Annotated in this window: 123 protein-coding genes, 1 tRNA gene, 1 pseudogene and 1 other annotated feature (1 of these 126 running past the window's edge); of the genes and pseudogenes, 31 read left to right on the forward strand and 94 right to left on the reverse strand. The window is 44.2% G+C overall.

Annotated elements, in window-relative coordinates:
- On the forward strand, nucleotides 1–2,646 hold the 3' portion of the coding sequence (gene metH / locus P5G49_RS03645) for a methionine synthase (RefSeq protein WP_301242094.1). 792 nt of this gene lie to the left of the window's left edge; only the last 2,646 of its 3,438 coding nucleotides appear in the window; its start codon lies beyond the left edge, outside the window; its stop codon occupies nucleotides 2,644–2,646.
- Nucleotides 2,647–2,736: 90 nt separating this feature from the next.
- Here metH and P5G49_RS03650 read toward each other — a convergent pair whose 3' ends face one another.
- Both P5G49_RS03650 and P5G49_RS03655 read right to left on the reverse strand, forming a co-directional pair.
- On the reverse strand, nucleotides 2,737–3,090 hold the full coding sequence (locus P5G49_RS03650) for a hypothetical protein (RefSeq protein ID WP_301242095.1): 354 nt from the start codon (nucleotides 3,088–3,090) through the stop codon (nucleotides 2,737–2,739).
- Between the two features lie 127 nt (nucleotides 3,091–3,217).
- Nucleotides 3,218–3,397, reverse strand: coding sequence for a hypothetical protein (locus tag P5G49_RS03655; RefSeq protein ID WP_301242096.1), 180 nt, complete (start codon nucleotides 3,395–3,397; stop codon nucleotides 3,218–3,220).
- Nucleotides 3,398–3,529: 132 nt separating this feature from the next.
- Between P5G49_RS03655 and P5G49_RS03660 the strand changes: the two genes are divergently transcribed.
- Nucleotides 3,530–3,922: a thiol-disulfide oxidoreductase DCC family protein gene (locus P5G49_RS03660; RefSeq protein WP_301242097.1), complete on the forward strand. Its 393-nt coding sequence runs from the start codon at nucleotides 3,530–3,532 to the stop codon at nucleotides 3,920–3,922.
- Between the two features lie 130 nt (nucleotides 3,923–4,052).
- Complete coding sequence (locus P5G49_RS03665) at nucleotides 4,053–5,366, forward strand: S-layer homology domain-containing protein (protein ID WP_301242098.1); 1,314 nt, start codon at nucleotides 4,053–4,055, stop codon at nucleotides 5,364–5,366.
- A 74-nt stretch (nucleotides 5,367–5,440) separates the two neighbouring features.
- On the opposite strand, the gene P5G49_RS03670 is transcribed toward P5G49_RS03665, so the two are convergent.
- Both P5G49_RS03670 and adh read right to left on the reverse strand, forming a co-directional pair.
- Nucleotides 5,441–5,809 carry a DUF779 domain-containing protein gene (locus P5G49_RS03670; protein WP_301242099.1) on the reverse strand — a complete coding sequence of 123 codons (369 nt, stop codon included), beginning with the start codon at nucleotides 5,807–5,809 and terminating at the stop codon, nucleotides 5,441–5,443.
- A gap of 49 nt (nucleotides 5,810–5,858) precedes the next feature.
- Nucleotides 5,859–7,400 carry an aldehyde dehydrogenase gene (adh, locus tag P5G49_RS03675; protein ID WP_301242100.1) on the reverse strand — a complete coding sequence of 514 codons (1,542 nt, stop codon included), beginning with the start codon at nucleotides 7,398–7,400 and terminating at the stop codon, nucleotides 5,859–5,861.
- A 293-nt stretch (nucleotides 7,401–7,693) separates the two neighbouring features.
- Here adh and P5G49_RS03680 point away from each other — a divergent pair, with 293 nt between their 5' ends.
- Nucleotides 7,694–8,854: a S1C family serine protease gene (locus P5G49_RS03680; protein WP_301242101.1), complete on the forward strand. Its 1,161-nt coding sequence runs from the start codon at nucleotides 7,694–7,696 to the stop codon at nucleotides 8,852–8,854.
- 43 nt (nucleotides 8,855–8,897) lie between these two features.
- On the opposite strand, the gene P5G49_RS03685 is transcribed toward P5G49_RS03680, so the two are convergent.
- Nucleotides 8,898–9,908 (reverse strand): asparaginase, encoded by a 1,011-nt coding sequence (locus P5G49_RS03685; protein ID WP_301242102.1) that lies wholly within the window; start codon nucleotides 9,906–9,908, stop codon nucleotides 8,898–8,900.
- 223 nt (nucleotides 9,909–10,131) lie between these two features.
- On the opposite strand from P5G49_RS03685, the gene P5G49_RS03690 reads away from it, so the two are divergent.
- The 6 genes from P5G49_RS03690 (at nucleotide 10,132) to P5G49_RS03715 (ending at nucleotide 15,908) form a co-directional block, all read left to right on the forward strand.
- Entirely contained in the window at nucleotides 10,132–10,857 is a 726-nt protein-coding gene (locus tag P5G49_RS03690) for a gamma-glutamyl-gamma-aminobutyrate hydrolase family protein (protein WP_301242103.1), read from the forward strand.
- On the forward strand, nucleotides 10,844–11,773 hold the full coding sequence (locus P5G49_RS03695) for a dipeptidase (protein ID WP_301242104.1): 930 nt from the start codon (nucleotides 10,844–10,846) through the stop codon (nucleotides 11,771–11,773). The genes P5G49_RS03690 and P5G49_RS03695 overlap by 14 nt, the downstream gene beginning before the upstream one ends.
- Before the next feature lie 188 nt (nucleotides 11,774–11,961).
- Nucleotides 11,962–12,663, forward strand: a complete 702-nt coding sequence (locus P5G49_RS03700) for a response regulator transcription factor (RefSeq protein WP_301242105.1) — start codon at nucleotides 11,962–11,964, stop codon at nucleotides 12,661–12,663.
- Nucleotides 12,660–14,063 carry a sensor histidine kinase gene (locus P5G49_RS03705; protein WP_301242106.1) on the forward strand — a complete coding sequence of 468 codons (1,404 nt, stop codon included), beginning with the start codon at nucleotides 12,660–12,662 and terminating at the stop codon, nucleotides 14,061–14,063. The genes P5G49_RS03700 and P5G49_RS03705 overlap by 4 nt, the downstream gene beginning before the upstream one ends.
- Nucleotides 14,064–14,322: 259 nt before the next feature.
- A complete protein-coding gene (locus P5G49_RS03710) occupies nucleotides 14,323–14,865 on the forward strand; it encodes a hypothetical protein (RefSeq protein WP_301242107.1) in 543 nt (180 codons plus the stop codon).
- 323 nt (nucleotides 14,866–15,188) lie between these two features.
- Nucleotides 15,189–15,908: a hypothetical protein gene (locus P5G49_RS03715; protein WP_301242108.1), complete on the forward strand. Its 720-nt coding sequence runs from the start codon at nucleotides 15,189–15,191 to the stop codon at nucleotides 15,906–15,908.
- A gap of 181 nt (nucleotides 15,909–16,089) precedes the next feature.
- On the opposite strand, the gene P5G49_RS03720 is transcribed toward P5G49_RS03715, so the two are convergent.
- The 5 genes from P5G49_RS03720 to P5G49_RS03740 all read right to left on the reverse strand — a co-directional run bounded on the left by P5G49_RS03720 (nucleotide 16,090) and on the right by P5G49_RS03740 (nucleotide 20,953).
- On the reverse strand, nucleotides 16,090–16,701 hold the full coding sequence (locus tag P5G49_RS03720) for an alpha/beta hydrolase (RefSeq protein ID WP_301242109.1): 612 nt from the start codon (nucleotides 16,699–16,701) through the stop codon (nucleotides 16,090–16,092).
- A gap of 146 nt (nucleotides 16,702–16,847) precedes the next feature.
- Nucleotides 16,848–18,038 carry a DUF3238 domain-containing protein gene (locus P5G49_RS03725; protein WP_301242110.1) on the reverse strand — a complete coding sequence of 397 codons (1,191 nt, stop codon included), beginning with the start codon at nucleotides 18,036–18,038 and terminating at the stop codon, nucleotides 16,848–16,850.
- Between the two features lie 158 nt (nucleotides 18,039–18,196).
- Entirely contained in the window at nucleotides 18,197–19,855 is a 1,659-nt protein-coding gene (abc-f, locus tag P5G49_RS03730; protein ID WP_301242111.1) for a ribosomal protection-like ABC-F family protein, read from the reverse strand.
- 261 nt (nucleotides 19,856–20,116) lie between these two features.
- The gene (locus P5G49_RS03735) at nucleotides 20,117–20,341 is read right to left on the reverse strand and encodes a hypothetical protein (protein WP_301242112.1); all 225 of its coding nucleotides are present in this window, start codon (nucleotides 20,339–20,341) and stop codon (nucleotides 20,117–20,119) included.
- Between the two features lie 12 nt (nucleotides 20,342–20,353).
- Nucleotides 20,354–20,953: a histidine phosphatase family protein gene (locus P5G49_RS03740; RefSeq protein ID WP_435877174.1), complete on the reverse strand. Its 600-nt coding sequence runs from the start codon at nucleotides 20,951–20,953 to the stop codon at nucleotides 20,354–20,356.
- 75 nt (nucleotides 20,954–21,028) lie between these two features.
- On the opposite strand from P5G49_RS03740, the gene P5G49_RS03745 reads away from it, so the two are divergent.
- A complete protein-coding gene (locus P5G49_RS03745) occupies nucleotides 21,029–21,220 on the forward strand; it encodes a gamma-type small acid-soluble spore protein (RefSeq protein WP_301242113.1) in 192 nt (63 codons plus the stop codon).
- A gap of 41 nt (nucleotides 21,221–21,261) precedes the next feature.
- On the opposite strand, the gene P5G49_RS03750 is transcribed toward P5G49_RS03745, so the two are convergent.
- From P5G49_RS03750 to P5G49_RS03775, 6 genes are all read right to left on the reverse strand, one after another.
- Nucleotides 21,262–22,221: an alpha/beta hydrolase gene (locus P5G49_RS03750; RefSeq protein ID WP_363322156.1), complete on the reverse strand. Its 960-nt coding sequence runs from the start codon at nucleotides 22,219–22,221 to the stop codon at nucleotides 21,262–21,264.
- Between the two features lie 381 nt (nucleotides 22,222–22,602).
- Entirely contained in the window at nucleotides 22,603–22,752 is a 150-nt protein-coding gene (locus P5G49_RS03755) for a YfhE family protein (RefSeq protein ID WP_301242115.1), read from the reverse strand.
- A gap of 69 nt (nucleotides 22,753–22,821) precedes the next feature.
- The gene (locus tag P5G49_RS03760) at nucleotides 22,822–23,598 is read right to left on the reverse strand and encodes a 3-hydroxybutyrate dehydrogenase (protein WP_301242116.1); all 777 of its coding nucleotides are present in this window, start codon (nucleotides 23,596–23,598) and stop codon (nucleotides 22,822–22,824) included.
- Nucleotides 23,599–23,618: 20 nt separating this feature from the next.
- Complete coding sequence (locus P5G49_RS03765; protein ID WP_301242117.1) at nucleotides 23,619–23,990, reverse strand: hypothetical protein; 372 nt, start codon at nucleotides 23,988–23,990, stop codon at nucleotides 23,619–23,621.
- Between the two features lie 369 nt (nucleotides 23,991–24,359).
- Nucleotides 24,360–26,036 carry a ribonuclease J gene (locus P5G49_RS03770; protein WP_435877175.1) on the reverse strand — a complete coding sequence of 559 codons (1,677 nt, stop codon included), beginning with the start codon at nucleotides 26,034–26,036 and terminating at the stop codon, nucleotides 24,360–24,362.
- 62 nt (nucleotides 26,037–26,098) lie between these two features.
- A tRNA-Asn gene (locus P5G49_RS03775) sits at nucleotides 26,099–26,170 on the reverse strand.
- Nucleotides 26,171–26,327: 157 nt separating this feature from the next.
- On the opposite strand from P5G49_RS03775, the gene pgeF reads away from it, so the two are divergent.
- The gene (pgeF, locus tag P5G49_RS03780; protein WP_301242119.1) at nucleotides 26,328–27,089 is read left to right on the forward strand and encodes a peptidoglycan editing factor PgeF; all 762 of its coding nucleotides are present in this window, start codon (nucleotides 26,328–26,330) and stop codon (nucleotides 27,087–27,089) included.
- A 42-nt stretch (nucleotides 27,090–27,131) separates the two neighbouring features.
- Here pgeF and P5G49_RS03785 read toward each other — a convergent pair whose 3' ends face one another.
- The 4 genes from P5G49_RS03785 to P5G49_RS03800 all read right to left on the reverse strand — a co-directional run bounded on the left by P5G49_RS03785 (nucleotide 27,132) and on the right by P5G49_RS03800 (nucleotide 29,693).
- A complete protein-coding gene (locus P5G49_RS03785; RefSeq protein WP_301242120.1) occupies nucleotides 27,132–27,803 on the reverse strand; it encodes a GNAT family N-acetyltransferase in 672 nt (223 codons plus the stop codon).
- Nucleotides 27,804–27,818: 15 nt separating this feature from the next.
- A complete protein-coding gene (locus P5G49_RS03790; protein ID WP_301242283.1) occupies nucleotides 27,819–28,469 on the reverse strand; it encodes a GNAT family N-acetyltransferase in 651 nt (216 codons plus the stop codon).
- Between the two features lie 4 nt (nucleotides 28,470–28,473).
- Complete coding sequence (locus P5G49_RS03795) at nucleotides 28,474–29,370, reverse strand: carbon-nitrogen hydrolase family protein (protein WP_301242121.1); 897 nt, start codon at nucleotides 29,368–29,370, stop codon at nucleotides 28,474–28,476.
- A 167-nt stretch (nucleotides 29,371–29,537) separates the two neighbouring features.
- Nucleotides 29,538–29,693, reverse strand: a complete 156-nt coding sequence (locus P5G49_RS03800; protein WP_301242122.1) for a hypothetical protein — start codon at nucleotides 29,691–29,693, stop codon at nucleotides 29,538–29,540.
- A 158-nt stretch (nucleotides 29,694–29,851) separates the two neighbouring features.
- On the opposite strand from P5G49_RS03800, the gene P5G49_RS03805 reads away from it, so the two are divergent.
- The gene (locus P5G49_RS03805) at nucleotides 29,852–31,102 is read left to right on the forward strand and encodes a hypothetical protein (protein WP_301242123.1); all 1,251 of its coding nucleotides are present in this window, start codon (nucleotides 29,852–29,854) and stop codon (nucleotides 31,100–31,102) included.
- A 39-nt stretch (nucleotides 31,103–31,141) separates the two neighbouring features.
- Here the strand turns inward: P5G49_RS03805 and P5G49_RS03810 are convergent, their stop codons facing one another.
- On the reverse strand, nucleotides 31,142–31,291 hold the full coding sequence (locus P5G49_RS03810) for a hypothetical protein (RefSeq protein ID WP_301242291.1): 150 nt from the start codon (nucleotides 31,289–31,291) through the stop codon (nucleotides 31,142–31,144).
- 136 nt (nucleotides 31,292–31,427) lie between these two features.
- Between P5G49_RS03810 and P5G49_RS03815 the strand changes: the two genes are divergently transcribed.
- Nucleotides 31,428–32,330, forward strand: a complete 903-nt coding sequence (locus P5G49_RS03815; protein ID WP_301242124.1) for an NAD(P)/FAD-dependent oxidoreductase — start codon at nucleotides 31,428–31,430, stop codon at nucleotides 32,328–32,330.
- A gap of 53 nt (nucleotides 32,331–32,383) precedes the next feature.
- On the opposite strand, the gene P5G49_RS03820 is transcribed toward P5G49_RS03815, so the two are convergent.
- The 3 genes from P5G49_RS03820 to P5G49_RS03830 are packed head-to-tail and all read right to left on the reverse strand — an operon-like array spanning nucleotide 32,384 to nucleotide 33,980.
- A complete protein-coding gene (locus P5G49_RS03820) occupies nucleotides 32,384–33,490 on the reverse strand; it encodes a DUF4179 domain-containing protein (protein WP_301242125.1) in 1,107 nt (368 codons plus the stop codon).
- Entirely contained in the window at nucleotides 33,417–33,656 is a 240-nt protein-coding gene (locus tag P5G49_RS03825; protein ID WP_301242126.1) for a sigma factor-like helix-turn-helix DNA-binding protein, read from the reverse strand. Before P5G49_RS03825 ends, P5G49_RS03820 begins: the two co-directional genes overlap by 74 nt.
- Before the next feature lie 6 nt (nucleotides 33,657–33,662).
- Entirely contained in the window at nucleotides 33,663–33,980 is a 318-nt protein-coding gene (locus tag P5G49_RS03830) for a sigma factor (RefSeq protein ID WP_301242127.1), read from the reverse strand.
- A gap of 144 nt (nucleotides 33,981–34,124) precedes the next feature.
- Between P5G49_RS03830 and P5G49_RS03835 the strand changes: the two genes are divergently transcribed.
- Nucleotides 34,125–34,364 (forward strand): YkuS family protein, encoded by a 240-nt coding sequence (locus P5G49_RS03835; RefSeq protein ID WP_301242128.1) that lies wholly within the window; start codon nucleotides 34,125–34,127, stop codon nucleotides 34,362–34,364.
- A gap of 41 nt (nucleotides 34,365–34,405) precedes the next feature.
- On the opposite strand, the gene P5G49_RS03840 is transcribed toward P5G49_RS03835, so the two are convergent.
- Together P5G49_RS03840 and P5G49_RS03845 are read right to left on the reverse strand one after the other, a co-directional pair.
- Complete coding sequence (locus tag P5G49_RS03840) at nucleotides 34,406–35,866, reverse strand: protein adenylyltransferase SelO (RefSeq protein ID WP_301242129.1); 1,461 nt, start codon at nucleotides 35,864–35,866, stop codon at nucleotides 34,406–34,408.
- A 145-nt stretch (nucleotides 35,867–36,011) separates the two neighbouring features.
- Nucleotides 36,012–36,197, reverse strand: coding sequence for a hypothetical protein (locus P5G49_RS03845; protein ID WP_301242130.1), 186 nt, complete (start codon nucleotides 36,195–36,197; stop codon nucleotides 36,012–36,014).
- Nucleotides 36,198–36,611: 414 nt separating this feature from the next.
- On the opposite strand from P5G49_RS03845, the gene P5G49_RS03850 reads away from it, so the two are divergent.
- Entirely contained in the window at nucleotides 36,612–37,337 is a 726-nt protein-coding gene (locus P5G49_RS03850; protein ID WP_301242131.1) for a toast rack family protein, read from the forward strand.
- Between the two features lie 98 nt (nucleotides 37,338–37,435).
- Nucleotides 37,436–38,056 carry an MjaI family restriction endonuclease gene (locus P5G49_RS03855; protein WP_301242132.1) on the forward strand — a complete coding sequence of 207 codons (621 nt, stop codon included), beginning with the start codon at nucleotides 37,436–37,438 and terminating at the stop codon, nucleotides 38,054–38,056.
- On the opposite strand, the gene P5G49_RS03860 is transcribed toward P5G49_RS03855, so the two are convergent.
- From P5G49_RS03860 to P5G49_RS03905, 11 genes are all read right to left on the reverse strand, one after another.
- Entirely contained in the window at nucleotides 38,025–39,074 is a 1,050-nt protein-coding gene (locus P5G49_RS03860) for a DNA-methyltransferase (protein WP_301242133.1), read from the reverse strand. The genes P5G49_RS03855 and P5G49_RS03860 overlap by 32 nt on opposite strands.
- Nucleotides 39,075–39,405: 331 nt before the next feature.
- Nucleotides 39,406–39,489, reverse strand: a complete 84-nt coding sequence (locus P5G49_RS17475; protein ID WP_363322158.1) for a putative holin-like toxin — start codon at nucleotides 39,487–39,489, stop codon at nucleotides 39,406–39,408.
- A 229-nt stretch (nucleotides 39,490–39,718) separates the two neighbouring features.
- A complete protein-coding gene (locus P5G49_RS03865; protein WP_301242134.1) occupies nucleotides 39,719–40,225 on the reverse strand; it encodes a DoxX family membrane protein in 507 nt (168 codons plus the stop codon).
- A gap of 414 nt (nucleotides 40,226–40,639) precedes the next feature.
- On the reverse strand, nucleotides 40,640–41,077 hold the full coding sequence (locus tag P5G49_RS03870; RefSeq protein ID WP_301242135.1) for an NUDIX domain-containing protein: 438 nt from the start codon (nucleotides 41,075–41,077) through the stop codon (nucleotides 40,640–40,642).
- 181 nt (nucleotides 41,078–41,258) lie between these two features.
- The gene (locus tag P5G49_RS03875; protein WP_301242136.1) at nucleotides 41,259–41,711 is read right to left on the reverse strand and encodes a hypothetical protein; all 453 of its coding nucleotides are present in this window, start codon (nucleotides 41,709–41,711) and stop codon (nucleotides 41,259–41,261) included.
- Between the two features lie 8 nt (nucleotides 41,712–41,719).
- Nucleotides 41,720–43,750: an AAA family ATPase gene (locus P5G49_RS03880; protein ID WP_301242137.1), complete on the reverse strand. Its 2,031-nt coding sequence runs from the start codon at nucleotides 43,748–43,750 to the stop codon at nucleotides 41,720–41,722.
- Complete coding sequence (locus P5G49_RS03885; RefSeq protein ID WP_301242138.1) at nucleotides 43,750–43,914, reverse strand: hypothetical protein; 165 nt, start codon at nucleotides 43,912–43,914, stop codon at nucleotides 43,750–43,752. The genes P5G49_RS03880 and P5G49_RS03885 overlap by 1 nt, the downstream gene beginning before the upstream one ends.
- Before the next feature lies 1 nt (nucleotide 43,915).
- On the reverse strand, nucleotides 43,916–45,934 hold the full coding sequence (locus tag P5G49_RS03890; protein WP_301242139.1) for a DEAD/DEAH box helicase family protein: 2,019 nt from the start codon (nucleotides 45,932–45,934) through the stop codon (nucleotides 43,916–43,918).
- Nucleotides 45,921–48,905: a sigma factor-like helix-turn-helix DNA-binding protein gene (locus P5G49_RS03895; RefSeq protein ID WP_301242140.1), complete on the reverse strand. Its 2,985-nt coding sequence runs from the start codon at nucleotides 48,903–48,905 to the stop codon at nucleotides 45,921–45,923. Before P5G49_RS03895 ends, P5G49_RS03890 begins: the two co-directional genes overlap by 14 nt.
- A 192-nt stretch (nucleotides 48,906–49,097) precedes the next feature.
- Entirely contained in the window at nucleotides 49,098–51,992 is a 2,895-nt protein-coding gene (locus tag P5G49_RS03900) for a DEAD/DEAH box helicase (protein ID WP_301242141.1), read from the reverse strand.
- Nucleotides 51,993–52,007: 15 nt separating this feature from the next.
- On the reverse strand, nucleotides 52,008–52,412 hold the full coding sequence (locus tag P5G49_RS03905; RefSeq protein ID WP_301242142.1) for a (deoxy)nucleoside triphosphate pyrophosphohydrolase: 405 nt from the start codon (nucleotides 52,410–52,412) through the stop codon (nucleotides 52,008–52,010).
- A gap of 235 nt (nucleotides 52,413–52,647) precedes the next feature.
- On the opposite strand from P5G49_RS03905, the gene P5G49_RS03910 reads away from it, so the two are divergent.
- Together P5G49_RS03910 and P5G49_RS03915 are read left to right on the forward strand one after the other, a co-directional pair.
- Nucleotides 52,648–52,797 (forward strand): hypothetical protein, encoded by a 150-nt coding sequence (locus P5G49_RS03910; protein ID WP_301242143.1) that lies wholly within the window; start codon nucleotides 52,648–52,650, stop codon nucleotides 52,795–52,797.
- A 130-nt stretch (nucleotides 52,798–52,927) separates the two neighbouring features.
- Entirely contained in the window at nucleotides 52,928–53,482 is a 555-nt protein-coding gene (locus P5G49_RS03915; protein WP_301242144.1) for a Uma2 family endonuclease, read from the forward strand.
- Nucleotides 53,483–53,563: 81 nt separating this feature from the next.
- Here P5G49_RS03915 and P5G49_RS03920 read toward each other — a convergent pair whose 3' ends face one another.
- Nucleotides 53,564–53,818 (reverse strand): hypothetical protein, encoded by a 255-nt coding sequence (locus P5G49_RS03920; protein ID WP_301242145.1) that lies wholly within the window; start codon nucleotides 53,816–53,818, stop codon nucleotides 53,564–53,566.
- A gap of 478 nt (nucleotides 53,819–54,296) precedes the next feature.
- On the opposite strand from P5G49_RS03920, the gene P5G49_RS03925 reads away from it, so the two are divergent.
- Nucleotides 54,297–55,493 (forward strand): M14 family metallopeptidase, encoded by a 1,197-nt coding sequence (locus tag P5G49_RS03925; protein WP_301242146.1) that lies wholly within the window; start codon nucleotides 54,297–54,299, stop codon nucleotides 55,491–55,493.
- 177 nt (nucleotides 55,494–55,670) lie between these two features.
- Here P5G49_RS03925 and P5G49_RS03930 read toward each other — a convergent pair whose 3' ends face one another.
- Nucleotides 55,671–56,522 (reverse strand): dimethylarginine dimethylaminohydrolase family protein, encoded by an 852-nt coding sequence (locus P5G49_RS03930; protein WP_301242147.1) that lies wholly within the window; start codon nucleotides 56,520–56,522, stop codon nucleotides 55,671–55,673.
- A gap of 153 nt (nucleotides 56,523–56,675) precedes the next feature.
- Here P5G49_RS03930 and P5G49_RS03935 point away from each other — a divergent pair, with 153 nt between their 5' ends.
- Nucleotides 56,676–57,392 (forward strand): YqcI/YcgG family protein, encoded by a 717-nt coding sequence (locus P5G49_RS03935; protein WP_435877180.1) that lies wholly within the window; start codon nucleotides 56,676–56,678, stop codon nucleotides 57,390–57,392.
- A 156-nt stretch (nucleotides 57,393–57,548) separates the two neighbouring features.
- Here the strand turns inward: P5G49_RS03935 and dsdA are convergent, their stop codons facing one another.
- Nucleotides 57,549–58,889: a D-serine ammonia-lyase gene (gene dsdA, locus P5G49_RS03940; protein WP_301242149.1), complete on the reverse strand. Its 1,341-nt coding sequence runs from the start codon at nucleotides 58,887–58,889 to the stop codon at nucleotides 57,549–57,551.
- Nucleotides 58,890–58,968: 79 nt separating this feature from the next.
- Between dsdA and P5G49_RS03945 the strand changes: the two genes are divergently transcribed.
- On the forward strand, nucleotides 58,969–59,280 hold the full coding sequence (locus tag P5G49_RS03945; protein WP_301242150.1) for a hypothetical protein: 312 nt from the start codon (nucleotides 58,969–58,971) through the stop codon (nucleotides 59,278–59,280).
- A 41-nt stretch (nucleotides 59,281–59,321) separates the two neighbouring features.
- Complete coding sequence (locus tag P5G49_RS03950) at nucleotides 59,322–59,804, forward strand: hypothetical protein (RefSeq protein ID WP_301242151.1); 483 nt, start codon at nucleotides 59,322–59,324, stop codon at nucleotides 59,802–59,804.
- A 205-nt stretch (nucleotides 59,805–60,009) separates the two neighbouring features.
- Here P5G49_RS03950 and kynA read toward each other — a convergent pair whose 3' ends face one another.
- The 9 genes from kynA to P5G49_RS03995 form a co-directional block, all read right to left on the reverse strand.
- Complete coding sequence (gene kynA / locus P5G49_RS03955; protein ID WP_301242152.1) at nucleotides 60,010–60,837, reverse strand: tryptophan 2,3-dioxygenase; 828 nt, start codon at nucleotides 60,835–60,837, stop codon at nucleotides 60,010–60,012.
- Nucleotides 60,825–61,457: an arylformamidase gene (gene kynB, locus P5G49_RS03960; RefSeq protein ID WP_301242153.1), complete on the reverse strand. Its 633-nt coding sequence runs from the start codon at nucleotides 61,455–61,457 to the stop codon at nucleotides 60,825–60,827. The genes kynA and kynB overlap by 13 nt, the downstream gene beginning before the upstream one ends.
- Nucleotides 61,454–62,725 carry a kynureninase gene (gene kynU, locus P5G49_RS03965; RefSeq protein ID WP_301242154.1) on the reverse strand — a complete coding sequence of 424 codons (1,272 nt, stop codon included), beginning with the start codon at nucleotides 62,723–62,725 and terminating at the stop codon, nucleotides 61,454–61,456. The genes kynB and kynU overlap by 4 nt, the downstream gene beginning before the upstream one ends.
- A gap of 196 nt (nucleotides 62,726–62,921) precedes the next feature.
- Nucleotides 62,922–63,527: a response regulator transcription factor gene (locus tag P5G49_RS03970; RefSeq protein ID WP_301242155.1), complete on the reverse strand. Its 606-nt coding sequence runs from the start codon at nucleotides 63,525–63,527 to the stop codon at nucleotides 62,922–62,924.
- Nucleotides 63,528–63,532: 5 nt separating this feature from the next.
- On the reverse strand, nucleotides 63,533–64,657 hold the full coding sequence (locus P5G49_RS03975) for a sensor histidine kinase (RefSeq protein WP_301242156.1): 1,125 nt from the start codon (nucleotides 64,655–64,657) through the stop codon (nucleotides 63,533–63,535).
- Nucleotides 64,658–64,733: 76 nt separating this feature from the next.
- Complete coding sequence (gene desA / locus P5G49_RS03980) at nucleotides 64,734–65,795, reverse strand: Delta(5) desaturase DesA (protein WP_301242157.1); 1,062 nt, start codon at nucleotides 65,793–65,795, stop codon at nucleotides 64,734–64,736.
- Between the two features lie 165 nt (nucleotides 65,796–65,960).
- Complete coding sequence (fabG, locus tag P5G49_RS03985; protein WP_301242158.1) at nucleotides 65,961–66,701, reverse strand: 3-oxoacyl-ACP reductase FabG; 741 nt, start codon at nucleotides 66,699–66,701, stop codon at nucleotides 65,961–65,963.
- A 91-nt stretch (nucleotides 66,702–66,792) separates the two neighbouring features.
- The gene (gene ytxJ, locus P5G49_RS03990) at nucleotides 66,793–67,119 is read right to left on the reverse strand and encodes a bacillithiol system redox-active protein YtxJ (protein ID WP_301242159.1); all 327 of its coding nucleotides are present in this window, start codon (nucleotides 67,117–67,119) and stop codon (nucleotides 66,793–66,795) included.
- An 80-nt stretch (nucleotides 67,120–67,199) separates the two neighbouring features.
- Nucleotides 67,200–67,769 (reverse strand): glycerol-3-phosphate acyltransferase, encoded by a 570-nt coding sequence (locus P5G49_RS03995; protein ID WP_301242160.1) that lies wholly within the window; start codon nucleotides 67,767–67,769, stop codon nucleotides 67,200–67,202.
- Between the two features lie 88 nt (nucleotides 67,770–67,857).
- Between P5G49_RS03995 and P5G49_RS04000 the strand changes: the two genes are divergently transcribed.
- Nucleotides 67,858–68,517: a phosphatase PAP2 family protein gene (locus P5G49_RS04000; protein WP_301242161.1), complete on the forward strand. Its 660-nt coding sequence runs from the start codon at nucleotides 67,858–67,860 to the stop codon at nucleotides 68,515–68,517.
- A gap of 11 nt (nucleotides 68,518–68,528) precedes the next feature.
- On the opposite strand, the gene P5G49_RS04005 is transcribed toward P5G49_RS04000, so the two are convergent.
- Complete coding sequence (locus P5G49_RS04005; protein WP_301242162.1) at nucleotides 68,529–69,077, reverse strand: hypothetical protein; 549 nt, start codon at nucleotides 69,075–69,077, stop codon at nucleotides 68,529–68,531.
- A gap of 78 nt (nucleotides 69,078–69,155) precedes the next feature.
- Here P5G49_RS04005 and P5G49_RS04010 point away from each other — a divergent pair, with 78 nt between their 5' ends.
- Nucleotides 69,156–69,482, forward strand: a complete 327-nt coding sequence (locus P5G49_RS04010) for an MGMT family protein (RefSeq protein ID WP_301242163.1) — start codon at nucleotides 69,156–69,158, stop codon at nucleotides 69,480–69,482.
- Nucleotides 69,483–69,511: 29 nt separating this feature from the next.
- Here the strand turns inward: P5G49_RS04010 and P5G49_RS04015 are convergent, their stop codons facing one another.
- Nucleotides 69,512–69,733: a transcriptional regulator gene (locus P5G49_RS04015; RefSeq protein WP_301242164.1), complete on the reverse strand. Its 222-nt coding sequence runs from the start codon at nucleotides 69,731–69,733 to the stop codon at nucleotides 69,512–69,514.
- A gap of 81 nt (nucleotides 69,734–69,814) precedes the next feature.
- On the opposite strand from P5G49_RS04015, the gene mscL reads away from it, so the two are divergent.
- Nucleotides 69,815–70,195 carry a large conductance mechanosensitive channel protein MscL gene (gene mscL / locus P5G49_RS04020; RefSeq protein WP_301242165.1) on the forward strand — a complete coding sequence of 127 codons (381 nt, stop codon included), beginning with the start codon at nucleotides 69,815–69,817 and terminating at the stop codon, nucleotides 70,193–70,195.
- A 224-nt stretch (nucleotides 70,196–70,419) separates the two neighbouring features.
- Here the strand turns inward: mscL and P5G49_RS04025 are convergent, their stop codons facing one another.
- From P5G49_RS04025 to P5G49_RS04055, 7 genes are all read right to left on the reverse strand, one after another.
- Entirely contained in the window at nucleotides 70,420–72,357 is a 1,938-nt protein-coding gene (locus tag P5G49_RS04025; RefSeq protein ID WP_301242166.1) for a DUF2207 domain-containing protein, read from the reverse strand.
- 430 nt (nucleotides 72,358–72,787) lie between these two features.
- Nucleotides 72,788–73,549, reverse strand: a complete 762-nt coding sequence (locus tag P5G49_RS04030; RefSeq protein ID WP_301242167.1) for an ABC transporter permease — start codon at nucleotides 73,547–73,549, stop codon at nucleotides 72,788–72,790.
- Nucleotides 73,527–74,444, reverse strand: coding sequence for an ABC transporter ATP-binding protein (locus P5G49_RS04035; RefSeq protein WP_301242168.1), 918 nt, complete (start codon nucleotides 74,442–74,444; stop codon nucleotides 73,527–73,529). Before P5G49_RS04035 ends, P5G49_RS04030 begins: the two co-directional genes overlap by 23 nt.
- Nucleotides 74,441–75,157 carry an ABC transporter ATP-binding protein gene (locus tag P5G49_RS04040; protein ID WP_301242169.1) on the reverse strand — a complete coding sequence of 239 codons (717 nt, stop codon included), beginning with the start codon at nucleotides 75,155–75,157 and terminating at the stop codon, nucleotides 74,441–74,443. The genes P5G49_RS04035 and P5G49_RS04040 overlap by 4 nt, the downstream gene beginning before the upstream one ends.
- Nucleotides 75,150–75,518, reverse strand: coding sequence for a GntR family transcriptional regulator (locus P5G49_RS04045; RefSeq protein ID WP_301242170.1), 369 nt, complete (start codon nucleotides 75,516–75,518; stop codon nucleotides 75,150–75,152). The genes P5G49_RS04040 and P5G49_RS04045 overlap by 8 nt, the downstream gene beginning before the upstream one ends.
- A 2-nt stretch (nucleotides 75,519–75,520) precedes the next feature.
- Nucleotides 75,521–76,174, reverse strand: a complete 654-nt coding sequence (locus P5G49_RS04050) for a hypothetical protein (protein WP_301242171.1) — start codon at nucleotides 76,172–76,174, stop codon at nucleotides 75,521–75,523.
- Nucleotides 76,171–76,959, reverse strand: coding sequence for a hypothetical protein (locus tag P5G49_RS04055; protein ID WP_301242172.1), 789 nt, complete (start codon nucleotides 76,957–76,959; stop codon nucleotides 76,171–76,173). The genes P5G49_RS04050 and P5G49_RS04055 overlap by 4 nt, the downstream gene beginning before the upstream one ends.
- A 453-nt stretch (nucleotides 76,960–77,412) precedes the next feature.
- Between P5G49_RS04055 and P5G49_RS04060 the strand changes: the two genes are divergently transcribed.
- Nucleotides 77,413–77,781, forward strand: coding sequence for a VOC family protein (locus tag P5G49_RS04060; RefSeq protein ID WP_301242173.1), 369 nt, complete (start codon nucleotides 77,413–77,415; stop codon nucleotides 77,779–77,781).
- Here P5G49_RS04060 and P5G49_RS04065 read toward each other — a convergent pair.
- The 34 genes and pseudogenes from P5G49_RS04065 to P5G49_RS04230 form a co-directional block, all read right to left on the reverse strand.
- Nucleotides 77,778–78,728, reverse strand: coding sequence for a hypothetical protein (locus P5G49_RS04065; protein WP_301242174.1), 951 nt, complete (start codon nucleotides 78,726–78,728; stop codon nucleotides 77,778–77,780). The two genes, P5G49_RS04060 and P5G49_RS04065, sit on opposite strands and share 4 nt — an antisense overlap.
- 85 nt (nucleotides 78,729–78,813) lie before the next feature.
- Nucleotides 78,814–79,290, reverse strand: coding sequence for an acyl-CoA thioesterase (locus P5G49_RS04070; RefSeq protein ID WP_301242284.1), 477 nt, complete (start codon nucleotides 79,288–79,290; stop codon nucleotides 78,814–78,816).
- A 52-nt stretch (nucleotides 79,291–79,342) separates the two neighbouring features.
- Nucleotides 79,343–80,041, reverse strand: coding sequence for an ABC transporter ATP-binding protein (locus tag P5G49_RS04075; protein WP_301242175.1), 699 nt, complete (start codon nucleotides 80,039–80,041; stop codon nucleotides 79,343–79,345).
- A gap of 17 nt (nucleotides 80,042–80,058) precedes the next feature.
- Nucleotides 80,059–80,805 (reverse strand): ATP-binding cassette domain-containing protein, encoded by a 747-nt coding sequence (locus P5G49_RS04080; protein ID WP_301242176.1) that lies wholly within the window; start codon nucleotides 80,803–80,805, stop codon nucleotides 80,059–80,061.
- A complete protein-coding gene (locus P5G49_RS04085; RefSeq protein WP_301242177.1) occupies nucleotides 80,798–81,610 on the reverse strand; it encodes an ABC transporter permease in 813 nt (270 codons plus the stop codon). Before P5G49_RS04085 ends, P5G49_RS04080 begins: the two co-directional genes overlap by 8 nt.
- Entirely contained in the window at nucleotides 81,607–82,578 is a 972-nt protein-coding gene (locus tag P5G49_RS04090; RefSeq protein WP_301242178.1) for an ABC transporter permease, read from the reverse strand. The genes P5G49_RS04085 and P5G49_RS04090 overlap by 4 nt, the downstream gene beginning before the upstream one ends.
- Nucleotides 82,568–84,145: an ABC transporter substrate-binding protein gene (locus P5G49_RS04095; RefSeq protein ID WP_301242179.1), complete on the reverse strand. Its 1,578-nt coding sequence runs from the start codon at nucleotides 84,143–84,145 to the stop codon at nucleotides 82,568–82,570. The genes P5G49_RS04090 and P5G49_RS04095 overlap by 11 nt, the downstream gene beginning before the upstream one ends.
- Nucleotides 84,146–84,160: 15 nt before the next feature.
- Nucleotides 84,161–84,973 carry an urease accessory protein UreD gene (locus P5G49_RS04100; RefSeq protein ID WP_301242180.1) on the reverse strand — a complete coding sequence of 271 codons (813 nt, stop codon included), beginning with the start codon at nucleotides 84,971–84,973 and terminating at the stop codon, nucleotides 84,161–84,163.
- Nucleotides 84,960–85,589, reverse strand: a complete 630-nt coding sequence (gene ureG / locus P5G49_RS04105; protein WP_301242181.1) for an urease accessory protein UreG — start codon at nucleotides 85,587–85,589, stop codon at nucleotides 84,960–84,962. Before ureG ends, P5G49_RS04100 begins: the two co-directional genes overlap by 14 nt.
- A gap of 38 nt (nucleotides 85,590–85,627) precedes the next feature.
- A complete protein-coding gene (locus P5G49_RS04110) occupies nucleotides 85,628–86,368 on the reverse strand; it encodes an urease accessory protein UreF (protein WP_301242182.1) in 741 nt (246 codons plus the stop codon).
- On the reverse strand, nucleotides 86,310–86,756 hold the full coding sequence (locus tag P5G49_RS04115; protein ID WP_301242183.1) for an urease accessory protein UreE: 447 nt from the start codon (nucleotides 86,754–86,756) through the stop codon (nucleotides 86,310–86,312). Before P5G49_RS04115 ends, P5G49_RS04110 begins: the two co-directional genes overlap by 59 nt.
- A 36-nt stretch (nucleotides 86,757–86,792) precedes the next feature.
- Nucleotides 86,793–88,508 carry an urease subunit alpha gene (ureC, locus tag P5G49_RS04120; protein ID WP_301242184.1) on the reverse strand — a complete coding sequence of 572 codons (1,716 nt, stop codon included), beginning with the start codon at nucleotides 88,506–88,508 and terminating at the stop codon, nucleotides 86,793–86,795.
- On the reverse strand, nucleotides 88,509–88,874 hold the full coding sequence (ureB, locus tag P5G49_RS04125) for an urease subunit beta (RefSeq protein ID WP_301242185.1): 366 nt from the start codon (nucleotides 88,872–88,874) through the stop codon (nucleotides 88,509–88,511).
- A 12-nt stretch (nucleotides 88,875–88,886) separates the two neighbouring features.
- The gene (ureA, locus tag P5G49_RS04130; RefSeq protein ID WP_301242186.1) at nucleotides 88,887–89,189 is read right to left on the reverse strand and encodes an urease subunit gamma; all 303 of its coding nucleotides are present in this window, start codon (nucleotides 89,187–89,189) and stop codon (nucleotides 88,887–88,889) included.
- Between the two features lie 300 nt (nucleotides 89,190–89,489).
- Nucleotides 89,490–90,503, reverse strand: coding sequence for an ABC transporter ATP-binding protein (locus P5G49_RS04135; protein ID WP_301242187.1), 1,014 nt, complete (start codon nucleotides 90,501–90,503; stop codon nucleotides 89,490–89,492).
- Nucleotides 90,504–91,448, reverse strand: coding sequence for a C40 family peptidase (locus P5G49_RS04140; protein ID WP_301242188.1), 945 nt, complete (start codon nucleotides 91,446–91,448; stop codon nucleotides 90,504–90,506).
- A gap of 40 nt (nucleotides 91,449–91,488) precedes the next feature.
- Nucleotides 91,489–92,412 (reverse strand): S66 peptidase family protein, encoded by a 924-nt coding sequence (locus P5G49_RS04145; RefSeq protein ID WP_301242189.1) that lies wholly within the window; start codon nucleotides 92,410–92,412, stop codon nucleotides 91,489–91,491.
- Between the two features lie 66 nt (nucleotides 92,413–92,478).
- Nucleotides 92,479–94,143: a peptide ABC transporter substrate-binding protein gene (locus P5G49_RS04150; RefSeq protein WP_301242190.1), complete on the reverse strand. Its 1,665-nt coding sequence runs from the start codon at nucleotides 94,141–94,143 to the stop codon at nucleotides 92,479–92,481.
- Nucleotides 94,144–94,202: 59 nt separating this feature from the next.
- On the reverse strand, nucleotides 94,203–95,183 hold the full coding sequence (locus tag P5G49_RS04155; RefSeq protein WP_301242285.1) for an ABC transporter ATP-binding protein: 981 nt from the start codon (nucleotides 95,181–95,183) through the stop codon (nucleotides 94,203–94,205).
- A gap of 110 nt (nucleotides 95,184–95,293) precedes the next feature.
- Nucleotides 95,294–96,232, reverse strand: coding sequence for an ABC transporter permease (locus tag P5G49_RS04160; protein WP_301242191.1), 939 nt, complete (start codon nucleotides 96,230–96,232; stop codon nucleotides 95,294–95,296).
- On the reverse strand, nucleotides 96,232–97,167 hold the full coding sequence (locus tag P5G49_RS04165; RefSeq protein ID WP_301242192.1) for an ABC transporter permease: 936 nt from the start codon (nucleotides 97,165–97,167) through the stop codon (nucleotides 96,232–96,234). Before P5G49_RS04165 ends, P5G49_RS04160 begins: the two co-directional genes overlap by 1 nt.
- 119 nt (nucleotides 97,168–97,286) lie before the next feature.
- A pseudogene (locus P5G49_RS04170) lies at nucleotides 97,287–97,424 on the reverse strand (M55 family metallopeptidase); the annotation flags it as partial.
- Nucleotides 97,425–97,614: 190 nt separating this feature from the next.
- Nucleotides 97,615–99,450: an oligopeptide ABC transporter substrate-binding protein gene (opp4A, locus tag P5G49_RS04175; RefSeq protein ID WP_301242193.1), complete on the reverse strand. Its 1,836-nt coding sequence runs from the start codon at nucleotides 99,448–99,450 to the stop codon at nucleotides 97,615–97,617.
- A gap of 21 nt (nucleotides 99,451–99,471) precedes the next feature.
- On the reverse strand, nucleotides 99,472–100,386 hold the full coding sequence (locus P5G49_RS04180) for an ABC transporter permease (protein WP_301242194.1): 915 nt from the start codon (nucleotides 100,384–100,386) through the stop codon (nucleotides 99,472–99,474).
- A 30-nt stretch (nucleotides 100,387–100,416) separates the two neighbouring features.
- On the reverse strand, nucleotides 100,417–101,385 hold the full coding sequence (gene opp4B, locus P5G49_RS04185; protein WP_301242195.1) for an oligopeptide ABC transporter permease: 969 nt from the start codon (nucleotides 101,383–101,385) through the stop codon (nucleotides 100,417–100,419).
- A 16-nt stretch (nucleotides 101,386–101,401) separates the two neighbouring features.
- Complete coding sequence (locus P5G49_RS04190) at nucleotides 101,402–102,328, reverse strand: ABC transporter ATP-binding protein (RefSeq protein ID WP_301242196.1); 927 nt, start codon at nucleotides 102,326–102,328, stop codon at nucleotides 101,402–101,404.
- On the reverse strand, nucleotides 102,309–103,334 hold the full coding sequence (locus P5G49_RS04195) for an ABC transporter ATP-binding protein (protein WP_301242197.1): 1,026 nt from the start codon (nucleotides 103,332–103,334) through the stop codon (nucleotides 102,309–102,311). The genes P5G49_RS04190 and P5G49_RS04195 overlap by 20 nt, the downstream gene beginning before the upstream one ends.
- Nucleotides 103,335–103,622: 288 nt before the next feature.
- A complete protein-coding gene (locus P5G49_RS04200) occupies nucleotides 103,623–104,597 on the reverse strand; it encodes a DUF4003 family protein (RefSeq protein WP_301242198.1) in 975 nt (324 codons plus the stop codon).
- A 48-nt stretch (nucleotides 104,598–104,645) separates the two neighbouring features.
- A complete protein-coding gene (gene trpA, locus P5G49_RS04205; protein ID WP_301242199.1) occupies nucleotides 104,646–105,440 on the reverse strand; it encodes a tryptophan synthase subunit alpha in 795 nt (264 codons plus the stop codon).
- Nucleotides 105,437–106,630, reverse strand: coding sequence for a tryptophan synthase subunit beta (trpB, locus tag P5G49_RS04210; protein ID WP_301242200.1), 1,194 nt, complete (start codon nucleotides 106,628–106,630; stop codon nucleotides 105,437–105,439). Before trpB ends, trpA begins: the two co-directional genes overlap by 4 nt.
- Nucleotides 106,621–107,244, reverse strand: a complete 624-nt coding sequence (locus P5G49_RS04215) for a phosphoribosylanthranilate isomerase (RefSeq protein WP_301242201.1) — start codon at nucleotides 107,242–107,244, stop codon at nucleotides 106,621–106,623. Before P5G49_RS04215 ends, trpB begins: the two co-directional genes overlap by 10 nt.
- Nucleotides 107,241–108,032 (reverse strand): indole-3-glycerol phosphate synthase TrpC, encoded by a 792-nt coding sequence (gene trpC, locus P5G49_RS04220; protein ID WP_301242202.1) that lies wholly within the window; start codon nucleotides 108,030–108,032, stop codon nucleotides 107,241–107,243. The genes P5G49_RS04215 and trpC overlap by 4 nt, the downstream gene beginning before the upstream one ends.
- The gene (gene trpD / locus P5G49_RS04225) at nucleotides 108,029–109,060 is read right to left on the reverse strand and encodes an anthranilate phosphoribosyltransferase (protein WP_301242203.1); all 1,032 of its coding nucleotides are present in this window, start codon (nucleotides 109,058–109,060) and stop codon (nucleotides 108,029–108,031) included. The genes trpC and trpD overlap by 4 nt, the downstream gene beginning before the upstream one ends.
- Before the next feature lie 31 nt (nucleotides 109,061–109,091).
- On the reverse strand, nucleotides 109,092–110,450 hold the full coding sequence (locus tag P5G49_RS04230; protein ID WP_301242204.1) for an anthranilate synthase component I family protein: 1,359 nt from the start codon (nucleotides 110,448–110,450) through the stop codon (nucleotides 109,092–109,094).
- A 294-nt stretch (nucleotides 110,451–110,744) separates the two neighbouring features.
- Nucleotides 110,745–110,971 (reverse strand) — a binding site (T-box leader).
- Nucleotides 110,972–111,179: 208 nt separating this feature from the next.
- Between P5G49_RS04230 and rluF the strand changes: the two genes are divergently transcribed.
- Both rluF and P5G49_RS04240 read left to right on the forward strand, forming a co-directional pair.
- On the forward strand, nucleotides 111,180–111,884 hold the full coding sequence (rluF, locus tag P5G49_RS04235) for a 23S rRNA pseudouridine(2604) synthase RluF (protein ID WP_301242205.1): 705 nt from the start codon (nucleotides 111,180–111,182) through the stop codon (nucleotides 111,882–111,884).
- Nucleotides 111,885–112,075: 191 nt separating this feature from the next.
- A complete protein-coding gene (locus P5G49_RS04240; protein ID WP_301242206.1) occupies nucleotides 112,076–112,315 on the forward strand; it encodes a hypothetical protein in 240 nt (79 codons plus the stop codon).
- 88 nt (nucleotides 112,316–112,403) lie between these two features.
- Here the strand turns inward: P5G49_RS04240 and P5G49_RS04245 are convergent, their stop codons facing one another.
- Nucleotides 112,404–113,300 (reverse strand): ABC transporter ATP-binding protein, encoded by an 897-nt coding sequence (locus tag P5G49_RS04245; protein WP_301242207.1) that lies wholly within the window; start codon nucleotides 113,298–113,300, stop codon nucleotides 112,404–112,406.
- A 131-nt stretch (nucleotides 113,301–113,431) separates the two neighbouring features.
- Nucleotides 113,432–113,869, reverse strand: a complete 438-nt coding sequence (locus P5G49_RS04250; RefSeq protein WP_301242208.1) for a YugN family protein — start codon at nucleotides 113,867–113,869, stop codon at nucleotides 113,432–113,434.
- Nucleotides 113,870–114,017: 148 nt separating this feature from the next.
- Between P5G49_RS04250 and P5G49_RS04255 the strand changes: the two genes are divergently transcribed.
- On the forward strand, nucleotides 114,018–114,515 hold the full coding sequence (locus tag P5G49_RS04255; RefSeq protein WP_435877181.1) for a DUF2243 domain-containing protein: 498 nt from the start codon (nucleotides 114,018–114,020) through the stop codon (nucleotides 114,513–114,515).
- Complete coding sequence (locus P5G49_RS04260; RefSeq protein WP_301242210.1) at nucleotides 114,508–115,287, forward strand: cytochrome c oxidase assembly protein; 780 nt, start codon at nucleotides 114,508–114,510, stop codon at nucleotides 115,285–115,287. Before P5G49_RS04255 ends, P5G49_RS04260 begins: the two co-directional genes overlap by 8 nt.
- Nucleotides 115,288–115,343: the final 56 nt, after the last annotated feature.

Consider the following 115,343-nt stretch of genomic DNA (forward strand, 5'->3'; position numbering starts at 1 on the left):
CATGAAACGCCGGATTCTTTATCTCAGAAATTGAAAGGCTTCGCAGAAAAAGGATGGCTCAATATGGTCGGTGGCTGTTGCGGAACGACGCCAGACCATATCCGGGCGATTCGGGAAGCAGTTGCTAGACTTCAGCCACGTAATAAACCGGAAGTGGCGCATGAACATGCCGTTTCTGGCATCGAACCTTTACTATACGATCCAACGATGAGGCCTTTGTTAATCGGCGAACGGACGAATGTCATTGGTTCCAGGAAGTTCAAAAAATTGATCGTCGAAGAAAAGTTCGAGGAAGCGTCAGAAATTGCACGTGCCCAGGTTCGTGGCGGTGCACACGTCCTTGACATTTGCCTCGCGAATCCGGACCGAGATGAACTTGAAGACATGAAGAACTTCATGCAGGAAGTCGTCAAAAAGGTGAAAGTCCCGCTTGTCATTGATTCGACGGATGAGAAGGTCATTGAAGAGGCTTTGAAGTTCTCCCAAGGGAAAGCGATCATCAACTCCATCAACTTGGAGGACGGCGAGGAGCGGTTTGATGCGGTTCTGCCCCTTGTGAAAAAATTCGGTGCAGCTGTTGTTGTTGGGACGATTGACGAAATTGGAATGGCAGTGTCGCGGGAAAGGAAACTTGAAATCGCTGAACGCTCTTATGATTTGCTTGTGAATAAATGGGGAATCGCCCCAGAGGATATCATTTTCGATCCGCTTGTATTCCCTGTTGGCACTGGTGACGAGCAATATATCGGGTCGGCAGTCGAAACGATAGAGGGAATACGATTGATAAAGGAGAAAATGCCAAGGGCGTTGACAACACTTGGCGTTAGTAACGTGTCATTCGGATTGCCACCGGTTGGCCGGGAAGTCCTGAACGCGGTGTACTTGTACCATTGCACTCAGGCGGGACTCGATTACGCCATTGTCAATACAGAGAAATTGGAACGTTACGCATCCATTCCCGAAAGCGAAATTAAGCTTGCGAACGACCTATTATTCCATACAACTGATGAAACACTTGCGGATTTCACTGATTTTTATCGGGATAAGAAGAAGGAAAAAACGGAGGACGATATTCCGAAGACGGTTCCTGAGCGGCTCGCCTATTACGTCGTCGAGGGAACAAAGGAAGGCTTAATCCCAGACCTTGAAGCCGCGCTTAAGATGTATGATACGCCGCTTGAGGTCATTAATGGACCATTGATGGAAGGGATGTCGGAGGTCGGCCGCCTGTTCAATGATAACCAGCTAATTGTAGCGGAGGTCTTGCAAAGTGCGGAAGTGATGAAGGCTTCTGTTTCCTTCCTTGAACAGTTCATGGAGAAGAAAGAGGATGATTCCGGTAAAGGGAAGATTGTTTTGGCAACGGTCAAAGGGGATGTCCATGATATCGGAAAGAATTTGGTCGATATTATTTTGAGTAATAACGGGTATCGCGTCATTGATATCGGTATTAAGGTAACACCCGCGACGCTCATCGAGGTCATCCGGAAGGAGAAACCCGATATTATCGGACTTTCAGGCTTGCTTGTGAAATCGGCGCAACAGATGGTGCTCACTGCCCAAGATTTTAAAGCAGCAGGCATCGATACTCCCGTCATGGTAGGCGGAGCAGCGCTGACCCGCAGATTCACGGAGACGAAGATCGCAACGGAATACGACGGGCCAGTTATTTATGCGAAAGATGCGATGCAAGGTCTTGAACTTGCGAACCGTTTACAAAGCGGTGATAAGGAAGCATTACTGAGTGAGCTTACCAAGCAGCAGGAAAAGCGGCTTGAATTAGAGGCGGTTCGGGCGACTCGTGATACCGCAGTTGCCGTCCTGCCGAGACCAGTAAAAACAGTTAGGGAAGATGCACCTGTGTTCACACCTACGGATTTGCGCCGAAGGGTCCTTCGCGACTATTCGGTTTCCCATTTGCATCCGTATGTAAATATGCGAACACTGATTGGTCATCATTTAGGCTTAAGAGGAAATGTCGACAAGATGCTCTCAACTCACGATGCTCGCGCGGTTGAACTCCATGAACTTGTTACCGGCTTCTTAGAGTCGGGTAATTTATCCGCTTCCGGAATGTATCAATTTTTCCCCGCACAAGCAGATGGAGATGACGTGATTATTTATGATCCGCTTGACTCAAAAACTGAAATCGAACGTTTTACCTTTCCTCGTCAAAGTAAAGAACCATTCCTCTGCCTTTCCGATTACTTAAAGACGGTTGACAGTGGTGAAATGGATTATGTTGCATTCATGCAGGTGACGGCGGGACATGGAGTAAGGGAATATGCGAACAGGTTAAAGGCTGAAGGGAAATTTCTTGAGAGTCATGCATTCCAGGCAACTGCACTTGAACTCGCTGAAGGCTTCGCTGAGCGCATCCACCAGGAAATTCGTGATCAATGGGGCTTCCCGGATGCCACCGACTTCACTATGCGCGATCGGTTTGCAGCCAAATACCAAGGGCAACGTTTTTCTTTTGGCTATCCGGCTTGTCCGAACTTAGATGACCAGGCGAAGCTATTCGGTTTGTTGAAGCCGGAGGATATCGGTGTGCATTTGACGGAGGAATTCATGATGGAACCGGAAGCCTCTGTGTCTGCAATCGTATTTTCTCATCCCGATGCAAGGTATTTCAATGTAGATTAAGTGGTGGATAAAACCCAATTAATTCTGTTCCAAAAGGCAATAGAAAAGCTGTCCCACCAATCGCTTGGTGGGACAGCTTTTCATGTTTTTTTAAAACGGTCTTCTGCCAAATCCGAAACCTCTTCCACCACCGAAGCCGCGGCCGCCACCAAATCCCGGCCCGAATCCTGGTCCTTGACCCGGGAATACCGGGGCACCCATAACGTTTTCAGTCGTTTCGGTGTAGTAGTGTCGTGGTACGACAACAGGATGTTGTCTATTCACATTAACAATCGGATGAACATATGGAACTTCAACCGGGAAGAATTGGTCGTGGCAACGATATTGTGTCGGGCATACGATTGGTTGCATTTGATTAGCCGGTTGCATTCCAAATCCGCATTGCCCGCCGCAACGCCCTCCACAGCGTCCCCCACAATGTCCGTATTGCATCATCATCTTCACTCACCCCCTCCATCTATTACATGTTGAAATGTATAGGACAGACGGGCGAGCGACTATAGACATTTTAAATAATACAGTGCAAACAAAAAGGACCTTCCCGTCTAAGAGGGAACGCCCTTTCATTGAATCACTGATACGTTTGCGGCAGTTCTTTTTCATCAAAACTGGAAGACTCTTTCTTTCTCGTCACCCACTCATAGTTCGGATAATGGACAGGCGCGCCTTCGTCGATCATATCAAGTGATGCGATGTAATCTGGGTCCCGTCTGCGTTCCATTTCAAGTGGATCAATGAATCGTTGTTCCATTTTACTCAACCTCCAACAAATTGTACCAAAGGTAATGCATTTTTATTAGTATACTATTAGAAGTATAGATTGATGTCTGTCGTTTTGTTTCATCGAAAAGGGTTATACTATTAATAATAAGGAGGCGCGATTATGAAACGAGTTGTGTTATTTGATGGGGAATGTAATTTCTGCAACTCCAGTGTACAGTTCATTATTAAGCGGGATCCCGCTGCACATTTTCTTTTTTCTTCATTACAAAGTGAAACCGGCCAACAGTATGTGAAGCAGCATCGGATTCCCTCAGATGTGGATAGCCTTGTCCTTGTCGAAAACGGCAAAGCATATACGAAGTCCGCTGCGGCTCTTCATATCGCAAAGAAACTTGACGGCTTATGGCACCTCCTTTTCCTATTTATACTCGTCCCTCGTTTTATCCGTGACGGTGTTTATGATTATGTTGCGCGAAACCGTTATCGCTGGTTCGGGAAGAATGAAGAAGCTTGCATGCTTCCATCTCCCGAGGATAGAAAACGATTTATTTAACCCCCAAATGATGCTTCTTGTCATTTCGGGTTTTTTTGTTTGCAGGAGAAAATATAGTTCATTCTATTAATAATTGTTATGGGCCATTGAATACTCTAATAAGGTACGCAAATTGGATAGGGGGAAAGGCATGAGGAAAAAAGTTATTTTCAAACTTTTTGCAGCTCTCGTTCTAACTATTTCGTTCGGCATTATTCCATATCATAGTGCAAGCGCCGCCAACCATTCGGCTGAATCGGTTGCAGCTTCCACTTTTAACGATGGAGTAACGCAGATCAACTACCTTGCTTTAGGGGATTCTTTAGCCGCAGGCGTTGACTCGAACAACAATTTAGGTAAAGGGTACGCAGATATTCTTGCAGAATCAATGGGGGAACTAAATTTGCCTCATTCATTCAATAAAGGGTTTGCATATCCCGGGTATAAAACAGCTGATGTGCTTAAGGATATCAGTGAAAACAAAACAGGGGCGATCGTAGGTCACGGTTTCGATAAAACATCCACGACGATCCATGAGGCCATCAAAAACTCTAACCTCATAACATTGAGTGTGGGGGCGAATGATGTTTTAGCTGCTCTTAAAATTGATAAAGCCACAGGAAAAGTCGAGTACGATGAGGCACAACTTGGAGAGGCACTTTTGCAGGTCGGTTTCAATATGAACGAAATCATTAAACTAATCCACGCAATCAACCCGGACGTAAACGTATATATAATGGGTTATTACAATCCATTTCCGCATCTACCGAAAGAAATCCAACCCCTGTTAAATAATTTATTAGTGAATTTGAATGGCGCAATCTATAAAGCGACCGCTTCCCACCAGAAAGTCACATTTGTTCCCACACATACGGAAATTGCCAAGGATTTTCAAGTCAATGTGCCGAATCCCGCAAACATTCATTTAAGTAGCACAGGCCACCGGGTAGTGGCTAAGCAATTTTGGGAGAGTTTTGGTCTATTGACTATGAACGTCAGTTTCAGCGATACGGAAAATCATTGGGCAAAGCCTTTCATAAGTGCAGCTGTTGAACGGGGAGTTTTCAAAGGATATGCAGATGGTACATTCCGGCCAGACGAACAACTGACTCGTGCCCAAGCCGCGGCCATACTAGTTCGCGCGTTGAATTTGGATATACAAAACACGACAGCAACACCATTTAAAGATATTGGAAACTATTCATTATTGACTCAAGCCGAGATAAAAACGGCTTATCACTACGGTATTATCAAAGGACATGGGGATTATTTTAAACCATCCGATAAGGTCATAAATGCGGAAATTGCCCTTATGCTTCAACGGGTTGTGGAATTGAAAACCGGCAAACCATTTGCCATTTCCCCTGAATTCGGCCAGCTCTTCGGTGATATTGAGCCAAATGATCCGATTACAAGAGCCCAGGCTTCAATGATACTTGTGAACTTCATGCAGCTGATGAATTAACAAAGCAGTTCCGTCCTTTTATAGGGACGGAACTGCTTTTTATTCACTTAAAGATGGTTAAGTCGAAAACGATTTTACGAAAGCAGTCTTTCCTGCAGCACTTTATTCTCTTCGGCTGAAAAAGCCCGCGACCTCGTAAGGAAACGTTTCCCCTCCACCCCTTCCAGCGAAAACATACCACCGCGGCCATCCACGACATCGATGATCAGTTGGGTGTGCTTCCAGTATTCGAACTGGTTCTTATGCATATAGAAAGGCGCGCCGCCAATATACCCCAAAAGAACATCTTGATCACCAATAATCAAATCACCATCCGGGTAGCACATCGGGGAGGAACCATCACAACAGCCCCCTGATTGGTGGAACATCAACGGGCCATGCTTCCCCTTCAGTAGCTCAATCAATTTTAGGGCAGCGTCCGTTGCAAGAACGCGTTCAGGCATCGACATCCTCCTTTCCAAACATACCTCATTCGAAGAGTTTTTGGCTGAATCAGAAGAACCCTAGCTTATCCTCGCTATAGCTGACAAGCATATTTTTCGTCTGCTGGTAATGCGAGAGCATTTGAAGATGGTTTTCACGGCCGATTCCAGATGCTTTGTAGCCGCCGAATGCCGCATGCGCCGGATAAGCATGGTAACAGTTTGTCCAGACGCGACCCGCTTGAATGCCGCGGCCAAAGCGATATGCTGTATTCATATCACGTGTCCAGACGCCTGCACCTAAACCGTATAATGTGTCGTTCGCAATTTCCAACGCTTCTTCTTTCGTCTTGAAAGTCGTTACGGAGACGACAGGACCAAAGATTTCCTCTTGGAATATACGCATTTTGTTATTCCCTTTGAAAACTGTCGGTTTGACGTAATAACCATCCGCCAATTCACCCTCAAGTTTGTTTTGCTCGCCGCCAGTCAGGCACTCGGCCCCTTCCTGTTTACCGATGTCAAGGTACGATAGAATCTTCTCCAATTGCTCAGTAGAAGCTTGAGCACCCATCATTACCGTCGGATCAAGCGGATTTCCGGTCTTGATCGCCTTTACACGCTCAATTGCACGCTCCATGAACTTGTCGTAGATGGATTCCTGGATCAATGCGCGTGACGGGCATGTACACACTTCCCCCTGGTTCAATGCGAACATGACGAAACCTTCAACTGCTTTGTCCAAGAATGAATCATCCTCAGCCATGACGTCCTCGAAGAAGATGTTCGGTGACTTTCCACCAAGCTCAAGTGTCATAGGAATCAGGTTCTGTGATGCGTACTGCATAATGAGGCGCCCCGTCGTCGTCTCCCCAGTGAATGCAATTTTCCCGATACGCGGGTTCGATGCAAGCGGCTTCCCTGCTTCAAGTCCGAAACCGTTAACGATATTGACGACTCCTGCCGGCAATAGATCCTCAATCAGCTCCATCAATACTAAGATAGATGCTGGTGTCTGCTCAGCAGGTTTCAATACAACGCAGTTTCCTGCAGCAAGCGCAGGCGCAAGCTTCCAAACCGCCATCAAAATCGGGAAGTTCCAAGGGATGATCTGGCCAACAACCCCTATAGGCTCATGGAAATGGTATGCGACTGTGTTATTGTCAATTTGACTGACGCCACCTTCTTGCGCACGGATGGCGGAAGCAAAATACCTGAAATGGTCGATTGCAAGCGGTAAGTCGGCATTCAATGTTTCACGAACCGCTTTTCCGTTTTCCCATGTCTCGGCAACAGCAAGCATCTCGAGATTCTCTTCCATGCGGTCAGCGATTTTAAGCAAGATGTTTGCGCGTTCTGTTACAGAAGTCCGCCCCCAAGCGTCCTTCGCAGCATGAGCCGCATCAAGCGCCAACTCAATGTCTTCAGCAGTCGATCTTGCCACTTGTGTAAATACTTTTCCCGTGACAGGCGTCGGATTATCGAAGTATTGCCCATTCACAGGGGCTGTCCATTTTCCGCCGATATAGTTATCGTAACGTTCCTTGAAATTTACTTTTGCCCCTTCTGTGTTCGGAAATGCATAAACGTGACTCTCTACGGCTTGTACCATGTTCCATTCCTCCCAATTCATTATAGATTGCTATAGTAAGTGCAAAAATTGCACACAAAGCCATACTATGCTGAAACAATTGGCGGTATTCATTTGAAAGCGTATACATTATTTTTTATATTGAATGAAGAATGTGTAAATTCATTCTATCTGACTATACAAACTATTGCAAGCTTGATAGGTTATCCACCTTTGGAGTCAATCATTTACGATTTTTTTCATCCCTCCGTAATAATTTGTTCATAATTGCAACTTACAATGACAATAACCAGTACAAGAGAGGGGTTTTATTCATGGAAAGTTCTTTCGTCAAACGATTCGTTTCCACAGTAGGTGCTGGAGTTCTTGGATCGGCACTTACTTTAGGGGTTGTGGCGAATACGGATATTTTACAAGTGAAAACACCACAAGAAAAGGCAGCCGCAGTCACGGAAAATTCGACAACACCTACTTTCGTCCAGACATCATCAAATTCGGGATCAACATTATCAGACATGGTGGAGTACGCATCGAAAGGGATCGTCGGTGTCTCCAACTTCAAAACTACTGGCAACCGGTTTGCCGGTAACTCTGAGTTAGCCGAATTCGGAACCGGTTCTGGCGTCATTTATAAGATTGATGGAGAAGCTGCCTATATCGTTACAAATAACCATGTGATTGAAGGAGCAGGAAAAATCGAGGTGACATTGCAAGGCGGAGAAAAGGAAACTGCGGAGCTCATCGGTAGTGATGCGTTGACTGATTTGGCCGTCTTGAAAATCAGCGCTTCCCAAGTCGACATCGCCCTTGAATTCGGGGATTCTGATAAGCTGCGGGCTGGTGATTCAGTTGTAGCAATCGGAAATCCGCTAAGTCTGGATTTCTCCGGTACTGTCACACAAGGCATCATTAGCGCACCCTCTCGTTCAATCGAAGTGAAAACGATAGCGGGCGCTTGGGAAATGGATGTCATCCAAACTGATGCGGCCATCAATCCCGGAAATAGCGGCGGAGCACTTATTAATGCCGAAGGAAAAGTAATCGGCATCAATAGCTTAAAAATCGCAGAAAGCGGCGTGGAGGGACTTGGCTTCGCAATTCCAAGCAATGATGTTGTCCCATTACTTGAAGAAATTACGAAAAACGGCAAAATTGAACGGCCTTATATTGGCGTTGGTCTTGCAGACTTAGCTAATGTTCCGTATATGTATGTTCAAAACATTCCCGAAGAGGTTAAAGGTGGCGTGATGGTGACAAGTGTCGACCCGACATCCGCTGCTAACAAGGCGGGATTGAAGGAACAGGACGTCATTACGGCCATCAATGGAACAGACATCAAAAATAGCATGGAACTTCGCAAATTCCTTTACACGAAGCTTTCCATCGGGGATAAGGCAAAGTTAACCGTCTATACAGGCTCGGAGAAACGAACTGTGGAATTGACACTGACAAGTAAAACAACGCCTATAGAGTAAATAACACCTCCGCTGTAGCGGAGGTGTAGTTTTATATACATAATCAAACCGTTTGACGGATAGAAAACGCAGGTCGAAGCGATCCAATCGTTTCTTTTCTTGCATTTAGTAGTTCAGGGAAATGATAAGATGCAAGATTCTTCTTCTCCTGCTCTGTAAGCAATTTCAACTGGTCTAAGATCTCCAGAACAACCGCATTTGTCGCACGGCTATTACCGTCTTCAATCTTCACCGCGATTCCTATGCCAACTTCAGGTACCCCCACACAATAGACACCTTCAGCACCGACTTTCCCAAACATCCTGCCACCCATATGCTTCATGAAATCCGTGCAGAACCTTGATGTCCCCCCTACCATTTCTGGCGCGTTCATCATTGCTTTTGTCACTCGGTCAATTGAGGTTCTCCTTGATTCATCCAATTCACTTGGGTCCGCCATCCGCGCAAAAGAAAGTGCCAGGTTCTTTAATGGCACACCATGGACTGGTACTCCGCAGCCATCGATGCCAATTTGAATATCATCCACCGGTACATCCGTCAACTCACTAATAACGGAAAGTATTCTTTGTTGAACGGGATGTTCCACCTTATAGTAATCCTCAACGCTTTCATTCATATGTATCGCCGTAGCAAGCATTCCACTATGCTTCCCCGAACAGTTATTATAGATCGGAGTTATTTCCTTTCCTTCTCTTATAACTTCCTCAAATGCCTTTTGAAACCTTGGAGGATGCGTGCCGCACTGCAAATCCGCCACTTCCAAACCGATCCTGCTTAAAATGGATGCAGCTCTATCGGTATGTTGCCTTTCTCCATTATGTGAAGCGCAGCATAATGACAGATCCGCGTCCTCGAATTGAAAATGATCCGCTGCACCCGTTTCGATAATGGGAAGGGTTTGTAACGGTTTCATGGATGAACGCGCAAAAATCACATTATCCATATCCCCCACCCTAGCAATGACATCCCCTTTTGCATTAACAACTGCTATGCTGCCTCTATGCATACTCTCAACAAGAGGACCACGCTCAACATTCACAAGTACTTCAGACATTACAAAACACTTCCATTCCCTTTAATTTCAAACATATATATATCACAACTATAATTCTATTATTTTCTACTTTCCGTTTAAATGCAAGTTCTTAATACACTAAATTACTCGAGTTGCCAAAACATTATTGAAAGGTTCTTTTTGGTTTGATAAGGTTATACTAATCCACCTATCAGACTATTCTGATGTGGCAGCACTTTTAATTAAGGGAGGGAAATGTGGGATGAAACCTATCATTGGCATAACTTCTGACGTCGAGCCTTCTGCTCATAAACTTCAGAACACATATATCCAAGCAATTATCGCAAGTGGCGGTATACCGTTTATCATTCCTATGGGGGTTGAAACCGATATCGGGCAAATCACTTCAATCATCGATGGGTTAGTTATTTCAGGTGGCGGGGACATTAACCCACTGGAGTTCAATGAAGAGCCCATTCAGCAGCTTGGAGACGTGACACCTGAAAGGGATTCGGTTGAATTGGGATTGGTTCGTGAAATGCTTAATTTGGATAAACCCATCCTTGGCATTTGCAGGGGTCATCAGATCTTGAATGTTGCATGTGGAGGTACGATATACCAAGATATTGCGGCTCAAATCGCTACTCCACTTGTTCAACATAACCAAAAAGCGAAAAGGGATCATCAATCTCATACAGTGAATGTTGTACAAGGGACCCTTCTTGGATCAATTTCAATGTCTGGAAAGATCCTGGTCAACTCCTTCCACCATCAAGCCGTAAAAGATATCCCTTCCCCACTTATCGTTTCAGGTCAGTCGAGCGATGGGATTGTTGAGGCGATTGAAAGTACGGCGCATCAGTTCGTCATTGGAGTGCAATGGCATCCCGAGGCCCTTCTCCAAAAAGAGGACCAAGTTTCTGATAGATTATTCAAAGCATATATTAAAGCCTGCATCGAAAGGATGGTTCAAGTTGAATATAATTGATCTGCATTGTGATGTTTTATTGAGAATGGAACAGTCTAAGGGTGAATTGTCTTTTGAGGATTCAGTGGAACTGGATGTTACTTACAATAAGTTGAAACAAGGTGGAGTAAAGATCCAAGCTTTCGCTATATTCATTCCCCCATCCATAAAATCGGATCAAAAATTCCAGGTAGCTCTTGATCAGATCCATTACTTTTACAATGAAGTGATTGGGAAAAACCCGAAAATGAAGGCCCTTAAAAACTGGCAGGAATTTGATCAGCTTGCTGATGACGAGATTGGTGCGTTTCTAACATTGGAGGGAGTCGATTGCATAGGCAACGATATGCAGAAGCTGTCGATTCTTCACGAATTAGGCGTGCGCTCCATCGGATTGACGTGGAATAACGCAAATCTTGCTGCGGACGGTGTTGGCGAGGAACGAGGGGCTGGATTAACGGAATTCGGAAAAGAGATTGTCCGTTTTTGCAATGATCGGCAAATCCTTTCAGACGTTTCGCACCTATCTGAACGTGCTTTTTGGGATTTGCTGGACTTGGCTAAATACCCAATCGCAAGCCATTCCAATTCAAAGACTCTATGCAGTCATCAAAGGAACCTGACCGATGAACAAGCCACTCATTTATTCAAAAAGAATGGACTCATCCATGTCGTATACACTCCTCCTTTCATCACCGGACAGGATTCGGCATCCATTTCCGATCTTATCGCACATATCGACCATTTTTGTTCACTTGGGGGCGTAAAGCAGATCGGGTTCGGATCGGATTTTGACGGAATTTCAAAGAAGATCACCAATCTCGAAGATGCCTCCATGCATCCTGCATTAATTGACGAGTTACTGAAGAAATATAGCGAGGATGAAGTGAAAGGATTCGCGTATCAGAACTTCCTTGACCATCGACCAAAACAATAAGCGGAGGTGGCGGTTAGCCTTCCGGAGTGGATTAACTAAGCAGAAGGGGCTGTCTTTTCCGACGGCCCTTTCTTATTTCATATAAATCCTCCTGAATCTGTCTCATATACTACTCCACGTATCACTTGTTTTTTAAAATCCTGTATAATTTCATGTAAGAAAAAGTTAGGCCAAGAGGGGGCTTTCCGATGAAAATCCTTGTAATCGAAGATAATGAAAGTGTCTCTTCCATGATTGAACTATTTTTCGAGAAGGAAGGGATTGAAGGAGAGTTTGTAAAGGATGGGTTGGATGGATATAAGTGGGCAAGCTCGGAAGATTGGGATTGTCTGATTATCGATTGGATGCTCCCAGGGATGGATGGGGTATCCATTTGCAGGCAGTTGAGAAAAGATCAGATTGCAGTACCGATTATTATGCTAACCGCAAAGGATAGTGAATCCGATCAGGTGCTTGGACTTGAGATGGGAGCGGATGATTATGTAACGAAACCGTTCAGTCCGCTAGCACTTATGGCACGTATAAAGGCCGTCACGCGGCGTTATGCTGTTTCGAAAGAGCAAGGACTGGATGAAACAACGTTAAAAACTGACCATTTCACTATAAATACGGCAACACGTGAAGTGTTATTAGACGGTAAACCCGTGCCAAACTTGACGCCGAAAGAATTCGATCTGCTCCATTTTTTCATCCAGCATCCGAAACAAGTGTTTACGCGTGAGCAGTTGCTCGATCGTGTGTGGGGATATGATTTTTATGGTGATGATCGAACAGTGGATGTGCATATCAAACGGTTGAGATCGAAAGTGTCTAAGCCGAAACAATCCTTTTTCCATACAGTTTGGGGCGTTGGATACCGTTTTGACGAGACAATTGGTGATTCCGAATGAAAATCAAATACTTCTATCAGCAATTGGCAAGTCACTTCAGCGTCATCATCATCGCGTTTTTAATTTTAAGTTTGCTGTTCTCGCATTTTGTCGAACAGTTCGTCTACGACAATAAAACAGAGGAGCTCGCCACCTACGGAAAATCGATCTTAAGCGATATCGAACAAGTCCAAGGTAGTTCAAGAGAGATTTTGAAATCATACGGACATGTATTGGAAAGTCGGGACATCCAATACAGTTTGTTCAATGAAAGGTCTGCAATTATTTTTTCAACAGGATTGAAAACGCCCTTGATCGAATTGAATGTAGATGAGTGGCGGGCATTGCAAAGCGGCAAAGCCATAACGGTGAAACAGGAATACAAACGATTTGAACAAGCCGTTACCTACGTCCTCCTTCCTTATTTCCATCGAAATCAGTTCATCGGGGGCATCTTACTGACATCCCCTATCAAAGGATCACGGGAAATCATCTCGCAAATGAATAGCTATTTGATTTATACGACGTTCATTGCATTGGTAATCGCATTATTGCTGAGTGGAATTCTCTCCACCTTCCACGGTAGGCGTATTAAACGGCTTCGCTCCGCCACTGCCACTGTTGCGTTAGGTGATTACTCGGTTCGGATTCCAACAGAGGGCATCGATGAAATCGGTGAACTTGCTGGAGATTTCAACGGTATGGTCGAAAAGCTTGCGACATCCGCCGAGGAAATCGAGAATCTCGAAAACCGACGACGGCAATTCATGGCGGATGTGTCTCACGAGCTTCGTACGCCACTTACCACAATCCGCGGCATCATCGAAGGATTGCGTAATGATATGATCTCGGAATCGGAAAAAGAGCGTGGGCTTCAGCTCGCGAGTAATGAAACAATGCGACTAATCCGTCTTGTGAATGAAAACCTGGATTACGAAAAGATTCGTTCCAATCAAGTGACTTTGGTGAAACAAGAGATCCAACTGAAGGAATTGCTTGAAATTATAAAGGACCAATTAGGCGATGCAGCTGCTGAACGTGGTGATGAAATCGTTGTGGACGTTACGGATGATCTTTTCATCTTCGCCGATTACGACCGGCTAACTCAAGTGTTGATCAATATCACAAAAAACAGCATTCAGTTTACGGAAAATGGATTGATTAGCCTGAAGGGCTTTATGCACGATAATCGCACGGTTATTGAAATCGGGGATACAGGAATCGGGATGGATCCCGAAGAAGTCGAGAAGATTTGGAGCCGTTTTTACAAAGCGATCGATTCGCGCACGACTAATCCATATGGCGAATTCGGATTGGGGTTGTCGATCGTGAAACAGTTAGTCACTTTGCATTGCGGTACGATTACTGTGGAGAGCGTGAAGGGCGAAGGGACGAAATTTAGGATTGAGTTGCCGAGGTAGTAGTCCTTCGGGCGTGGAGGATGCATTCTTGAGCGCGAAGGAATGGACCCCTACGAGAATTAATGGACCTTGAGCGCGAAGGAATGGACCCTTACGAGAATTAATGGACCTTGAGCGCGAAGGAATGGACCCTTACGAGAATTAATGGACTTTGAGCGCGAAGGAATGAACCTTGGACGTATAGGAAGGTCAGTCCGTTTCGAATAGAAGATTACTGTGGTACGATTTGATTGAGTAGTCTGAAAGAAGAGGTGTTCCTATGAATTTCATCGCATGGATAATCATAGCTTGTGAGATTGGATTTTGGGTCGTCATTGCTGCTGGATTGATCACCCGGTATATATTCAACCAAAAACGGCTCGGCCTATTTTTCCTTGCCCTCACCCCAGTCCTTGATCTCTTTTTATTAATCGTTACAGCAAATGACTTGCATAACGGTGCCACCGCCACACAGATTCATGCACTTGCCGCCGTTTACCTCGGGGTATCCATCGCGTTCGGTAAAAGTATGATCCGTTGGGCGGATGAAAAATTTGTTTACTATTTTAAAAAACAAGGACCGAAACCAGTACGAAGATCAGGAATGGATTATGCCAAACATTCCTTGAAAGGCTCCTTGCAACATGTTCTCGCTTTCATCATTGGCGGTGCGTTCTTATATCTTATGATTTACTGGATTGACGAACCGGATAGAACCCAGTCCCTTTCGGAAATGCTTAAACTATGGTTACTTATTCTCGGAATTGATTTCGTCCTTTCCACTTCGTATTTCATTTGGCCGAAACCGGCAAAAACAAAATAATTGTACACAAAAAGCCGAATGGATCGGCTTTTTGTATTCCTAAAAAACGCATAAATCCCTTGAAAGATGCATAAAAAGTATTTATGCGTCTTTAAGTATGATTTATGCGTAAAATTTTCGTTTTATACGTGTCTAACGCGTTTTATGCGTGTCTGGTGCAATTTATGCGTACCAACAATCTGCTTACTCAGTAAATGTTCTTGTATACCATTCCGCAGCCGATTGACAGACCGTTTATATTTCACATATGGAAGGGCGGGTCTTCCATTCTATGGTAACATACAATTAAACAACAGCTGTATGAAAACGAGGGGATTAGCCAGTTGAAAAAAAGATGGGTACTATTCTTAGTAGGGGTAATTTTATTTCTTAGCTCTCTTCCATTAACTGTGCAAATGGCAATGGAAAAGACACATACTGCTAAAATGCATAATCGTTACGACCTCCATATTATTAGTCACAGATATCCACCACCGAAATCAACGTTCCTCTATAAGGATCACACTGTAAAGGTTGAAGAAACGCCAATTGATAAGGAAAGTTATACGGATCCTTGGAAATATACTATCGCTTTTGCCGATTTATCGGTCGTTGTCAATGAAGAACAAATCGATAAATTGGAGCAGTACCCTATACGGATTGAAGAAGAAGGATTGGCAAGATACTACGGCAATATTTCTTTTATCATCCTGAAAGATAAACGGAGAGATGAAGAAAAACTGTATATGATTTTAAAGAAAACTAACGACCCCATTGAAGTGGGGATTAATATTGACCCAATGATGTTAACATACGATTTATATAGTATTAACGAGGCAGGCCATTTGGAAGGAGAATCGTTCAGCTTCACCAACCGTAATGCCTTGCAAACCCTAATATTGAATAATAGCGGCGCCTCTCCATTTGCAATTGGTTATTATACGGATGCTTGGAATTGGATGCCATCTATTTTATTCCCATTCATTTTCCCGTTTTTCTCATTCTTTGTCGGAGTCTTTTTAATGATTCGATTCCTCCCTTTCAAAAGACGAAAACAAACGTAAAAAGCCGGCCCACACACGAGATCGACTTTTATAGTACCTAAAAAACGCATAAACTACGCGAAAAACGCATAAATCCCTTGAAAGATGCATAAAAAGTATTTATGCGTCTTTAAGTACGATTTATGCGTAAAATTTTCGTTTTATGCGTGTCTGTTGCAATTTATGCGCACCAACGATCTGCTCACTCAGTAAATGTTCTCTGATACCATTCCGCAGCCGCTTCAACTTCCGTCCTCGTCAGCGAATGGCCATTCATCTCCCAATGAACTTCTGTCTTAGCACCTGCATCCGCAAGCAACTCTTCCAAATCAATCGTCTCCTGCGCAGGGCAAATCGGATCATTCTTCCCTGCGGTGATGAACACTGGAACCCCATTCAAGTCAGGCAATTCAATCCCTCGTCTCGGCACCATCGGATGATGTAATATAGCACCTCTCAACGAATCCGCATAATGGAACAGGAGACTTGCCGCGATATTTGCACCGTTCGAATAACCGATTGCAACAATATTCGACCTGTCAAATCCATGCTCTTCAGCTGCTTCATCTAAAAATGCATTTAATTCGTTCGTTCGGAAGACAAGATCCTCCTCATCAAATACCCCTTCCGATAGACGGCGGAAAAAGCGGGGCATTCCATTTTCCAATACATTGCCCCGTACACTTAAAACGGAAGCTTCAGGATCAATCATTCCCGCAAGCGGCACCAAATCCTGCTCCGTACCACCAGTACCATGTAATAAAAGTAGGATCGGCTTCGACGGATTAGCCCCTTGCTTGAAAATATGCTTCATTATAATATTTCCCCCTTGATTTCATTTATCATAAAACGGAATGCGTAAATTTATCTCGAATTCGAGGTAATTATAACAAGGCATTGTTCCACTGTCAAAACTTCCGTATTTACGGCAATTGCTTGCATTACATTCTCAACAAGGGATTACTCAAAGTTCGTACAGCGCCAATAATGGTATGCGATTGTGTCCGACATGAAGGCAAGCCCCCTGCTTTCGACTTGCAGGATGGGGCGCCATCTATCTCCACGCCCTTTTATCAAATAAATTTCATGATGGGGCGCAGGATCAAAATAGCCCGAAATATCAAAAGTGCCTTCCCTCTTAAAAACGGCAGTCACCTCGTAGTCAATTGGCGGAGCAGTAGTCAAAGGATTTCCGATGGAGTGCGTGAGAAGAAATCCGCTTTCCCCTTTCCTATGATCGATTCGTTTCAACGTGATCCCATCGGCGGATGCTTTTGCCTTCTCCCTGAAACGTTTCAAAAAATCGTATGCAATCGAAGTGCCTACTTCTTTCGTAAACCTCATCGGTTCCCCCTTTTCATCGTACGCAAGTTCAATATCCACACGAGTCCGGAAACCTTCTCCGTTCGGATCAAAATCACGTCCATCCCCTTTAAAGTAGTGGTTGGACGATAGTATATTAGGATTTCTTACCCATTCATCAGCTAAGAATGTCGTATAGCGGAACTTCCATTGATCAATTGATTTCGGTTCCTGTTCTCGCTCATTCATCGGTCGAAGAATATTGCTTGGCTTGCCGATCAGTTTGACCGTTGTGAAAGTCTCGATAGCAGTTTCGGATCTTGATGCAGTCAGTGTACCAAAAACATTTGAAAGTGCAGATCTCACTGATGCATAACGCTCACCCGATTTATTGATTGGGCGCCTTGAACGAATCAGATACACATATGTTTGATCGACATTGATATCCCGATCAATGAATCGATTCGTATTCACCATCGCAAGGAATTCTCCATTCCGGTAAATGCCATATTCATCGACGTCGTTAATCTCCTCCCACGACAATGCAATTTGCGTCTTTGCAACAATTGCCGTCACAACGAGGGACTGCAAAGGGTTTTCGATATTTTTCTCCTTCGAAAATGCCGAAGTTTGCATAGCAATCACATCGACCACTTGATTGTTTTCGACACGTTCAATCAAATATTGATAAACCTTGCCATGCTTGAGATCCCCATCCTGGAACTCGGCAGCCGTCCCTTCATAGAGATGCTCACCGTCTTTGTATACATTATAAAATCCACCGACGTCATTCCATGCGAATGAAATCAAGTCGGGCTGGTGTCGCACTGATTTTATTTCAAAAAGCATTCGAATCGCCTCCTTCCTTCATGTTGGGGTATTTTTTAGTTGTCTAAACATCGCGGATTTTTTAAAGCACAATGCCCTTCTCTGGCAGGTTTGAAACTATTCCAGATCTTTGTATTAAAAAAGCCGACTCAGATTAATTCATCCGAAGCGGCTTTTTCCTATCTTAACTCCCTCAACTTCCTACTCAGCTCATTAAATGTCCGATCCAAATCAGCATAAGCCGGACTTCCCGGCTTCACGATGCTCAACTTCCCTAACACCGCCTGCAATTCAGTTTCAATCCGCATCTTTTCCTCAGCCGCGGATGCTTTATCAGAAAGAGCCTTCCGCTCCTCCCATTCACGCAACGTCAAGGGCAATTTCCGGAGGCCCCCCTCTTCAAACAAAAGCAATCCATCCGCCATCCTTTCCGCGAAGTAGCGGTCATGCGAAGCGAACAACAAAGTTCCTGGAAAAGTCGACAATGTCTTCTCTAACTGTTCCCTCGACGGCAAATCCAAATGGTTCGTCGGTTCGTCAAGCAGCAGCACATCCGTCCCCTCCCGGATAAACTCCATTAACTTCACTTTCACGCGCTCCCCTTGGCTCAGTTTCCCAAGCGGCAATCCCCAATGTTTCTCGTTAAAACCGAGATTCGTTAATTGGATACGAATCAAACCCTGTTCCTCAAACGTTTCGGCATGGAAATAATTAGCCAACGTCACATCCTCCGGCAAATCCAATACCGCTTGACTCATATATCCAATCGACATACTTTTTGTCAGCCAAAGGTCCCCTTCGAATTCCTCATGCCCCATGATCATTCGAAACAGCGTAGATTTTCCGCTGCCATTCGCACCGACTAACGCAATCCGTTCACCCGCCTGGATAGTGAAAGACACGTCTCTGAATAATTTTCGCCCGTCAAATGCTTTACCTACTTCCTTCAGTTCAAGCACACGATGCCCTTTTTTCTTTTTTCCCTTCACATCGAACTCGACGGCAAGCTCAACTTCCGGCCTCTCAATCCTTTCCTTCTCGAGCTCGGCCTCAAGCCGCGTCCGCTTCGAACGGATCTGAACGTCCTTCTTCTTCGCCTTCATCCGCCAATATTCTTTCGCACCTCCCTTTTTCGTGGATTCCCTATGCGCTTTCTCCGACCACTCTCCAAGCTGCGCAATCTGCCCTTCCACCATAGCAATTTTCCGTTGTTGTTGAATGAAATGCTTCTCCTGTATTGCCCGTTGCATTTCCTTCTGATCACGATACGCTGAATAATTCCCTTCATACACTGTCAGTTTTCCATGCTCAATTTCAAACACGACATTCGCAGTCTTGTCTATAAAATGCCTGTCATGCGATACGATCATATAGGTCGCATCCCCTTCATTGATGACCCTCACCAATTCATCCAGGCTTTGCGAATCCAAATGATTTGTCGGCTCATCCAATAAAACAAGATCGCTTTTTTCGGCAAGTGCCGTGGAAAGCCGCATCTTCATTCGTTCACCGCCACTGGCAGAAGAATAATTTGCCTGCTTTGGCACATTCCATTTCGAGCGATATAAAGCTGCTTCCGACAGCCCCCAATCCACATCTCCCTCATCCGCTTGTTCTTGCCTAAAGTAAGTAATGTTCGGCCTTTTCCCTATCCAATCAACCCCACCTGCTGTCGGCATCAATTCCCCCGCAAACAACGACAGCAGTGTCGACTTCCCTGCTCCATTCGCTCCAACGACCGCAATGCATGCACCTTCAGGCAGTTCCGCAGATACTTTATCCAAAATGACTGTCTCACCGATCGAATATAACAAACTTCGAATTTTACCTAATAACATAATAGTTCCTCCCCATTCTGGAGGGAATAAAAAAACCCTCCGCGTAATAACGGAAGGATCAGTGGTACTATCCAATTTCAACATACCTCAAAAAGCCCCTTACGTTAGGGGGATACAAAACCGTACATTTAAGGAGTTGACATAAAAATGGACAGACTAATCCTGTTTTCCGTTTGAATCAAACATTCAATTTCGCGGAAATCCAAGATTAATTGATCATCGTCCACCCTCAGCCCTTTCCTCTCAGTTACAAATATTATACTATTTCGACCTCGTCTTTGCCAAAAAAAGTGCAGATATTTTCCTACCAGTCATTAATGAAACAGGAACGATAACGATAAGAACAATAATTACAAAGATGACATCCATAGCTGTTGTCGAAGGAAAGAATTGATTAAAAATCCATTGAAATGCTTTGAAATAAATCCAAAATGCCACCATCGAAAAAATAATCGATAACCCATACATCCTTTTAACCGTGCTCAATCCCCATTCCCCCTAAATTAAAACATCATGCTTCCAAACCCGTTCCACAAGTGTTTCAGCACCCCTTACCTGAACACGATAAACATCCGGATTCGTCAGTGCCTGCCATTCCTGAAATCCGATCCGCCCGTCAAAGCTTTTCAACAGCAGCGCCATTAGATTCCCATGCGTCACCAATACGACCTTCGAATCAGCAGGCAACTCATCGACCACTTTCCGAGCACGTTCCATCGCCTCTTGCGTAGACTCCCCACCCTCAAATTTCAAATTGACATCCAAGAATGTTTCCTCTAATTTCACCAACCAATCGTCAAGATTACGTGAGCACAACTTCCGCTCCGCGAGCCGACTATCTTCTTCATAATAAAATCCTTTCGACTCCGCTATCGGCTCGGCGGTCATCCTCGCTCGAACGAACGGACTTGTTATAATTCGGTCCACATCGATTCCCTCGAAAAATGCCGCCAACTTTTCAGCCTGCATAATTCCTTCAGCAGTCAAATCCGCATGGGGCTCCTGTCCCTCAGCGGAACAATGCCGAACAATATAATCGTCTTTTCCATTCTCCCCACCTCCAATCCTATTTTTCCCCCACTCAATTAAAAGAAACATTTTGATAGTTATAACAATAATAGCATGAAAACTTTACTTGGTGGAATCCTAATTAAACCGTAGGAGGTGGAGATTATGAATGAATCGAAAAAGTTTACAGAAGCAGGAACGGATATAGAAGAAGTGAAGCACCAGAACGCCAACTCCGGACTGAGCTATAATGAGATTATGGCAATCATCGCCCATACAGGCGGTAAAGGGACGGCCCAGTATAGCGACACGGATCCTGAAGAGGTGAAGAAGCAGATTCATCGGGATGTCGATTAAAATTAAAAAGGCAGGTTCCCAGCCACATGGGAACCTGCTTTTCATTTCAAATAACGGCCAAGAAAATTATTGACCTTCACTTTATACGTTTCTCCAGAAAGTGCATACGCTTCGCCGTGATTCGCATTTGGCACGAGGAAGATTTCAGCATCGCTTGAAGTCTCTTCGTACAATTCCTCTGCCATCTCAGTCGGGACGAATGTATCGCTCATTCCGTGGATGTAGAAAATCGGGACGGACGCCTTCTTTACTTCTTTCAATGCGCTTGCCTCTCTGAATGAATAACCAGCACGGACTTTCGTTAATGCGCTTGTGCCGTCCAATAATGGGAATGCAGGCAAGTGGAACATCCGATTCATTTGATAGGTGAAAAGCTGATAAACAGACTGATATGGACTATCAGCGATAATCGCTTTCACCTGATGCGGAAGTTCATTTTCGCCGCTCGCCATTAGTACAGTCGCGGCGCCCATCGATAGACCATGGTATGCAACTTCCGTCTTCGGTCCTAACTTTTGCACTAACATATTCGTCCAATCTATCAAGTCAAGACGATCATGCCAGCCGAATCCATAATAATTTCCTTCGCTTTTTCCATGCCCTCTCGCATCCGGCATGAAAATATTATAGTCTAACTCATTATGATAAAACTGACCGAAGAGCCCCATTTGCTTAGCGTGGCCTAAGTAACCATGCGTCAAAACGACAAGCTTATTCGTTGGTTTGGCTGCGGGTAAATAGTAGCCTGTTAGCTGTAATCCATCACGTGAAGTCAGATGGAGAGGCTCAAACTTCTGCCCTTTCACCCACTGTAACCAATCGCCGTTCAGATAAAGATCCATAGACTTTTCCGACACTTCCAAATCAGCATTATTCTGCAAGAACTCTTTAGGCCCTCGCTTGATTGCCAATTCGTAGAAAAAGAAACTGCCAGAAATTTGTATCACCAGGAAGACGGTTGCAAAAATAACCAATAATTTCTTCCAATTTATTTTAATCATGCTCATTTCCTTTACTTTTTTATCTATTTGTGTTGATAGCTCTTATTATATAGGAAAATAAAATAAGTTTATAGATGGAAAATGAAAGTTTATTAAAAAAATAAGGATTTAATTGACGGTGGGGACGGGGAATTGCGTTATCACCGACTTTCGGGGGTTTATCACCGACTTAAGCGACTTTATCACCGACTCGGCAGAATTTCCCCATTTCCGACAGATTTACGGCCAATTTCGTATAGTCTGCGGATAGCTACAAACACTGATTCCACAAGCTATAATTATGATTGCTACCAACACTTTATTAATACAACGACGTTGGTCCGAAGGAAATAAAAAACCACAACCGATTGCAGGGGGATGCAATCAATCGTGGTATTTTTATTATTGGTCTTTTTCTTGTTTTTTATTCCCTGTTTCTTTTGCAGCTTTGTCTGCACTCTTAAATTCTTTTGCATACAACACTTCTTGCGTTGAGGTGAGGCCATAGTTTCTTTCGGTCAGCCTTTCATGGGGCTCTTTCTTTTGATTCATAGATAAATGCTCCTTTCGTCTATCTACAAATCAGTTTTCCCACTTGGCTGTAATTTATCCGGTTGTCAGTTACTGCGCTGTATACCCGCCATCCATTACAACCGCTTGACCCGTTACACCTTTCGCTTTATCACTCGCAAGAAATACGGCATAGTCCGCAATTTCCTGGACGGATAGCAACCGTTTTTGGGGAACGAGTGGATAAATAACCTCTTCGAAAACTTTCTCTAACGGTACGTTTCGCGTTTTCGCAAGATCAGCAAGCTGCTTTTGGACGAGCGGCGTATCGACGTAACCCGGACATAATGCATTGACCGTAATCCCAAATGGAGCCGCCTCAAGCGCAGAAACTTTCGTCAATCCGATGACGCCATGCTTCGCACTGTTGTATGCGGCTTTCCCGGAAAATCCGACCAATCCGTTGATGGATGCCATATTGATGATCCGCCCGAATTGCTGTTCTTTCATGAGAGGAAGAGCCTTTTTCGTTGCAATGAAAGGCGCAGTAAGCATCACTTTGACAAGGAGCTCGAATTCTTCCGTCGGGAAATCCTCGAGTGGAGAGACATACTGCAAACCTGCATTATTCACCAATATATCAATGCGGCCAAACGTTTTAACTGTCTCATCAAAACTTTTCTCAATATCCTCTTCCCTCGTCACGTCACAGGCGACCGCCAATGCTTCAAAACCCTGCGATACTAGTTGCCCAACTGCTGTATCCGCCGCCTCTTTATTCAAATCGCTAATGACGACTTTAGCCCCTTCTTTTGCAAACTCCTGCGCAATCCCCAACCCAATTCCGCTTGCTGCCCCTGTTATGAGTGCTACTTTCCCTTTCATCATTCAAACGCCCCCTTTTTATCTTATTTTACAGGAATTTCAATCACTTCACCAACTGGTTTCATATGATGCATTCCCTTAATCCCCATATATTCAGGCAACCTATCTCCAGAAAACAGTAATGTCCGAACCTTTACAATCCGTCCATCTTCAAGCTCCTCATAATCTTGCCTGACAGTTGTCTTTAGGGGGAAAGAATAACCTTTACCGCCCACGGTTACGCCGTCTAACATGACATCTTCAGCGGTAGCAATTCTGACTTCGACCCCATCTTCCGTAACCGATACATCCCTCACCCAGATCTCTTTCTTCTTGACAAGGTAAGGATTCCCATCTATCGGAAAAAGCGGAATTTCCTCATTAACGGTCGTATAGCCGACAATTTCATTAATCACCAACTCCAGGGAGTCCAGCTTCTTTGGTAAAGAATCGAAGTTGAATTCAATGTCTGTATCGTATAATAAGGAACCGATTCCTTCGTGGCTCTACGGGAAGTCTTCGCAGTTCTATGGGAACTCCACGGTATTCTACGGGAACTCTTCGCGGGTCTATGGGAACTCCATGACATTCTACGGGAACTCTTCGCGGGTCTATGGGAACTCCATGACATTCTACGGGAACTCTTCGCGGTTCTATGGGAACTCCATGACATTCTACGGGAACTCTTCGCGGTTCTATGGGAAGTCACCACATTCTACGGGAAGTCCACCCGCCCTTCTCATTCCCCCAATAGAAAAAACCACGATTTCTCGTGGTTTTTCCATTTAGATTTCAATAATGAACGGCAAAATCATCGGCCGTTTTTTCGTGCGAGCAAAAAGGAGTTTTTCGACGGATTTTCGGATAGTATGCTTCAGATCATTCTTTCTTCCTCTGCTCAGTTGCTCCGTTTCCGTATTTTCGACAATCGTAACGACCAACTCATTTAATTCCCTAAACAGCTCTTCCGCTTCGCGCTCATAAATGAATCCACGCGAAACCGTGTCGGGCTTCATGATTAATTTGCCATCGGATTTACTCATCGTAATGACGATAAGAAGCATCCCTTCCTCCGCAAGAAGCTTTCGGTCACGCAATATGATTTTACCTACTTCACCAACGCCGAGCCCATCAACGAAAACGTGGCCGGCTTGGACACTCCTTGTTTGTCGCGCTACAGACTGCTGGATATCGACGACATCACCATTGTTTATGATGAAAATGTTTTCTCCTTCAACACCGACAGATTCCGCCAAGATTCGATGCTGTTGCAACATCCGATACTCACCATGGATGGGGATGAAGTATTTCGGTTTCATCAATGTAAGCATCAGTTTTAATTCTTCCTGAAAACCGTGCCCGGAAACGTGCATACCCGATGCGCTACCTGACCCATAGATCACTTTCGCTCCAAGTAAATATAAATTATCCACTATGCGGGATACACTTTTTTCATTCCCAGGAATCGGGCTCGATGCAAGGATAACCGTATCCCCCGGCAAAATGGAAACTTGGCGATAGGTTCCCGTCGATAATCGGGAAAGTGCCGCCATCGGTTCGCCTTGGCTCCCCGTGCAAATGACCACGACCTGCTCAGGATCCATGCCATTGATCTGATTCGCCTCAATTAGCATGCCTTCAGGGAGGGTCAAATAGCCTAACTCCTCAGCAACGGAGAAGACATTCACCATACTTCTCCCAAGCAGCCCGATTTTCCGGTTCGTCTTTATGGCAGCGTCAATGATTTGCTGGAGCCGGTGGACGTTTGAAGCGAATGTCGAGATGAAAATCTTTTGATCCGCCCTCCTGAACGCTTCCTCAATATGCTCCCCGACAATCCGTTCCGACAATGAAAAGCCTGTGCGTTCGGCATTCGTACTTTCGGACAAAAGTAGCAAAACACCATTCTTCCCGATTTCGGCCATCTTATGAAGATCCGCATAATCTCCACCAACAGGCGTCAGGTCAAACTTAAAATCACCCGTATGCACAACTGTACCTTCCGGGGTTTCAAAGACAATCCCCAAACAATCGGGGATACTATGACTTGTTTTGAAGAAGGAAACTGTGATTTCACCGAATTCATATGTGGATTCGTTGTCCACTAAAACCCGTTCCGTATCCCTCAGCAGCCCATGTTCCCTTAATTTCAGCTCAATCAAGCCAAGTGTTAGCCTTGTTGCGTATACCGGCATATTTAATTGTTTCAATAAATATGGAATCCCGCCGATATGATCCTCATGGCCATGCGTTACAAGCAATGCACGAATTCTATCCTTATTTTCCTGTAAATACGATATATCCTGAATGATCAAATCCACGCCTAACAAACTTTCGTCAGGGAACTTCGAACCGCAATCAATGACTAAAAGATCTTCTCCATACTCAAGCACGTACATATTTTTCCCGATTTCATTGATACCACCTAAAGCGAAAACCGATAAATTTTTAGTCGTACTCAACGTCAAGTCCTCCATTCTTCTACAATTGCAGAAAAGCCCCTTCAAAGAAGAGGCTTTTAGAACTCCGAAAGTAGGACTCGAACCTACGACCAATCGGTTAACAGCCGATTGCTCTACCACTGAGCTATTTCGGAATAAATGATTACGACCTTATAGTAACCAATGAAAAAAAATATATTCATCCTATCAAATTTTCGTAATCGTCAATTTATTAATTGATTTGAGCGAAATTAGGAACAACTGTCATGGTTGTCCAGTTAATAATCGAGTATAGTAAGAACAGGTGATGATATGAAAACAATTTTATATATGAACAATGAAAAATTTATTGCAGGAACGACTTTGAGAGATGTATCGGCTCCGGAGTTAAACAATATGGCGTTTCACGCTTGCATTGAACCCGAATCAGTTTTGGAGAATCGGAGGCATTTGGCGGTTTCACTGGGCTGCGAACCGCAAAACCTTGTCTGCGCAAGTCAAACGCATAGTGCGAATTTCCACAAGGTGACCGTTTCCGACAAAGGACGAGGCGCTGAAGTTGGAGCCACTGCCATTCCAAATACGGATGCGCTTTATACGCTCGAGCCAACTATTGTACTTTGCAGTTTCACCGCGGATTGTGTTCCCGTGATTTTTTGGAATGAAGTGAATGGCCTTGTCGGCGTAATTCACTCGGGTTGGCAAGGCACCGTCAAGGAGATTACATTAAAGCTATTTGAGCATTTGAAAACTGTAGAAGAATGCAAGCCTAATGATTTCCACGTACAAATCGGCATGGCGTTGAGCCAGGAGAAATTCGAAGTGGATGAGGATGTCTACTTGAAGTTCAAAGCGCTTGGCTACGCGGATGAATTCATGTATTTCAAAAGCGAGACAAGGAAATACCATATCGACAATCAGAAAACTGTTAAGAAACAGTTGTTGCTTGCTGGCGTTCCGGAAGATCGGATTGCGTTAGACCGGACATGCACCTTTTTAAGCGACGATGGATTTTCGTACCGCCAAGATAAGAAGGCGGGAAGGCATTTGAGTTTTATTATGCGGAAAAATTAATTAAAAAACCCGGTTCATTCGACAGAACCGGGTTTTCCCTTATTACAACGGAAGCAATGCCACTGTATCCTTCTGTTTCAATCCCTCTATCATATCAAGCCATTGCTGCGGCTTATTCGAAAGTACGGAATAATAATCGGACAAGAACTCGACAATCCAATATGACGGGATTTCAGTAAGTTGCTCGTCCATCGGCATGAAGCAGAAGTCTAACCCTTCCACCGCTTCCCCGTCATTTTTCCACGATGGATGAACGTATGAGAAATCAAGGCGCTTGTACCCGAGATGAGAAAGCACTTCCCTTCTCACATACGGATTCATCGCCATCACGCCGCCGAAAGCAAAGTCTTCACGCTCATAAGGATTGTAAATTTCCGCGAACATGCCGAAAAGAGTCTTGCCATTTTCCTGTGCCAAACGATGCAAATCCTCTTCACGCTTCTTTGCCAAGAATCGGCCGATACCAAGTCCAGACTGCCCGATGATCGTGAAATCAGTCATCGCGATGTTCCAGTCCGGATAATAGCGGTATTCCGTCGACCCTACGACTTCCCCTTCATGCACCGCAACAAAGACGCGAATGCTTGGATCTTCAAGCGGCTCCTTCCACAATTCAAACTCCAACACTTCTTCAGGAGGGAAAATCTCCCCTAACAATGTGTGCATCTTCGCAAAAAGCGGATCCTCAATATTATTCACGCGAATATATTCCATCTCGTTATCCCCCTATCAATCAGTACGGAACGGATTCTTCCATTCCATTAAAAGCGCATAGTTATGCGACTCTTCGTCTTCCAAATAGTTTTCGATCAGCGTGACGGGCATCCGTCCACAACGAAGCAAAAATGTAACGACCGGGTCCTTCAAAGTACCTTGGACAACTTTCTCTACGTACTGTTCGGCGGACATTTCACCCGCAACTTTCCCGTAACCGGGTATCCGGCCTCCACCTAACACCCGCTTCACATCAAGCTTTACCGCAAGTTGGTAATTCGCCTGCATCATCAACTTGCCTAATCCAGCCTTCCGAAACGCCGGGCTGTTGCAAATATCGACAATGTATAGCGTATTTCCATCAGGCTTATGAGTTCGGATATAGCCATTATCCGTTACGTCTTCCCATTTATGCTCCGGTTCTTTGGAATCGAAATCCACACGCAAACCCGTCATTGACCCGATAATGCGACCTTTGTATTCCACGCAAATAGCGCCTTCCGGAAAAAGGCGTACATGATTTTCAAGCTGTTCTTCATTCCACCATAGCTCCTCCGGAAATGGCGGCGGAAAACATTCGGCCTGCAATGAAATCATAGCTTCAAAATCATCGCGAGTGTAGTTCCGGACAACAACAGGAATGAATGCCCCCTCGTAAGGGACCATCACCTCACTGCGATATACCACTGCTCTCGCTCCCGACTGGTTTTTCGCCCCAATCCGTATACAAATCCGTTCTGCGATCACGCCACGTTGTCACTGAGCCTTTCTCGCGAACTTCATACAACAAATTCAAATCCAGATCAGCCGTAACAAGCATGTCATTATTCAACTCACCTTCCGCAGCCAATCCTTTCGGTGGGAACGGAATGTCATTCGGTGTAATGATTGCCGCTTGCCCAAAATTGGCGCGCATGAAATCGACCGTTTGGAGCGAACCGACAGTGCCAGTCAGCACGACATATACTTGGTTTTCGATGGCGCGGGCATGGCTTGTATACCTGACGCGATGAAACCCATGACGGTCATCCGTGCAGGACGGACAGAAAATGACATCCGCACCTGCAGCCTTCACCATCCGGACGATTTCAGGGAATTCAATATCATAGCACGTCAAAATGGCAATCCTGCCTTTTTCAGTATCGAACACTTTCAACTCATCGCCGGCAGCCATATTCCAGCCTTCTATTTCAAAAGGGGTGATATGCAACTTCGCCTGTTCCTCCACTGTGCCGTCGGGGAAGAATAAATGCGCGACATTATAAAGGCGCCCCTCACGCTCCAATACATGAGTGCCGCCGATAATATGCATCTTCGTTTCTTTTGCGAGTCTTGTAAAAAGCTCAATATATTGGCTTGTAAAACCTGGCAGTGCTTCAATTGGTAAAGCCTTGCCGTTTTCATCACCAATGGAAAGCAGCTGTGTCGTGAAGAATTCCGGGAATAAAACAAACTCAGCATCATACTCTTGAGCATTGCGAATATAGTGCTCACATTGCATCGCAAACTCGTCAAATGACGAAATCGAATGTAGATGATATTGCACAGCGGAAACACGAAGTTTCATTGGATCAACCCCCTATTTACACATAGTTAGCAACATCATAATACATGTATGGCGTAAAGTCATTCATTATTTTAATAGTCTGGAATTATTAGAGGATTACTAATCAAGTAAAAAGCAGTGACTAACATAAAAAAAGATGCCTTCCAAATGGAAAGCATCCTATTTATTCAAGGTTTTTGCTGTCTTTTTACTTCACTTCGTGCCTCTTCCTTAATCGACTCCATTTGCGCCTCCGCCTTTTTAGCAGCGTCGTTCGCTAAAGCGGATGAATCTTTCGCTTGGTTATTTTGTTTGTCGTCTCTATCGCCTGCATAACTTTTCATGTTGATCACTCCTTTTGTTGATACATATAGTATTCCCAAAATAGAGGTCATCCAAAACTTATGTCAGTTACCCATTCAGTTTTAGATGTATAAATGTTGTCAAATCCCGACTATCATAGTAAGTTTCAACTAATGGATTCCGGAAAAGGAGCGATTCAATGGATGAAAGAGTAAAAGCAATTGCAGATAAAGCGCAGAATGAGTTTGGCCTTGAACGGTATCGTCTTGAAAGGTATACGTTTCATGAAAATCGGAAAAGTCCCGGTTTTATTTTGAATATGGAATGGTTTCCTATCGACTTTGACGGACCAGTTGAAGAGGATATGAATCCGGATGGAACGGCGAGCATTGATTACGATATCCAAAGTGAACGCTTCACAAGTGCGATTTTCACAATGGGTAGATCCTATTCAACCGCCCACCCTTTCAAGGTGAAAACGATTGAAGAAGCTGCCGCTTGGTTGGAGAAAATAACTAATTTGGCATACAAACAGGATTTTTTTGCGGAACAAGCAAGTGAAAACGGGTTCCGGTTCATAGCAAGAAAGGACAATGTTAGACTTTCACCTAATCTCCAATTGAACGTTGAGTTTGATGACGATGGAAGATTACTTCTTTTTTCCACATATGGCGAAGCACCAAATTGGGGGCTTATAGAAAAACAGGAATTTAATTTAACACTTGAAGAAATTGAGCCGATTGTCAAAAAACATCTCACCCTCGTCAAATTCCCTTCTGAATCGGAGGAAAGGTTTGTCCATGTTTATGCAATTGATGAAGTTTACGTGACAGCGGACGGAAAACGAACCATTCCATTTTTGTTGGATGATCTAACGACAGTAGAAATGGATCATTTGATGGAATGGGATGAACCGTTGGAAGGCAAGATTGAGAGACAATCCTTTAATGTCACAAAAGAAGTGAGTGCTGATGAAGCTTTCAATTCGCATACTGTGGAAGATATCGTTTTAACCGATGAAATGATTGATGCGTGTGTCAAACTTGTCCATGGTGCATTACGGATGGAGTATCCCGCCGACAGTGGAAAGTGGACTTTGAGGGAACTTCGCCCAACACAGACACATATCGAAGCTTTCTGTTATGCAGACAATCCCGACAATTTTATTTTCCGTCCGAAAATGGTGCTGATTATCGACAAGGATGCGGCGACCGTCATTAATTTGATTGACAATAAAGGGATGTTCGACATATTCAATTCATTCACCCCGGCACCGGAACCAAAAGTCGACCACGAAACGGCTTTTGAAAAGATGGTTCCTTACATTACATTGGATCCCGTCTATGTCTACGACAAAGAGCTTAAGAAATACGTACTCTGTGGATTAATCGATTCCGACTTGGCGGTAGACGCTGTAACCGGAGAAATTATAGCACTTCAGGATCTTTAAATAATAAAACAAAAACAGCCAATTACGCGGCTGTTTTTTTCATCTCATCAACGCATAATAAAGAACATAAAGCCAACTAAGAATCCCATGGAATATAGCCCATAGTATCGATTTATGGACACTCCAGGAAATTACAACTGCCAAGCAAGTTCCAAGTCCAATACCGCGCTCCACCATTTTTTTCTCCACATTTCATCCCCCCTATTTCAGTATAAGCAGAACCGATCCGTGTCATGAACCGAAATTCTTAACTTAATTTATTCAGACTTGAAGCTTACATCTAATGCGAAAGGGTAAACTGAACTAAAAAAAGGATGAGCCATTGATGAATTATGAATGTGCGATTATTGGAGGTGGGCCAGCCGGACTGAATGCGGCGCTTGTACTTGGAAGGTCAAGGCGAAAAGTGCTGCTTTTTGATAATAATCAACCGAGGAACCGGGCGTCACGAATGGCCCATGGATTCATCACGCGCGATGGCATCCCCCCAGCCGAACTCAGACGCTTAGCCCATTCTGAACTTACCAATTATCCTTCCGTGGATATTAAATGCGAAAAGGTCCTTTCTATCAGACGGCTCGATAAAACACTTTTTGAACTAAAAACCGATAAAGATGTCTTTCATTGCACCAAAATCATCTTGGCAACAGGATTAAAGGACGAACAGCCTAACATCCCTACTATCGAAAAGTTCTACGGGACGAGCATTTTCAGCTGCCCCTATTGCGATGGATGGGAGTTGCGCGATCGACCACTTGCCGTCATTGCGGATAAAAATGTGTTTAAGCTTGCGAAGGAAGTGTACATATGGAGCCGGGATTTGGCTGTTTTCACAAATGGTGAAGGCCGGCTTGAGTTAGAAGAACGTGATCAATTGCTCGCCAAGGGAATTCATGTATATGAAGATATTATTTCCGGACTCGAAGGCGAAAACGGACAGCTTCGAAGCGTTCGCCTCGAAGATGGCACACTTATCGATCGAGTCGGCGGATTCGTCACTCCTTTATGGAGCCACCCAAATAATTTTGCGGAAGAACTTGGCTGTGAGTTGAATGAATATGGCGGTATTAAGACAGATGAATATGGAAGGACAAATGTGTGGAATGTCTATGCCGCCGGGGACGCAGCGAACATTGTACCTTCCCAACTTATTATTGCGGCAGGTTCAGGCAGTGCGGCTGCGATTGGGGTAAATGGCGACTTGACGAATGAGTATTTTAGTAATTGATCAACACCACAGAAAAAGCGCTGCCCACTTCTCCGGACAAGCGCTTTTTCCACCTATTTCACTTTCACTTTCACTTTCACATCGCCAGTAATATAATTCGGGTAGTTCGTTAGTTCGAAGCGAAGCGGATTCGTATAATCCGTTGTTTCAAACGTCATATCCCAATGTCTGATTTCTTCTTCCATATACATACCAGTTGATGAAATATATATTTCCTTACCATCTGCATCTATGCCTGTCGAAAGGATGTCGTAAGAGTGATATTGATCCCCTCCTGCATCCGGCATAATAATATGCAATCCCGCTTTCGAAGCGCTTAAAATCTGCAACTTGCCATCTTTCGGACCATCTAGTATTTCGCCTTTTTCCGTGTCTACAAGTAATGTTGCTTCGTCTTTATCCAATGCTTGCAGTTTGTTGATTCGCAAGTAGAGCTTTTCAGGCTGCTCGAAGTAATTGCTTTGTAGAAAATAGGTTTCACTACCCATTGCCGTCACACCGTTCATGATGGATCCCCACACTTCGCCTTTTTCATCCTCTAATCGCATATCCTCGAATTGAAGGATTTTCTTCGTATTTGCTTCATCAAAAGCAACTTCCACTGCGACGCGGAGTGGGTAAATGGTGATTTCCTTAATCGTAAATTTTTGTGATTCAATCTCCACCTCTTCATTCAAAATAACAGTTTTACCAGGCTTCACATTCTCCTTTAACTCAAATGGCAATGAAAATGAAATCGGTTTCTCTTGGAATGTAACATCCATATCCAAAACAAAGGATTGATCCTTAAATTGCACTGGGCTTTCAAAATGGTACATAACTCGATTGGCTACTTCCTTAGGGTTATCATCAACATCTATGCCTCCATAAGAAATACCGCTTGGAGGAATCCCCTCTTCATGCTGTAAATCAACTTTCTGTATGGAAAGTGACTTTAACTTATCTTTTGATTTGAGTGTGTAATAGATGTTAATGCCCGTTTCATCCAAAATAGCGCCGTCTATCGTCAACGTCAGCCCATTTTTTGTTTGGGATGCATCGACTTTTTGGTAATAGTCATTTTTAAAAATGGCTTCAAGTCCTTTATCAAACTGAATCAAATCCACGAACTTTTCCATGCCCGGTATTGACGCCACCGCATTTGCAAATGCCGGTGACACGCGGATTGACGTGACGAATGTGGCAAATAGGATTGCCGCCGCATTTGACCGTACCTTCAGGTATACTCGAAAGTTCCGAAATTTCCTTTATTTTCACGTCTTGGAAGTATTTGAGATAAATCAATTGCTGTTCTTCTGGTTTCAATGTGGCAAGTGCTTCAGCCAATTCAAATTAGTACTCATCTTTCTTGCCAATTGTTTCGTCCACTTCTCCAGTCATGACATAGCGTTTGCCACGCTTTAACTGATCTTGGCAATAGTTCATCATTATGCGGATGAGCCAAGTCTTTACATATGCCGGTTCTCTGACAGTATGAATCTTTTTATATGCCCGATAGGTCACTTCCTGAAGTGCTTCCAATGCATCTTGATCATTTTTCAAGAAGGCGATTGCTGTGCGTAAAAGCGCTTCCTTATGAAATTGCATTAGCGAAAGGAATGCGTCGTCATCACCGCCAATCGCTTTTTCACTTAATTCTCTCTCGTTCATTTCCCCACCTCACTCGCCCTTCCTATACATTAGACAGCGGAAACCCGAAAAGGTTCATTATTCATCCAAAATCTTCATTCATAAATCCCTCCGCAACGGGAACAGTATATTGAAACCATTTTTCAAGCAAAGGAGGAAACTGATTTGAAAAGAATAGCTGTTGAACAACCGTATGAAGATGTCGCAGCAGCCCTTCAAGCTAAAGGGTATGAAACGAAGATGTTCAACACGGATGAGGATGTCAAAGGCTATGATATCGGTGTAGTCCGTGCGATTAACGAAGGAAATACACATGAATTCAATTTTCCTGTTGTCTCCATGAGAGGCATGTCCCTTGAAGATGCAGTGGAAGCCGTTGACCAGAAGGCAAGACTTATGGAGTAAAAAAGAATCCGTGGCGGTTGCCGCGGATTCTTCTTCTTTCTTCAAGTGCCGCAGAACGTCTGATAAGGAGTCGTCGATTTGGACGGTGCCGTGTATTCGGCTTGTTCTTCGGTGTGCGCGTATGGGTCAGCAAGCACATCCAATAAATTCTCCATCACACCGAAATCACCTTCAATCGCCGCATCCAATGCTTCTTCCACCCTGTGATTACGCGGAATTACGGATGGGTTATTTTCCATCATCAGTTTTTTCGATTCTTCTTCCGATTGGTGTTGCCTTGACAGTCTCCCTTGCCAACGGTCAAGCCATTCGTCAAATCCTGATGCTTTGCACATCGGCAACTCTTCAAGCGCATCGAGTGTCAGTGCACGGAATGTATTTGTATAGTCGGCACGATTATTTTTCATCAATTGCAAGAGATCCTTTGCAAGCTGGACGTCCTGTTCTTCCTCATTGAAAAAGCCAAGCTTGTTTCTCATTCCGGACAACCAATGTATATGGTAAAGCTTGCCGAATCGAGAAAGTTCCTGTTCCGCAATCCCGATTGCCTCTTCCTTATCATCATGCAATAGGGGCAAAAGTGTTTCCGCGAATCGGGCAAGATTCCATTCGGCAATGCCGGGTTGATTGCCGTAGGCGTAGCGGCCTTGCCTGTCAATCGAACTGAATACAGTTGCCGGATCGTACACATCCATGAACGCGCAAGGCCCGTAATCGATAGTTTCACCACTGATTGTCATATTATCCGTATTCATGACTCCGTGGATGAAACCGACAAGCTGCCATTTGGCAATCAACGACGCTTGGCGCTCAATAACCCTTCGAAGCAGCGAAGCATACGGATTTGCTTCAACTGACACTTCCGGGAAATGGCGCTCGATTGCGTAATCCGCAAGAGTTCGTAAATCCTCAGGAACTTGCCGCGCCGCCGCATATTGAAACGTTCCGACGCGCAGATGACTTGAAGCCACCCGAGTCAAAATAGCACCTTCAAGCAACTCTTCCCTTTGGATCATTTCACCAGTCACAGTGACTGATAGGCTACGGGTCGTCGGAATTTTCAGGGCGTGCATCGCCTCACTGATAATAAATTCGCGCAGCATCGGTCCAAGCGCCGCCCGACCATCGCCACCGCGGGAAAACGGCGTGATCCCCGATCCTTTCAGTTGAATATCCACCCTTTTTCCGGCAGGCGTAATATGCTCACCTAACAAAACGGCCCGTCCGTCCCCAAGCATTGTAAAGTGTCCGAACTGATGCCCTGCATAGGCTTGGGCAATCGGCTTTGCACCCTCAGGTATAAGGTTTCCTGCAAAAACATCCCTACCTTCTTCACCTTCCAAGGCCTCTTCGTTCAATCCAAGTTCAGCGGCTAAAGGGTAATTCAAAATCACCAATTCTGGTGATGGCGAGTGTTCGGGCAAAGTCTCCGCGTAAAACGTATTGGGTAGTCGGGTGTAGCTGTTGTCGAAATTCCATCCTACGAAATCTGATTTTGTCATGATTCCCACTTCCTTTTTAAGCTTCCTTATGAATAAGTATACCCCGCATTTGCAATATCAAAGAAATAAGTGAACGAAAAAATCCACCCAAACGAAAATTCCGTTCAAGGATGGACTGTCACTTCTATATTTTCTTCTTCTCCCGTTAAATCCAACGGGGTCTTCGACGTGTATTCTGATTTCTAAGAGTCTTATCAACATCTTCAGAACGGCGTGTATGGTTACTCACAAGTCCATTCCTACGGGGATCCTGCGACATGATTTCGTCCATCCCCGATGGATTTGCTTTACCCATCACCTTTCGAATCTCATCTTCAAAAAAGAGCGACATGCCCAAACCTCCTTTCCCGTTGTGTGGAAAAAGGAATCGTCAAAGCCCAAAAACTCTCTGCCTCCACGCATATCCTCCCTCGTCTTAATTTACGCTATTTCTTAGTCGAGATAGGAGTTAAGTGCACAATTGATAATAAAAAATTCATCGATACATTTTTCACATTTCCATCAAGACCGTCACAATAATACCCACAAGTATTCCAACAAATATGGTAGCCCCAAATAATAACACCCGCTTCAATCCCTCACCCTTTCGCCATGTCTTTTATCCAATGTATTAAAAAGTCCGGCCAAACATGTATCCAAGCTCTATCTCAGCCCTTGGACTTACTGTAAAATCAATCATGCGACTGGTAGATATTTCATAAATATAAGCTAAAATTAAAGAAAAGGGACAAAGGGGAGAAAATTTGTGAATAAACTATTATGGATTGCCCTAACGGCGGGATTACTTGTCATTCTCGGCATATACGGATATAACAAATGGACGGCGAGTGCTGCGGGTGACGAGATTTCGATTCCAAAAGACAGTGCGGAATCTCTAAAAGTGGATATTGACTTCGGGGTAGGCAACCTGCTCATCCATGGCGGTTCTTCAGATTGGGTCAGTGGAGAGTTTACGTATAATCATAAAAAGCTTGAACCCAAAGTGAGCTATAAAAACCGAAAGAATGTAGGTCATGTAGCAGTTAAGCAAGGTTCATACACAATGTTCGGCTTCAATAAACGGAAATCCACTAAAAACGATTGGGATCTCCAACTGAATAATGATATTCCGATTGACTTGAATGTCGACATGGGCGTTTCGGATTCCACTCTAAATTTGAAAGGCATCCAACTTAACAGCCTTGTAATTGATAGTGGCGTCAGTAATTCCACCATCGACCTTAGCGGTGATTGGAAAAAAGGCTTTCGTGCCAATGTAGATTTGGGTGTTGGAGATGTGACATTCATCCTCCCGAAAGATACGGGTGTCCGACTAACAGTTAGTAAGGGGCTTGGTACATTGGGTATGAAAGACCTTATCAAACAAAGCGATGGAACTTATGTAAATGAAGCTTACGGGAAGTCGGACGTCGTCATCGATATTTCCGTGAATTTCGGTGTTGGGGATGTCGAATTCAAAATTGCAGACTGAATAAAACAGCGTCTACGGAAATTTACGTAGACGCTGTTTTCATTAGTACAACAAAATGTTATAAGATATATGTAGAAAGAAAAAAGGAGAGTGCTTTAATGAAAACGATTGGAAAAATAAATACCAATTATATCTATTCCGCAAATGACACCGTCCCACGCGAATTTCCGAAGTATACAACGCAACTTATGAATCTGGCGAATAGCAATGGGCAAGGGACCCGTCCAAGCGTTGTTGGACCGATGGCAACCTATTTCCAAGAGTTTTTGGAAGAAGTGCCGGCACCTTCTATTGAAGATTGGGAAGAGTGGTATACGACTCGTGAACCGGAGGCAAAAGAACGCGCGAAAGCAAGGATTCTTCCTCAAATCGAACGGTTAAAAGAGGCAATTCAGTTAATCGATGATTCCTTAGTCGATACATGGTTGGATGATTTATTGATAGATAAGACGTACAACGGCCTCTATGTACAAAAAGCAATCATCCAAAAGGTCAGTGAACATTTCAATGTCCCTTATGCGGTTTCCTCTGCAGCAGACGAAAGCAAAGGAATTGATGGATATATTGGAGGAACGCCGATTTCCATTAAACCTGACACATACGAGAACTTGACAAAGTTAAAAGAGCAGATCGACGTTCCAATTGTTACGTATAAGGTGAATAAAAGCAGTAGAAACATTGAAGTATTTATTCCTTTGGATTTAGATCCTCATAAGTGACTGTAACAAATTCATCTTCAAGGTAAATATCATTAATGAGCGATAATTTAATATTCACTTCTTGGCGTGTTTTCACTTTTGTATTTAGATGATCATTTTCATACCATTTATCCTTACCAAGCTCTAATTGCTGTTCGATAAATTCTGAGTGCCGTTGGAATCGTTTAACAACAATGTCATTCAGCTGATTCTTGAGCAGCAATGCATTACCTTTAACCGTTTCAGCAAGGAGTGGATCAATTTCTACTCCATAGCTGTTACGCTCCGTACACATTGCAGCAAACATGGATGTACCAGTTCCGACAAATGGGTCAAGAATCGTGTCGCCTTTCATCGAATACATGTTTATGAGGCGATAAGCAAGTTCGAATGGATAGGCGGCACTTCTTTCGCGCCCACTTGCGATGTTTTTAAACTTTTGAGATTTCCCCTGGAACTCCCATAAATCGGAGAACCATTGGTTTCGTTCCTCCCAAAAAAATGCACTTTCCTGCCGAATAGCTTTTTCATTATTTTTAAATACACGTTTTCCGCCTTTACGGAAAATCAGTATATATTCATGTTCGTAAGTAACATAAGCACCGGAAGGCAGCATACCTGAACCCATGAATTTGTTTGGAGCATTTGTAGTCTTTCTCCAAATGATATCTGGCAATACGGAGTATCCCATGGAAACGAATTTCTCTATAATTTTCGAGTGGTTGGAGTACATTTGGAAATGTCCATCAATTGTCCTCGTTGCATCCCCGATATTAATACAAACGAAGCCATGATTCGCTACTTTTTTATCTACTTCTTCCCAAATATCGTTTAAAACGTCATGCATGAGATTGAATGCTTTATATGGATCAGTCATTAAATGCTCTTCGATTTCCGGTTTTTGCTTCATGAATATTTCATCCCACATCTCGATCATCGGATATGGAGGGGATGTTATAACCAATGAAACAGACCCATCAGGTATTTCTTGTAAGTTGGCAGCATCTTTGTTTAAAATACAATGCTTTGTCTTGTTCATTTGTATATCATCCTATTCTAAGTAATATCGCTTCCCATTATACCGAAAATGCGTTCGCACTGCAATAGCACGTATGGGGACTTATCCTATGAATAGGTAGAAGGGGAAAAAGGATACTTTTTATGGAGATAAATTACAGGACTTTAAACATCCGGCGAGTTGAAGAATCCGTATGGTTTAGGTATACTAAAGGTAGCTAACGTATATAGTAAAAAAGACCGTACGATGCTGCAACATTGAACGGTCAATAATAGCAATAGGTCCCTCAGGGGATCGGCAGTTATTAGTGGAAAATAATCCATCCTAAATGAGCCTCTAACTCAAGGATGGATTATTTTTTTTGGTTTGATGACAATAAAGCTACGATTAACGCTGCGAATGTAAAGATGAGCATTAGTGTTTCGAATACTGTCATACCCGACCACCTCCCTTCACGGGAAATGGCCGATCATCCTTGGGGCGCCTATTGTTTTTCTATTTTACCACACATATGTTCGCTTTCAAAGCTTTATAACCGAACAATTTGGACAACCCGACATTTGATTAAACCGGAATCCCCTTTACTCGAACATCTTCCGCCATTCGAATATAAAAAGCTTGTTTTGTCTATTGAGACAAAACAAGCTTTTTCAAATTCTATACCGTTAACCGGCACTTGTACCAATTGCTGGATCCAAACGTCTATTTTCGACATCTTTTTTGATTGTCGGAATGAGGAGACGATCGATGCCAAAGTAAGCCGCACTTTTCGCCATGAGTAAAAGAAGTACGGTGACGAACAACAAAGTAGGATTTACACTAATTGTTCCTGCCCAAAGAAAATTCAAATTCATAAAGCCGCCAGCTACCAAAGCCGGTATCGTTAATGCACCTAAAATGAGGCCCAATCCAATAAGTAATTCTCCCCATGCAACAAGGAAGCTAAATAGTCCAGAGTTCGGAAGGGCTACAGTTTCAAGAAACGAAGCATACCATCCTTGTACAACTGCATTTTCTCCTTGCGATTTCGCGATGGCTCCCTGTATAAATCCACTTGCATCAAACCCTGTCGATACTTTTCCAAAACCAGCTTTCAACCACTGAACACCTAACCAAACGCGTAATACCGTGAGCAATGCAGCAACTATTTTATTCTCAAAAATTTGCTTCATGTCAATTCCTCCTATGTGATGTTTTATTGGGTTATAACCTTTTGTTACTCCTACTATAACGCGGAAGAATAGGGCTAACAACTCATTTGTGAATGTTTTCACAAAGTAGACACGAAGCTTTGTCATGTTTGTGAATATCTTCACAAAGTCATTCATTTCATTCAAAAGTGCTTACTGGCGGGCAGGTGTTCATACCAACACAAAAAACCGAATGAGTGATGGATTCAGCTCATTCGGATGAAAATTTTTCTTTGGCTTTCGGCCCGCCGTCTAACTGTCTACGCTTAATGATGAAGGTTACCCCTCATCCTCCAAGACCCGCTACGGGCGAATGGCTAATTCTTACCTGGCGGGAATCCCACCCGCTATATGCTGCAACCTTGCTCGGCCGCTCAACCTGGCACCTTCACTCAATTAAAACGGAATCCCCTTAACCCGAACATCTTCCGCCATACGAATATAATTTTTTAAATACTCCGCAGCATCAGGATGCTCGTACACCTCTTCAGGCTTCATCCAATACAAAGCCGCCATCTCATCAGCACTTACCGGATACGGTTCACCACTGAATTCTTCGCATAAGAAAATGACATTTACCACCGGCTCCCACTGATCCGTCACGAAGCTTGTACTATGCACATAACGTGGTCGCCCTTCAATGACAATACCGACTTCCTCCTCGACTTCACGTGCAATTGTGCGCTCTAAAATGTCTGATGAAGCCCCTTCAAGCTCAACTTTTCCTCCAATTAGTGCTAATCCGCTTGGGGCGTGGTCTTCCTTTTCACTGCGTTTACAGATTAGGTAATGGTTGTTTTTGTAGATGGCTGCTTCTGTGTTGATGATGAACATGTTTAATCGCTCCCACTTTACTGAGTATTTTAGTATTTCTATTCCTCATAACCGAGTGGACAATCCCCTTTAAATTATGCTTTAAACCTTAAACCGGTCTACCTTATTATCCCGGCAACCCAAATGAAAATGCCAGGTATTTGCAAATTGAGAGCAAGGTACCTGGCAAATGGTATTAAACTTAAAACGGTACAGCAGATAATTCCTGTGATATATATGTTAATAAATCTATATCATATTCGTTATAATTGTTACGAAGTTTCCCACCATCCCAATGCGATCGAAAAACTTTCTCAACGACTATTGAAGCACCGCCTTGGGCATATTGTTCCAACCGACGGCGTGCTTTATTTGTAAATTCCTTATCTATAAAACCCTCCATGTTCCTTCCCAAATCAGGATCATTTAGGATAATCGAATAAGCAATACTTCGTTGATCATGGGTTAGGTAGTTTGATCTGAACTCTCTTCCCCTGCCGGAGAAATCTTCAGATCGGTTATGCTTTGCACCAATTGATGCAAATAATATGAAAAGCTCGTGATACGGATACTTAAATGCCTCATTGAAATAAGCGTAGATATCCTCATAGGCTTTGCTTGTGTAAAGAAGTGATTGTTCACTTAAAAAGTCCATATATACACTTACCCCCTTGTTGCCATAGTTTGATTTATTTCAATTTCAACAATTTCCGAATGATACAATTGGATCTGATCCAGTCTGTACCACTTGCCGAGTTTTTCTGTTGTTTTAAAAACTTTTTCTTCTTGATATGTCAATTCAGTATCTGTCAGCAATAGAATCCATTGGGATGTCAGATCCGGAAGATTGCTAATTAAGTGATCACGATTATTCCCACTTATCCTACCGAAAGGAGCATCCATGAATAACGGAAATGATACTTTTCTTTCTTCGCCGCCAGCAATTTTAGCTAACGCTGTAATGAATGATAATGCTACAATTTGTCGTTGGCCTTGGGAGATATCTTGTGTAATTTCCGTGTTATCCCAGCCAATAATGCTTATTTCAAACTTATCATTGATTTCAATTCGCTTAACTAAATCTCTATCTTTATGATCAATTAACATTTTGAAAATCTCAGTTGTTTGGTCTTTTAACTTCTCTCGCATTTGTACGCTGAACTCTTCGGAAATAATCCCCAAATCTTGTTTCAGTTCATTGATGAATGACAACACTTTCGAATCGAATCTCAAGCTGTCATTGTCCCGCATCATGCGTTCCAATTCTTTTTGGTAAACTACTTTTCTGCTTTCGTCTTCTTTGATTTCCTTCTTCAATTCAAATATTTCAGTTTGAAGGTTTTGTGCTATTTCTTTATTCTTCTTAATCGTCATCTCATAATTCGCCATATCTTGTTGGGAGCGGGCCTTCTCCCCCAATTTATCATTAATGTCAGAAACGGATGCTTTTGTCTCGTCGCGTTTAATCCGAATTTCTCTTAGTTCCTTGAGTAGCTCATAAATATCTTCTTTTGAAGAGTCGTACTCACTTTCTGCAGCACTAATAACATTTTTCAACGCGCTTGTAAATGTTCCTTGAATTGAACGTTTGTAGTTTTCTTTTAAAGACTTCACATGATTTAAGTTGTTTAAATGGGCACTCAAATCATTGTTACAACAAGCACAAACATTATTTTGCAAGGATAAATCAAGAACTTCAATAGGAACGACACTCTCTTGTTTTGACGTGCTTTGTGTCAGGTAGTTATTTGCAATGCTAAAATTGTCACGAAGTAATAACTTAGGAGCATTTTGAACTAACATGTTTTTTACTTCACGTTTTTTATCGCTTAATCGTCCTTCATAACTAGATAAGATTTCTTCCTCTTTCTTTAAGTAAAACTGGAGATTTTTTATATCTTCATTTTTTGATAATTTTTCTTCCATGTCCAGAATCTCTTCGTTACAAAGTCTAAGATTCTCCTCTTTTTTATCCTGTATAATTGTTTTGGATGATAAATTGCTATCGATATCGTCTATTTCCTTGCTCTTTTTTTCAATATCAAGATTCTTGGATTCCTCAACAATTTTTTTATTCTGCTTTGAATAAAGTCTCTGTAATACATCAGAGGATTTCTCAATATTCTCAATCTGTAATAATTTAAAAATCGCCGTTTTTACTTCCTGTTTTACTTTTGAATCTGTTTTGGCTAATGTATCAATTTTCTCAGCATCGAATAAGAAGAAGTCTTTAATTTCCTCATTTAATACTTTATTTATTTCTATTTCTACTTTTTGTTTATCGGTTATTGGCTGTGGGGAGAAATTTCCTCTTTCATCTGTGGAATACAGTTCAATTCCATCTTCTCGCTCAACTATATCGGAAGCGTTTTTGACACCCTTTAAACAGCGTCTAATTTCATAATTTTTTCCTTTGTCACTAAGCTTTATTTTGACGTATGCTTCAACTGGTTGTCTTTCATTTTCTTGCAAAGCTAATAGGTTAACTAAATGGATAACATCATTTTTATTGTCTTGTTGTATATATGCACTGCCGTATAAACCAAACATGAGAGCCCGGAAAATTCCAGTCTTCCCTTTTCCGTTATCACCAAAAAAGATAGTGATATTTTTTTCACCCTCTGCAAATTTCAATATCTGCTTTCCATAGAATTGTCTAAAGTTAAGCAATTCAATCTCATGGAGTATCATCATTACTCCCCCTCTTTAATAATTTGTCTAACCTCATCCAACACCATATCCTCAATTACTGTAACTGGCTTCCCTTTTTCAATCTCATTCATTAATAAATGCAAGATATATCTTTTATCCTCGTGCAGCACATTAATTTTGTTGTTCAGTTCACTATTCATATTCATCCTAAACACTCCCTCTCATTTCTTCGTAAACTTCCCAAGGTAACTTATCCATGAGATGTCCTAAATAATGCGGTTCCAATTCTTGTCTAACGGTATGCCTCGCTTCATATCGATTGATGGCGTATAAAGAAAACTCGGAAAACCTCGGAAGTTCTTTTGATGCAATGGTCTCAAAAATGTTGTCCTGCGCACTTTTGGGCAGAACGATAAAATCGATTATTTCCGCCATTGCCTTTCCCGGGTATGTTCTTAACACCCTGCCCCGACGTTGGATAAACTCTCTTGGATTAGATGTGCTAGAAAGGAAGTACGCTGTTCTCGTACTAGGAACATCCACCCCTTCATCCAAGCACTTTATGGCGACGAGAACTTGTATGATACCTTTTGCAAAAGAATCCAAGATGTTGAAGCGGTCCTTGTTAGGTATTGTCGAATCAAATTGATGGACACGTAGACCTTGCTTAGAAAGCATGGAAGTAATCTCCTCTACTTGCCCAGGCGCGCAGTAAACGAGCGAGTGGGATATCGTATCAATTCCTATATCCACCAACATAGAAAGCAACATGTCTTTCTTCTGGTTGGCTCGGCCAATAATAAGGCTTCTCTCTCTTTGGAGTCTTTCTATTACATCTCGAAAATCCTCATCAGAGTTATATAGAAAGATTATTCTATTTGTAAGACGTTCATATTTTTCCAGTTCTTCTTCATCTAAGTCAACTATGGCAGGCTTATATTTGTACTCCGTCAATGCTTTGTTTTGAATTGCTTCTTGCATTGTGTACTCATATACGGTTCCACCAAAGAATTTTTGGACATAGAAACTTCCCTCATCATCCCACCATCTGTCAGGAGTTGCGGATAACCCAATTTTAGATTCCAAGTTAGTTAATTTATTTTCCCTCAAATTTTTCACACCAAAATTATGGCATTCATCAGCAATCAACATAGCATTCTTACTTAAATTATCGATAAGGTCATTAAAATGAGCGCTGCCCGCTGTACGGTACGTAGTTATAATCGTATGGGAATCCGATAACCCTGCATTAAAATCTCGAATCTCCGTATGCAGCTTATTGATCCATGACTTTCGATTGCCATAACATAATGTAATTTGGGGGATATCAAACTTATCACATTCGGCTTTCCATTGTTCAACTAAGTGAACGTAAGGAACAATAATGACTAAAAACAATCTACTTTTTTCCTTTTTATATGCATTTGCTATTAAAAGGCTTGTTATTGTCTTTCCCGTCCCTGTGGCCATCTCTAATATTCCAGACCAGTTATTTTGCTTAATTATATTAATAGCCTTTTCTTGGTATTCTCTTGGTTTAGGTGTGACTATTTTGGGTGCTGGCATTGAATCTTTTCTATACTCTAGTAATTTTTTTTGTACCATTTCGGGAAATGGAATTACAGATAAGCCATCAGTTTTATTTAACCATAATCTATCAAAATCCAATGCCATATCGTAAATTCTATGACTATCAATCTCATTTTGAAAAACGTCAATTTTTTCAAAGTTATTTTTCACGCCGCCTATAGTTTCATTTGCAGAACCAGAAAATGCGACAATATTCTCATGTTCATCATAGAAGAGACCAAACTTCTCATGATAAAGACCCCCATTGTCTGTATATGCTATTTTGAATTCAATCTGTTTTTTATAAATAAGCCAAGCTAAAATATTTAGCGTATCGTCAGTAAGTGTTGTAAATGAAATTTCAATTTCCCTAAGAAGCGCCCTACTTACAACATCTTCTCTCGCTGCATACCCTTTTCGAATTGCATGCAAATCCTCCTCATTGAAGTGAGGATTGGCAATAATTCGTACCTTGCCCCCATTCAATAAAAAATGCTCCATTCCTTGCGCCAATACACTCAAACTACCACTAGAAAAATAACCCGCTGCTCTGTCGAATCTAATACTGTTTTTTAGACAAGGTTCATAAAAGTCTTTATATAATTGATATTGATCTGTCCTATATTTAAAAGCTAAATTAATCTTATCTAAACCCATCTAATTCGCTCCCTTTAAAAGACATCCAGCCCAGTTCATCGATAGTGAACAAATCGCTGTCCCTTAACATGATTGGTAACTGAGAAGTACTTCGAACTAATCCTGTTTCTATGATGAATTCCAAGCACTTGGACTGGTGAATTGCACCGCCATCATTCAGAAGAGTGTATACCAGCTCATCTAATGAACTGATGTTGGAACTAGATTTCACTAAAATTAGTTTATCGTATCGATAATCTCCATTAGCCCTTACATTCTTATAGCCTAACTCCAATCCAATGGTATGAATTAAATTATACGTCCACATATAGTTAATAATTGGAAGCTTTCTTCTATAGCCAAGAAGATTATTGATTACAAGGTACTCCCGATCTTTGAATTCCTTTTCCAAAAATGCTTGAACTGCTTCAAGAACAGACGATTCAAGCAACAACTTATCTCGTCTCAATAGATCCTCCGTATCAATTGGGACATATAATCTTTTTTGCAAGACTAAAGATGTTAATTGTCCGATCGATGCCAGCGAATAGCCTAATTCTCCAAGGAAATCACTTATTTCTTGCCTCGAAGTCACTTCAGTGAATCGAGAAAGAAGTGCTTCTTCTGCAGAAGTAATTTTAGAATCTTCACGATAAAGAAATACGGTATGTCCTTTAATTTCGGGAAACAACTTTTTCAACAAATTCCCGAGTACATAATCGCTGTTGATTTCATGTTTATTAAGAAAAATAGACATGGAAGTATCAAACTGAAACTCAGTATATAGCTTTACAGATGTTGAATAACCTTCATACATGAATGCGTCTAAAAATTTTCTCATCTCAATTAGCTCGGAACCGTCAAAATCAAACGAATTCATCAACTTCACAATTCCATCATCCCATTGAATAAATTTATGAGACTTCGATATTAATAAATCCAATTTATATTGCTTCCACTTTAAATTTTCTGCTATTTTATCCCGCGTAGTTTCATTTTTGTTTTTTTCTAAATATGTTTCAAGAATATCCTCAATAGACCTCTTTTCAGTACCTTGTTTATAGATATTTAACGTATTGCCTTTTCCAATTTCAAAATCGTCTTCAAAAAGATATTTTACAAGTGAGTAGAGATGTAATTTACTGTACACTCCAATTTGATTTACGGAATCCTCAAACTGAAGAAAGACTTGTTCGATATTAATTTGGTCCTGTTCACTTAAGGCGCCTACAATATAATTGTAAATCTCATCCCATAAACTATCTTCTAGAATTGTTTGGTCGACCTTTTTATATGTCTTAGGATCGACCAAAATTACATTTTCAAGATCCCGAATTCTAGAATCTATATTTCGAAAAGATCCTTCAAACTTTTCTCCAAAAAGATCTTTGGCAATATAATTTAATTTTTTCATCCCTTCCTCGTCTATCAAGATTGGTTCTTTAAGATAGTCTTCAAAGATGATTTCTAATTTCTTGGTAATCGTAATTCTCGAGCCGCTAATAAACTTGCCATATTTCTTATAACCCAGCATGGTTAGTGTCAATTTTACAATTTCCTCCAAGAACTCCTCATTTCTACTATTAGAAATAATTCTTTGAATAACCGCTTGAAAATCTTCAAATAAAACCAGTCCATTTACCCAATCGGAATTAGAAAAAACCTTTTCCAATAGTGCACTCTCCTCCGGAGTGAAGTATTGCTTTAGCCGCGGGTAGTAAATTAGACCTCCAGGTATTTTGTTTAATATTTCGAGCAAAAATTGATTATTCCCTGACAGATAATTCTTAACTCTGTCCTCCGCAATACCGAATTTACAGGATTTCAAGAGCAGTATTGTCTGCGGGTAGCCAATGGTGCGTACTTGCTCCATAATTTTCATTTCTGCTTTTACCACAATTTGGCGTACTCTTTCTCGAGTAACACCCATGATGTTACCGATTACCTCAAACGTTTTCGATGGGTCGGCACGATATGTAAAGGCAGTCAATTCGTTTTCATTTAATGCGACCTTTAACGTATTTGCTATAGTGTCCAATGATTGTATAGGCATTAAGCGTGATAGGAAAACTTTTCTCTTTTCTTGCGCAAGACAATTCACTTCACTTATATTCATTTGTTTAATATCTAATGGTGTATCTGTTAAATCAACATTCAAAACTTCGGCTACCGCTTCTATTGACAAACTTTCAAGTACGTTATATATCTGATGTGTTCTAATGTCCATTTTAAGAAGTGCTTCTTCTTCACTGTCAAATGTTTTTGCTATCATAACGGTAATATCTAATAGTCCATTTACCTTAGAAATTAAAGAATGTCGGATGCTGCGGTAATACGTTAATTCAAATGTGCTGATTACCTCCTTGTTCAGCTCAAATAATCCTATATACCCATTAGCATTGCAAAAGTCCAGAAGTCTATTGAATTTCCTATCGCTCAAAAAATCTTTTATCAACAAAGGAGTATGAACTTTTATGGTAGATAGCGGAAACGGTTTTCTACTTTCTGTAACAATTTGACTCCTATCATCATTGCTTTGATAATCCATTTCTTTATTAAATAGAAATCCTGCAGCTATGAACGCATTAATGACTGAACTTAAATCTATACTCTTATTCAAATGAATAAAACCTTCCAATGGAACTAAGTGAAAAAACGTATCATCTTTTACATCAAATTTGGCGATAAAACCACCTAAACCTAATAAATCAAAGTTTACTTCTTTAAAGAGCTTGCCGGGCACTGTCGATATAATCCAATGCGAGTACTTATTTGATATACGGGGGAAGTAATTATGATTAGCTTCCGCAGTCACACGTATCCCCCTCAATGTTAATTCCTCTATACAAAGGAAGAAACCACCCCTGTTACTTATGTATAGATCCCTTAATTCTTTTAACGGATCTTGACTCTTAACCAATTCCATAATTTGAGGACTTTGAATAGCCTCTATCTCAGTAATATGAAGAGGATAGACCAGTGCAGTATTCATATTAATCATCACCCAATCTCTAATTTTCTTATCAAAAATTAAAGCACGTCTATCCTTAGGATACCTGATTCTGTAAATAGATCAATTACTATTTTAACAGTTGAAAAAATTCCGATATATCTTTTATACCATGTTGGATAAAAAAAGGGCTGTTCAATTAGTTGAACAGTCCTTTTTACTGTGAAGTAAGTTTTATTCCTTAATTAGATAATGATATAGCTTTCCCTCAACAGCTTGCTCCATCACCATGTTCATATGAACGACGGGAAGGTCTCTGCTGTTTTTATCCTTCATTCTGTCCTCTTCTACACTTGCCTTATCAGGAAACCCCTTACCCAAGTAGTAGAAATCCGTACCTTCATCATCATCTTTTTTAATGAAAATATGAATGTCATAGCCTTGTTCATCGGCATGAATAACCCGCTGAACTTCTTGGGATTGGATTGTTCTGTTGCTACGGGTATACCACTTGAAAAGTTCAGGGCTAAGGAATTCGTCTCCATAATCGACACTTGACTCCACATTGTCATGTTTGTGATAGGTTACAAAGATAGGACAGGTACCGTGTTTCGGTTTATACCCATACATTGTTGAACTCTCATCAGCATCCCAATTCAAAAGTTTACAAGCGTCTTTTCTTGAATACTTTTCATACAAAGTAAGGGGCCTATCACATTGATAACGTTCCGATCTTGCCTTTGCACTCTTAACCACATCATTAACCAAACTTAAGAAGTACGGATTATCCTTGATACTTCTTTGGATTAAATCATTAAACCGATATCCATTGTTATCATCAAATTCAATAATTGAAAGGTCACCATATTTCTTTTTATTATTCTGTGTGAAGAATGACAAATTGAAAATCCGTTGTACGGATATAATTGTGTCGCTGTCTACGCGACAACCACGGGCTGACAAGTGTTCTAAATACTCATCTTTAGAAAGATGTTCATTGTTTATTAACAACTCTAACAAGATAACCTCATGCTTTCTCTTTCCATTTAGAATTTCCATGGAGAGCATTGTTAGCACTTTGTCCTCGTAGATAGTCAGAGTTGGCGTATCCTCCCTCATTTTCAAAAGGAATTGGTAGTAATTAGAATGTTTTTCTGCAATTACTACAGGGTCAATTGAATGGTTCTCTATATAATCGATTAAATAGGGAATGCGCCCAATTTTATTTTTCAGTTCAAAATAAGCATCCCTTAGAATCTTTAATGCCGTTAGATTACTACTATTAATCGAACTAAAGATTCTTTTCTTAGCAATCTCTTCAAAGTTAACCGTTGAAACCCCTTTAATAAAACTCGTGTCCTTTGTTCGACGACGGATATTGTCTTTATTTAATGAACGATCTCCAGAAAGAGCAATAGGAATCAGATAGTTATTTGTGTAGTTACCTATGAAATCAATAATTGTCACATAATCTTTGGATGCATGTTTCCGCAAACCTCTACCCAATTGTTGTATGAAGATAATACTGGACTGGGTCTGTCTCAGCATTACTACCTGATTAATACTTGGAATATCAATTCCTTCGTTAAATATATCAACAGTAAGAATATAATCTAACAACCCATTTTCCAATTGGGTCACTCGGCGTTCCCGCTCTTGCTGCGAATCATCACCCGTTAATGCTACTGTTCGAAGTCCACGTGCATTTAATACATTGGAGAGTTTTTCTGCCTCGTCTTTTCTGCTGCAGAACATTAATCCCTTAAGTGAATTTCCGGAATACCCGTAATAAGTAATCTTATCAATGAGATGGCTAACCCTTTCTTCAGTAACTAATTTTGAAAGAACAGTAGTATCATCGATTACTTCTCCATCTACCTCAATATCTGTCACACCGAAATAATGAAATGGACAAAGCATATCCTCTTCAAGTGCTTCTTGAAGACGTATTTCATAAGCTACATTGTAATTAAAAAGCTCATAGATGTTAAAGTCATCTGTCCGTTCAGGAGTAGCTGTCATTCCCATTAAAAACTTTGGTTTGAAGTATTCTATTACTCTTAAATAGGATGCTGCCCCAGCTTTATGTACTTCATCAATAAGGATATAATCAAAATCCTCAGGATCAAACATCTGTAGGTTTTCTGGTTTTGATAATGTTTGGATGCTTGCAAAGACGTATCTTTTATCCAATTCTTTGCTCGATCCAACGTACATTCCAAATTCCTCTTCTATTCCACCGAGTATCCTCTTGAAGTCTTCTTTAGCCTTTTTCAATATTTGTTCTCTGTGAACGATAAAAAGCATTCTTTTTGGTTGATAAGACCTTACATCAAATGCAGATAAATAAGTCTTTCCAGTCCCGGTAGCCGAGATTACTAATCCTCTTTCATTTCCTGCATCTCGAACAGCTTGGATCTGAGTTAAAGCGGCTATTTGCATTTTATTCGGGGTGATTTCCAATGCCTCTTTAATCGCATTGGGGTTATAATTCGATGGCATTTCAATAACTTGCTCCGCCAAACTAGTATCGACATTCTTTTCATACTCTTTTTCATAGTTATTAATCCAGTCTTCCGTTAATAAAAATGAGTCCTTCCAAACATCCTCAAACTGGTTTTTAAAATGAGCAACTATTTCCCCGTTTTCATGTGATGTTAGTTTAACATTCCATTCATAATTGACTTTCAGTGCATGTGCAGTGAGATTTGAACTTCCGACTATCAGGGAATAATGTGTTTTTTGTTTAAAAATATACCCTTTTGAATGAAAACCTTTTAAATCAGTAAGACGAACTTCTACATTCGTTAATTTCAAAAGCTCCCTAAATACTTTGGGTTGATTAAAATATAAATAAGTAGAGGTTAATATCCTGCCACTAACCCCTTTTTCCTTAAGGTCTAAAAGTACAGATTTTAATGTTGCAAGTCCACTTTCCGTAATAAAGGCAACAGAGAATAGAAAATCTTCACTTGTTTCAAGTTCATCTTGAAGAGTATTTAGAACTGCACTGTTTTTGTCGCTATTATTAATAAGTAATTCTGGTTTAAAACTACCTAAATTACTTTCATCCTTATCAATAAAACCTTCGTGCAATGAAGCACGCAGGTTACGAACAAAACTCTCCATTAAATCACCACATCCCTATATTTTATGGCTTTGTTTTGACAACTTCTCTATTGCAGGTATATCTGCGGGGGCCCAATTTAAAGAATATAGCTTGTCTTTTGGTACCCATTTTAATTCTGCATGTTCACTTACCTTAGGTACTCCTTCAATGACCTTAGCCATAAAGGTTTCAAGTCTCACAACTACTTTTTCATACTCATACGTTGTATCCTCAACAGGACTAAAAACTTCAATCACGCATCCTAATTCTTCAAGAATTTCTCGTTTTAGTGCTTCTTGTTTTGTTTCTCCTGCTTCAATCTTACCGCCTGGAAACTCCCAGTAATTCGCTAACGACATTTCCGGTCCTCTTAGAGCTGCTAAGATCTGCCCTTCTTTATTTTCTATAACTGCCCCAACTACATGAACTGCCTTCTTCATTTTCTTCACCTATTCTTCTTTTTCTTAAGTTCATTATAACACCCTTTTTGTAAACAATTTAGTCGGGTGTCAAAAGATTCACTTTCCTTTAGAATAGATTGTCTCCTGACGTCAAAAATCTAATTTTAATCCAATTTGGGTTTCCTTTTTGCGAAGCATGTTAGGAATACTTTTTCCACATAGTTTTATCCGAATTGGATACGCTAACTATACATTTTATAGGGAGTGATTTTGATTGATGCCAGAACGCGAACCGCTTGCTCAGTTGAATGATGAGCAGATGAAGGCTTTGAATGCTATGGAAAAAGAGTTGGGTGTGACGTTGGTTGCTTATGAAGGTTTGTTTGATGATTCGAAAGATCAGATTGTTGAATCGGATGTTTGAGTGTAGATAAGTTCTACTTAGTAAAGGATAGATGCAAGCGGGATAATTCTGCTTATATCTGTCCTTTTCTAATTTATTTCATAATAAAATATTCATTGCTATAATGGAGAAAATCGTGGGAGGAGATTAAATGGCAGCGACAGGGTCTAAGCGGCGATTTACAATTATGGACATAAGTGGTTGGGACGGTCGCTGGGAATTGATTGATGGTGTTCCATATAATATGACGCCTGCTCCTTCTACAGCGCATCAACTGATAGTCGGTGAATTGCTCTTTGCATTGCGAAGCCATCTTGGAAATAGTGGTTGTTCTATCTTTGTTGCTCCTTTTGACGTACAGCTCGATAATAATGATAAGTATACTGTCGTGCAACCGGATATTTCTGTTTTCTGCAATAAGCAGAACCTTTATCCAAACGGGGCAATTGGTGCAGCCGATTTAATTGTAGAAGTCTTGTCCCCTTCAACTGCTTTGAAAGACCGCAGGGAGAAATTCACATTATATGAGCGATCGGATGTCAAGGAATACTGGATTGTAGATCATCTAAATCATACGATTGAGGTATATGGCCTTTCAGAAGAACGTTATAGTAGACGTCAGGTATTTGGTATGGATGATACGTTACATTCTAACATATTCCCTGAGCTGTTGATTGAGATGAAAAACATTTTACAAGGCCAATGAGTGGGCTACCTAAGGGTAGTCTTTTTGTTAGTTCGTCTTCAATACACGGTTTTACAAAAACAACAGTGCTCCTCCGATTTTTTATTCACTGCGGAACCATTCGTCCATGATTTTACTAAGCTGTTTTTCGTTTACATACCCGTATTCAATCAGGCAGTACGCTTCAACATAGCCGCTGATTTTACCGTCGAGGTAGCTTACAAGTTCGAATTGCGATTTCCATTCATCCCAATGCTTTAGTTGATCGTAATCATCGAATGTTTCCAATTCCTCTTGCTCTTTCAGTAATTCATCATGATTCTTTTGCGCCAACATCCTCAAGTGTTCTTTTGTCAATTTATACTCCTCCTTTTTTAAATTTGAATGCATCCGTCACTTATAGTTTCCGCAGGAAAGTATTTATTCTTACTTTCTTACTTTCTTTAATAGTTGTTAGCTCATTGTGAGTTCTTTGTTGGCTCTTTGTTAACTCGTTTGCTGGTCCGCTCCCGTTTTGTTGATAGACGTCCCAGTTTGCAAGGGTTATGAGCCTTTTTTTCTTTGTTGATTCATTTGTTAGAAATCCGTATTTTTCAATTCGTTACAAAGCCGTGCTAACGTTTTGAACGGTGACGAATTAATTGGCTTGTCCTTCAGTTCCCTATGCAATTTCGGCAATCCTTTATCCATTTCCATTCCTCCTTTTCATGATTGGTTCTATCACTATCTATATAGACATGAACAGGGGAAAAGGATACTTTGATATTTCGGTGTTACTTCCCCATTCACCTCATATACTGTAGAGGTTGTTTACTTTTACTGGAGGGGGAATGAAGTGAATATTACGGTGCGACCGGGGGATTCGCTTTGGTATTATAGCCAGTTGTTTAGGGTCCCGCTTCAATTGATCATAGATTCGAATCGTGATGCGAATTTGCAGGTGTTATCAGTGGGACAACAGATTCGAATTCCAGGATATGTGGCGTATGAGGTGCAGGTTGCTCAGGGAGATACTTTGTGGTTGATCGCGCAGCGAAGAAATGTCCCTCTTGAGGCGATTTTTCTTGTGAATCCATTGTTGGATCCGAACCGCCTGCAAGTCGGGCAGACCATCCGGGTTCCCTTGCGCATTACATGGAGGCTTGTCAACGGAAAGCAGACGTATAGCTATGCGATGATGCTTACGGACTTAAGAAGGCTTCAATCCGTGTATCCTTTCTTACTGAACACTTCAATCGGTAATTCGGTTCTTGGAAGGAACATTCCTGAGATTCGTCTTGGGACCGGATCAAAACGGGTTCATTACAATGCTTCCTTCCATGCGAATGAATGGATTACAACGCCTGTTGTTATGACCTTCCTCAATGACTATTTGCTTGCTCTGACGAATCAAACTCCGATTCGGGGCTTGTCCATGTTCCCTTTGTACCAACAATCTACCTTGTCCATTGTCCCAATGGTGAATCCTGACGGCGTCACACTTGTTCAGCAGGGGCCGCCGGATACGGAGCCGTGGAGAACGAGAGTTGTGCAATGGAATAATGGTAGTACGGATTTTTCTGGGTGGAAAGCGAATATACGAGGTGTCGATTTGAATGATCAGTTTCCGGCGTTATGGGAATTGGATCGGCAACAGCCACGTAATCGGAAAACCCCCGGTCCGCGTGATTACAGCGGAGAACGACCGCTCTCGGAACCGGAAGCGATTGCGATGGCAGACTTGACGAGAGAGCGGGATTTTGCGTGGGTGCTTGCATTCCATACACAAGGCAAGGTGATCTATTGGGGATTCCAGGGACTGGAACCGCCTGAGTCTGAAACGATGGTCAATGAGTTTAGCCGGGTAAGCGGCTACGAGCCGATTCAATCAATTGAAAGCTACGCCGGCTACAAGGATTGGTTTATTCAAGATTGGCGAAGGCCGGGATTCACTGTCGAGTTAGGCTCTGGGATCAATCCATTGCCAATTAGTCGGTTTGATGAGATTTATGAAGAGGCGTTGGGGATATTTCTTGCTGGATTGTATTTATAGAGGAATTTAACTTGCGGGCGGGGATTTTATGCGTGCTTTTGGGGATTTATGCGTATCTATACGGATTTATAAGCTTTTGTAGCAATTTATGCGTAATTCTGGAGCGTTATGCGTGAGAATCGAGATTTATGCGTTTATGAGTTTATTCCACTAAAAAACCTCACGTCGGGTGAGGTTTTATTTCCTTTCGAGGGGCATTGAACAGCATCTGAACGAGCCGCCGGATTTGATGATTTCGGAGAAGTCGACTTCGATGACTTCGAATCCGTGCGCGCGCATTGCGGCGTTTACGTTTTCGTTTTGTGGAAGGCTAAATACTTTGCCGCCTCCAATGGATAATACATTTGTGCCCATTGTAAATTGTTCTTCCGGTGATACTTCGATCAGCTTGTATTTCTGTGACAGCATTTCAACCATGTCCGCAGAAAGCGCTTCGGGGAAAATGAGACCGACTTCGGGTGATAATATATTGAATACGCAGTCGAGGTGCAAGTATTTCTCATTGAACGGGACGCGGATAATGTCGTGTTTCGGCAAATCACGTTGTAAGTTGCGAACAGCTTTGTCGGATGTCCGGCTGCTGATGCCGACATATACTTTGTTGCGGTCGACGATGACGTCCCCGCCTTCGACTCGATCAGTTGTCGTTTGATATTCGATGTTTTCATCCTCAAGAAATTCCTCAAGCACCTCTTCTTCCCCTTTGCGAATGTCGCTCGCCATCTCCGCGACAAACACTTCATCGCCAACAGTGAAACCGATATCGCGCGTGAAAACCTGCTCGGGAAATTTTTCGGAGGAAGGGAGTGTGATCACTTCGACGCCATGTGCTACAAGTAGCTGTTCGAACTCCTGATGTTGCTTCATCGCTAATTCTGTATCGATGTTTTCCTCAGCGTATTTCTTTTGAGTATCATTGATGACATCTTCGATTGCCATAAACTTTGGCTTGCAAAGGATAACTCTCTTTAACGTATCATATTCTGTATTAACACTCGTTTTTGATTGATCTTCCACAGGGGAACTCATACATTCATCCTCCACATCTTTTACTCCATCTCAACTATTCCCACTTATGTTTGAACTAAACCAGAAGTTTTATGCTCCCCTGACAGGGAAAGTAAATAACCGAGTATGAGATGGAGGGGAAAGAGATTGATAAATGAAAAGACAAATACGTTGATGACGAAAGAGGATTTTGCAGCTCGGCTTGATTTGCCGGAGTGGCTATTGGAAAGCTATCGGACGTTCCATGAAACCGTGACGGATAAGACGTTTCCGTGCTATTTCGGCATGGGCGGCGAATTGAAGGGTGAATTACGTTATGCATATGTGACGCAGAAGGATTGGTCAAACTTGCCTTCTGCACTTTCTGCATTTTTGAAGTTGTTCGATGATCCGAAGCATAAACGGCATGGACTGTTCGTCTTCGTGGAGCCATTTGAAACGGAATCTGATTTGGAGGCGTATCGGAAGCAGTTTTGGGACATTCTGCAATATTTGCATGAGGTGGATGAGGTGGAATGGCCAGCTGATAGTCCACGTGACCCCGATCATTATTTGTGGGATTTCCATTTTGGCGGCGAGCCGATTTTCGTGTTCGGGAATGCGCCTGCCTATAAGCAGCGAAAGACAAGGGACTTAGGGCAATCAATGGTGTTAGGCTTCCAACCAAGACGTATTTTCGAAGGTTTGAAGGGCACCGAAAAAGGGGGCATTATGTCGCGCGAAAAGGTCCGTGAACGTGTCGAAGTGTGGGATCAATTGCCGAAGCATCCGGATATAAGCCATTACGGAGACCCGACCCATAATGAATGGAAGCAATTCTTCATCGGCGATGACATTGAACCGATTGTCGGGAAATGTCCGTTTTCGCATAAAGCGATGAAAAGTGAATGATTGATGTAAAAAGGGGCCGATGGATTATTTTCGGCCCCTTTTCATATTTCCCAGGTTTCATTTCCCGCTGGATTCCACTGAGGAATACAGCCAACACAACATTCCTCGGCAATAGTTGACGAAATATTTCCCGAAGTGTGTCGATTTCCCGGGAAATCACTCATTATTTCCTGTCGATTTTTCGGTTATTGCCCTGCCGATTCCATAATACATATTCATTTCCGTCTCAGGCACCATGCTGCCACCGGTTGCCCAAACGAGATGGGTTGCGTTCGACGAATCAGCTAAGGGGATTTGATGACGAATTGCTTGAATCGGGCCTGTCATTCCGGCAAGTGCGGATGGTTCAAGCCGGATGTTTTCTGTGTCTGCAATCATTGTAAGCAGTTCAAACATCGTATTATCTGATATTGTGTAGCAACCTTCAAGCAATGGCTCCATCTTTTTACCGACGAAACCTGATGGTGTTCCTACCGCAAGCCCGTCAGCAGCTGTTTGATTGTCTAAATTGAAGTCTGCTACGGATACTTTGTCATGCAAGCCCGTCATCATGCCGATTGTCATGCATGGGGAATGTGTCGGTTCGGCGAAGAAGCAATGGACATTGTCGCCGAACTGAAGCTTCAATCCGAAAGCGACTCCTCCTGGCCCCCCACCTACTCCGCAAGGTAAATAGACGAATAATGGATGGTCGTTATCGACTTTTATTTCCCGCTCTCTTAATTGGGACTCGACTCTTTCACCTGCCACTGCATAGCCAAGGAAAAGGTCGATCGAATTTTCATCATCGACAAAATGACAGAGCGGATCGGCTTCTGCCTGGCGCCTTCCTTCTTCGACTGCTTTGCTGTAATCGTCAGCATATTCGACAACCGTTACCCCTTTTTCCCGTAAAAGATCCTTCTTCCATTGCTTGGCGTCAGCGGACATATGGACGGTGACATTGAAACCTAACTTAGCGCTCATAATTCCGATGCTTAGCCCTAAATTCCCCGTCGATCCGACAGCTATTTTATGTTTTGCAAATAAATTTCGGAATTCCGGCTCTGCGAATTTTGTATAATTCTCGTCCGTTTTGATAAGTCCATGCACAAGGGCAAGGGTTTCTGCATGCTTCAGTACTTCATAGATGCCGCCACGTGCTTTGATGGAGCCTGAAATGGGAAGCGCGTTATCCTGTTTTAATAGCAATTCCCCAGGGATTTGCGTTTCGTATTTTGCGGCAAGGGATTGTTTCATTTTAGGTATTGGCGTGATTGGAGATTCAATGATTCCTTTTGAACTTGCAGTTTCGGGAAATACTTTTTCGATATAGGGGGCGAAGCGTTTCAGACGGTTGCTTGCATCTTTCACGTCTTCCGCGGAGATGCCGGATTGGGCAATCCCTGTTGCGCTGTCACTGTTCGATGGATTTCGCCATAGTACTTCTTTTTTTTCGATGATTTCTTGTAAGAGTGGCAGCTTCTTAATCCACTTTTCTTTTTTGGTTTGATTCACCCTATTTCCTCCCTGTCTGAATGGTTTGATTTAGTATAGCATGCAACGAGGCCGAATTATTTATTTAAAAAACTTCGGCTTGGCCAAAAGAATCCTATGGGAAGTCTACACGATTCTATGGGAAGTCGGCGACGGTCTACGGGAACTCAACGCGAGTCTATGGGAAGTCGGCAGCACTCTACGGGAACTCAACGCGAGTCTATGGGAAGTCGGCAGCACTCTACGGGAACTCAACGCGATTCTATGGGAAGTCGACAACGATATACGGGAACTCAACGCGATTCTATGGGAAGTCGACAACACTCTACGGGAACTCAACATGATTCTATGGGAAGTCTGCTACGTTCTTGGTATCATTGCCCTCTGCACACACCACCGACATTCGATATGAATACGCTAATACTAACAACGTCAATGATGGTGGTGATTTGCATGGAGAGTGCGGGGATTTTGGCAGGGCCAATTTTACGGCGAGTGGATACGGAATCTGTTACCTTTTGGGTGGCAACAAACCGTCCAGTAAGGATGGACTCAGCCATTTATCGTCTTGAAAATATTTTTCCACATCGCACCACTACGACTTTGAAAACTATAAAAGCAGGCCATCGTCTGTTCATTCACCTGTTGCAGGTGCGTGGGCAATATCCAACGGATACGCTCCTTGGATACGATCTGCTTTTTCGCAATGGGAAAAAAACCTATAATCTAGCCAGCCTTAGCTTGAATACTAAAAATGAAGGTTCCATTCCCTTTGATGGGCTTCTTTACCCTTCGTTTTTCATCCCCGCTTCAGCAACTCCAATATTTCTATATGCATTTTGCAGGAATTTTCCCAGGAAAGGGGATGATGCAATCGTTGCAGAGGATACGCTTTTACAAGAGTCGGCCCGTAACGTTTTTAAGTTGGGCCAATGAGCCACAATGGTTCGAGGAGGGGTTCCTACAGTCGAAGAGATGTTATTTCGACGGGTTCATTGTTGATTCAGCTGCTTAAACGTTATTTATTAATATAAGTACTTTGCATGATAATAAGAAATAGCTTCGCCGGATGAGTGTGTCCGGCGGGCATTTTTGCAATTGATTGACTAAAAGGGCCGCCCGCATTGGGCAGCCCTTTCCCTCATAACTTCGTCCGCACTTCCCAGAGTTCCGGGAAGAATTGATGGTCAAGGACAGATTTTAAGTATTTTACGCCGGACGAGCCCCCGGTGCCTGTTTTAGAGCCGATAATGCGCTCCACCGATTTCATATGTCGGAAGCGCCATTGCTGATGGCTATCCTCGATATCGACAAGCTTTTCAGCAAGCTGATACAAATCCCAATAACGGTCTACGTCTCGATACACTTCGAGCCAAGCTGCCGCCACGGTTGGATCGCCTTGATACGTTATCGAGAAATCGCGGGCTAACAAATCCGGGTTGATCGGGAAGCCTGCTCGACGAAGTGCATGGATTGCCACGTCGTAAATTCCTGGTGCCTCATAGGCAGTCTTTAACTCGCGGGCAAGCTCTTGATCCTTCTCGTAAATCTTCAAAATATGCGCTTGCTTATAACCCAACGCGAATTCAATAAGCCGATTCTGATACGACTGGAATCCTGACGCTCGGCCAAGGCTTTCGCGGAACTCCGTGTATTCGGCTGGCGTCAATGTCGAAAGGACATCCCATGCCTGGATGATCTGCTCTTGCACCCTTGAAACACGCGCAAGCATTTTGAACGCCTCCGGAAGTTCATCCTTCTCGATTGACTGGATTGCAGCATTGAGTTCATGCAAAATAAGCTTCATCCATAACTCTTTCACTTGGTGGATGACGATGAACAGCATTTCATCGTGATGGCCGGATAAGCGTTCTTGGCTTGATAAAATCTTATCCAATCGTAAGTATTCACCATACGTCATATTGTCTTTGAAATCAGTATGAATCCCTTTTTCGCTCACCCTTCCCACTTCCTAACGACCGCGCGGACCGGACTTCCGTCTCCGCCTTTAATTGGCAAAGGCAAAGCAATTAATTCATAATCTCCGGGCTCAACTGATGCAAGGACTATATTTTCTAAAATGAGCACTCCGTTATCATGGAGGGAATGGTGTGCATCAAGCGTCTTGCTTAGTTCCGGATCGACGGATGGCGTATCGATACCTAACAGTCTTACCCCTCTTTCCTTCAATAAAGGACCGATGTCTCGACGTAAAAATGTGTACGTTTCTGGAAAAACGTCTGCATCGGGCCGGCTAAGTGTTTTTAATAAAATACGTTCAGCACCACCGAAATCGATTTGTTCCAAATCTGAATGCCCCACGCTTTCAAGGCCCGTCACATCGATGACCCTTGCCTTCCCGATATAGATGTCAATCGGCAGTTCATCCACTTTCAAGCCATCATTGTCATAGTGAAAAGGCGCATCGATATGCGTCCCCGTATGCATGCTTGTCGTCATCTGTCCGATATTAACTGAACCCGTATCCGCTTTCAAAAACTTCACTTCATAGTGGAATGGCGTGTCCCCCGGCCATTCGGCTATACCGTTGTGCAACGGCTGCGATATATCAATCCACTTCCCCGTCATGCGACTACACTCCTTTTATTCTCAAACTTCTCATAGCGCTTTTCATCCATGATGACCTTCAGTCTTTGAACGGTATGATAGATGTCCTCGAATGAATTGTAAAGGGCGACCGGTGCAAGCCTAATTCCGTTTGGTGCACGGAAATCGGGGATGACCCCATCCTCCTTCAACGCCTTGCATATTCGCGCCGCCTCTTCGTGCTCAAGGAGGAGGTGCCCGCCGCGTGTTTCGTCGACAGGATTGCCTATTGTGAAGCCGGCATCAGGGAGTTCCTGCTCAATTAATTCCATCATATAACCAGTCAACTCCAATGATTTGCTTCGGATTACTGCGATGCCGACTTCTTCGAACATTCCGAGCGAGCCGATGACTGGCGCCAAGCTTAACACATGGGGGGTCCCAATTTGGTAAGCACCTACGTCTTCCGCGGGATCCATCGTATGATCCATATCGAACTGCGACTCCTTTTTTGACCCGAACCAGCCCGCGAGTCCAGGAGTTTTGCCGAAATGCTTCTCGTGGATGAATAAACCTCCGACGGAACCTGGCCCCCCATTCAAATGCTTGTACGTACACCAAAATGCAAAATCCATTCCCCAATCATGGAGCTCGTGCTCGACCGAACCGATTGAGTGGCAAAGGTCGAAACCGATCGGAATATTGCGTTCATTCGCCGCCTTTGTCAATTTCTCCATGTTTAACACTTGCCCGCTTCTATACAGGACAGCCGGCAAAACGATAAGCGCAACGTCTGATGTCATCGCTTTTATAATGTCATCTTCTTGCAAATAGCGGCCATCACGGCTTTTAACGCGGATAAGATGTTCGTCCGGGTCATACCCCTTTAGCTGCAACTGGCTTTTGAGCGCATAAATATCGGATGGAAAGTTCAGTTCATCGGCAAGGATTTTCGTTTTATTGCCATCAGGCTTATAAAAAGAAGAGACAAGCTGATGCAGATTTGTCGTTGTCGAGCCTGTCGCTATAACCTCGCCGCACGTTGCCCCGACGAGCGGTGCCATTTTCTCCCCCACCTGTTCGGATAAATAAAACCAAGGATGCTCCCCTTCCGTCCATCCATCGATGCCGAGCGTCTTCCATGTGTTAAGCAGTTCATGCAACGTACGCTCCGCCCGTTTGGATAATAAACCGAGCGAATTGCCATCCATGTAGATGGAGTTTTTCGGAATGTAGAATTCGTTTTTGTAAGGGGCAAGTTTGTCTTGCCGGTCTCGTTCCTGTGCGTGTGAAAGTGTGTAAAGTGTCATACTAATCCCCCTTTTGTGTTCTTATGAAAAGCATAGCATATGGGGTGGATGGTGGAAATCCGAATTCGTCGACTTTTTAGGTTTCGGGGGAGGATTTTGGGCGTGTGGGCCGCTTTCTTGAGCGCGGCAACCTTCCCCTCATAAAAAAACAGGCAGAGGAAGCACATATTGCACTTCCTTTGCCTGTCAGTCATATTTATTTAAACCAGCCCTTCTCCTTAAAGCGTGAAATCGCTTCTATCCGATTGCCGACTTCAAGCTTCTCAAGAATCGTCGATATATAATTCCGGACCGTACCCGGCGTCAAATATAACTCGCCCGCAATTTCCTTTGTCGTCTTCCCTTCGGCAACGAGTTCAAGCACTTGGCTTTCGCGGTCGGTCAGCGGGTTTTCGCTTGTCTCCTCATATGCGATATCAACAAGCTCGGGTGCATAAATCCGGCGTCCGTCCTGGATGGCATGGATCGAATTGACAAGCTCTTCGATTGGACTGTCTTTCAATAAATAACCGCGCACCTTGGCCTTTCGCGCACGCTCGAAATAGCCCGCCCGCGCAAATGTTGTCAGGATAATTATTTTGCAATCCATTTCGACAAGCTCTTCCGCCGCATCAAGCCCCGTCTTCACTGGCATCTCAATATCCATAATGCAAATGTCGGGATTATGCTCCTTCACAAGTTGGACCGCTTCTTCCCCGTTCCTTGCCATGCCAACGACTTCCATATCGTCCTCCATATTCAAAAGGGAGCCGAGTGCCCCTAACATCATCCCCTGGTCCTCCGCAATTACAATTCTAATCACGACTGTCACTCCTCAACTTGATGTGTAATGGCGATTGGCATCCGAATGGACAATACCGTACCCCCCGCCTCTTCGATGGTCAATGTGCCATTCACGAACTCCAACCGTTCCCGCATCCCTTTCAACCCCGCGCCAACAGACGATGCTTTCGCCTGTATACCTTTGCCATTATCCCGTACCACTATGGATACTTCATCAGCCGTCTGCTTGAGCATCACTTCACAAACACTCGCATCGCTATGCTTCACGACATTCGTCACTGCCTCTTTTAAGCACATGCTCAAGACATTCTCCACGTTTGAGGGGATATTTTCCACATTCGGTTCGCCTTCAATTTTTAATTCAATTTCAGCGGCGGACAAAATCTGCCTGATTCGCATCACTTCGTCACTCAGTTTTGTCGTTCGCATATCTGCAACTAACTCGCGTACTTCCTTCAACGCCATGCTCGCGGTCTGACGGATGTCAGCTAATTCCTTCTCCGCCTCTTCAGGATTTTTGGAGATTAGCCGTCTTGCCAGGTCACTCTTTAAGCCGATCATCGATAATTTCTGCCCAAGTGTATCATGCAGGTCCCTTGCAATCCGCTCACGTTCTTCAAGAAGTATTAATTCTGAGATGCGATCGTTCGCAAACTCCAACTGATCTTCAAGCTTTTCGCGTTTGCTTCTGTTGTACAGATTGAACGGAAGAAGCGTGACACCGATGACCGTGATTATGATGAAATGGACTTGTGGCAGAAATAGGTTGATTTCAATGAAAAATCCAGCGACTATAGCACCGATTGTGAACGCGATATGCAAGCCGTACATGATGAAAAAACCAACTGTTGACCGTATATTGCCTATGAAAAACGCTGTAAAAATCGATAAATACACATATCCGAACAGTAGCGTCATGATGACATTTATGACGATTTCAAAGCTGATCCACATGTAGACGAGACCGCTTTTTGATTTGAATGAATAGAAATAGGAGATGAAAAAGAGTGCCAATAATCCTATTCCTACCGAAATTCCGACGGCCGACCACGATCTGAAAATGAAAAAGAATGGCAGCAAACAAAATATAACCCAAGCATAAATGCTCATCCATGGATTTTTCGGAAAGATGCTATACCATTTTTGCATGATCGTCACCGCCTTTGTTTCATTGATTATACCAAAAAAATGAAACAGCCACCTATTCTGATAGGCGGCCGTTTCTTTATTTACTCTCAAAACTCGTACGCTTCGGTTTCAATTCTTTCAAATCGATGTTCGGCGTCGCCCGCTTGACTGCGCTTTTCACTTCTTTGAATGTGATGAAGCGTTTATGCGCAGGATCATATAGTTTATATCGAAGTGATTCCAAGCTCGTTTTGATGTTGATGGTTGTTGCCATTTGAAGCGGTGGTGTCGATTCATGTGCGATTTCCAAATTATAGTTCGGCACGCGTGGCGCTAAGTGATGGACATGGTGGAAACCGATGTTGCCTGTCGCCCATTGTAAGACTTTCGGCAATTTATAATACGAACTTCCTTCCACTGCCGCTTTCACATAATCCCATTCAGACTCCTCCTCGAAATACGAGTCTTCGAAAGTGTGCTGAATATAGAACAACCAAATACCTAACGCTGCCGCTACGAACATGATTGAACCTTGCACAATGAGGAAGGACTGATAGCCGACAAGCCAAATCATGAACGCATAAAGCGCCACAAGAACGACATTCGTCAAATACGTATTATTTCGTTCTTTTTTACGTGCGTCTTTGCGGTTGACCCTACCAGTGATGAGCACTAAATATAATGGCCCAAACCCGAACATGACAAGCGGATTCCGGTAGCACCGGTACATTAACCGTTCCCATTTCGACGCTTCCATATATTCGTCAACAGTCATGACCCAAATATCGCCGACACCCCTTTTATCGAGGTTCGAGCTTGTTGCATGATGGATCGCGTGCTCGCGCTTCCATTTTTCATATGGAAACAACGTGAGGATCCCTGTAATCGTTCCAACAATATCATTCGCTTTTTTATTCTTGAAAAATGAACCATGCGTGCAGTCGTGGAAGATGATGAACGTCCGTACGACGAAGCCCGCTGTCAATACTGCAATCCCGATTGTCAACCAGATGGAAACCGACAAACTTTGATACGCTAAGAACCAAAGGATGAAAATAGGCGGTACTGTGTTGATCAATTGGATGACGCTCTTTTTCAAGTCCGATTTGGCAAAGGGTGCAACATTTTTATGCAATTGCTTTGTCTTTTCCTTACTCATAATGAAAGCCTCCTCGAAATTTTTCGTTATTACCATAATAAAAGGTTTTCAAGATTTGAGAAATAGATGAACGTCATGACTTTTAATATGATAAGTGTCATATATTGTGAATTCATTCACATGCCTTCTCACAATAAAAAAATCCCCCGAAGAGGAGGATTCCGTTTATTTCAACATGCCACCGTCGACTTCAAGGACCGTTCCGTTAATGAAATCGGATGCGTCCGAAGCTAAGAATAGATAGGCATTCGCGATATCTTCCGGCTTGCCGAGACGTGAAAATGGCGTCACCTGTTTAATTTGCATAATTACTTTTTCGGGCATTGTGCTGATCATATCTGTTTCGATGAACCCCGGAGCAACCGCATTTACGTTAATTCCTTTACGGCCATATTCCTTCGCCCACGTTCTTGTCATGCCAATGACTCCGGCTTTCGAAGCTGCATAATTTGTTTGCCCTACATTTCCGCCAGTGCCTGCGATTGATGAAGTATTGATGACTTTTCCTTTGCCGGCAGCAATCATCGCCGGGAGGAAGGCCTGCGTACAATTAAAGACACCTGTTAGATTCACATCGATTACTTGTTGGAATATCTCGGCATCCATTTTTAACAACATCGCATCGCGTGTAATTCCTGCATTGTTAATGAGCACATCGACTTTCCCGAAGTGGGCAAGAACTTTTTCTGCAGTTTCCTTCACCTGATTGCGTTTTGCGACATCCGTTTTGAAGAATGCCGCCTCTATCCCTTGTGCATGCATTTCACTGGCGAGCTCTTCCCCCGCTATTTCGTTATAGTCAAGAATCGCGACCTGGGCACCCTTTTTACCGAATAGCCGGGCGGTGACTGCGCCAATTCCATTAGCCCCACCTGTAATAACGACTGTTTTCCCTTTCATCTCCACTTGCTAACCCCCAAAAATTGTTTAACCCAAGTTTACCAGAATAAGCAGACATCCCATAGGAATGCCTGCAGGTTATCCGACTATATGAACTTCATCCAAATGCGTGTACTGCTGACTTTATTTTCGCATGACTAATCGAATAATGGCTCGCATGCCATGCCGCCTTGCCGTCCTTCAACAGGAAGAGCTGCGGGCTTTCATGTCGGATGCCAAGGTCACTTGCAACTTCATTCGAAAGGGGACGGCTCGTTTGAACGACCAAATAATATTTTGGAATCCGTGTTTCAAATCCTTCAAACGCTCTATACCCCGCTGCACTTATCGGGCATGTCGAGCTATGCTTCAATAGAAAAACAGGTTCATTTTCCGATTGTTCGACTATGGAATGCCACTCTGCGATGGATTGGATTTTCTTCATGAGAACACTCCTTCCGAAGATCTTTCATTCGAATAAAAGACCTTTAGTTCCATTATAATCCAAGGAAAAGGCGGCTACAATTAATTCAATTGCCCTTTATTCTTCAAATAATCGCTTATATGTGCAAATAAAAGGACAGCTACGACTATACAAGAAACCATTGTTTCCGCCAATTCCCTAGTTAAAATATACAAAAACAACGGTGACAAAGACATCGCGCTTAATCCCGCCAACGTGAAACTTTTAACTATCGGATAAAGGATGAGAAATGCCCCGACAAAACAAGCAACAACAAGCGGACTAAACGCAAGCATTCCACCTATGAAAGTCGAAACACCTAACCCGCCACGGAATCTATGTATCACTGGATAGTTATGTCCTAACATGACAGCAATCAAAAACAGTAATTGCAGCCATCCTTCCATGCCCATCCACTTAGCAACAAGGACGACAAACGCCCCTTTCAGTGCATCACCGATAAATGTAATAACGAACGCCTTCTTGCCAAACACCCTTCCCGCATTGCGCGCGCCGGGATTACCGCTGCCTTCCGAACGGATATTTTGCTTGAAGAAAAACTTCCCGACTACTGTTGCAGTAAGAAAATTGCCCACTAAATAAGCGCCTATCAGCAAGAAAACAATCTTCATGGATATCCCCCCATTCTTCAATTCGCTAAGGTTATGCATCATTCCTTCATTTCAAGTACAATGGTGCGAAGAAAGGATGAATATATAATTGAAAGAGAAATCACTGCGACCTACCACCGCAATTGCATTATGTATTTTATTCATCGGCATCTTTGCTTATATCGCTACAGTTATCAGCCGGGATACAATGATCGGATTTGATAGGCCCATCATTGACTTTGTACAAGGTTGGGAAACCCCCTATTTGACACCGATCATGAAAGGCTTTTCATTTATCGGTTCAACAAAAGTTGTAATGTTCCTCATTATCGCTGTAACTGCGCTTTTATTTTGGGTCTTCCGTGCCCGTACAAGTGCCTATTTCTTTTTCTTTGCCACAGTCGGGACAGGCGCGTTGAACCAAACGTTGAAACACATATTCAAACGGGAACGACCTGAATTCCACAGAATCGCCGAGGCGGTGGGCTACAGTTTTCCAAGTGGGCATACAATGATGGCATTCAGCCTATACGCAATGGCCGTCATTCTTCTTTGGCGCCAAATCCGGACAACCTCCGGTAAGATTGCCCTTTTGGCATTCGCAATTTTTATGTTTGGAATGATTGCACTAAGCCGAATCTATCTTGGCGTCCATTACCCAAGCGATATAGCGGGCGGCATTGTTGTTAGCGCATTTTGGGTCGTCTTTACAGTCTTCATTTTCGATAACTACCAACAGCGAAAGAAACGGGGCCTCGTCAATTCATGATGGGGCGTGTTTCATTCTATAAATTTCTTTGCTTCATCATCCGATAGAATGCGCGGGGCAAAATCGCCTACTTCGATGAAGTCAGTGCGGTCCTTGACGTTCACTTTAAAAATGTATGGATCACTGGTTTTTTCGATTGATTGAACAGCCAATTCCTGTTTTGTGTAATATGCCTCTATTTCCTTTTGTACCCAATAAGGGATATCGCTTGGCGGGACAACCTCTTTTTCCTCCTGCTCCTTCACCCATGCTTGCTCGGCCTCCGGATGTAATCTGAAGTATATCTTCTGCAGTAAGTCAATCACTTCCCCGAACCCGATAATTAGCAGCCCGTAAAGGAAATGCGATGCAACTATGCCGATAAACGCGAACAATGCAGCACCCGAAAGTCCACTGGACATGTGCATTTCGCCCCACTCATTCGTAATGTGGCCACCCATTTGCGCCATCATCGTCAATGTGAAAATCCCTTGGATGACACCCCAAACCATTACGACGACACCGGCTATTTTAATCGCATAGCCTATTAGACTTTGTTTAATGAATAAATTTTTCACCAAGATTATCCCTCCCAATTTAAATTTCCCTTCACATACTGTACGATTGGATAAGTCGGATAGTTTCATAGGAGGGATGATATGCAAGTATTTACAGAACGCGCCGTGAAGATCATTCAAGAAATTCCTGCGGGTCACGTAATGACATACGGACAAGTGGCAAGCGCCGCGGGGAATCCGCGCGGAGCAAGGCAAATCGCAAGAATCCTTCATTCGATGAGCGCAAAATATGATTTACCATGGCATCGGATCATTAACGCACAAGGCGGCATCTCAACCCCTTCTGACCGGGAAGAAAAGGGTAGCTTACAGCGTGATTTGCTTGAGGCTGAAGGTGTGGGGTTCATGGGAAATGGGAAAGTGGATCTAACTGTCTATCGGTGGTTTCCTGAAGAGGAATTCATGTGATGAAAATGGTGAAGGATTACCTTGCATTCCTAAATCGCCCACGATTCACGGCTGATGACGCGTCGAATCGACAAGACACTTTCAATTTTAAAGGTCCGTTTTTCACGTCGTAAGAAGCAATAGGCTTTGAATGAGCCTTCACCGACTGATAGAATCCGGATGCGCCGCTTCGTAAGCGAGCCGTCGGCACTCATATAGATCATTTCAGCCAATTCACGGCGTTCGCATATTTTGATCAACTCTTGTCTCATCACACTCATCCTCCGTTCGAAACATTTGTTCTCATTATATGCGAAAGAATTAATTTTAGACATTAAAAGGTGGTAATAAAATTGTGGAAAGACTTCAAGGAATTTGCATTTAAAGGGAATGTCCTCGACCTGGCGATCGCCGTCGTCATCGGTAGTGCATTCGGGAAAATCGTGTCATCACTCGTTGAGAACATCATCACCCCCCTCATCGTAGCGCTGACAGGGAAAGTAGATGTGTCAAAGCTCCACCTCATTCTTGGGGAAACAGAAATCAAATACGGCCTATTCCTGCAAACGATCATCGATTTCCTCATAATCGCCTTCTCCATCTTCCTTTTCGTGCGACTCATGATGAAATTCAAACGGAGGGAAGAACCAGTGAAGGGAGAAACACCTGCCATCGACGCAAAAGAGGAGTTATTGAAGGAAATCCGCGATTTATTGAAAGCGGAGAAGAAATGAAAATAAAACCGCTTCAGTCAAATGGGACTGAAGCGGTTTTATTAGTTTTATTTCAATAAACTGCGGTTTTTAAAAGTTATCGGTCATTTGCGGGGAGTTATCGGTCACTTTCGGGAACTTATCGGTCACTTCAGACAAGTTATCGGTCACTTTCACAAAGTTATCGGTCACTTCCGAAGAGTTATCGTCGTTTCGGGACCTTTGACTTACTCAAAATCCTCCCATCAATCCGCGCCAGCCCCTCCGCCACCGCCATCTCCGCCTCCACCGCCACCACCACTGTATCCTCCGCCGTAATCGGAACCACCGCCGGAAGAGCCGCCTTTGTTAACGGCCATCGAAGTTGGTCCCCAGGTCGAATAAGCGAAATAAAGCGGATCCACTTGCAAGGCGAATAGCGGTGCCAATGGGTAAGCGTCCGGTAAACTTCCTTTGAACTTCGGAAGTCTTTTCTTTGATGGATTCAGCAAATATGCTCGTGCCATCCAGCGGTCGATGTCTTCCGGATGAAGATGGTGAGGGGGCTCTGCACTCCATCTTAGTTTCATCTGGAATTTTGCAATGCTCATTTTTGTATAAAGCGCAGTGAAGGATCTTGGAAGCGCCTTTGGTATGACAAGGAACAGAATAATGCCGACAATAACCAATTGAAGAACTGCATCTGTGATAGTCGCATCCATCGTTTGGGCGCCTACGAAAAACAGGCCGATAAACAATAAGACAGCAGGCCATTTTTTACCTGGATTTACAACGTAAAAATAATATCCGAGACCGGCGACAATTACTGGAAATGCAATTCCCCAGCCACCTGCCCCGTCCGCGTAGAACCCGAACATCATCAAAATCGTGAGTAGCAAGATGATAGCTGTTTTCAAAATTTTAGTGAGCATCGTCGATAGCGCACCCGCCTCTATCATGAGTTTAAGGACGTTATCATGCCACGCCTCATGATTCACCACGAATTTATGCTGCTTTCGTGATTGCACGCGATCATTTTTATTCACTTCAATAGAAGGACCTGCGATATCATGCAAATGGAATTTCCGGTGGCCAGCCCGACCCCTGAATAACCAAGTGATCAAATACTGTTCATGCGGCAATAAATTCTTCATGTGTTGGCCTGACTGAAGTTGAAAAACGAGGGTCTTTTCGGGTGCACCATCCTCGCCATGGAACCTCGATGCTGAATCGGCCAGTTCCGCTTTGACGACACCCTTTTCAACAAGCGAGAAAAGGCCTGACAGGAAGCTTTTCCGGTTGAACTTGCCGTTTTGATCGATAAGTGACAAATAGGTTGGATCGGTTCGCAATACAAGATCCGTACTGCCGAACAGTGGAATAATCCGCTGTCTAAGAAGGAGAACAAGGATGATCGACACAATGAATAGAACGCGTAAACCATCCGCGGCTGTTGTTACGGTTGGAATGTTGGACCACCTTGCCTCCTTTTTAGCTATCAAATCTTTTTCCTGCTGGATCGCTTCCGTCAAAGGGAGCGGAGCGGCATACTTGCTTTGCCCCGTCATAATCGACGAAGGGAAAAACACACGGGTCCCCGTCTCTGTGTACGCGACCGATACTGGCGTATGAAAGGAAATTCCATTGCGATAAACCTTACTCACCAGACCTTCACGATCGTGCATAAACCCGTGGATATTGTCGTCACCCACATCTCCGGGCAAAACATAGTCAATGCTTATATTATTGAGGTCGTCCTCATGGTTAAAGCCGTCCTCGAAAAAGGTAACTGCCAAATCACTATATGTATCATACGATTTCACCGCGTATTGCATTCTATAGACGTACAGTACGGACACGGTCTCATTCTCTGCCTTGATGGATGTCGAGTAAGTGCTCCCTTTCGCTGACACTTGTGCTTGAGATAAGGTGGAGCCATCAATTTCACCAACAATCGGGCTTCGGTCGTTAATCAAATACGCCTCAAATCCACGAATCTGACTAATATGCTCCTCTGGGAATGAACGCGTCAATCTCGAAAATGAACCGTCAAATGTATACGTGAACACCTCATTGACCAACATCTCCCCGTCCAGCTGCACCCAACCCTTAATCTGCACCCGATCCACAGTGAATGACTTTGCATGCGCGGTAATAGGGAAAATCAAAAACGACATCAGCATGATCAGTATAAGTTTCCTCACCGTCATCCCCCCTTTTGAATTGATATACGTGCAGGTGTTGGAAGGAGTTTCAAGCACTGCTCGAAACGGGAAGTATGGCATGGTTCAATGAACAGCAGCTAAGGCGGATAGCATATACGCGGCATATCTTTGTTCCTATTACTTCACATTTCGCGAAAAATGCCTTTGACAAACTAAACCGCTTTTATGGGGCGGGGTTTTGCTCGAACAACTTCAACAACCTTATGTCGCCCGTTGCCTACCTGTCACACTAATGCTACAATGGACTATAGGATTAGCTATAGAAGGAGTGAAGTCTTCATGTGGTTCCTGTACATCATGTATACATTGTTCGCATTCATCATCCTTGGAACGACGTTTGGTCTTGTTCGTACTTTCAATAATCATAAGTGATCGCAAAGAAAGCACTCCAGCTACGGAGTGCTTTTTATTATGCAGTCACATCACGCTTAACAAAGCTTGTATAGCTGATCACCAAGAACACAACGACGTAAACTCCCAATACTGCAAGTGAAAACGGCATTGTCATGTCCTCTACCAACATCATCCCGGTTTCAAACTGAGTCAAATCCATATGTGTGAACAGCAAGTATTTGGCAATTTCATATTTCGCAAGCAACGCGGAAATCGTCGTGCCTGTGAAATAGATGAATAGGGATAATCCGATTGCGAGCGAGCTTGAACGGAAAACACTTCCGACAGCAAATGCGAATGTTGATGTAACAAACACACTGCCGAATGACAGCAATACCATATATAAGCTTTTTCCCCAAACGTCGGATAAACCCTGATCCGTCCCCGATTTAAACAAAACAATCGCCAATAGGATGTAGACAACGTATCCAATTACCATAAGAAACATGCCGAATAGATTTACTGTAATAAACTTCGACGTAAGGATTTTCCACCGTTTCACCGGTCGCGTCAGAAGCATTTTAATGGTCCCTTGTGAAAACTCCGACGCGACAATGCCCGCCGCAACGATGACTGTCAGCAATAGGACGGTTCCGCCAAGTGAAGACGGATCCCCAATCATCGATTCCCTTGTGAAATTGCCCCCCATATTCTGGGTACTAATATATTTCATCAAACTCATCATGCCTGCAGTCATCACAATCATGATCGCAACCATGACCCACGTACCTTTTTTATTCCACAATTTCATCCACTCATTTTGCATAAGTTTCAGCAATTTGGCCACCTCCAGTCATCTCAAGGAACTCATCTTCCAACGTTTTCTTATGTGGTTGCAACGCGAAAACTTCCAAGCCTTCAGCAACGAACGATCGCATGATTCCCGGAATCTGCTGTTGCTCCACATTCGCTAACAAGCCGCTTTTGAAATCATCCACACTGAATCCTTCATTTACAAGCAGCTGCTTCGCCCTCTCAACAGGAGTAGCTTCGATATAATAGAACGATTCCTTCGTCTCCGACATTTCACGGATATCGATCAGCTTCCCATTCTGAATGACAGCAATCCGATCGCACATCAATTCGATTTCAGACAACATATGGCTGGAAACGAAAACGGCAACCCCTTCAGCCTCCGCAATCCCACGCAAATACGTACGGAACTCCCGGATGCCCGCCGGGTCAAGTCCGTTTGTCGGTTCATCCAATATCAAGAACCTCGGACGGTGCAATAAAGCCTGCGCTAATCCAAGTCGCTGACGCATCCCAAGCGAATACGTCCCAACTTTTTCATGAATACGGTTTTGCATCCCTACTTGGCGGACAACCTCATCAATCCGCTCCTTCGTCACGCCTTTATGCATGCGTGCGAAATGGACCAAGTTCTTGTAACCCGACATGAACTTATACATTTCCGGATTTTCAACGATAACGCCGACCTTCGAAAGGCCTTCCTCGAAATTATCCCGCAAAGATACCCCTACAATGACGACGTCGCCGCCCGTTTGCTTCATCAGACCGACCATCATCCGGATTGTCGTCGTTTTCCCCGCTCCATTCGGACCAAGAAAACCAGTAATCGTTCCCGGATACAGTGACAAATTCAGATCATTAATGATTTTCTTACCGCCGATTGTTTTAGATAAATTCTTTAATTCCACTACAGGTTTCATTTTACATTCCCCTCCTGTTTCCCATCTCTGAACAACGATACCATCCAGCTTGTTGCATCCACCCCATAGAAATCTCTTATCACGTCAACCGCTTCATGTGCAATGATAACACCGCCTCGCATGACGATAATTTCATCCAAAAGCGGTTCGACCTCCCGGATTTCATGCGTCGACATGATAACTGTCTGACGCTCCGTGTCTGTAAAACGGATGAGCCCTTTCGAAATATCATCCCGCACCATCGGGTCGAGCCCGGAAAACGGTTCATCCAACAGATAGACATCCGCTTCACGCGCAAGCGTCACGGCGATTTTCACACGCCCCCGATTCCCTTTGGACAAGCTCTTTATCTTCGAATCAAGCGGCACATTCAGAAATTGAACAATCTCCTTCGCCTTCAGAACATCAAAATCCTCGAATTGTGATTCATAGAAGTCAATAAGCTGTTGAACTGTGAAATACGTATAGAAATCATCCGTATCGGACATATATGCGATCCTTGAAGCAATCCTTCGCGTAATCGGCTTTCCGTCAAACTCCGCGCTTCCACTATTGGGTGTCAATAAACCCGCCATCATCTTCAATAATGTCGACTTTCCGCTCCCGTTTTCACCGACAAGCCCGATCACTTTCCCTCTTGGAATAGATAAGGTAACGTCCTGCAAAGCTCTTTTACTTCCGTACTTCTTCACGATATGTTCCAAATTAATCATTATCAGCACCCCGTTCCTGCAGACACTTCACAATTTCATCCGTCGTAAATCCGAAAGCCGCCACGTTTTGAAGGAATGTCGTGATAAGCTGTTCCTTCATTTCATTGCGAAGCGCTGTAATTTTCTCCTGGTCCTCCGTCACGAACGATCCCTGCCCCCTTCTTGTCTCAGTGATCTCCATCTGCTCCAACTCCTTGTAAACGCGCTGCATCGTATTCGCATTCACGCCAACTTCCACTGCATATTCACGGACGGACGGCAACTTTTCGCCCGCTGCGAGTGTGCCGCGCATAATATCCCCCAAAATCCGGTCGATGAGCTGCTGGTAAATCGGCTTATCCGGTAAAAAATCAATGCTCATCGTTAATACCTCACTTTCTTCTCAAGCAAAACTGCACCACTTGCAAATAATACGATTGAAATGAGGATGTATACGAGTGAACCTATGTTAGGTCCAAATCCTCCCCATATTACCTCTATAATTCCCCATACCATTGACCCAAAGAAGAAAAATATAAACAAAACAATCATCGCCAACCAGCCAATCTTCAATGACAAAAGCCTATAGATCACCCAAATCGGCAAACTTGCTGAAATCGCGAAAGTGGTAGTAAGGAATACTTTTAGCAAGTTCGGCCATTTAGGGATAACCCCTTCAAATCCACCGATAAAATAGGCGACAACCCCTATGACACTCCAAATCAGGTTAGATAGTCCTACTAATAGTAGAGCCATTAGCATCTTGGAGCCTAAAAGCCGTGTTATTGAAGCTGGGGAATGCAGCCATACATCTGGCCGCTTCATATCCGTATGAAGACTATGGACGAATAGCAACGCTCCAAAATACATTTGAAAAAACGAGAACGAATTCGTAATTTCTATAACGTCGAATATTCCCCCAACCGCGAGGGGTGCGAAACTTGAGACCGCAATCACGGTGAAAAGCAAGATAAACGCAAAGAATGTATACCTCATCAACGTCCATTCTTTACGAAATAAACCATTCCAGCTGATCATAACCTCACCCTCTTTTCAAATAAGGTGATAGCCAAGTAAAGTATGCCGACTGTAAAGAAAATAGCGAAGGCAATCTCACCTACGTACAAGACCGTATTTTGGAACATAAAGTTATCATATGAGATTTCAATATTAGTATTTTTTATTGCTACCAAATCAAAGCGTCCTACCTTTATAAACCGTTCATAAAATGAAGAACTTGTGACCTCGCCATAAACTCGTGCTGAAATGATAAATAAGACCAATGTGATGACAAGCGAAAACCCTTTAAGAAGCGGTTTTAGCAGTTGATCAATGACGATAAAGAAAAACCCATAAACCATAAATTGGATAGACATGAGAAAGACAGCACTTATTAACAGGACGCCTACAAACAGTAATTCACTGAACATCACTTCCGGATGCGGTGTAAATAGATAACGTGTTGCAACGACCACCACCGGAACGAGTAAATATACCAATCCCATTCCCGCCGCCATGAACAGCTTCACCCCAATAAGTTTGGACGTCGTCGCCGTTGAATGAAGCCATAAATCCGGCACTTTCATATCTTTGTTGAAGGTAGTCGCGAACGCGATGACCGGCACAAAAACACAGGCACCCGCCGCCACGAAGCTGATGATCATCGCCATCTCAAATACGGGAAACTCTCCCTCTCCCACCGTTAATACCTTCAAGAATGTCGGGAATATGAACAATCCCATGAGCATCAGAAGGACCAAAACGATTATTTGTACCCTCCATTGCACCCATTCCTTATGCAATAAACCATTCCACTGCTTCACCATCTTCCCCTCCTGTATCGGTGTATTAGTTACATAGTACACTACAATGTTTAATGGTGCAATGCATTTTAATTATTTTCTGAAGATTAATTCGAAAGTCCTTTTGATTCCACGGCGAGAAGTTATCGATCATTTCCCGGAGTTTATCGGTCATTTCCCGGCACTTATCGATCAATTGAAGCGATTTATCGGTTATTTCCCAACTTATTTCGATTATTTCCCAAGATATATGGTCAATTCGGGACTATTCACCCACTCAAAAAGAAACCTCTTAGTCGCTCAAAAGCATTTGGCGCGACAAAAAAAGGGTGCTAAGATGACTTCCTCCGCGAGACTTATCACGAAGTCAATTATCCATAAGCACCCTTTATACATATTGTTTCATTTTCCGTCATAGCTTCTCTTGACAAACTCCCATACACTTAAGATAACAACAATAAAGGAGAGATCCATATGCCAGAATTCCTCACAGGCATCGACCATATCCAAATTGCAGCGCCACCGAATTCCGAAGAACAGGCACGCAAATTTTACGGCGAGCTACTCAGAATGAAAGAAATCCCGAAACCAGAAAACTTACAAGGTCGCGGTGGATGTTGGTTCCAATGCGGTGCACAAGAAGTCCACATCGGTATCCAAGCAGATTTCACGCCAGCAAAAAAAGCGCATCCCGGATTCACCGTACGTGCGCTCGAAGAATTGAAATCCCGTCTTATTGCGTCCGGCTACCCAATCACCGATGAACCACCAATCGCTGGCCGTGCCCGCTTCTTCACAAATGATCCATTTGGCAATCGGATCGAGTTTTTGGAATTTGACTAAGACACAATAATATCCTTCTCCTGCTGATCCAAACGATTCAACTCTTCCATGGCTTCATCGCGTTTTCGTCGCAGCTGGTCCTGCACCCGGCGGACATCGCGGAGCACGACATTCAGCTTACTTTTTGCATCCGTTATCCGCGAATGCACCGCCCAGTCGGAGAAGATATTATCGAAGAAAATATCCGTGAATGTGAAAAAGTCTCTTTGATTTACATTGAAAGATTCCGATGCAAAATTTTGGACGTCCATCAATTCCGTCTCATAATGCCGAAGGGCTCGTTGCGCGCGGTGGACGAGGTCGTCCGAGCTGTTCATTTCCGAATACTTCATTGCGGAAACAATTAGACCCCCACCTAAAAACGTGTCCCACATCGACAGCCCTTCGGCATTGCCCAACTTATCGAGCGCTGCGTCAAGTGTCCTCATCGCCTTGTCACCCGCTTCATACGCCTCGTCGATTTCCCTGACCAGCGACCGGACGCGCACTCGATCATCTGCGATTTTCTGCAAAGTACTGTTCGCCACCGAATCATTCTGCCGGATCCACGCCTCTTTTTCCTTCAAGAAGTCTGCCCAATCTTCATCGATATAAAGAAAATCCTCCCGATTCATCTGTTCCCGTAGCCGGCCAACTTCCGCCTCCAAATCCGTCACTGTCTTCTCTGCCTCATTGTATTTCAGTTCGGCCTCCACGACTTCATTCATTTCTTTTTCCATTTGCACATCCCATTTGCCCGTCCACTCTTTGAGTTTGTTTGCAAACGAGAATTTCCCAAGTTTCACGACATCCTGTTGCTCCTTCGTTAGTTGCCTATGCAAACGATCCCGCAACTGGACAGCTTCCTTATATTGCGCTTCTGCACCATCGAACCTCCGCTTCACCCGGTTCCGTTCATTCCGCAGCATCGTCAACTCCATTTGCCGTTCATGAATATCCGCTCTCATCGCACTCACTCCTTTCCTTATATACGGAAAATATCGTTTGAGGTTTCAATCAAAAAAGCCGCCCCTGTAAAAAGGCGACTTTCCTTCAATGTTTAATTTCCCTACGCAGCTTCCGATGGTCTCGACGAGCGGGACCTGTGTCGAATAACCGCTTTTCGGCTTCGGTTTCCGGATAGATGCCCGGAACCGGCGTCGGCCTGTTATTTTCATCCATGGCAACCATCGTCAGAAACGATTCTGTTGTCAACTTGGTCGTGCCGGTTACCAAATCCCTTGAATGAACCGTCACGAACACTTCCATCGATGTGCGGCCAGTTGAACTGACAACCGCTTCGAGTTCAAGTATATCGCCGACCTTTGCCGATGATAGGAAGTCAACTGAATCGATGGATGCAGTGACGGCAGCAGCCTTGTTGGAATGCTTCATCGCCGCAATGGCGGCAATTTCATCTATGTACGCTAACACTTTCCCACCAAAAATCGTCTGCATGTGGTTCGTATCCGGCGGTAGCACAAGCCTCGTATTGATTGTACGTGAGTGGCTCATCGGCCGTTGTTCCATCGTCATCATCTTCCTTTCTCTACTCCTTCTATTATACCCATTTCCAAAAAACTCACTCGAATAACATGAGGGAGTAGGAGTGCTCAAACGAGAAATGGCCGTCCCGCTTCACGCTTTCCTCAATGATCCTTCCGCCCTGCATGACATAAACTCGGTCACATAAATGCTCAACGACTTTCAAATCATGAGAAATAAACAAAATCGCCATGCCCATCTCCCGGTTCAGCCGCTGAATCAACTCAACAATTTCCTTCTGTATCAATCGATCCAAATTCGATACGATCTCATCACAAACTAACAGCTTCGGTTCGACAAGGATTGAGCGCAGGAGATTTACCCGTTGACGCTCCCCGCCACTTAATTCCGAAGGGCGCCGGGCCAAATGCTTCTCTTCCAAACCTACTTTTTCAAGCATTTCGCGGATATGGGCGTCTCGATCACCTTTCATCTTCCGGAGTGGTTCCTTCAAAATTTCGCGAACAGTCCAGGATGGATTCATAGCGGCGGTTGCATTTTGGAAGACGATTTGACAGGAAGCATAGAAATCATCTGCTGTCGCAAATGAAACCGTGCCTTCATCCGCGGATTCCAAACGCATGATCAGTCGGGCTAATGTGCTTTTCCCGCTGCCACTTTCACCGACAATCCCAACAATCTCACCCTCGTCAACTGTCAGATTGATATCTTGAAGGATAGCCTTTTTCGGTTTCCCTCGGCCATAGCTTTTTGAAAGATGTTCTACATTCAGCACTTCCGGCACCCCCTTTCCTAAAAACGGCTATCAAGCAACCTCTTTGTATATTCATGCATCGGATTTGCCAAGACATCCTCAACAGACCCCGTCTCAACTACCTCGCCTTTCCGCATGACGATCATTTCATCCGCCACGTCCGCGACGATATCCAAATCATGCGTGATGATGAGTACCGTCGTACCGCCTTCATTCAACACGCGAAGCCACTTGATGAACTCCTTCTGGACGACCTTATCAAGCGCAGACGTCGGTTCATCCGCTATCAAAAACACAGGCTCCATATACAATGCACAAGCAATCATGCAACGCTGCAGCATTCCACCTGATAACTCAAACGGATACCGATCCATGATATCGGCGGACAAGCTTAACCTTGAAAGGATTTCCGGCATCTTCGCTCGAAATTTCCCCTCATTGTCACCAACCCGGCCTGCGGAAAATGCATACAACTGCCGCTCCATCTTCACACTCGGATTAAAGCTGTTCAATGCATCCTGAAAGATCGTGAAAAACTCACCCTTCCGCAATGCCGCCTTTCTTTCGGAAGTTGCTTTCAACAAGTCCAGGTCCTTATAAAACACTTCGCCATAAGCACGCGCACTTGCAGGCAACATCCCTAACATCGCAGATACTGTCATACTTTTCCCGCTTCCGCTTTCACCGATCAGCGCCGTCACTTTCCCTTCCGGAATTAAAAACGAGCTGCCATGAACGACAGGGACACCTTTTATTTCAACTGATAATCCTTTCGCCTCAAGCATGGAACCGTCTCCTTCCGGGATCTTTCAACGCTTCTCCGATGAAGTTAATGGATAGGATCGTCAAGAAAATGAGAAATCCAGGGAAAACACCGATCCACCATGCGCCGATCAACAAATCATTTTGGGCATTGTACAGCATATTCCCCCACGACGGAATTGCAGGCGGTATGCCGATCCCAAGGAAGCTTAGCGATACTTCGATAAATATAGCCCCCGCTAAATTGAAGATTGTCACGACGAACAACGGCGGCAAGCTGTTGCGCAGTAAATGTCCTGTAATGATCTTCCATAAAGGGGTTCCGAACATTTTCGCCATTTTAACGTACTCCGCATCCTTCAATCGGATGAATTCCGAGCGGACAATTCGTGCAGTCGTGAACCATCCCGTCACGCCTATGATGAATGTCATCCCCCACATCCCGCCTTGCATGATCGCCTGGAAACCTAACACCAAAACAAGTGACGGGATGGAAATGAGCGCTTCAAGAATCCTCATCATGACGCTATCGGTCCATCCACCGACATAACCACTTATTCCTCCATACACGATTCCGATGACAAATGACAGTGCGACCGACAAGCTGGCGACTGCCAATGTCACTTTTCCACCTTCCAATAACCGAGAGAATACATCCCTTCCAAGATGATCCGTCCCTAACAGATGTCCGTTCCCGGGTGGAGAATAGACAGCGTCCAGATCCATTTCATTAACCGGATGGGTTGCTAAGGGACCGGAAAGCAAAGTCATAGCGACAATCAAGCCTAAAAGTGAGCACCAGAAAACAAGCATTTTCCTTGGTTTCATCCGCCCAACTCCCCTCTTCGAAGCTTCGGGTCAAGCATGTACATGAGGACATCAATTATTAATAAGGTTACGATGACAATCAACCCCGTAAGCATGATGCCGCCCATGAGCAAAGGATAATCCTTCACCATGACGGATTTTACAAGCAATTGTCCGAGGCCAGACCATGCAAATAGGGCTTCCACAATAACCGAGCCCCCGAAAAACGAAGGAACCGTCATACCAAGATAATTCAAATAGGGAATGAAAGCGTTACGTAGCACTCCCCGTCTGATTTCTCGCTCCTCTACACCGTTCGCCTTTGCAGCCATTACATAATAACTTCCGATTTCCGACTTTACGCTCTCTTGGAGGAAGCGAGCGTACAGGCCGACATGCGTCAATACGACGACGGAAGCAGGCATGATCAGATGCCTTAATTTATCGACAAAGCCGCCTTCACCCGATAAGCTTCTCGTCCCGGAAGAAGGAAGGATACCTAACATGACGGAAAATAAATAAATGAATAAAATCCCAAGCCAAAAAGGAGGGATGGAAGAAGACGCGATACTGAATGTCGATAGCCCTCTGTCAAGCAGTGACCCTGGCTTCATGCCTGCAGCCATGCCAAGCCAAACCGACCCAAGGATGATGAAAAACATTGATACACCAAATAACAGAAGTGTATTCGGCAGCCTTTCCCCTAAGATTGAAGTGACAGGACGGCCCTCTTTTGCTGACATGCCGAGATTCCCTTTCAACGTCTCCTTCAGCCATGATCCATATTGCATGATCAGCGGACGATCGAGCCCAAACTCCTTGCTGATCCGCTCCTTTTCAGATGCGGTCAATGTTTGGGCATTGCCCCCGTAATATGCCGTTGCCGAACTACCCGGCCCGGCATTCATTATGAAAAAAGAGAGGAAGCTCACGATGAGGAGGACAAGAATCCCCAACATCATGCGCTTCCCAATCCATTTAACGGTCATTCCACTTCCACTCCTCGACATTCCAAAGGAAGCCGGAACCGTGATGGCCGAGTGTACGCTCCTTCACGCCTTCGATATTCCCGTTAATGCCATAAACTGCATTGACATACGCAATGAACGCGAACGCCGGATCGTCAGCAAGTTCTTTTTGGAAGGCCATATAGCTTGCCTTCCGCTCTGCCTCGTCCATTGATAAACGACCTTTTTCTAACAAGGTATCCACTTTTTCATTCGAATAGTTTCCGAAGTTATAACCGGAGCTTGTCAAACTCGATTCGGATGAATGGAATAAACTGTACGTATGATGATCAGCATCATACGGACTGCCCCAACCGATCATGAAGGCATCTGTCTCTTCAATCGTGATTGCACTCCAATCCAGCGCAGCGACATCCACATCTGCACCGATCGCCTTATACCCTTCAGCGACATAGTTCGCCATATTGACACGGACCGAATCAGACGCAGGGGCTGTAATCGTAAAGCTCAGTTTCTCACCATTTTTATAACGGAAGCCATCGTTCGACTTTTTCCAGCCTGCTTCATCCAACAAGGCTTCGGCACGAGCCTGGTCAAAGCTATATTTTTCAATTTGCTCATTATGAAAAGCATGCTTTTGAAGTGGAGAATAAGCAACTTCTCCATGCCCTTTCAAAATGCCTTTCACAATCTGCGCACGGTCGATGGCGAAACTGAAGGCCTGACGAACACGTACATCCTGCCAAAGCTTGTTTTGCATATTGAAAAGGATGCCGCGATAATCCGCTGTATCGACATCGTAGATTTTAATAGGATTCCGCTTTTCCAACTCACTCACTTGCACCGGGTCAAGCAGAGTGATATCGACTTCTCCTGAAGCTAACTGCAAGGCACGGACGTTGCTGTCTGGGATGAATTTGAAAATGACTTTCTCGATGGACGGCTTCGTACCATAAAAATTATCGTACGCCTTCAGCGTCAAGCTATTGCCACGGTCCCATCGGTCGAACTGATAGGGACCCGCTCCAATCGGATGGCTGTTGAATTCAGCCGTCCTCATCTCAACGCCCTGAAACGCATGCTTCGGTAAAATCGGTAGCGTCAGCTTATCAAGAATTGGCGTGAACGGATGTTTCAGCTTCAGTTCAAACTCGTAATCATTCAGTTTTTTCATTGAATCCACTTCAGTAAAATCGGACTTCAAAAACGATGCATTTTTATCATCCAATACACTTTCAATCGTAAAGATGACATCATCTGCAGTAAGCGGCTCACCGTCATGAAAACGGATATCCTCTTTAAGCTTGAATGTATAGGTCAACTTGTCATCTGATAAGACGTACGAATCTGCAATATCGGCCTTCGGTTCGTTGTTTTCATCAAAACGGAAAAGGCCGCGGAAGAGGAGCGCATCCAAATTCGTTTCCTCAAGAATCGGATTCAGTCCGGCGAACTCAGCTTCTGATGCATAGATAAGACTATTTTCCTTCTTGACGCCTACAGACTTCTCTTTGCCTTTTCCGCATCCCGCTACAACTAAGAGGATGATCAGTGAGAAGAGGGCTATCTTGCCTATTTGTTTTTTCATAGTTTCCTCCACACCTTAAATGAGTGCTGACAGCTTGGAAAAGACGCGCTTCATTTCCTGCATCAGCCTCCATTGATTCACGCCTAAAAAACGGCAATGTACGGCATTTCCTGCAAGTCTTGTCACTCCAGCTCGCAAGCCCTCACCAACATTCAACTCCTCTTGGATTTCCCGAAGGTCAAGACGATCCGCTTTGTCCGATACAAGCCAGATGGAGCCAACATACAATGCATCTTCAAGCATTCCGAGTTCTTGGAAATTCATATTCTCCGGAATGAAATGAAGACTGTCGAAAGCAATCAGCTCTCCTTCAACGTAGATCTTCATTTTTGACTTCAATGAAGTGAAATCAAATACTTCCCCTCGCATCTCTCTGCCCGGAGCAATGATTTCTCCCCATAGCAACGTGGCATTGTTCGCAAGGTGGATTGTCGTTTCCATTTGGAACTTTGCTTCAGCAAACGGAATAATCACTTCGGGCATCCATTCAAGGCGCGCCTCTTCCGCAAGCTTGACATCAATTGTTTGCACGCAAGTATCACCTGTATGCGACCTGTACACCTTCAATGCCGACTGCTGGATAATCCGCGCTGAGCTTCCCGGCAACAGTTCGATTGTAATATCATTCCGATCGCCCGCCACCATTCCGCCCGATGACTCCATCACATATACCGTAGCCGTAGGATCATCGCCTTGGTACAGCTCACGGCTCGCCTTCAAAGGTGGTTGCTGGAATACATGCGGCATCCGGGTATAACCTCTTCTTGGCTCAAACACCATCTCTAACTTCCCATGGTGTCTGATCCGAGGTGTTTTACTTACTAACATTTGTTGTCTCCACGCCTTCAAGCAGCATGTTCCGTTTAATCCATTCGACGATTTTATCGACGTTTTTGCGTGTCCGTACATCCGCAAGGACATAAGGTCGTCCGCCTCTCATCTTCTTCACGTCGCTCTCATACTGTTCAAGGTCAACGCCGACATGCGGTGCAAGGTCAGTTTTATTGACCAATAAAAGATCGGATCTTGTTAACGCTGGTCCGCCTTTTCTTGGAATATCCTGTCCTTCCGCAACGTCGATTACGTAGATATAGCCATCTACAAGCTCAGGGCTGAATGTTGCAGATAAGTTATCCCCACCGCTCTCGACGAAAACGATATCAAGGTCATTGAAGCGTTCCTTTAGTTCATCGATTGCCGCAAAGTTCATGGAAGCATCTTCACGGATAGCGGTATGCGGGCATCCGCCAGTTTCCACTCCCAAGATTCTGTTTTCATCCAATACACCGTGATTCATGAGGAATTGAGCATCCTCGCGTGTGTATATATCATTTGTGATGACTGCAACGTTATAGTTTTCATGCATTGCGCGGGTCAATGCGTCGACGAGCGATGTCTTGCCCGATCCGACGGGACCCCCGATTCCAATACGTACTGGTTTCATATAGAAACCGCCTCCTTTAAAAATTAACTTATATAAAATCACGAAATAAATAATCTCGAGAATAAGTATTCATGTTTCATTGATGCAAGCTCGATGCCTAATGCATTGTTGCTGATGTCTTCTTCACTTAGGCCGGCTACAATACTTGCTGCAGCAACGACCTCTTCCGAAAGCTGATGCATTGCCTGAACGCCTGTATTTTGTCCGAATGGCACTGCACGCACCGCATTTTGGACAAGCCCGTTCACCGATGAAAATAAATACGATAGTACCGCATGATGGGCATCGACTCCATTGACTGAACAATAAATGCCGTAAAGAATCGCATAATGCCCTTTGATTTCATTTGCACCAATTCGGCTTTTCCATTCATCGAAAAAAGCATCCTCAACAAGAGGTGCAACGGTCTTGATGAATTGTCTGCCCAAATTGACACTGGCGTCCCTTGACTCCTTTGCAAGCTTGATCGCCCCGCAGAGCTCTTCCAAATGCAAAAGACGATCGATGTCCCGGTTTTTGGCCGCCTCAAACGCTTCTTGAATAAGAATCGCGTCGCCGTATACGAGGTTCTGATGGAGAAACGTCGTGCAAAAAGCGATCAGTTCCTCCTTCTTCCGGATGTCATCCTCTTGGATATATGTTTCCATTCCATACGATTGTGTGTAGGTGCCGATCGGGAAAGCGGAATCATGGATTTGCAGCAGTCGAAGGAACTGGATATCAGTGGGAATGGCCACGGTATTTGAAAGGTTGTTTGAACCGTCTTTCAGTTGTTTCATATGCCACACCCACCTCATCCAATAATGGTGCAAGCGTATGGTCTGCACGGACTACAATCTCGTCTTTCTCTATTAAAGCCGGCGTATGGCGATTGCCAAGTTCAAAAGCCGCCTTGCCCATTTCGACCATATCGTTCGGACGGATGACGATGACCGGTTCCATTTTCGTCCGGATCACGATGCAGCGCTCGTCATCTTCAAACAAGAGGTCACCGTATTTCAACGGTTCCTCTTGATTGATACGCAGGGCGATGTCCGTACCTTCATTCGTCTCGGTACGCAGAATACGCTTGCTCAGTTCTTCCCATTCCAGCTCCACCCATTCGATGCGCTTCCCTGAAATCTCTTCTGTATCACCGATATTGCCTATGATTTTTTCAATTAACATCTCGTTATCTCCTTTAGAAATCGGCAGTTTGAGTAATTAAAACAAGAAATATCTTTGCGCCATTGGAAGGACATCGACCGGTTCGCATGTCGCCAACTCACCATCGATTTTCACTTCATATGTCTCCGGGTCAACGTCAATTACAGGCATTTCGCTATTATGTTTCATATCCGCTTTTGAAACGTTTCTGCAATTTTTCACCGTTCCGATCATCTTCTTAAGTCCAAGTTGCTCTGGAAGTCCTTCTTCAACCGCAATTTTCGGCAGGAATGTCATTGCCGCGTTTTGCGGCCCTTGTCCATGGTAGCCATACATTCTGCGACCCATCATCGGCTGCGGCGTCGGAATGGAAGCATTCGGATCGCCTGTCATCGCGTACACGGCGATGCCGCCTTTTATGACGACTTGCGCTTTCACCCCGAAAAATGCCGGATCCCATAAAACGATATCCGCCAATTTCCCGTCCTCGATTGAACCGACCTCATGCGATATCCCTTGGGCAATCGCTGGGTTGATTGTATATTTTGAGATATAACGCTTAACGCGATAATTATCATTGTCCTTCCCTTCGTCTTGTGGAAGCGGACCGCGCTGCTTTTTCATCTTATCCGCCGTCTGCCACGTCCGGATTGCCACTTCCCCGACTCGGCCCATCGCTTGGGAGTCCGACGACATGATGCTCAAGATTCCAAGATCCTGCATAATATCCTCAGCAGCAATCGTCTCAGGACGGATACGCGAATCCGCAAAAGCAACGTCTTCCGCCGAATCACGTTTCAAATGGTGGCACACCATAAGCATGTCCAAATGTTCATCGATCGTATTGACTGTAAATGGTTTCGTCGGGTTCGTCGATGCCGGCAACACATTCGGCAATGCCGCCATCTTCAGCTGGTCCGGCGCGTGCCCCCCACCTGCTCCTTCCGTATGGAAAACGTGGATGACCCGGCCGTCTATCGCATTAATTGTATCTTCAACGAATCCAGCCTCATTCAACGTATCGGAGTGCAAAGCAATCTGGACATCGTATTCATCCGCAACTGACAAGCTTAAGTCCAATGCGGAAGGAGTTGCACCCCAGTCTTCATGAACCTTCAAGCCAATCGCACCCGCCCGGATCTGCTCAGCAAGCGGATCCGGAAAAGCTGAGCTCCCTTTCCCGAAGATACCTATATTCAACGGAATGTCTTCGATTTGCTGCAACATCCGATGTAAATGCCATTTACCCGGTGTCACCGTCGTCGCTGTGGAACCAGATGCCGGGCCTGTCCCGCCGCCGATGAATGTCGTCGTCCCCGCATTCAGCGCCACATCCACCTGCTGTGGGCTGATAAGGTGAATATGCGTATCAATCGCACCCGCTGTCGCGATCAACCCTTCGCCCCCGTATACTTCCGTTCCAACCCCGATGATCATGCCCTGGTCGACACCGTCCATTGTATTCGGATTACCCGCTTTTCCGATTCCGGCAATCCTTCCGTTCTTGATACCGATGTCCGCTTTGACGATTCCTGTATGATCAATGATCATTGCATTCGTTATGACCGAATCCAATACACCGTCTTCTGAAGTCTTTTCGCCGTTCTGCCCCATCGACACACGAAGGGATTTCCCGCCTCCAAAAATGCCCTCATCTCCATAAGTGGTGTAATCCTTTTCGATTTCAATCCATAAATCAGTATCTGCCAAACGAACCTTGTCGCCCACAGTCGGGCCGAACATCCTTGCGTATTGCTCGTGATTCATCTTCACTTAACTGTCAGCTCCTTTAAATCCGCCATCCGATGCCTTCTCGACAATTTCGTCTCGTTTGTGAGTGGAACCTTCCGTCAATTTATTCAAACCGAAAACATGACGTCTTCCACCAAACTCGACAAGCTCAACTTCCTTCTCCTCACCCGGTTCAAACCGGACAGCCGTCCCTGATGGTATATTCAAATGCATTCCTACCGCTTGCTCACGATCAAATTCTAAGAATTTATTCACCTCAATAAAATGGAAGTGAGACCCAACCTGAATCGGACGGTCACCTGTATTTGCAACCTTCACCGTCTTCACAGCTCGTCCGACATTAATTTCAATCCATCCATCTGCCGCCTTGATCTCTCCTGGTTTCATATGAAAACCCCCTTATTGAATTGGGTGATGCACCGTAACCAACTTAGTCCCATCCGGAAACGTGCATTCAATCTGTACATCCTTTATCATATCGTCGACGCCTTCCATCACATCATCAACCGTCAGCAACTGCTTTCCCTCACTCATCAACTGCGCAACCGACTTCCCATCACGAGCACCTTCCATGATGAAATGACAAATAAGAGCTACAGCCTCAGGGTAATTCAACTTTACGCCTCGTGCCTTCCGCTTCAGCGCAAGCTCCCCTGCTACATGCAACAATAGTTTTTCCTGTTCAACTGGTGATAGCTTCAATAAAAACACCCCCGAATATTATTCACATATTTTAGATAACTTTAGATAGTATTCTGCTGAAACTATCTTTCCTATTCATTTTTTTCGAATCATTTAATGTTTTGCAAGAATATGCGGTAAAGGACATGCGTCCATTTGATTGGGACCCGGCTCGATGCAGGTCGGTATGAGGAAGTTGAGGAAAATACAACGACTCTATTATAAGATAATCATTTTTGCTTGGCAACTTCTACACAACACAGCAAGACCTTAAGGCGAATCGCCTTGTGACCGGCCATAAAAAATGGCCGTCCTGTAAATTCAGGACGACCCAACAACTTCCCTTACCGCATCCGTACGCTTCAACGTCTCTTCATCATGCAAATGACAAGCGACAAAATGTCCTTCTTCCTTTTCCAGCCACTTCGGTTTCAATTCCCCGCAAACCTCCATCGCATAAGGACAGCGTGTACGGAACACGCAACCAGACGGCGGATTGATCGGGCTTGGGAGCTCACCTTTCAGCAATATTCGTTCACGGGATTCCTCGATATCCGGATCCGGAATCGGGATGGCCGACAGCAATGCTTCCGTGTATGGATGCAATGGTTTATCGTAGAGCTGCTTGCTCGACGTAAGTTCCACCATATGTCCTAAATACATGACGCCAATGCGGTCCGATATGTATTTGACCATCGACAGATCATGCGCGATGAATAAATACGTCAGCCCTTTTTCCCGTTGCAATCGTTGGAGCAACTTGACGACTTGGGCTTGTACCGAGACGTCAAGTGCTGAAATCGGCTCATCCGCAATGATGAATTCTGGATCTAATGCAAGTGAACGGGCTATGCCGATCCGTTGCCGCTGCCCGCCTGAGAATTCATGTGGATAGCGATTTGCATGATCCCGATTCAAACCTACGTCTTCAAGTAATTCATTCACACGGGCACGCATTTCCTCCTGGGTTTTGTACATTCCATGGATTTGCATCGGCTCAGCGATTATTTCATAAACAGTGGAGCGTGGATTCAAGGAAGCATACGGATCCTGGAAGATCATTTGCATCTTCTTCAAGAAACGATGCCGTTCGTTATCCGTCATATCATGGATGCTTTGCCCTTCATATAAAACTTCTCCATCCGTTTTATTGTACAGGCCCAAAATCGTCCGCCCCGCCGTCGATTTTCCGCAACCCGATTCGCCGACGAGCCCAAATGTCTCTCCCCTAACAATATCAAAGCTGATGCCGTCGACCGCCTTCAATTTTTGCCCTCTTCCGACATCGAAGTAACGTTTCAAATTCTTTACAGATAGAATTACTTTCTTAGTCATTCAGCTCGACCCCTCTTCCGCGCCAAATCTTCGGACCGCGCTAATATCACGTTCAAGCTTCGAGCCCTCTAACTTCACTAACTCAACTGATTGCCCTGTGGAAGGCGAGTGAAGAAGTAAGCCATTTCCATAATAAAACCCGACGTGCCTGACATTACCTTTTCCTTCATCGTTCGCGAAGAATATTAAATCACCTTTTTTCCAGCAAGAGGGGTCACCCTTTGGTACCTCTTCTCCGCTCTTCGCCTGATCACTCGCATCTCTCGGAATAAAATACCCGCAAGCTTTCATCATATTGTACGTGAAGCCTGAGCAATCAAACCCATATGACGACATCCCACCCCAGAAATAAGGGAGATCCAAATAGACAAGGCCTTCGTCAACAGCCGATTCAGGTGGCCGCTTTTTAAATTGATGGATGGAAGGCGCCTCTACAATATCCGTTTTCAGTACTAATGCCTCTCCATCTGGTGTCATTACATGGAAATGATCTTCACTCTCATCAGTTAATGGCAGAATCGTATTGAATGGCACAATCATGAACGGAGTACTATCCGATTTCCATAACTGTGATTTTGGAATAGCCACCCGTATAAATCCTCCAGCCTCCTCAAGCGGAGTCGCCTTCTTCAATTGTGTGAGGGGTACCCAGCCCGGATAACCTCTTTCATCCTTCTTCGACGGTTGCCAAACGGCGATTATTCTCGCCCATTCACCGACGATCTTCTCCACGATGACCGGCTCACCATACAAAATCTGAGTCTGCACACGGTTGCTGTTGCAAAGGTCAAGTCGTTCTTCATACGCAAGCTTTTCCAGCCATTTATTCAAATGAAGCGGATTGGCAATACCTTCTTCGTCCATTTCACGTGCCGATTCAGGTGATGTCCATACCGTCGCGACCGGTACTGCGCATGCATACATATTCACGGTAAGCTCCGTCATACCGTTTCCCCCTTTCCCGTAACTCCCATTAAAGTTTGGCTTATTCCACACCCGGCAGAATCGTAAGTGTTTTCTCATCCCCGTCAAGCTTTGCTTTAACGCCTAATGGAATTGCAAAATGCGGCTCGCAATGGCCGATTTTGAAACCTTTGACGACCGGTTTCCCAATATTCCTGAAATAGTCTTCGAAAACATCATCCAACGTCAATGATTCCCTTGTTTTCTTTAGTTCAGTTTCCGAAAAATCCCCAATGATAATTCCGGCTGCGTCAGAAAACTTTCCTGCCATGCGAAGTTGGTTCAACATCCCGTCAACACGGTAAGGCTCCTCCCCGACATCCTCGATGAAAAGTAACTTCCCCTTCGTGTCGACCTCGAATTTTGTACCCATCGAGTTAACAAGCAGAGAAAGATTGCCACCGACAATTTCACCATGTGTCACACCGCCACTTATCGAGATCAGAGGAGAGATTTCTTCTGTATAATGAAGTTCCATCGGTTCAAACAGTTGCATGAACATTTTTGCGGATAAATCATGGAATGTGTCTTTTCCAACACAAGACGCAAGCATCGGGCCATGGAATGTGACGATATCGGAATATAACCCCATAGCGGTATGAAGGAAAGTGATGTCGCTGAATCCCCAAAATATCTTCGGATTCTCACGTATCAATTGCAGATCCAACCTGTCAGTATAACGCGCCGATCCATATCCTCCACCTGCGCAAATAATGCCGGCAATTGATGGATCTGCGAACATGTCTTCCAAGTCCTGCAGCCGTTCATCATCAGTTCCCGCAAGGTAGCCACGCGTATTGTTGATGTGTTTTCCAAATTTCCACTTCAAGCCTAACTGTTCTAAGAAGGTGAGCGAGCGCTCAAGGCTTTCTTGATTTGGCGGACTGGAAGGTGCAATAATTCCGATTGTATCTCCCGGTTGAAGCCGTTTAGGTCGTATTCTCATTTTTTACATCTTCCTTTCCAAGCCATTTAAAAATCGCGGCGCCATGATGGACACCGCGACGTTGAATTAGTTCTTATCTGCGTATTTCAAGTCAAGATAGCCTACAGGGTGGCGAAGAATTCCGGATACGCCCGGTTTTTCAAGTGATGTTGAATTATAGAAGTACAGTGGGAATACAGGCATTTCTTCCATTAGAAGCTTATCCGCCTGCTTCAACAATTCCCAACGCTTATTTTCATCCGTTTCATTTTTAATGTCCGAAATCAGCTTATCATATTCTGCATTCGACCATGTAGTACGGTTCATGGAGGAGCCTGTGATGAAGCTTTCAAGTGCGTTCACAGGGTCTGCATAGTCATGCAGGAAAGAGGAACGGGACATTTGGTATTTGAATTCTTTTTGCTCAGACAGGAAAACTCCGCCCTCGACGTTTTGCAATTCCGCATCCACACCCAAAATTTCCTTGAACTTGGATTGAAGCGCGATAGCGATTTTTTGGTGAGATTCGCTTGTTGAATACGTAATTGTAACTTTTGGAAGTTCTGTGTATCCTTCCTCTTTCATCCCTTCTTCCAAAAGCTGTTTCGCCTTATCAGGATTGAAGGATACAAGATCGCCGACAGTATCACGGAATTCTTTGCCATCCGGACCGATGAATCCGAATGTCACAAAGCCATGGGCAGGCTTCTCTCCATTTTTCGTTACAAAATTGACGATTTCCTCTTGGTCAACTGAAAAAGCAAATGCTTGACGGATCTTCTTATTCGTAAATGGCTCCATCGATGTATTGAATCGATAGAAGTACAAGCCTGCTTGGTCATCGACGCGCAACTCGTCGCTATCCTTCAATTGGTCCGCGATTTCGGAAGGAACTCCCGTTACATCCAACTCATTGGCTTGATACATTTGGTAGGCGGTCGTCGTGTCATTCACCATTGCCCAGTGAACTTTATCCAATTTGACCACATCAGCATCCCAGTAATGTTCGTTCTTTCCAAATTCAAAGCTCACATCATGATTCCATGACATCAGTTTAAACGGTCCGTTTCCAACGAAAGTTGACGCTTCTGTATGCCATTTCGGATTGGCAGTCGCGACTTTTTCATTGATTGGGAAAAAGCTTGGGTTTGTAATGATGTTCAAAAACGCTTCGTTCGGTGACGTCAATTTAACAATGAATGTTTTCTCATCCTTTGCCTCAATAGCGATGTCATCAACGGAGCCATCCCCATTATTATACGCCTCCGCCCCTTCGATGAAGTATGCAAGGAACGCCGCAGGTGAAGCTGTTTCAGGATTAAGCATATGCTTCCATGCAAAAACAAAATCACCCGCTGTTACAGGGTCACCATTGGACCATTTAGCATTGCTGCGGATTGTGAATGTGTAAGTCAATCCATCGTCCGAGATATCGATTTTTTCTGCTGTCGCCTCGACTGCACGGTGGTCCTTATCAAGGCGTGTCAATCCTTCCATAATGTTGTTAAGCGCACTCCAGGACACTGCATTGAACCCGATGGACGGGTCAAAGGATGTCGGTTCGTCACCGTTATTCAAGAGAAGTACCTTTTCAGCGGCAACCACTTCCTCCGATTTCCCCTCCGATTTCCCTTCATTTGTTGAAGGTTCTTTCGTTGTGCCCGGCTCCTTGCCTGCATTCTTATTCGCTGTACAAGCTGCAAGAACAAGTGCAAGCATAGCTACCATCAAAAACGTCAACCACTTTTTCAATACAATAACCCCCTTTGTTTGTATATGAATATAGAAGCACTATTGTGCATGGCACCTATTTAATCGAACAGTTTCTTCGCCCGCTCATCCTGCAACCAGCAATCCACGGCATGCGTCACGGATATGTCGGTCGTCCCCGGATAAATGCGATCGCAGACTTCCATTGCAAACGGGCATCTCGCGGTGAACGGACATCCAATCGGAGGTGCGAATAAATCAGGCGGCGTCCCTTCGATCGGTTGAAGTTCCTCTTCCTTCAAGTCAAGCCGTGGAACGGAAGCAAGCAATCCCTTTGTATAGGGGTGCTGCGGGGTATAGAACACCTCACGCTTCGTCCCAATTTCTATGACCTTGCCGGCATACATAACCGCAATCCGATCCGCTATCTTCGCAACCACCCCCAAGTCATGAGTGATCAGAATGATAGAAACACCCGTCCGTTCTTGAATCTCTTCAAACAACTCAAGAATTTGCGCCTGGATTGTAACATCCAATGCGGTCGTCGGTTCATCCGCGATTAACAGCTCAGGCTCGCATATTAAAGCAATTGCAATGACTATCCTTTGCCGCATCCCTCCCGAAAATTGATGCGGATATTGCTTCATCCTTTCTTCAGGGTTTGGAATACCGACCACTTCAAGAAGTTTAATCGCCTTTTTTCTTGCCTCACCTATACTTACTTTTTGATGGGTCCGCAACCCTTCCGTAAGCTGCTCACCGATTTTAAGCGTCGGGTTCAACGCGGTCATCGGATCCTGGAAGATCATGGAGATGTCGACCCCCTGCACTTTCCGCATCTTCGATTTGTCCAATTTCGTCAAGTCCTTGCCCTTAAAAAGAACACTTCCATTTTTAATCCGTCCCGCCGGCTCCGGGATCAACCCCATTATCGTATTCGCAGTGACACTTTTCCCACAACCGGATTCCCCGACAATTGCGAGTGTCTCCCCTTTATATAAATCGAATGATACACCGCGTAATGCTTGTACTTCCCCCCCGAATGTCCTGAATGAAACATATAAATCACGTACGGAAAGCATCACCTCCGAAAACACCTGTTTACGTTTTCCTGCCGCTTCAGGCTTTGTTAAGACTGCCGCTCCACCTTGGCCGTTTTTCTTCAACGTATTTTCATCTTCATTCAAGCCATTCACCCCCTCAGCTTCGGATCAAGTGCGTCTTGCATACCGTCTCCAAGGACGTTAAATGCAAACATTGTCAGTGAAATGAAAAGTGCCGGGAAGAACAATCTCCACCAATGGCCTGATAAAATGACAGGCAATGCATCATTCGCCATTACCCCCCAGCTTGCCACAGGCGCTTGGATCCCAAGCCCGATGAAACTTAGGAAGGCTTCCGCAAAAATTGCACTCGGAACAGTCAATGTCATTTGAACGATGATCGGGCCCATTGTATTCGGAAGCAAGTTTTTCCGGATGATTCGTGATGTACCTGCACCAAATGACTTGGATGCTGTCACAAATTCATAGTTTTTTATCTGAAGTACTTGTCCCCTTACAATTCGAGCCATGCCAACCCAACCGGTTATCGTCAATGCAACAATGATTGTTGTTAAACTCGGACCCATGATGACCATTAATAGAATGACAACTAATAAATGCGGCAAACCGTAAAGGATTTCAATGATACGCATCATGATTGTGTCCGTCCTACCGCCCTTATAGCCGCTGATTCCGCCGTAAATGATACCGATGAAGAAGTCGATCAATGCAGCAGCCACTCCGACAAACAATGAGACACGGGCACCATGCCAAGTTCTTGTAAAGACATCCCATCCTTTATCATCTGTTCCGAACCAATGCGCTCCGGAAGGTGGCTGGTTCTGGTTTGCGTACTGTGTTATTTCTATATTATGTGGCGATAGCATTGGAGCAAAAATAGCAAACAACGTTAAAATAATTAAGAATACGAGCCCGCCCATTGCCAATTTATTTTTCCGCAATCTTCTCCATGCGTCTTTCCAATAGGAGAGTGACGGACGGACAACTGATTCAGCTTTTTCAGCATCCCGCCCTTTCGGTTTGAACCACTCGTCCGGCGCTTGCACGTTTTGTTGACGAGTCACCATTACGCATCACCTTCCTTTCGGTGAAGTTTAATGCGCGGATCAATGAATCCATAGACAATATCTACTAAAAACAACATGAATACAAGAAACGCGCTATAGAAAACTGTTGACCCCATAATAACTGGATAATCCCGATTATTAATGCTTTCCACGAAATATTTTCCCATTCCTGGAATTGCAAAAATCTTCTCGATTACAAATGTACCTGTCAATATTCCGGCGAGCATCGTCCCCATGATTGTCACAACCGGCATCAGTGCATTCCGTAATGCATGTCGCAACACGATTCGTACTGGCGATAATCCTTTTGCCCTCGCCATCTTTATATAGTCCTGTGTTAGCACTTCCAGCATGCTCGATCGCGTCAAACGGGCAATGATAGCGGTCGGACCGGTAGCAAGTGCCAATGTCGGTAATATCATGTGCATCCGGCTGCTCCATGTGGCTGGAGGCAGTAGATTCCAATTGACAGCGAATTGCTGGATTAAAACAGTCGCCAATACAAAGTTTGGAACGGATATCCCGATTACCGCGAAGGCCATTGCGGAGTAATCGATGATGCCGTTGTGGCGCAATGCCGCTAACGTCCCTAACGTAATTCCCGAAATGACCGCGACAAGGATGGTCACCATTCCAAGTTCAAATGAAATCGGAAACCCCCTTGCAAGTAATGTGTTCACCGTCTCATTCGGCTTTTTAATGGAAGGTCCAAAGTCAAACGTTGCTATCGACTTCAAATAATCAAAGTATTGTACATGTGTAGGTTGGTCTAATTTATAGAACTTCTCGAGATTTGCCTGGATTGTTGGATTTGATGTTCTCTCTTCGTCGAACGGGGAACCTGGAACCGAATGCATCAAGAAAAAAGTCAGCGTTGCAATGATGAGGATTGTCGCAATCATCATGAAGAATCTTTTTACTATGTAAATCGCCATGCGCACTCTCCCCCTAATAGAAATTTGTTTGCATTGCTAATTCAACCATTGATAGCGCCTTCAATTATTTGTCGTCAAATCTGGATTAGGATGCACCTCCTACACAAGTAAATTGTTCGTGCATTTGCCTCCTCTGTTATAATACGTCGCACCCTCTCGTAATTATGTCTAAATGAATCAACAAACGTATAATCCGGCAGTCCAGTCATCCATTCTATGTCAACGGAAACATATAATCTTAAATCTACACCCCCCATTTCTAAGAATTCTATTAGTATTTAGACAGATTTATTGGTAACTTCAATACTATCAAATACTTGTGAATATTACAATATAATCTGATTAATAAACAGCCTCTATTTCACCACATGAAACGCACAAAAACCGCCACCCGATTAGTCGGATGACGGTAATTGTAGATTATTAGGAATCCCTAACGATCAGTTATTATTCAGTTACGCCCCACTTCCACAGACGTAGATCTGTGCCAGATTCAATAGAGTAGTTTGTAACACGTTTGTTAACAGCCATTAGGTAGTAACGGAATACTGTTGGTGCAACTGGAACTTCATCAACCATTAGCTCTTGCCATTCTTTGAACTTACCTGCACGGTAGTCTGTATCCAATGACTTTTCGCCTGAAATAGCTGCAAGAAGCTCATCGTTCTTCTCGCTTGTGTAACGAGTGTAGTTGAATGCTGCAGTTCTGCCATATAGACCAGATGGGTTCGGGTCAGAACCTACACCCCAAGCACCTTGGTAGATGTCAATGTCTGGATCGTCAGCTTCTACGCGATCGTAGAACGAGTTGAACTCATGTAGACGACCTTCAAGAAGTTGTACTTTAATACCTACGTCAGCCCAGTTTTGAATGTAGAACTGTGCAATCGGCTCAGCAGTTTCTCCGCCGGACATTGAAGCAAAGTTAAGTTCGAATTTCTCGCCCTTATCGTTTTCACGGAAGCCGTCTCCATCAACGTCAACGTATCCAGCTTCGTCAAGAAGTGCTTTCGCCTTTTCAGGATCATATGACGGTGTTGGAATGCTTGAGTCATGGAAAGAAGCAAATACAGGAACGATTAGAGTTGTACCTGGGAAACGAAGGCCGTGGTAAAGTTCTTTACCGATTGTTTCGTTATCCATTGCATACCACATAGCTTGACGTACAAGTTTGTTGCCCATTTTAGCATTTGGATCTGTAATGCTTTCTTTCTTATCTGCATCCCACTTACCAAGTTTGAAACCGATGTAAGTGTAAGCAAGGTCAACTTGAGCTAACAATTCGATATTATCGACTTCTTTAGCATTCAAGTATTGGTCAACTGGAATTGATGCGATATCGATATCGCCTTTCTTAAGTGCTTCAAGGATAGAAGCAGAGCTTACTACTTTCAATACGACTGAATCTAGTTGTGGCTTACCTCTCCAGTAATCATCGTTGCGTACATAAAGTACAGATTCACCTGGAACGATTTTTGAAACTTTGAATGGTCCGAAACCGATAGGGTTTGTACGGATCTTGTCAGAAGATACGATTTGTTCCATTGTAACTTCACCTGTCATAACATCTCCGACATGGTGTCTTGGTGTTGCGTTAGCCCAAATACCTGACTTAAGCGATGGAGTCGCCTCTGTGTAAGTGATTGAGATTGTTTTGTCGTCATCTGAAACTGTGATACCAGAGATTTCAGTTGTTTCGCCGTTATGGTATGCAGGCATACCGTCAACGTTAGAAATCATGAATGTGTAACGAGTTCCTGTGTAGTCTGGGTGACCAAGTAGTTGGTAAGAGTAAAGAAGGTCACTTGCTTTAACAGGCTCACCGTCATGCCATTTTACGCCATCACGGATTGTGATTGTGATAGTTTTGTTGTCATCAGAGATTTCGTATGTTGCAGCACCGTCATTAGTGATCAAGAAGTCACCGTCGTAAGCGAACAAGCTTTCATTGAAGAAGCTCATTACAGTGTTATCAGGTGAACCTGAATAGAACACTGGGCTTAGAGTACCTTCGAATGGAGTGTCAGAAACTAAAGCATAGTTCAACTCTCCGCCATCGATAGGCGTTCCTGTGTTAGTAACTGTTAGTGGGAAATCAAGTCCAGCGTTTGGATCTTCAACTTCCTCTTCTTCACCGTCATCAGTGTCTGTGTTTTCTGTTTTACCTGGATCTTTTGCCGGTTCTTTATCACCAGCTTTGTTGTCCTTGCCTGTACATGCAGCTAAAAATACGCTGAGAACAAGCAAGAGGCTTGCAAGTAGCATAAATTGCTTCTTAGCCATTGTATTCCCTCCCCTTATTTTTTAGGCTAATCTTTGCCTTGCGTCTGACGCGCGTTTGATCGCTTGCCCGACGTAATTTATACACAGCATCATTACTAGAATTAGTAATGCTGCAGGTAACCATACCCACCACTTATTTTGCACAATATCAGGATTCCTTGCGAACGCAACAAGCGTTCCAAGTGAAGGAGTTCCAGCAGGCAAACCGTAACCTAAGAAAGTAAGCCCTGTCTCAATCCCGATATTTCCTGCAAGAGTAAGTGTCATATTAACAATGACGAGTGAACTCAAATTAGGGAACATTTCAAAAAACATGATCTTCCAACTTGGCGTTCCTAACGTCTTGGAAGCATTGATATAGTCAAGCTCCCTTTCTTGCAATGCTCTGGAACGGATAAGCCTTGCCTTTCCGAGCCATGCAAAAATACTTAGGATTAGAATGAATGAGACAACATTATAATTTGGAATGATAGTTACAAGTACGATAATGAACATCGTAGTTGGTAATACCATCATGAATTCAAGAAAACGCATCATTACATTATCTACGTGGCCTCCGTAAAATCCAGAGATCAATCCGTATGAAAGGCCAACAACTCCTGCAATCAACGTTACCGCAATACCGATTGTAAATGAGTTACGCGCTCCGATCATTAGCTGACCGAATACGTCACGACCACCGTCGTCAGTACCAAGCCAGTTAGCAGCAGAAGGCGCCTTCCAAGTATTCAAGAAGTTCACACGCTTCAATGCCACCTGGTCTATAAAAAGCGGTGATAAGTATGCAGTTGCCAAGATGATAATAAGCAGAATCAATGAGATTATGGCCATCTTATCATGTATTATTTCTCTCCAAATCGTCTTTGCAAACGATGGATTATTCAACTTCTCTCTTGCAATCAGGTCTTTTTCATTTATTGTGACTGTATTTTTCATCGGTATTCCCCTCCTCTTCTTCCTTTTCCATTATTCAATTCGGATACGTGGATCGACAATACTCAGGATGATGTCCGACAGCATTGTTCCGACTACAACAGCTGTTCCAGATATGAGAACAAGCGCTGTAACAACGGTAAAGTCACGTAAGCCAATTGATTGAATGAAAAGTTGTCCGAGTCCCTGATAACTGAAGATGGTTTCGATGAAGACCGAGCCACTGATCAAACCTGTAATTTCATACCCAAGGAAAGCAGCGATTGGTAAAAGTGAATTCCGCAAAATATGACGAGTGTACACTCTTCCTTCCGGCACCCCTTTGGAACGCGCTGTTTTTACATAATCTTTATTTTTTTGGTCGATAATGTCGTTCCGCAAATATTGAATCGTACCGACTGTACCAATTATTGCAGCGGACATGACTGGTAGGAATAAGTGCTTCGCCCTGCTCACGACATAATCCCAAGTTCCCGACTCAATTCGTATATCAACACTTCCACCGTATGGGAACCAACCCAATAAGAAAGCGAATATGAACAGCATTAATAAGGCAAAAACGAATAGCGGTGTTGCAAATGCGACATAGTTATAAGTGACAATCAGTTTATCTGCCCATGAATCTGTCCAACGCCCGGCTACAATACCGAGCGGTATGGCAATTAAATAGATCATTATTGCGGTGAATAAAGAAAGTAGCACCGTATTTTCAACCCGGCCCGCTATCAGAGTCGTAACAGGCTGTTGGTGGGTGTACGACTGACCGAAATCACCTTTCACCGCTTTTCCGATCCATCGTCCATATTGGACATACCATGGATCGTTCAAGCCGAATTTTTCACGGATTTTTTCAATCTGTTCAGGTGTAGCGTCAGGATTCCCCATGAACGCCCCCGTCACTGCATCACCCGGCATCGCTTTGGCAAGCACGAAGATGACGAGACTCAGGAGGATGAGCTGCGGAATCATGATCAATGTTCTACGTAAAATGAATTTCAACATTTACATCATCCTCCCCTTATTGCATGGCTACAGAGTGCGATTCTGAAATCTTCTTTAAATCGAACATCCGTCCATCTTTGTCAAAGTAATTATTATAGCCAGTTTGATACTCCTCGTTAATCGACTGGCGAAGATGCATTTTTTCGAAACGTTTCTCAGGGTTCATCTCTGGAATAGCAGCAATCAAACGTTTTGTATAAACATGTTGTGGATTATTGTAGATTTCATCGGCTGTCCCTTCCTCTACAAAACGCCCGCGGTACATGATGCCGATTCGATCGCACATATGTTGGATAATACCAAGGTCATGCGAGATAAATAGATACGTCAAGTTGAAATCTTTTTGAATTTCCTGCATGAAGTTCAATACTTGTGCTTGAACGGATACGTCCAATGCAGATACTGGCTCATCCGCAATGATCAATTTCGGGTTTAAAGCAAGTGCACGGGCGATTCCGATACGTTGCCGCTGTCCACCAGAAAATTGGTGGGGATATTTATAGATTGACTCAGGACTCAAACCTACTCGCGCAACCAACTCTTGTACTCTTAAAAGCTCTTCTTTTGGTGAGAGTCTTTCAAAGTTACGAAGAGGTTCAGCAATGATATTCAATACGTTTTTCCGTCCATTCAAGGACGAATATGGATCCTGGAAAATCATTTGGATGTCTTTCGTATGTTTATATCGTTCAGCTCTACCCATTTTGGCTAAGTCCTTACCTTCAAACAGCATTTCCCCGCCTGTTGATTTATTCAAGCCGATAATTGCTCTACCTGAAGTCGTTTTCCCACAGCCGGATTCTCCGACAAGGCCATACGTTTCTCCTGGTTGCAATTCGAAGCTAATACCATCAACTGCTCTGACGTGGTCTACGACTCTACGGAAAAAACCGCCTCTAATTGGATAGTGAACTTTTAAATCATTAACTGTTAGTAGCGACATATTCATTCTCTCCTACTCTGTCCTCCGGGAAATAGAACGTTTTGTAGCATGTGCAACGGACAAAGTGGTTCGGTGCCGCTTCATGCATTTCCGGGTTCTTTTCATGATCCTCTTCAGGTATCCAATCGACACGTGGCGCAAAACGACAGCCTTCACGGTCAAGGTTCTGAATGGAAGGAACGATTCCTTCAATGACATGTAACTTTTGTTTTGCTTGCATATTGGAAGGAATTGAATTCAATAGCGATCTCGTATATGGATGCAATGGATTCTCAAATAACTCCTTAACCTCCGCAATCTCTACAACTTCACCTGCATACATGACTACGACGCGATCGGCCATTTCAGCTACAACGCCCAAGTCATGCGTGATCAGGATGATACCTGTCTTCATTTGGTTCTGCAATTCTTTCATCAAGTCTAAAATCTGTGCTTGAATCGTTACGTCCAAGGCGGTTGTAGGCTCATCCGCAAGAAGAAGAAGTGGATCGCAAGCAAGTGCGATAGCAATGACGACACGTTGTCTCATTCCACCCGATAATTCATGCGGGTATTGCTCGTACACGCGTTGTTCGTTTTTAATACCGACCCTGCGAAGAAGTTCCAGTGTGCGTTTTTTCTTTTCTGACGCGGATAACTTCATATGGTAATCCATCGGTTCTTCGATTTGTCTCCCGACGGTCGCGAGTGGGTTCAGGGCAGTCATCGGATCCTGGAAGATCATCCCTATGTCTTTCCCTCTCACTTTATTCAAACGAGATCGGGAAACAGTCAAAAGATTTTCATCGCCAAAATTCACTTGACCGTCAAGTTTCGTATTCTTCCGGTCATGTAATCCCATGATTGAAAGTGCCAATGCACTTTTACCACAACCTGATTCACCAACGATTGCCACAACTTCATTCTCATGGACAGTTAACGTGACACCATCCACCGCTGCATAATACTCGCCTTTAATATTGAATGATGTACGTAGATCTTTTATTTCTAAGACCGGTTTTTTCACTAAACTTCCCCCTTACTCACTGACACTTCTTCAAATAACCAATTTTCATATTTTGCGAAAAGTTATTGAACTCAATATACTACACATCGGAAGTCCTGACAATACTGTTTTTTTAGAATATCATAATCTTGTATTATTTCTAATATGACAAATACATTACAAACATTGATTTAAATGCGTTTTCAAGATAAAAATGTCTTAAAAATTAATTTATAAAAGAGCAGGGGAAAAAAGCCGTCGAATTCAATAACGGCTTCTTTCCCCTGCTCTTTTCCTTATTATTCTTTTTTATCCATTGGACGCACTATGTGCAGAAGAAGTGGCTACCGCGGCTACAGTTACCGCCATTACCGCCTGTTGCGCCTGTATAATCATATCAACTGACGCCGCCATACTAACGCCTACTTGATCCGCGGATTCCGTCAAATGATGCAACAGTATCCCACATGCAAGCGATAATGCCATTTCCCTATTCCATTTGAACTGTTTTGATTGCCCCAACTCTTTTGCCAAGGAGATGATTTCACGGATATTTCCATCCTCAACATCGAATACCGTAAGAAATCCAATCATCGGGTAATGGACAGGCATCGCTTTTAGATCATCCCCAAGCATTTCAAATATCCTAACCGCCCTTTGGACAAGATGAGACTTAAAGTCTATATCCGTATAGGTCAGTACCTGCGACAGCCACTGCAATTCATTTCCAGCCCGAAAGCCTTCTTTGCGTAATGCATCATAATAGTTGCGCATCGCTTTTGCATGAAGCTCAGGATCCTCTCCCTTTTTCCCTAAAAGCATGGCGTATGTATAATCATCTTCCGATGTAAGAAAGAAATGCTGTTTTTTCATCGCATTGTAAAGCTTTTTTGCCCGTTCTGCCTCTACTTCAAACAAATCGGCATCATCATTCATAAGAATTGCTGCAAGGTAGGAATGAATGGAGTTCCGAAATCCAGCCTGCTTTAACACACGCTGTTTTTCCATCAATCGGTCCACAACTTCATCGACAGAGTTTCCCGATTGCGTCAAAAACGCTGCCATCATCGGCAATAAATGCCCGCGCAACGGCGAAAACCAACCCGACCTCTCTTTCAAGGCAGCCATGGCACGGTTGAAATCGACAGCATTAAATTCCCTCTCAGCCGTCACATAATACGAAGTAATCGTCAACACAACGTTTTTGCTAACGCTCCAACCGGCCAAGGATTTCACTTTGTCATATGTCGTCTCCACTTCATGTCTGATGGTATCCAAACGCATGCCGAACAACCCCTTTGTTATATGTACGTACATATAATATGAAAAGTTTCACGAAGTGGCAGAATTATTTATTTCCATTGTACAAGTTCTCATCAACCCCCGAATCACTTCCAAATCATCACGATGAAGGGCATCCACAATCGCACTTCCAACGATAACACCGTCAGCTTGCGCACCTAACTGTTCCACTTGTTGCGATGTAGAAATTCCGAACCCCGCTAACACAGGCACAGAGCTTTCCTCCTTCACACGTTTCAAATGTGCGGAAAGCTTGTCTTCAAATTCATTCCGCACGCCCGTGATTCCGTTCACGGTCACTGCGTATATGAACCCTTCTGCTTGCTTAGCGATGTTGACTATCCGTTCAAGCGAACTCGTCAGCGACACTAAAGGGATTAGTGCGATATCCGTCCCTTCCAACCCATTGCGCAACAGGCCGTCCTCCTCAAGAGGCAAATCCGGTATGATCAGTCCACCAATACCGATTTTCTCGCATCTTTCGATAAACGAATTAATGCCATACGCCAAAATAGGATTCAAATACGTCATGATAATCAACGGAACAGACACTTCTCCCTTGAATCTCACTAACTCATCCAACACTTTCCGCAACGTCACACCGTCAGCGAGTGCACGTTCCCCCGCCCTCTGGATCACTTCGCCGTCCGCCACCGGATCGGAAAACGGTATACCGATCTCAATTGCCGTCGCTCCGCATTCCTCAAGGAAAAGCAGCTTATCCTTGAGCGAGTCGAGTCCCCCGTCGCCAGCCATCATATAGGGGATGAACGCCTTATTCCCCTTCGCAACACATTCACGTATCCGCTTCTCAACCGTCTTCATTCCACTACACCTCCAATTGCTTCGCGGACCGTCTGCATATCTTTGTCGCCTCGACCCGATAAACAAACGACGATTATTTCATCCTTATCCATTTCCTTAGCAAGCTCCGCTGCAAAATGAATTGCATGTGCACTCTCAAGCGCAGGGATGATCCCCTCTGTCTTTGATAAAAGCTTTAATCCTTCAAGTGCTTCCGCATCCGTCACGGACGAATACTTCACCCTGCCGATTTCATGCAAATGGCAATGTTCCGGTCCGACCGCCGGATAATCAAGTCCAGCAGAAATTGAATGCGCCTCTTTAATAAACCCATCCTCATCCTGAAGCACATACATATATGCGCCGTGCAACACGCCTTCCCGGCCATCCGCAATCGCAGCCGCATGCAATCCCGTCGAAATGCCGCTTCCCGCCGCTTCAACGCCAAAAAGCGCAACTCCCTCGTCCTCGATAAACGGATGGAACATACCAATCGCATTGCTTCCGCCACCAATGCACGCAACTACCGCATCAGGCAGGCGCCCTTCCTTCTCCACAATCTGTCTACGAGTCTCCACGCCAATTACGCGCTGGAAGTCCCTTACGATTTCCGGAAATGGATGTGGACCAAGTGCCGATCCTAAAATATAATGTGTGTCCTCCACATTTGCGACCCAATACCGCAACGCTTCATTCACCGCATCCTTCAACGTCCCCGAGCCCTTGTCGACGGAGACGACCTTCGCGCCTAATAGCTCCATCCGGAACACATTCAGCTCCTGCCTGCGGATGTCCTCTTTGCCCATGAACACGACGCAGTCAAGCCCAAACAGCGCGCAAGCCGTCGCAGTCGCCACGCCATGCTGCCCAGCGCCAGTCTCCGCCACAATCTTCCGCTTGCCCATCCGTATCGCAAGCAACGCTTGGCCGAGCGAATTATTGATCTTATGCGCACCCGTATGATTCAAATCCTCGCGCTTCAAAAAAATCTTTGCGCCACCAATCTTTGCAGTTAAACGTTCCGCGAAATAGAGCGGATTCTCCCTGCCAACAAAATCGCGCAAATAATAATCCAGTTCCTTATGAAAAGCAGGATCACTCTTTGCCGTCCCATACGCCTCCTCCAACTCAATAAGCGCAGTCATCAGCGTCTCCGGCACATACTGCCCACCAAACTTCCCGTATCTACCTTTCTTCAACTCTATCGCCATCCTATGCTCTCCTCCTCTTTCACCGCTTGTATGAATTCGCGGATCAACGCCTCATCTTTTCTCCCGTCAATCTCCACTCCGCTCGACACATCCACCATGAACGGCCGCACCTGCCGGATTGCATCTTTTACATTTTGCGCATTCAATCCACCCGCCAAGATTATCCGATCCCTCGGTAAATCGCCGTTTAAAAGGCTCCAATCAAACACCTCACCGCTCCCTCCGCGGAATTCAGTCCCAGGCGTGTCGAATAAAATATAATCTGATTGAACTGTTCGCACGTTTCTTACATCGTCAACACCCCGAACCGATAACACTTTAATGGAAGGAAGTCCCACAGTTTCTATTAATTCCACTGTCTCATCCCCATGGTACTGGATGAAATCAAGCGGAACCTCACGGAAAGCACGCTCCATTTCCTCCTGTGTCGCATTCACAAACACCCCAATCTTTATCACGTGTTCCGGTACAAAGCGCGCCAGTTCCTTTGCTTGCGCAATCGCGACTCGGCGTCTGCTTGGAGCAAACAAAAATCCAACCGCGTCCACGCCCGCCTCCACCGCTGCTTGCACATGCTGCGTTTCCATCAATCCGCATATTTTCACCTTGGTCATAGGAGAACCCCTCCCCTTGGAACTTGAAGCGAACGAAGCGAGTCTTCCACGGAATCGCTACGCATCAATGACTCGCCGACAAGAACAGCACTCGCCCCGGCAGAAGCCACACGCTTTGCATCAGCCGCACTCATAATGCCGCTTTCGCTAATGAACACACGGTTTTCATTGAACGGAAAAATCCTTGCGACTTCCTCCGTCCTTGAGAGGTCCACTTCAAACGTCCGCAAGTCCCGGTTGTTGACGCCAATCAATTCTGCATCAATCTTTAACGCCTGGCTCAATTCTTTTGCATTATGCACTTCAACCAATACCTCAAGCCCTTTTCCCGTAGCATACGTATGAAGCCGTTGGAGGGTCATGTCATCAAGCGCTGCAACGATAAGCAAAATGACGGACGCCTTCGCTTCCATAGCACGGTCGATTTGCACTTCATGGATGATGAAATCCTTGCATAGAATCGGGATTTGAACGGCTTCTGCAACAGCGGTCAAATCGTCGAACGAACCCTTGAAGAATTGCTTGTCTGTCAACACAGAGATACATGCCGCGCCCGCACGCTCATAGGCTGTTGCCTGCGTAACCGGGTCCGCTTGATCCGCAATCATTCCTTTCGAAGGCGATGCGCGCTTCATTTCCGATATGACCTCGAGTCGGTCAGATTTTCGGAGCGTTTCGAATAGGGATGCTCTTTTCGACAAAGTTTCACATGAAACGACTTGTTCCTCCATTAGTAGTTGCTTCACTTCAAGCCTTTTCACTTCAAGGATCTTCTCTAAAATCGTCATTTCGCCACCGCCACCTTTCCAATCTCTGTACTGAATGCAACGACGGCTTCAAGTTTTTGCAATGCATTTCCGGAAAGAATGCTGTCAATCGCAAGTTCAATTCCTTCATTAATTGACTCTGCCATCCCGTTTGCAAACAACCCGATACCAGTGTTGAAGACGACCGTGTCAAACTTAGCCCCCCGCTTGCCTTTAAGAACATCACGGATCATGCCGGCATTCTCCTTGGCGCTCCCCCCGCGGATTGCGGATAAGGGGGCGTATTCAAGCCCGACATCTTCCGCGGTCAAAGTAAAAGGGATCAAGTCGCCTTTATCCATAAGGACAAATGAGTTCTGCCCCGCAAGCGACGCCTCATCCATGCCTCCTGCCCCCGATACGACAATCGCTCTCTCCCTGCCAAGCATCCGAAGTACGGATGCGTACTCCATGAGGAAATCAGGTCGGTTGATGCCTGTGAACTGTGTTTCAAGGGGAACTGGGTTCGTCAGTGGTCCAACAAGATTGAAAATCGTCGGCTTCCCGATTTTCTGACGCGCCTCACCGATTTTTTTCATCTTCGGATGGACGATTGGCGCGAAGATGAAAGCCATCCCTTCCTTCTCAAGCATCTTGCTCATATCCCCGGGTGCGAAATGTGAAGGGATTCCAAGCGCGTCAAGTACATCATGACTGCCAGCCGCACTTGAAATCTTACGGTTGCCATGCTTCGCCACTTTCGCACCCGCACCAGCGAGGACAAATGCCGACGTCGTACTGATATTAAACGAGTTTGAACCGTCGCCGCCCGTCCCGCAATTATCCAAGTACCGGGCTTCCGGGACGTCCAAAGAGATTGCATGCTTTTTCATGACAGAAGCAAGCGCCGCCACTTCCCTTGCGGTTTCCCCTTTCTTGGATAATGCGACAAGGAACTCTGCAATCTCCTCCACTTCCGCATTGTTTGCGAACATCCGATTAGCTGCTTCCACCATATCTTCATATTGTAAATGCTGGTTCTTCTCTACTTGGCTCGTATAGTTTTTCATCTCTCATCTCTCCTCATCTCTTTTATTCAGCTCAAAGCTCCAATAAAGAACGGGCTTTATTCATGGTTTCCTTATATTCCAGTGCGGGAATAGAATCCTTCACAATCCCAGCACCTGCTTGCACAGAAGCCACCCCATCCTTTACGAACATTGTCCGGATTGTAAGTGCAAAATCGATATTTCCATTCAAACCGATATAACCGATTGCGCCCCCGTAAATTCCGCGCGGCTCATCCTCAAGCTTCGAAATGATATCCATCGCAAGCTTCTTCGGCGACCCCGTCACCGTCCCAGCAGGCAGCACCGCTTTCAATGCATCAAGCGGATGCAATTCCGGCGCAAGCTTCCCTTCCACTTCTGATACAAGGTGCATGACATGCTCATAACGGACGGTCTCCATATAGTTTGAAACCCGGACGGAAGCCGGCTCACAAATAGGTTCAAGCTCCTCTTGGCTAAGCTCCACCAACATGTCGTGCTCCGACAACTCTTTTGGATCATTCCGAAGTTCATCTTCGAAGGCACAATCCTCCTCTTCATCGCGCCCCCTCCTGCGCGTCCCCGCAATCGGATTCGCCACAACCGTCCCGTCCGTCACCCGGACAAGGCTTTCCGGTGAAGCACCGAGGATTATCTGATCGTTAAATTCCATGTAGTACATATACGGTGACGGATTCCGCTTGCGTAGTTTTCGATAAAGAGCGAAAGGGTCGCCTTCGATGTCCGCTTCGAGTTTTCGGGAGAGGACAACTTGTTTTAGGGTGCCCTTTTCAATGAATTCCTCTTGGACTTGTCTCACTCGATTTTCAAATTCTTGCTGCGAGAGTGCGCAACAGTAATTGGAAATGGTAATGCCCCTTTCTACTTCGGCTTGGCCGTTTGTTATTTGTTCCGTTAGTGCGTTTAGATCGGGCTTCGAATATTCCGGATTGATTTCGGTGTGAAGCAGTGTCACTTCATTCAGAAAGTGATCAAAAATGATGACGGTGTTGTAAATGTTGAAATAGACGTCCGGCGTTTTAGTTTCAATCGTTGTGGCTTCACCCGCCGCGCCGTATCCGACATATCCGACTGCACCGCCCATGAATGGGTATTCCCCATGCTCCGAGATGCGCGGCATCAACCTTTTGAGAAGTGTATACAGATTGCCTTCATGTGTGTACGATTTTCCCGTCGCATACACAAACTCTTCTAACCTGCCATTTCCGCCGCGATACGCCTTCACCGGATCCACTCCAACGAACGAATACCTCCCCGACCGCTCATTATGCTTAGACGAACTTTCCAACAAAAACCGATGCCGCCCTTGCAAACGCCTGAATATAAGAATCGGCGTCAGTGAATCTCCTTCAATTTTCTTCTCAGTAATACGCAAACTCGTCTTCTCCATCTCATCTCTCCTCTTCTTTTCATGTTAGTGGTTGGGTATCGGTCATTCCCCTGGAGTTATCGTCGTTTCATGACCTTTCTCCTATTCAATTCAAACCCTTAATTTGTCAAAAGCACTGGGCGCGACACAGAGCACTTGATCCAAACACCATCCCGCGGGCCAGATACGCATAAATCCGCTAAATCACGCATAACTTCAAAAACTTACGCATAATCCAGTACATTCACGCATATCCCGAAAAACTTACGCATAAAAACAAAAAAGCCCTCTGCAAAAGGACATAAAAGTCCAATTGCAGAGGGCGGATTCCCGCGTTGCCACCTCTATTTGAAGCCATCAAAAAAACAGCCTCTACTCGGCGCGCCTAATAAGCGCTTCCCGTAACGTGGGAAAGACGTCCACCCGGAAAACACCGGATAGCTCTCATAAGTCCATTCACACCGGCCGCGAATCAGTTTCCACCACCCACTGACTCTCTACATCGCGAATCCAGCGCTACTCCTCTTATTCAATAATTTCTCAGCTATGCTCTTCTCAACTCGACTCATCTGTTCCTGGGCGGCGCCGCTCCCGGCACCTCTACCCTCTCCGAACAAAAAAGTTGTACTAACCTTACTATCGATTCTATTAATTGTCAACCTTTTGATAATATATGCAATCCTGCAATTTTGTATAACAATCGCCCAAGTTGTACAATAGTGGGAAAGAAACTCGAAAAAGGTGAAACCAATGCGAATTAACAAATTTTTAAGCGAAGCCGGCATCGTCTCCCGGCGTGGTGCAGATAAATGGATCGAAGACGGACGCGTTACAATTAACGACCAACCTGCCGAACTCGGAAGCCGAGTCGAACCCGGGGATGAAGTCCGTGTAGACGGCAAACCGGTGAAAACCGAAGAGCAGCTTGTCTATATCGTCCTCAATAAACCTGTCGGCATTACAAGCACGACTGAACGCCATATCGAAGGAAATGTCGTCGATTTCGTCAACCACCCGCTGCGCATCTTCCATATCGGGCGGCTCGACAAAGACTCTGATGGCTTGCTGCTTCTAACGAATGACGGAGATATTGTGAATGAAATCCTACGAGAAGAACACGGCCATGAAAAAGAATACATCGTCACCGTAGATCGCCCCATCACAAAGGAATTCATTCGCAAAATGGAATCGGGTGTCGAAATCCTCGACACCATTACAAAACCTTGCAAAGTGAAGCAGTTTGGCCCTCGCAAATTCAACATCACGTTGACCCAAGGACTGAACCGCCAAATTCGCCGCATGTGCTCAGCACTCGGCTACAACGTCAGACGCCTCCAGCGCACACGCATCATGAACATCCATCTCGGCAATTTGCCGATTGGACAGTGGCGCGACTTGACGGAAAAGGAATTGAAGGAAATGTTTCAATTGCTGGATTATGAGCCGAAACGGTAAGGGATACCAACTGTGAAATCCAGTCCCTTGCACCAGCAAGCCAACAATTGTAAAATTCAGATATAGACTTCATAAAATAAAAAGAACCACCCGGTTGCAGCCGAGTGGTCAATGTAATTGATAGGTTCCCTAAAGGGGACGGCTACTTCGAGTGAAATAACCCATCCCGAAATGAGCTTAGCGACTCAAGGATGGGTTATTTCTTTCTATCATTTGACAGTATCATGGCAACTAATGTTGCTAAAGCAATCGCAACCATTAATGATTCAAATACTGACATGGGCATCACCCCGGGCCTACAGGATGTAGGTCATGCAATCGTTGCCGCAAGACGCGGCGAACTTAGATTGCCTTCCTCTGAGCCGTCCATCCTTAAGTCACCTATTCAATTACTCTTCTATTATACCATACATACGTTCCTAATTGACTAATTATTACGACAAGTACTGCATTGACTTTCCGCCCCTTCACAAATCCCTTCCCAAAACAAGCTTCTTTTGCCGCAGGATCTTCTTCAGCTCAAACTTGAACAAGCTCATCGGCCTTTGCCTCCGTGAAGATTTTCCGGTAGCGTTCCTCCGATCCAAACACTTTCTTCTCGATATCGTCGATGACTACATTTTCGCGTTCCAACACTTGCAATACGTTGCTTAATGCCACATCACGACGATAAATATGCAAGCGCCCATCGACTAACTCGACAGGAATGCCCGCTGCCACAAGCGCCTTTTCAGCCTTCGCCGTTTGGTCAACCGCAATCTGGTAGCGCACCTGCTCAAACTCTGCCATATTCTCCCTTATCAAATTCCCCTTCTTTAGGAATAAAATCGATGACGTCACCCGGTCAATTTCCGCAAGGTTATGTGAAGACAATAGGATTGTCGTCCCTTCATCGCGCAACGCAAGCAGCAACTCACGCACACGGATCGCGCTCGTCGGGTCAAGACCATTAAGCGGCTCATCCAAGATCATCAGCTTCGGTTTATTCACGACAGCCATCGCAAGCAACAGATGCTGCTTCATCCCAAGCGAGTAGTTCTTCACTTTTTTATTCAAATAACTCGTGATCCCAATCCGATCCGCCGTCTCTAATAGCTGCTTTTTCGACAATCCCTGCACATCGCAGATGAACTGCAAATGATCGTACCCCGTCAAATACTCATACAGCACCGTATTGTCTTGCATGAATGAAATTTCACGGAAAATATTCGGATCCCGGTTGTTCTTCCCAAGCACTGTAATTTCCCCTTTATCCGCAGGCAACAAGTTTGTAATGATGTTCATCAGCGTCGACTTCCCCGACCCATTCGGCCCCACAAGCGCAATGATTTGCGGCTCCTCAATCTCAAACGTAATTCCCTTAAGCACCTGCTCCTCGCCAAATGATTTGTACACGTCTTTTACTGATAAGATCATTCCCCCAACTCCCTTCCAAAAATTTACTTAATCCTATTCTACTATACTTGTAAATCAATTTGTTCAAATATTTAATTTAATCCACAAAATAAAAAGCAATCCACCTTAGCCTTGGTGGATTGCGGCTGAATTTAACTGGATTTCAACAGCGCCTGTCCTTCATACATACAGTCTAAAAGGTCTCTTACGGCTACTTCACCTGCATGAATCCATCTGTTTTTATTGATGATTTTGCCGTCCTTATCAATCGGTTGCTGGAACTGACTAAAGCCTGTCGCATCCAATAATGAATCTCCATCGCGATCCAGACCGACATGCACTACGTGTTTAATGATGTAAGGCGTGCCGAACTTAATAGAAGCACCGTAATCGTCAAGTTCTCCATCGGTCACGAAGAATGGAATACGAATATAGATTGTTTCGCCGCCTTCCTGGCATAATATATGGTCGAAACATCCTTTGTCATAATCCCAATTACCACCCATGTTATAACCGAGTCCGCGAATACAGTCACTCACAATACCAAAAGAAGCGGTTTTTCCTTCAAGCTCCGTTTGTAATTTCAACATCATATCTCCTCCTTCTAAGTCACTTGCTGTACAGCATTCACAAAAGAAGGGGGAGACATACTTGGAAAGAGCCGATTATCCTTCCTTCATACCGGCAATACTTTGAAGAAATCAGTTTCAGCAAATGGAGGAAGAGGGTTTGACAACGATACATAATACGCAAGTACATTCTGATAACAGGGCAGCATTTGCCCGTCGAAACCTTTGGTCAGGCATCTTGTTCGGATTGGGTTTTGTAGCGTTTCTCGATGAGACATTATTTCATCAGTTGCTTCATTGGCATAAATTTTACGATAAATCGACTGTCGCAGTTGGTCTCATTTCGGATGGATTGTTTCACGCATTCAGTTGGTTTGCGACTGTCGGAGGATTATTCCTTGTCGGCGATCTTCGGAGGCGAAACGCACTGTGGCATAAGATGTGGTGGGGAGGAAAATTGTTAGGAGCAGGGGCTTTTCAACTTTATGACGGTACAATCCAGCATAAGATCATGCGCATCCACCAAATCCGATACAATGTTGACATTTTACCGTATGATCTTGTCTGGAATATTTCTGCAGCTATCATGATCTTATTCGGCATCGGGTTGGTTATCAGTGCGAGACGGGATGAGCGTGGAAGGAAAGGGACTTTTTCCAATGCATGATGTTCATTTTCTGTTAACCGATTTGCTTTTTGGCGTTCCTGCAATGATTGCTGTCGGATTATATATTGTGGCCGTGGTAATTACAAACAGACGGGGACGACTTCGTAAATGGCCTTGGCTACGTACAGTTTCATTTGTTGCAGGTGTGCTTTTTGCTTCCATTGCATTGGTAGGTCCGCTTTCGCGCCAATCCTATACTGATTTCACGGCCCACATGGTAGGCCATTTACTATTAGGAATGTTATCGCCGCTTCTTATTGCACTTGCTGCGCCCATGACACTAATATTGCGCACGTTAAATGTTCACTTGGCAAGAAAGCTCAGCCTACTGCTGCAAAGTTCGTTTATCGGCTTCTTCACTCACCCGGTCACTGCTTCCGTGTTGAACATCGGTGGCTTATGGGTTCTTTATACAACTAATTTGTATTCGGCGATGCATTCGAGCCTTCTGCTTCATATCATCATCCACATCCATGTTTTCCTTGCCGGCTATTTATTCACCATCTCTTTGGTTTATATCGATCCTGTTTTCCACCGTTTTAGTTATACGTACAGAACTGTCGTCTTTATTCTTGCGCTTGCCGGTCATGGCATCCTCTCAAAATTCATCTATGCCTATCCACCAGCGGGAGTCATTGAGGAGCAGTCAAGGATTGGAGCCATGTTGATGTATTATGGCGGCGATGCAGTCGATCTGCTGTTGATTTTCATTCTGTTCAAGCATTGGTATCAATCTGTCCGGCCACGCAAGTTGGTTTCTACAGGAATTTAGCTGCGAGTCGGGGTAGCATTAGTAATTTTCACCGATTTTCGGAAGTTATCGGTCGA

Origin of the sequence: Sporosarcina highlanderae (genome assembly GCF_030433715.1) — a bacterium.
Taxonomy (GTDB): Bacteria; Bacillota; Bacilli; order Bacillales_A; family Planococcaceae; genus Sporosarcina; species Sporosarcina highlanderae.

Excerpts from the sequence above, each read along its gene's own strand:
- P5G49_RS03740 (WP_435877174.1), bottom strand. The coding sequence starts at position 20,953 with ATGTTTCTTTTAATTGAGTGGGGGAAAAATAGGATTGGAGGTGGGGAG.
- P5G49_RS04060 (WP_301242173.1), top strand. The coding sequence starts at position 77,413 with ATGCCAGAATTCCTCACAGGCATCGACCATATCCAAATTGCAGCGCCA.
- pgeF (WP_301242119.1), top strand. The coding sequence starts at position 26,328 with ATGAAAACAATTTTATATATGAACAATGAAAAATTTATTGCAGGAACG.
- P5G49_RS04015 (WP_301242164.1), bottom strand. The coding sequence starts at position 69,733 with ATGAGACAAGAGTTGATCAAAATATGCGAACGCCGTGAATTGGCTGAA.
- P5G49_RS03805 (WP_301242123.1), top strand. The coding sequence starts at position 29,852 with ATGGATGAAAGAGTAAAAGCAATTGCAGATAAAGCGCAGAATGAGTTT.
- P5G49_RS03900 (WP_301242141.1), bottom strand. The coding sequence starts at position 51,992 with ATGGAGAGTTTTGTTCGTAACCTGCGTGCTTCATTGCACGAAGGTTTT.
- P5G49_RS03915 (WP_301242144.1), top strand. The coding sequence starts at position 52,928 with ATGGCAGCGACAGGGTCTAAGCGGCGATTTACAATTATGGACATAAGT.
- P5G49_RS03895 (WP_301242140.1), bottom strand. The coding sequence starts at position 48,905 with ATGAATACTGCACTGGTCTATCCTCTTCATATTACTGAGATAGAGGCT.
- P5G49_RS03705 (WP_301242106.1), top strand. The coding sequence starts at position 12,660 with ATGAAAATCAAATACTTCTATCAGCAATTGGCAAGTCACTTCAGCGTC.
- kynU (WP_301242154.1), bottom strand. The coding sequence starts at position 62,725 with ATGACACTTTACACACTTTCACACGCACAGGAACGAGACCGGCAAGAC.
- P5G49_RS04180 (WP_301242194.1), bottom strand. The coding sequence starts at position 100,386 with ATGAAAAATACAGTCACAATAAATGAAAAAGACCTGATTGCAAGAGAG.
- trpD (WP_301242203.1), bottom strand. The coding sequence starts at position 109,060 with ATGAAAAACTATACGAGCCAAGTAGAGAAGAACCAGCATTTACAATAT.
- P5G49_RS04260 (WP_301242210.1), top strand. The coding sequence starts at position 114,508 with ATGCATGATGTTCATTTTCTGTTAACCGATTTGCTTTTTGGCGTTCCT.
- P5G49_RS03890 (WP_301242139.1), bottom strand. The coding sequence starts at position 45,934 with ATGGGTTTAGATAAGATTAATTTAGCTTTTAAATATAGGACAGATCAA.
- P5G49_RS03860 (WP_301242133.1), bottom strand. The coding sequence starts at position 39,074 with ATGAACAAGACAAAGCATTGTATTTTAAACAAAGATGCTGCCAACTTA.
- P5G49_RS04230 (WP_301242204.1), bottom strand. The coding sequence starts at position 110,450 with ATGGAGAAGACGAGTTTGCGTATTACTGAGAAGAAAATTGAAGGAGAT.
- P5G49_RS03660 (WP_301242097.1), top strand. The coding sequence starts at position 3,530 with ATGAAACGAGTTGTGTTATTTGATGGGGAATGTAATTTCTGCAACTCC.
- P5G49_RS03745 (WP_301242113.1), top strand. The coding sequence starts at position 21,029 with ATGAATGAATCGAAAAAGTTTACAGAAGCAGGAACGGATATAGAAGAA.
- P5G49_RS03830 (WP_301242127.1), bottom strand. The coding sequence starts at position 33,980 with ATGAACGAGAGAGAATTAAGTGAAAAAGCGATTGGCGGTGATGACGAC.
- P5G49_RS03885 (WP_301242138.1), bottom strand. The coding sequence starts at position 43,914 with ATGAATATGAATAGTGAACTGAACAACAAAATTAATGTGCTGCACGAG.
- P5G49_RS03935 (WP_435877180.1), top strand. The coding sequence starts at position 56,676 with ATGACGAAAGAGGATTTTGCAGCTCGGCTTGATTTGCCGGAGTGGCTA.
- ureG (WP_301242181.1), bottom strand. The coding sequence starts at position 85,589 with ATGAAACCAGTACGTATTGGAATCGGGGGTCCCGTCGGATCGGGCAAG.
- P5G49_RS04085 (WP_301242177.1), bottom strand. The coding sequence starts at position 81,610 with ATGAAACCAAGGAAAATGCTTGTTTTCTGGTGCTCACTTTTAGGCTTG.
- P5G49_RS04240 (WP_301242206.1), top strand. The coding sequence starts at position 112,076 with ATGGGTTATTTCTTTCTATCATTTGACAGTATCATGGCAACTAATGTT.
- P5G49_RS03855 (WP_301242132.1), top strand. The coding sequence starts at position 37,436 with ATGAAAACGATTGGAAAAATAAATACCAATTATATCTATTCCGCAAAT.
- P5G49_RS03905 (WP_301242142.1), bottom strand. The coding sequence starts at position 52,412 with ATGAAGAAGGCAGTTCATGTAGTTGGGGCAGTTATAGAAAATAAAGAA.
- P5G49_RS03725 (WP_301242110.1), bottom strand. The coding sequence starts at position 18,038 with ATGCTTTTTGAAATAAAATCAGTGCGACACCAGCCCGACTTGATTTCA.
- P5G49_RS04190 (WP_301242196.1), bottom strand. The coding sequence starts at position 102,328 with ATGTCGCTACTAACAGTTAATGATTTAAAAGTTCACTATCCAATTAGA.
- P5G49_RS03700 (WP_301242105.1), top strand. The coding sequence starts at position 11,962 with ATGAAAATCCTTGTAATCGAAGATAATGAAAGTGTCTCTTCCATGATT.
- P5G49_RS04140 (WP_301242188.1), bottom strand. The coding sequence starts at position 91,448 with ATGACGGAGCTTACCGTGAATATGTATGCATGCGCAGTACCGGTCGCG.
- P5G49_RS03815 (WP_301242124.1), top strand. The coding sequence starts at position 31,428 with ATGAATTATGAATGTGCGATTATTGGAGGTGGGCCAGCCGGACTGAAT.
- P5G49_RS04035 (WP_301242168.1), bottom strand. The coding sequence starts at position 74,444 with ATGAAACCTGTAGTGGAATTAAAGAATTTATCTAAAACAATCGGCGGT.
- P5G49_RS03865 (WP_301242134.1), bottom strand. The coding sequence starts at position 40,225 with ATGAAGCAAATTTTTGAGAATAAAATAGTTGCTGCATTGCTCACGGTA.
- P5G49_RS03680 (WP_301242101.1), top strand. The coding sequence starts at position 7,694 with ATGGAAAGTTCTTTCGTCAAACGATTCGTTTCCACAGTAGGTGCTGGA.
- P5G49_RS03995 (WP_301242160.1), bottom strand. The coding sequence starts at position 67,769 with ATGAAGATTGTTTTCTTGCTGATAGGCGCTTATTTAGTGGGCAATTTT.
- P5G49_RS04215 (WP_301242201.1), bottom strand. The coding sequence starts at position 107,244 with ATGACCAAGGTGAAAATATGCGGATTGATGGAAACGCAGCATGTGCAA.
- P5G49_RS04065 (WP_301242174.1), bottom strand. The coding sequence starts at position 78,728 with ATGAGAGCGGATATTCATGAACGGCAAATGGAGTTGACGATGCTGCGG.
- P5G49_RS03795 (WP_301242121.1), bottom strand. The coding sequence starts at position 29,370 with ATGAAACTTCGTGTTTCCGCTGTGCAATATCATCTACATTCGATTTCG.
- P5G49_RS17475 (WP_363322158.1), bottom strand. The coding sequence starts at position 39,489 with ATGACAGTATTCGAAACACTAATGCTCATCTTTACATTCGCAGCGTTA.
- P5G49_RS04155 (WP_301242285.1), bottom strand. The coding sequence starts at position 95,183 with ATGCTTTCCGTACGTGATTTATATGTTTCATTCAGGACATTCGGGGGG.
- rluF (WP_301242205.1), top strand. The coding sequence starts at position 111,180 with ATGCGAATTAACAAATTTTTAAGCGAAGCCGGCATCGTCTCCCGGCGT.
- P5G49_RS03930 (WP_301242147.1), bottom strand. The coding sequence starts at position 56,522 with ATGAGTTCCCCTGTGGAAGATCAATCAAAAACGAGTGTTAATACAGAA.
- P5G49_RS04200 (WP_301242198.1), bottom strand. The coding sequence starts at position 104,597 with ATGCGTTTGGATACCATCAGACATGAAGTGGAGACGACATATGACAAA.
- P5G49_RS03685 (WP_301242102.1), bottom strand. The coding sequence starts at position 9,908 with ATGTCTGAAGTACTTGTGAATGTTGAGCGTGGTCCTCTTGTTGAGAGT.
- P5G49_RS03690 (WP_301242103.1), top strand. The coding sequence starts at position 10,132 with ATGAAACCTATCATTGGCATAACTTCTGACGTCGAGCCTTCTGCTCAT.
- ureB (WP_301242185.1), bottom strand. The coding sequence starts at position 88,874 with ATGAAACCAGGAGAGATCAAGGCGGCAGATGGATGGATTGAAATTAAT.
- opp4A (WP_301242193.1), bottom strand. The coding sequence starts at position 99,450 with ATGGCTAAGAAGCAATTTATGCTACTTGCAAGCCTCTTGCTTGTTCTC.
- trpB (WP_301242200.1), bottom strand. The coding sequence starts at position 106,630 with ATGGCGATAGAGTTGAAGAAAGGTAGATACGGGAAGTTTGGTGGGCAG.
- P5G49_RS03760 (WP_301242116.1), bottom strand. The coding sequence starts at position 23,598 with ATGATGAAAGGGAAAGTAGCACTCATAACAGGGGCAGCAAGCGGAATT.
- P5G49_RS03670 (WP_301242099.1), bottom strand. The coding sequence starts at position 5,809 with ATGCCTGAACGCGTTCTTGCAACGGACGCTGCCCTAAAATTGATTGAG.
- P5G49_RS03975 (WP_301242156.1), bottom strand. The coding sequence starts at position 64,657 with ATGCAAAAATGGTATAGCATCTTTCCGAAAAATCCATGGATGAGCATT.
- P5G49_RS03655 (WP_301242096.1), bottom strand. The coding sequence starts at position 3,397 with ATGGAACAACGATTCATTGATCCACTTGAAATGGAACGCAGACGGGAC.
- P5G49_RS04100 (WP_301242180.1), bottom strand. The coding sequence starts at position 84,973 with ATGTTAGTAAGTAAAACACCTCGGATCAGACACCATGGGAAGTTAGAG.
- P5G49_RS04250 (WP_301242208.1), bottom strand. The coding sequence starts at position 113,869 with ATGTTGAAATTACAAACGGAGCTTGAAGGAAAAACCGCTTCTTTTGGT.
- P5G49_RS03790 (WP_301242283.1), bottom strand. The coding sequence starts at position 28,469 with ATGGTCCCTTACGAGGGGGCATTCATTCCTGTTGTTGTCCGGAACTAC.
- ytxJ (WP_301242159.1), bottom strand. The coding sequence starts at position 67,119 with ATGAAGAAAATCCAATCCATCGCAGAGTGGCATTCCATAGTCGAACAA.
- trpC (WP_301242202.1), bottom strand. The coding sequence starts at position 108,032 with ATGACGATTTTAGAGAAGATCCTTGAAGTGAAAAGGCTTGAAGTGAAG.
- P5G49_RS04045 (WP_301242170.1), bottom strand. The coding sequence starts at position 75,518 with ATGAGCATTGATTTTTTACCGGATAAGCCGATTTACCAGCAGCTCATC.
- P5G49_RS03845 (WP_301242130.1), bottom strand. The coding sequence starts at position 36,197 with ATGTCGCTCTTTTTTGAAGATGAGATTCGAAAGGTGATGGGTAAAGCA.
- P5G49_RS03840 (WP_301242129.1), bottom strand. The coding sequence starts at position 35,866 with ATGACAAAATCAGATTTCGTAGGATGGAATTTCGACAACAGCTACACC.
- P5G49_RS03665 (WP_301242098.1), top strand. The coding sequence starts at position 4,053 with ATGAGGAAAAAAGTTATTTTCAAACTTTTTGCAGCTCTCGTTCTAACT.
- P5G49_RS04080 (WP_301242176.1), bottom strand. The coding sequence starts at position 80,805 with ATGCTTGAGGCGAAAGGATTATCAGTTGAAATAAAAGGTGTCCCTGTC.
- P5G49_RS03755 (WP_301242115.1), bottom strand. The coding sequence starts at position 22,752 with ATGAATCAAAAGAAAGAGCCCCATGAAAGGCTGACCGAAAGAAACTAT.
- P5G49_RS04110 (WP_301242182.1), bottom strand. The coding sequence starts at position 86,368 with ATGAAACAACTGAAAGACGGTTCAAACAACCTTTCAAATACCGTGGCC.
- P5G49_RS03710 (WP_301242107.1), top strand. The coding sequence starts at position 14,323 with ATGAATTTCATCGCATGGATAATCATAGCTTGTGAGATTGGATTTTGG.
- kynB (WP_301242153.1), bottom strand. The coding sequence starts at position 61,457 with ATGACGGGGAAGTGGATTGATATATCGCAGCCGTTGCACAACGGTATA.
- P5G49_RS04115 (WP_301242183.1), bottom strand. The coding sequence starts at position 86,756 with ATGTTAATTGAAAAAATCATAGGCAATATCGGTGATACAGAAGAGATT.
- P5G49_RS04050 (WP_301242171.1), bottom strand. The coding sequence starts at position 76,174 with ATGATCAGCTGGAATGGTTTATTTCGTAAAGAATGGACGTTGATGAGG.
- P5G49_RS03880 (WP_301242137.1), bottom strand. The coding sequence starts at position 43,750 with ATGATGATACTCCATGAGATTGAATTGCTTAACTTTAGACAATTCTAT.
- P5G49_RS03875 (WP_301242136.1), bottom strand. The coding sequence starts at position 41,711 with ATGGACTTTTTAAGTGAACAATCACTTCTTTACACAAGCAAAGCCTAT.
- P5G49_RS04160 (WP_301242191.1), bottom strand. The coding sequence starts at position 96,232 with ATGGTGACTCGTCAACAAAACGTGCAAGCGCCGGACGAGTGGTTCAAA.
- P5G49_RS04245 (WP_301242207.1), bottom strand. The coding sequence starts at position 113,300 with ATGATCTTATCAGTAAAAGACGTGTACAAATCATTTGGCGAGGAGCAG.
- P5G49_RS04090 (WP_301242178.1), bottom strand. The coding sequence starts at position 82,578 with ATGACCGTTAAATGGATTGGGAAGCGCATGATGTTGGGGATTCTTGTC.
- trpA (WP_301242199.1), bottom strand. The coding sequence starts at position 105,440 with ATGAAGACGGTTGAGAAGCGGATACGTGAATGTGTTGCGAAGGGGAAT.
- P5G49_RS04165 (WP_301242192.1), bottom strand. The coding sequence starts at position 97,167 with ATGGCGATTTACATAGTAAAAAGATTCTTCATGATGATTGCGACAATC.
- P5G49_RS04145 (WP_301242189.1), bottom strand. The coding sequence starts at position 92,412 with ATGAGAATACGACCTAAACGGCTTCAACCGGGAGATACAATCGGAATT.
- desA (WP_301242157.1), bottom strand. The coding sequence starts at position 65,795 with ATGAGTAAGGAAAAGACAAAGCAATTGCATAAAAATGTTGCACCCTTT.
- opp4B (WP_301242195.1), bottom strand. The coding sequence starts at position 101,385 with ATGTTGAAATTCATTTTACGTAGAACATTGATCATGATTCCGCAGCTC.
- P5G49_RS04040 (WP_301242169.1), bottom strand. The coding sequence starts at position 75,157 with ATGATTAATTTGGAACATATCGTGAAGAAGTACGGAAGTAAAAGAGCT.
- abc-f (WP_301242111.1), bottom strand. The coding sequence starts at position 19,855 with ATGTTATTAGGTAAAATTCGAAGTTTGTTATATTCGATCGGTGAGACA.
- P5G49_RS03950 (WP_301242151.1), top strand. The coding sequence starts at position 59,322 with ATGGAGAGTGCGGGGATTTTGGCAGGGCCAATTTTACGGCGAGTGGAT.
- P5G49_RS04070 (WP_301242284.1), bottom strand. The coding sequence starts at position 79,290 with ATGGAACAACGGCCGATGAGCCACTCACGTACAATCAATACGAGGCTT.
- P5G49_RS04135 (WP_301242187.1), bottom strand. The coding sequence starts at position 90,503 with ATGACTAAGAAAGTAATTCTATCTGTAAAGAATTTGAAACGTTACTTC.
- adh (WP_301242100.1), bottom strand. The coding sequence starts at position 7,400 with ATGGTACAAGCCGTAGAGAGTCACGTTTATGCATTTCCGAACACAGAA.
- P5G49_RS03785 (WP_301242120.1), bottom strand. The coding sequence starts at position 27,803 with ATGGAATATATTCGCGTGAATAATATTGAGGATCCGCTTTTTGCGAAG.
- P5G49_RS03800 (WP_301242122.1), bottom strand. The coding sequence starts at position 29,693 with ATGAAAAGTTATGCAGGCGATAGAGACGACAAACAAAATAACCAAGCG.
- P5G49_RS03870 (WP_301242135.1), bottom strand. The coding sequence starts at position 41,077 with ATGTTCATCATCAACACAGAAGCAGCCATCTACAAAAACAACCATTAC.
- P5G49_RS04010 (WP_301242163.1), top strand. The coding sequence starts at position 69,156 with ATGCAAGTATTTACAGAACGCGCCGTGAAGATCATTCAAGAAATTCCT.
- P5G49_RS03720 (WP_301242109.1), bottom strand. The coding sequence starts at position 16,701 with ATGAAGCATATTTTCAAGCAAGGGGCTAATCCGTCGAAGCCGATCCTA.
- P5G49_RS04095 (WP_301242179.1), bottom strand. The coding sequence starts at position 84,145 with ATGAAAAAACAAATAGGCAAGATAGCCCTCTTCTCACTGATCATCCTC.
- P5G49_RS03750 (WP_363322156.1), bottom strand. The coding sequence starts at position 22,221 with ATGATTAAAATAAATTGGAAGAAATTATTGGTTATTTTTGCAACCGTC.